This is a genomic window from Veillonella sp. AF36-20BH (assembly GCF_003602765.1).
GTDB classification, from domain to species: Bacteria; Bacillota; Negativicutes; order Veillonellales; family Veillonellaceae; genus Veillonella; species Veillonella hominis.
The window spans coordinates 2,501-117,843 of sequence record NZ_QTLR01000001.1; the positions used below are offsets into that span (position 1 = coordinate 2,501).

104 protein-coding genes, 1 tRNA gene, 2 rRNA genes and 1 pseudogene (2 of these 108 running past the window's edge) are annotated in these 115,343 nt (G+C 37.7%); 98 read left to right on the top strand and 10 right to left on the bottom strand.

Annotated features, from left to right (window positions below):
• Both DW000_RS00005 and rrf read left to right on the top strand, forming a co-directional pair.
• Positions 1 to 229: ribosomal RNA gene (locus DW000_RS00005) — 23S ribosomal RNA — on the top strand (its annotated part extends 2,500 nt beyond the left edge of the window); the annotation flags it as partial.
• A 79-nt stretch (positions 230 to 308) separates the two neighbouring features.
• Positions 309 to 425 (top strand): 5S ribosomal RNA (gene rrf, locus DW000_RS00010).
• Positions 426 to 1,336: 911 nt separating this feature from the next.
• Here the strand turns inward: rrf and DW000_RS00015 are convergent.
• Together DW000_RS00015 and DW000_RS00020 are read right to left on the bottom strand one after the other, a co-directional pair.
• Positions 1,337 to 1,546 carry a TOBE domain-containing protein gene (locus DW000_RS00015; RefSeq protein WP_004693239.1) on the bottom strand — a complete coding sequence of 70 codons (210 nt, stop codon included), beginning with the start codon at positions 1,544 to 1,546 and terminating at the stop codon, positions 1,337 to 1,339.
• 88 nt (positions 1,547 to 1,634) lie between these two features.
• Positions 1,635 to 1,708 (bottom strand) — tRNA-Gly (locus tag DW000_RS00020).
• Between the two features lie 138 nt (positions 1,709 to 1,846).
• Between DW000_RS00020 and DW000_RS00025 the strand changes: the two genes are divergently transcribed.
• The 20 genes from DW000_RS00025 to DW000_RS00120 all read left to right on the top strand — a co-directional run bounded on the left by DW000_RS00025 (position 1,847) and on the right by DW000_RS00120 (position 26,071).
• Entirely contained in the window at positions 1,847 to 3,178 is a 1,332-nt protein-coding gene (locus DW000_RS00025) for a PepSY-associated TM helix domain-containing protein (RefSeq protein ID WP_120054598.1), read from the top strand.
• 97 nt (positions 3,179 to 3,275) lie between these two features.
• Positions 3,276 to 4,433 (top strand): Na+/H+ antiporter NhaA, encoded by a 1,158-nt coding sequence (gene nhaA, locus DW000_RS00030; protein ID WP_004693243.1) that lies wholly within the window; start codon positions 3,276 to 3,278, stop codon positions 4,431 to 4,433.
• A gap of 35 nt (positions 4,434 to 4,468) precedes the next feature.
• Positions 4,469 to 5,641: a Na+/H+ antiporter NhaA gene (gene nhaA / locus DW000_RS00035; protein WP_105086597.1), complete on the top strand. Its 1,173-nt coding sequence runs from the start codon at positions 4,469 to 4,471 to the stop codon at positions 5,639 to 5,641.
• Between the two features lie 261 nt (positions 5,642 to 5,902).
• The gene (locus DW000_RS00040; RefSeq protein ID WP_120054599.1) at positions 5,903 to 6,511 is read left to right on the top strand and encodes a peptidoglycan-binding protein; all 609 of its coding nucleotides are present in this window, start codon (positions 5,903 to 5,905) and stop codon (positions 6,509 to 6,511) included.
• 221 nt (positions 6,512 to 6,732) lie between these two features.
• Positions 6,733 to 7,551: a pur operon repressor gene (gene purR, locus DW000_RS00045; protein ID WP_105086596.1), complete on the top strand. Its 819-nt coding sequence runs from the start codon at positions 6,733 to 6,735 to the stop codon at positions 7,549 to 7,551.
• A gap of 134 nt (positions 7,552 to 7,685) precedes the next feature.
• Positions 7,686 to 9,059 carry a bifunctional UDP-N-acetylglucosamine diphosphorylase/glucosamine-1-phosphate N-acetyltransferase GlmU gene (gene glmU / locus DW000_RS00050; RefSeq protein WP_120054600.1) on the top strand — a complete coding sequence of 458 codons (1,374 nt, stop codon included), beginning with the start codon at positions 7,686 to 7,688 and terminating at the stop codon, positions 9,057 to 9,059.
• Positions 9,060 to 9,186: 127 nt separating this feature from the next.
• A complete protein-coding gene (locus tag DW000_RS00055; RefSeq protein WP_008713587.1) occupies positions 9,187 to 10,140 on the top strand; it encodes a ribose-phosphate pyrophosphokinase in 954 nt (317 codons plus the stop codon).
• Between the two features lie 10 nt (positions 10,141 to 10,150).
• Positions 10,151 to 10,729, top strand: coding sequence for an aminoacyl-tRNA hydrolase (gene pth, locus DW000_RS00060; protein WP_024060200.1), 579 nt, complete (start codon positions 10,151 to 10,153; stop codon positions 10,727 to 10,729).
• A 57-nt stretch (positions 10,730 to 10,786) separates the two neighbouring features.
• The gene (locus tag DW000_RS00065; RefSeq protein ID WP_120054601.1) at positions 10,787 to 12,268 is read left to right on the top strand and encodes an aminotransferase class I/II-fold pyridoxal phosphate-dependent enzyme; all 1,482 of its coding nucleotides are present in this window, start codon (positions 10,787 to 10,789) and stop codon (positions 12,266 to 12,268) included.
• A gap of 2 nt (positions 12,269 to 12,270) precedes the next feature.
• Entirely contained in the window at positions 12,271 to 12,957 is a 687-nt protein-coding gene (locus tag DW000_RS00070) for a thymidylate kinase (RefSeq protein ID WP_120054602.1), read from the top strand.
• A gap of 75 nt (positions 12,958 to 13,032) precedes the next feature.
• The gene (locus DW000_RS00075; RefSeq protein ID WP_120054603.1) at positions 13,033 to 14,073 is read left to right on the top strand and encodes a DNA polymerase III subunit delta'; all 1,041 of its coding nucleotides are present in this window, start codon (positions 13,033 to 13,035) and stop codon (positions 14,071 to 14,073) included.
• Positions 14,074 to 14,919 (top strand): stage 0 sporulation family protein, encoded by an 846-nt coding sequence (locus DW000_RS00080; protein WP_012864130.1) that lies wholly within the window; start codon positions 14,074 to 14,076, stop codon positions 14,917 to 14,919.
• The gene (locus DW000_RS00085) at positions 14,912 to 15,637 is read left to right on the top strand and encodes a methyltransferase (protein WP_120054604.1); all 726 of its coding nucleotides are present in this window, start codon (positions 14,912 to 14,914) and stop codon (positions 15,635 to 15,637) included. The genes DW000_RS00080 and DW000_RS00085 overlap by 8 nt, the downstream gene beginning before the upstream one ends.
• Positions 15,627 to 16,475, top strand: coding sequence for a 16S rRNA (cytidine(1402)-2'-O)-methyltransferase (gene rsmI / locus DW000_RS00090; RefSeq protein WP_120054605.1), 849 nt, complete (start codon positions 15,627 to 15,629; stop codon positions 16,473 to 16,475). The genes DW000_RS00085 and rsmI overlap by 11 nt, the downstream gene beginning before the upstream one ends.
• 34 nt (positions 16,476 to 16,509) lie before the next feature.
• Positions 16,510 to 18,456, top strand: coding sequence for a methionine--tRNA ligase (gene metG / locus DW000_RS00095; protein ID WP_120054606.1), 1,947 nt, complete (start codon positions 16,510 to 16,512; stop codon positions 18,454 to 18,456).
• Positions 18,456 to 19,226, top strand: a complete 771-nt coding sequence (locus tag DW000_RS00100; protein ID WP_008713599.1) for a TatD family hydrolase — start codon at positions 18,456 to 18,458, stop codon at positions 19,224 to 19,226. The genes metG and DW000_RS00100 overlap by 1 nt, the downstream gene beginning before the upstream one ends.
• Before the next feature lie 222 nt (positions 19,227 to 19,448).
• Positions 19,449 to 20,996 carry an exopolyphosphatase gene (gene ppx, locus DW000_RS00105; RefSeq protein WP_008713600.1) on the top strand — a complete coding sequence of 516 codons (1,548 nt, stop codon included), beginning with the start codon at positions 19,449 to 19,451 and terminating at the stop codon, positions 20,994 to 20,996.
• Entirely contained in the window at positions 20,996 to 22,561 is a 1,566-nt protein-coding gene (locus tag DW000_RS00110; protein WP_024060206.1) for a hypothetical protein, read from the top strand. The genes ppx and DW000_RS00110 overlap by 1 nt, the downstream gene beginning before the upstream one ends.
• Positions 22,551 to 24,668, top strand: a complete 2,118-nt coding sequence (gene ppk1 / locus DW000_RS00115) for a polyphosphate kinase 1 (RefSeq protein WP_120054607.1) — start codon at positions 22,551 to 22,553, stop codon at positions 24,666 to 24,668. Before DW000_RS00110 ends, ppk1 begins: the two co-directional genes overlap by 11 nt.
• A 425-nt stretch (positions 24,669 to 25,093) precedes the next feature.
• Complete coding sequence (locus tag DW000_RS00120; RefSeq protein WP_004693280.1) at positions 25,094 to 26,071, top strand: 3D domain-containing protein; 978 nt, start codon at positions 25,094 to 25,096, stop codon at positions 26,069 to 26,071.
• A gap of 122 nt (positions 26,072 to 26,193) precedes the next feature.
• Here the strand turns inward: DW000_RS00120 and msrB are convergent, their stop codons facing one another.
• The 3 genes from msrB to DW000_RS00135 all read right to left on the bottom strand — a co-directional run bounded on the left by msrB (position 26,194) and on the right by DW000_RS00135 (position 29,446).
• Positions 26,194 to 27,132 (bottom strand): peptide-methionine (R)-S-oxide reductase MsrB, encoded by a 939-nt coding sequence (msrB, locus tag DW000_RS00125; protein WP_004697196.1) that lies wholly within the window; start codon positions 27,130 to 27,132, stop codon positions 26,194 to 26,196.
• Positions 27,133 to 28,254 (bottom strand): 5-methyltetrahydropteroyltriglutamate--homocysteine S-methyltransferase, encoded by a 1,122-nt coding sequence (locus DW000_RS00130; protein WP_004693284.1) that lies wholly within the window; start codon positions 28,252 to 28,254, stop codon positions 27,133 to 27,135.
• Between the two features lie 253 nt (positions 28,255 to 28,507).
• Positions 28,508 to 29,446, bottom strand: coding sequence for a LysR family transcriptional regulator (locus DW000_RS00135; RefSeq protein ID WP_120054608.1), 939 nt, complete (start codon positions 29,444 to 29,446; stop codon positions 28,508 to 28,510).
• Between the two features lie 106 nt (positions 29,447 to 29,552).
• Between DW000_RS00135 and rnmV the strand changes: the two genes are divergently transcribed.
• Together rnmV and rsmA are read left to right on the top strand one after the other, a co-directional pair.
• A complete protein-coding gene (gene rnmV, locus DW000_RS00140; protein WP_004697202.1) occupies positions 29,553 to 30,080 on the top strand; it encodes a ribonuclease M5 in 528 nt (175 codons plus the stop codon).
• Between the two features lie 13 nt (positions 30,081 to 30,093).
• Positions 30,094 to 30,948: a 16S rRNA (adenine(1518)-N(6)/adenine(1519)-N(6))-dimethyltransferase RsmA gene (gene rsmA / locus DW000_RS00145; protein ID WP_120054609.1), complete on the top strand. Its 855-nt coding sequence runs from the start codon at positions 30,094 to 30,096 to the stop codon at positions 30,946 to 30,948.
• 90 nt (positions 30,949 to 31,038) lie between these two features.
• Here rsmA and DW000_RS00150 read toward each other — a convergent pair whose 3' ends face one another.
• Together DW000_RS00150 and DW000_RS00155 are read right to left on the bottom strand one after the other, a co-directional pair.
• Positions 31,039 to 32,286, bottom strand: coding sequence for a sodium/glutamate symporter (locus DW000_RS00150; RefSeq protein ID WP_120054610.1), 1,248 nt, complete (start codon positions 32,284 to 32,286; stop codon positions 31,039 to 31,041).
• 444 nt (positions 32,287 to 32,730) lie between these two features.
• Positions 32,731 to 34,326 carry a peptide chain release factor 3 gene (locus tag DW000_RS00155; protein ID WP_012864142.1) on the bottom strand — a complete coding sequence of 532 codons (1,596 nt, stop codon included), beginning with the start codon at positions 34,324 to 34,326 and terminating at the stop codon, positions 32,731 to 32,733.
• Between the two features lie 178 nt (positions 34,327 to 34,504).
• Between DW000_RS00155 and DW000_RS00160 the strand changes: the two genes are divergently transcribed.
• Positions 34,505 to 36,826, top strand: a complete 2,322-nt coding sequence (locus tag DW000_RS00160; protein ID WP_008713605.1) for a DNA topoisomerase 3 — start codon at positions 34,505 to 34,507, stop codon at positions 36,824 to 36,826.
• Between the two features lie 122 nt (positions 36,827 to 36,948).
• Here DW000_RS00160 and DW000_RS00165 read toward each other — a convergent pair whose 3' ends face one another.
• A complete protein-coding gene (locus DW000_RS00165) occupies positions 36,949 to 38,247 on the bottom strand; it encodes a DEAD/DEAH box helicase (protein WP_024061223.1) in 1,299 nt (432 codons plus the stop codon).
• Positions 38,248 to 38,786: 539 nt separating this feature from the next.
• On the opposite strand from DW000_RS00165, the gene DW000_RS00170 reads away from it, so the two are divergent.
• The 58 genes and pseudogenes from DW000_RS00170 to DW000_RS00455 all read left to right on the top strand — a co-directional run bounded on the left by DW000_RS00170 (position 38,787) and on the right by DW000_RS00455 (position 100,218).
• Positions 38,787 to 39,020, top strand: a complete 234-nt coding sequence (locus DW000_RS00170) for a FeoA family protein (protein WP_004697076.1) — start codon at positions 38,787 to 38,789, stop codon at positions 39,018 to 39,020.
• A 9-nt stretch (positions 39,021 to 39,029) separates the two neighbouring features.
• Complete coding sequence (feoB, locus tag DW000_RS00175) at positions 39,030 to 41,402, top strand: ferrous iron transport protein B (protein ID WP_005387093.1); 2,373 nt, start codon at positions 39,030 to 39,032, stop codon at positions 41,400 to 41,402.
• 231 nt (positions 41,403 to 41,633) lie between these two features.
• A complete protein-coding gene (locus DW000_RS00180) occupies positions 41,634 to 41,840 on the top strand; it encodes a FeoB-associated Cys-rich membrane protein (RefSeq protein WP_004697259.1) in 207 nt (68 codons plus the stop codon).
• A gap of 104 nt (positions 41,841 to 41,944) precedes the next feature.
• A complete protein-coding gene (locus DW000_RS00185) occupies positions 41,945 to 42,205 on the top strand; it encodes a DUF6110 family protein (protein ID WP_004697111.1) in 261 nt (86 codons plus the stop codon).
• A gap of 16 nt (positions 42,206 to 42,221) precedes the next feature.
• Positions 42,222 to 44,360: a heavy metal translocating P-type ATPase gene (locus tag DW000_RS00190; RefSeq protein ID WP_024061222.1), complete on the top strand. Its 2,139-nt coding sequence runs from the start codon at positions 42,222 to 42,224 to the stop codon at positions 44,358 to 44,360.
• Positions 44,361 to 44,476: 116 nt separating this feature from the next.
• Positions 44,477 to 44,881: a hypothetical protein gene (locus DW000_RS00195; RefSeq protein ID WP_008600576.1), complete on the top strand. Its 405-nt coding sequence runs from the start codon at positions 44,477 to 44,479 to the stop codon at positions 44,879 to 44,881.
• A complete protein-coding gene (locus DW000_RS00200) occupies positions 44,874 to 45,716 on the top strand; it encodes a hypothetical protein (protein WP_101928143.1) in 843 nt (280 codons plus the stop codon). The genes DW000_RS00195 and DW000_RS00200 overlap by 8 nt, the downstream gene beginning before the upstream one ends.
• 49 nt (positions 45,717 to 45,765) lie before the next feature.
• Entirely contained in the window at positions 45,766 to 46,527 is a 762-nt protein-coding gene (locus DW000_RS00205) for an ECF transporter S component (protein ID WP_012864151.1), read from the top strand.
• Between the two features lie 100 nt (positions 46,528 to 46,627).
• Complete coding sequence (gene scfA / locus DW000_RS00210; RefSeq protein WP_004693318.1) at positions 46,628 to 46,771, top strand: six-cysteine ranthipeptide SCIFF; 144 nt, start codon at positions 46,628 to 46,630, stop codon at positions 46,769 to 46,771.
• A gap of 166 nt (positions 46,772 to 46,937) precedes the next feature.
• Complete coding sequence (scfB, locus tag DW000_RS00215; RefSeq protein WP_004697254.1) at positions 46,938 to 48,347, top strand: thioether cross-link-forming SCIFF peptide maturase; 1,410 nt, start codon at positions 46,938 to 46,940, stop codon at positions 48,345 to 48,347.
• 35 nt (positions 48,348 to 48,382) lie between these two features.
• Complete coding sequence (gene hypF, locus DW000_RS00220) at positions 48,383 to 50,662, top strand: carbamoyltransferase HypF (RefSeq protein ID WP_120054611.1); 2,280 nt, start codon at positions 48,383 to 48,385, stop codon at positions 50,660 to 50,662.
• Positions 50,663 to 50,895: 233 nt separating this feature from the next.
• On the top strand, positions 50,896 to 51,147 hold the full coding sequence (locus DW000_RS00225; protein ID WP_012864153.1) for a HypC/HybG/HupF family hydrogenase formation chaperone: 252 nt from the start codon (positions 50,896 to 50,898) through the stop codon (positions 51,145 to 51,147).
• Positions 51,107 to 52,225, top strand: a complete 1,119-nt coding sequence (gene hypD / locus DW000_RS00230; RefSeq protein ID WP_120054612.1) for a hydrogenase formation protein HypD — start codon at positions 51,107 to 51,109, stop codon at positions 52,223 to 52,225. The genes DW000_RS00225 and hypD overlap by 41 nt, the downstream gene beginning before the upstream one ends.
• Position 52,226: 1 nt before the next feature.
• Complete coding sequence (gene hypE / locus DW000_RS00235; protein WP_077708299.1) at positions 52,227 to 53,234, top strand: hydrogenase expression/formation protein HypE; 1,008 nt, start codon at positions 52,227 to 52,229, stop codon at positions 53,232 to 53,234.
• 261 nt (positions 53,235 to 53,495) lie between these two features.
• Positions 53,496 to 53,942, top strand: coding sequence for a hypothetical protein (locus DW000_RS00240; protein ID WP_120054613.1), 447 nt, complete (start codon positions 53,496 to 53,498; stop codon positions 53,940 to 53,942).
• Between the two features lie 108 nt (positions 53,943 to 54,050).
• On the top strand, positions 54,051 to 55,163 hold the full coding sequence (locus tag DW000_RS00245) for a hypothetical protein (RefSeq protein ID WP_120054614.1): 1,113 nt from the start codon (positions 54,051 to 54,053) through the stop codon (positions 55,161 to 55,163).
• A gap of 37 nt (positions 55,164 to 55,200) precedes the next feature.
• A complete protein-coding gene (locus DW000_RS00250) occupies positions 55,201 to 56,754 on the top strand; it encodes an organic solvent tolerance protein OstA (protein ID WP_120054615.1) in 1,554 nt (517 codons plus the stop codon).
• Positions 56,755 to 56,767: 13 nt separating this feature from the next.
• Positions 56,768 to 57,631 (top strand): UTP--glucose-1-phosphate uridylyltransferase GalU, encoded by an 864-nt coding sequence (gene galU, locus DW000_RS00255; RefSeq protein ID WP_060918985.1) that lies wholly within the window; start codon positions 56,768 to 56,770, stop codon positions 57,629 to 57,631.
• Between the two features lie 173 nt (positions 57,632 to 57,804).
• On the top strand, positions 57,805 to 58,371 hold the full coding sequence (locus DW000_RS00260; RefSeq protein WP_120054616.1) for a hypothetical protein: 567 nt from the start codon (positions 57,805 to 57,807) through the stop codon (positions 58,369 to 58,371).
• A gap of 8 nt (positions 58,372 to 58,379) precedes the next feature.
• Positions 58,380 to 58,892 (top strand): biotin transporter BioY, encoded by a 513-nt coding sequence (locus tag DW000_RS00265; RefSeq protein ID WP_004693338.1) that lies wholly within the window; start codon positions 58,380 to 58,382, stop codon positions 58,890 to 58,892.
• 62 nt (positions 58,893 to 58,954) lie between these two features.
• A complete protein-coding gene (locus tag DW000_RS00270) occupies positions 58,955 to 60,061 on the top strand; it encodes an acetyl-CoA C-acyltransferase (protein ID WP_120054617.1) in 1,107 nt (368 codons plus the stop codon).
• 1 nt (position 60,062) lies between these two features.
• On the top strand, positions 60,063 to 61,358 hold the full coding sequence (locus DW000_RS00275) for an AMP-binding protein (protein WP_120054618.1): 1,296 nt from the start codon (positions 60,063 to 60,065) through the stop codon (positions 61,356 to 61,358).
• 27 nt (positions 61,359 to 61,385) lie between these two features.
• Positions 61,386 to 62,383 (top strand): annotated as a pseudogene (locus DW000_RS00280) (nucleoid-associated protein).
• Between the two features lie 81 nt (positions 62,384 to 62,464).
• Complete coding sequence (gene ybaK, locus DW000_RS00285) at positions 62,465 to 62,956, top strand: Cys-tRNA(Pro) deacylase (RefSeq protein ID WP_004693347.1); 492 nt, start codon at positions 62,465 to 62,467, stop codon at positions 62,954 to 62,956.
• Positions 62,957 to 62,965: 9 nt separating this feature from the next.
• Positions 62,966 to 63,691, top strand: coding sequence for a ribonuclease H family protein (locus tag DW000_RS00290; RefSeq protein WP_120054619.1), 726 nt, complete (start codon positions 62,966 to 62,968; stop codon positions 63,689 to 63,691).
• Positions 63,692 to 63,713: 22 nt separating this feature from the next.
• Positions 63,714 to 64,637 (top strand): NAD-dependent epimerase/dehydratase family protein, encoded by a 924-nt coding sequence (locus DW000_RS00295; RefSeq protein ID WP_120054620.1) that lies wholly within the window; start codon positions 63,714 to 63,716, stop codon positions 64,635 to 64,637.
• A gap of 20 nt (positions 64,638 to 64,657) precedes the next feature.
• A complete protein-coding gene (locus DW000_RS00300; RefSeq protein ID WP_120054621.1) occupies positions 64,658 to 64,936 on the top strand; it encodes a DUF1294 domain-containing protein in 279 nt (92 codons plus the stop codon).
• Between the two features lie 83 nt (positions 64,937 to 65,019).
• Positions 65,020 to 66,456, top strand: a complete 1,437-nt coding sequence (locus tag DW000_RS00305) for a glucose-6-phosphate isomerase (RefSeq protein ID WP_004697345.1) — start codon at positions 65,020 to 65,022, stop codon at positions 66,454 to 66,456.
• Positions 66,457 to 66,465: 9 nt separating this feature from the next.
• Positions 66,466 to 67,455, top strand: a complete 990-nt coding sequence (gene galE / locus DW000_RS00310; protein ID WP_120054622.1) for a UDP-glucose 4-epimerase GalE — start codon at positions 66,466 to 66,468, stop codon at positions 67,453 to 67,455.
• A 125-nt stretch (positions 67,456 to 67,580) separates the two neighbouring features.
• Complete coding sequence (locus DW000_RS00315; protein ID WP_120054623.1) at positions 67,581 to 68,429, top strand: hypothetical protein; 849 nt, start codon at positions 67,581 to 67,583, stop codon at positions 68,427 to 68,429.
• The gene (locus DW000_RS00320) at positions 68,411 to 69,733 is read left to right on the top strand and encodes a type II secretion system protein GspD (RefSeq protein WP_120054624.1); all 1,323 of its coding nucleotides are present in this window, start codon (positions 68,411 to 68,413) and stop codon (positions 69,731 to 69,733) included. Before DW000_RS00315 ends, DW000_RS00320 begins: the two co-directional genes overlap by 19 nt.
• 28 nt (positions 69,734 to 69,761) lie before the next feature.
• On the top strand, positions 69,762 to 71,681 hold the full coding sequence (locus DW000_RS00325) for an ABC-F family ATP-binding cassette domain-containing protein (protein ID WP_120054625.1): 1,920 nt from the start codon (positions 69,762 to 69,764) through the stop codon (positions 71,679 to 71,681).
• Positions 71,682 to 71,802: 121 nt separating this feature from the next.
• Positions 71,803 to 72,951, top strand: coding sequence for an ABC transporter substrate-binding protein (locus DW000_RS00330; protein ID WP_120054626.1), 1,149 nt, complete (start codon positions 71,803 to 71,805; stop codon positions 72,949 to 72,951).
• A 14-nt stretch (positions 72,952 to 72,965) separates the two neighbouring features.
• Positions 72,966 to 73,847 carry a branched-chain amino acid ABC transporter permease gene (locus DW000_RS00335; RefSeq protein ID WP_012864168.1) on the top strand — a complete coding sequence of 294 codons (882 nt, stop codon included), beginning with the start codon at positions 72,966 to 72,968 and terminating at the stop codon, positions 73,845 to 73,847.
• Positions 73,847 to 74,860 (top strand): branched-chain amino acid ABC transporter permease, encoded by a 1,014-nt coding sequence (locus DW000_RS00340; protein ID WP_004697216.1) that lies wholly within the window; start codon positions 73,847 to 73,849, stop codon positions 74,858 to 74,860. Before DW000_RS00335 ends, DW000_RS00340 begins: the two co-directional genes overlap by 1 nt.
• 11 nt (positions 74,861 to 74,871) lie before the next feature.
• Entirely contained in the window at positions 74,872 to 75,633 is a 762-nt protein-coding gene (locus DW000_RS00345; RefSeq protein WP_008600621.1) for an ABC transporter ATP-binding protein, read from the top strand.
• 1 nt (position 75,634) lies between these two features.
• The gene (locus tag DW000_RS00350) at positions 75,635 to 76,345 is read left to right on the top strand and encodes an ABC transporter ATP-binding protein (RefSeq protein WP_008600622.1); all 711 of its coding nucleotides are present in this window, start codon (positions 75,635 to 75,637) and stop codon (positions 76,343 to 76,345) included.
• Positions 76,346 to 76,753: 408 nt separating this feature from the next.
• Positions 76,754 to 77,497, top strand: a complete 744-nt coding sequence (locus DW000_RS00355) for a polysaccharide biosynthesis/export family protein (RefSeq protein WP_021147974.1) — start codon at positions 76,754 to 76,756, stop codon at positions 77,495 to 77,497.
• A 37-nt stretch (positions 77,498 to 77,534) separates the two neighbouring features.
• Positions 77,535 to 79,361 (top strand): nucleoside-diphosphate sugar epimerase/dehydratase, encoded by a 1,827-nt coding sequence (locus DW000_RS00360; RefSeq protein ID WP_120054627.1) that lies wholly within the window; start codon positions 77,535 to 77,537, stop codon positions 79,359 to 79,361.
• Positions 79,362 to 79,511: 150 nt separating this feature from the next.
• On the top strand, positions 79,512 to 80,957 hold the full coding sequence (locus tag DW000_RS00365; protein ID WP_120054628.1) for a GumC family protein: 1,446 nt from the start codon (positions 79,512 to 79,514) through the stop codon (positions 80,955 to 80,957).
• A 1-nt stretch (position 80,958) separates the two neighbouring features.
• A complete protein-coding gene (locus DW000_RS00370) occupies positions 80,959 to 81,570 on the top strand; it encodes a CpsD/CapB family tyrosine-protein kinase (RefSeq protein WP_120054629.1) in 612 nt (203 codons plus the stop codon).
• A gap of 77 nt (positions 81,571 to 81,647) precedes the next feature.
• Positions 81,648 to 82,847 (top strand): DegT/DnrJ/EryC1/StrS family aminotransferase, encoded by a 1,200-nt coding sequence (locus tag DW000_RS00375; protein ID WP_120054630.1) that lies wholly within the window; start codon positions 81,648 to 81,650, stop codon positions 82,845 to 82,847.
• Positions 82,841 to 83,527: a sugar transferase gene (locus DW000_RS00380; RefSeq protein ID WP_120054631.1), complete on the top strand. Its 687-nt coding sequence runs from the start codon at positions 82,841 to 82,843 to the stop codon at positions 83,525 to 83,527. The genes DW000_RS00375 and DW000_RS00380 overlap by 7 nt, the downstream gene beginning before the upstream one ends.
• A gap of 11 nt (positions 83,528 to 83,538) precedes the next feature.
• Entirely contained in the window at positions 83,539 to 84,405 is an 867-nt protein-coding gene (locus tag DW000_RS00385; RefSeq protein WP_004697209.1) for a LicD family protein, read from the top strand.
• A gap of 9 nt (positions 84,406 to 84,414) precedes the next feature.
• On the top strand, positions 84,415 to 85,137 hold the full coding sequence (locus DW000_RS00390) for an IspD/TarI family cytidylyltransferase (protein ID WP_120054632.1): 723 nt from the start codon (positions 84,415 to 84,417) through the stop codon (positions 85,135 to 85,137).
• Entirely contained in the window at positions 85,130 to 86,179 is a 1,050-nt protein-coding gene (locus DW000_RS00395) for an NAD-dependent epimerase/dehydratase family protein (RefSeq protein ID WP_120054633.1), read from the top strand. The genes DW000_RS00390 and DW000_RS00395 overlap by 8 nt, the downstream gene beginning before the upstream one ends.
• The gene (locus tag DW000_RS00400; protein ID WP_120054634.1) at positions 86,176 to 87,243 is read left to right on the top strand and encodes a glycosyltransferase; all 1,068 of its coding nucleotides are present in this window, start codon (positions 86,176 to 86,178) and stop codon (positions 87,241 to 87,243) included. The genes DW000_RS00395 and DW000_RS00400 overlap by 4 nt, the downstream gene beginning before the upstream one ends.
• Before the next feature lie 18 nt (positions 87,244 to 87,261).
• Positions 87,262 to 88,503, top strand: a complete 1,242-nt coding sequence (locus DW000_RS00405; RefSeq protein ID WP_120054635.1) for an O-antigen ligase family protein — start codon at positions 87,262 to 87,264, stop codon at positions 88,501 to 88,503.
• Positions 88,481 to 89,413: an ATP-grasp fold amidoligase family protein gene (locus DW000_RS00410; RefSeq protein ID WP_120054636.1), complete on the top strand. Its 933-nt coding sequence runs from the start codon at positions 88,481 to 88,483 to the stop codon at positions 89,411 to 89,413. The genes DW000_RS00405 and DW000_RS00410 overlap by 23 nt, the downstream gene beginning before the upstream one ends.
• A complete protein-coding gene (locus DW000_RS00415; protein WP_243624515.1) occupies positions 89,397 to 90,530 on the top strand; it encodes a CapA family protein in 1,134 nt (377 codons plus the stop codon). The genes DW000_RS00410 and DW000_RS00415 overlap by 17 nt, the downstream gene beginning before the upstream one ends.
• Positions 90,530 to 91,984 (top strand): lipopolysaccharide biosynthesis protein, encoded by a 1,455-nt coding sequence (locus DW000_RS00420; protein ID WP_120054638.1) that lies wholly within the window; start codon positions 90,530 to 90,532, stop codon positions 91,982 to 91,984. Before DW000_RS00415 ends, DW000_RS00420 begins: the two co-directional genes overlap by 1 nt.
• A 22-nt stretch (positions 91,985 to 92,006) precedes the next feature.
• The gene (locus tag DW000_RS00425) at positions 92,007 to 93,104 is read left to right on the top strand and encodes an NAD-dependent epimerase/dehydratase family protein (RefSeq protein ID WP_120054639.1); all 1,098 of its coding nucleotides are present in this window, start codon (positions 92,007 to 92,009) and stop codon (positions 93,102 to 93,104) included.
• Positions 93,105 to 94,271 carry a nucleotide sugar dehydrogenase gene (locus DW000_RS00430; protein ID WP_120054640.1) on the top strand — a complete coding sequence of 389 codons (1,167 nt, stop codon included), beginning with the start codon at positions 93,105 to 93,107 and terminating at the stop codon, positions 94,269 to 94,271.
• A gap of 36 nt (positions 94,272 to 94,307) precedes the next feature.
• A complete protein-coding gene (locus tag DW000_RS00435; protein ID WP_120054641.1) occupies positions 94,308 to 94,742 on the top strand; it encodes a VanZ family protein in 435 nt (144 codons plus the stop codon).
• Between the two features lie 290 nt (positions 94,743 to 95,032).
• Entirely contained in the window at positions 95,033 to 95,836 is an 804-nt protein-coding gene (locus DW000_RS00440) for a CpsB/CapC family capsule biosynthesis tyrosine phosphatase (RefSeq protein ID WP_120054642.1), read from the top strand.
• Positions 95,837 to 96,080: 244 nt separating this feature from the next.
• A complete protein-coding gene (gene nrdD, locus DW000_RS00445) occupies positions 96,081 to 98,231 on the top strand; it encodes an anaerobic ribonucleoside-triphosphate reductase (protein ID WP_004693410.1) in 2,151 nt (716 codons plus the stop codon).
• Between the two features lie 248 nt (positions 98,232 to 98,479).
• A complete protein-coding gene (gene nrdG / locus DW000_RS00450) occupies positions 98,480 to 98,977 on the top strand; it encodes an anaerobic ribonucleoside-triphosphate reductase activating protein (protein WP_120054643.1) in 498 nt (165 codons plus the stop codon).
• 2 nt (positions 98,978 to 98,979) lie between these two features.
• Positions 98,980 to 100,218, top strand: coding sequence for a chloride channel protein (locus DW000_RS00455; RefSeq protein WP_120054644.1), 1,239 nt, complete (start codon positions 98,980 to 98,982; stop codon positions 100,216 to 100,218).
• Between the two features lie 92 nt (positions 100,219 to 100,310).
• Here the strand turns inward: DW000_RS00455 and DW000_RS00460 are convergent, their stop codons facing one another.
• Both DW000_RS00460 and DW000_RS00465 read right to left on the bottom strand, forming a co-directional pair.
• Positions 100,311 to 100,859 carry a gamma carbonic anhydrase family protein gene (locus DW000_RS00460; protein WP_042986397.1) on the bottom strand — a complete coding sequence of 183 codons (549 nt, stop codon included), beginning with the start codon at positions 100,857 to 100,859 and terminating at the stop codon, positions 100,311 to 100,313.
• Between the two features lie 21 nt (positions 100,860 to 100,880).
• Positions 100,881 to 101,834 (bottom strand): nitronate monooxygenase, encoded by a 954-nt coding sequence (locus DW000_RS00465; protein ID WP_120054645.1) that lies wholly within the window; start codon positions 101,832 to 101,834, stop codon positions 100,881 to 100,883.
• 547 nt (positions 101,835 to 102,381) lie between these two features.
• Between DW000_RS00465 and DW000_RS00475 the strand changes: the two genes are divergently transcribed.
• From DW000_RS00475 to smc, 15 genes are all read left to right on the top strand, one after another.
• Positions 102,382 to 102,516 carry a rubredoxin gene (locus DW000_RS00475; RefSeq protein ID WP_120054646.1) on the top strand — a complete coding sequence of 45 codons (135 nt, stop codon included), beginning with the start codon at positions 102,382 to 102,384 and terminating at the stop codon, positions 102,514 to 102,516.
• Positions 102,517 to 102,616: 100 nt separating this feature from the next.
• Positions 102,617 to 103,129, top strand: coding sequence for a DUF177 domain-containing protein (locus DW000_RS00480; protein WP_038125328.1), 513 nt, complete (start codon positions 102,617 to 102,619; stop codon positions 103,127 to 103,129).
• Positions 103,130 to 103,154: 25 nt separating this feature from the next.
• Positions 103,155 to 103,331: a 50S ribosomal protein L32 gene (gene rpmF / locus DW000_RS00485; protein ID WP_004693428.1), complete on the top strand. Its 177-nt coding sequence runs from the start codon at positions 103,155 to 103,157 to the stop codon at positions 103,329 to 103,331.
• Between the two features lie 305 nt (positions 103,332 to 103,636).
• Positions 103,637 to 104,197 carry a transcription factor FapR gene (gene fapR, locus DW000_RS00490; protein WP_008713703.1) on the top strand — a complete coding sequence of 187 codons (561 nt, stop codon included), beginning with the start codon at positions 103,637 to 103,639 and terminating at the stop codon, positions 104,195 to 104,197.
• Between the two features lie 3 nt (positions 104,198 to 104,200).
• Entirely contained in the window at positions 104,201 to 105,229 is a 1,029-nt protein-coding gene (plsX, locus tag DW000_RS00495) for a phosphate acyltransferase PlsX (RefSeq protein WP_120054647.1), read from the top strand.
• Complete coding sequence (locus tag DW000_RS00500) at positions 105,213 to 106,208, top strand: beta-ketoacyl-ACP synthase III (RefSeq protein WP_008713708.1); 996 nt, start codon at positions 105,213 to 105,215, stop codon at positions 106,206 to 106,208. The genes plsX and DW000_RS00500 overlap by 17 nt, the downstream gene beginning before the upstream one ends.
• Positions 106,209 to 106,223: 15 nt before the next feature.
• Positions 106,224 to 107,168, top strand: coding sequence for an enoyl-[acyl-carrier-protein] reductase FabK (gene fabK / locus DW000_RS00505; protein ID WP_008600662.1), 945 nt, complete (start codon positions 106,224 to 106,226; stop codon positions 107,166 to 107,168).
• 11 nt (positions 107,169 to 107,179) lie between these two features.
• On the top strand, positions 107,180 to 108,121 hold the full coding sequence (gene fabD, locus DW000_RS00510) for an ACP S-malonyltransferase (RefSeq protein ID WP_120054648.1): 942 nt from the start codon (positions 107,180 to 107,182) through the stop codon (positions 108,119 to 108,121).
• A 1-nt stretch (position 108,122) separates the two neighbouring features.
• Positions 108,123 to 108,866, top strand: coding sequence for a 3-oxoacyl-[acyl-carrier-protein] reductase (gene fabG, locus DW000_RS00515; RefSeq protein WP_021148004.1), 744 nt, complete (start codon positions 108,123 to 108,125; stop codon positions 108,864 to 108,866).
• Between the two features lie 51 nt (positions 108,867 to 108,917).
• Positions 108,918 to 109,148 carry an acyl carrier protein gene (locus tag DW000_RS00520; RefSeq protein WP_004693441.1) on the top strand — a complete coding sequence of 77 codons (231 nt, stop codon included), beginning with the start codon at positions 108,918 to 108,920 and terminating at the stop codon, positions 109,146 to 109,148.
• Positions 109,149 to 109,225: 77 nt separating this feature from the next.
• Positions 109,226 to 110,182 (top strand): nitronate monooxygenase, encoded by a 957-nt coding sequence (locus tag DW000_RS00525; RefSeq protein ID WP_008600668.1) that lies wholly within the window; start codon positions 109,226 to 109,228, stop codon positions 110,180 to 110,182.
• Between the two features lie 35 nt (positions 110,183 to 110,217).
• Positions 110,218 to 111,462: a beta-ketoacyl-ACP synthase II gene (gene fabF, locus DW000_RS00530; protein WP_004693446.1), complete on the top strand. Its 1,245-nt coding sequence runs from the start codon at positions 110,218 to 110,220 to the stop codon at positions 111,460 to 111,462.
• Complete coding sequence (rnc, locus tag DW000_RS00535) at positions 111,462 to 112,202, top strand: ribonuclease III (protein WP_120054649.1); 741 nt, start codon at positions 111,462 to 111,464, stop codon at positions 112,200 to 112,202. Before fabF ends, rnc begins: the two co-directional genes overlap by 1 nt.
• A gap of 171 nt (positions 112,203 to 112,373) precedes the next feature.
• Positions 112,374 to 113,564, top strand: a complete 1,191-nt coding sequence (locus DW000_RS00540) for a radical SAM protein (protein WP_120054650.1) — start codon at positions 112,374 to 112,376, stop codon at positions 113,562 to 113,564.
• A 45-nt stretch (positions 113,565 to 113,609) separates the two neighbouring features.
• Positions 113,610 to 115,343, top strand: the beginning of a protein-coding gene (smc, locus tag DW000_RS00545) for a chromosome segregation protein SMC (protein WP_120054651.1). 1,821 nt of this gene lie beyond the right edge of the window; only the first 1,734 of its 3,555 coding nucleotides appear in the window; its start codon is at positions 113,610 to 113,612; its stop codon lies off the right edge, out of view.

Below are 115,343 nucleotides of genomic sequence, written 5' to 3' on the forward strand. Positions count from 1 at the left end.
GTGGACGAACCGCTGGTGTACCAATTATCCTGCCAAGGGTACAGTTGGGTAGCTACGTTCGGGACGGATAAACGCTGAAAGCATCTAAGCGTGAAACCAGCCTTGAGATGAGGTTTCTCATAGCAAAAGCTAGTAAGATCCCATGTAGACGACATGGTAGATAGGCCAGGTGTGGAAGAGCCGTGAGGTTTGGAGCTGACTGGTACTAATCGATTGAGGGCTTTACTTAAGCAACGTAAAACATTAAGCAGAATGTGCAACAAATATATATACTTCTATGTGGTTTTCAGAGTACAAACTCTGACAGATTCAGTGGCGATGGCTATGAGGATCCACCTGTTCCCATCTCGAACACAGTAGTTAAGCTCATAAACGCCGAAAGTACTTGGCTGGAGACGGCCTGGGAGGATAGGAAGCCGCTGATTGATTAAAGGCACACCTGAGGGTGTGTCTTTTTTATGTATGGCTTCCTATCCTCCCAGGGTACCTGGTGAGCAGGGCAGTAGAAGATGGAGGAGTAAAGCGACGACAGATTCACTGCATCGCTTAGTTCGGAGCGTAAGATGGACATGTAGCGAAGCTACATAAGTCCATCCACAGCGACGAACACCCAGTATCCTGGAGGAAAGAACCGTACATAAGGACTCGCTGATTGACTAAAAGAAAAAGGTCTACCTAAAGGTAGGCCTTTTTCTTTTTGCTAGTCTTCGACTAGCTAACCCTACTAGAGCAGCCTCCAGCCAAGGTTGTAGAGGTTGTATCTATGTACGTGTCCGTGTAAGACGGCCCTGGGAAAAGCAGGGCAGTAGAAGATGGAGGAGTGAAACGACGACAGATTCACTGCATCGCTTTCTTCCGAACGTAAGATTTACCGAGCTGCGAAGCAGAGAAGGAAAATCCACAGTGAGGAAGCAAGTAGGGCAACCGAAGAGGTCTTAGAGCTAAGCGACGCAGCCGAACCATATGAGTGCTTCCGAACGTAAGATTTACCGAGCTGCGAAGCAGAGAAGGGAAATCCACAGTGAGGATTGATAGGAAGCCGCGGCTAATGGTAGTATCTAACTAATCCATACGGTAACGAGGCACAACGTGCCAATGTTACCGAACCGTAAAGCAGTTGAGCTACTTTAAATATATGTAAATAAACTTTATCTAATCGATACCGCGGTGCGCAGCACCAATGGTATCGAACCGTAAACTAGTTGAGCAACTCCATATTTATGTAAATAACAAGCCCCATGATCACAAAATCATAGAGCCTATATATTAATAACAACTTATTAGGAATTTAATATATATACAAAAAAAGAGCTGCCTAAGCAGCTCTAATTCTTTATTATTCTACACCAACCATTACGCTAGTGGATTTGATAACAGCGACAACTTCTTTGCCAACTGCTAAGCCTAATTCTTTAACGGATTGAATAGTAATGTCAGCAGTAACAATATTATTATTACCTACGTTGATTTTTACGATTGCATTTACAGCGCCTTCTTGGATCTCAACGATAGTACCTTTTAATTGATTTCTTGCACTTAATTTCATGGATATCTCCTTAAAAAACAATACAAAAAGTATATATATTATAATATTTTGCATATAATTTGTGATATACATTACATCACAAATTATATGGAGCGGGCGAAGGGAATCGAACCCTCCTCTCAAGCTTGGGAAGCTCGCATTCTACCGATGAACTACGCCCGCACGATGTAAATATTGTATCATATATTTACATATACATTCAAGTAATCATAGATATATCTATGATTATACCTATAGTAGTAAATGTATTGAATTACTTTCAATCTAGATGTATAAAATAATAGAAAAGGAGGAATTCGTATGTCAAAAGTATATAAAGTTCATAAATGGTTATCTATCATTTCCTTAATTTTCTTCTTAATGTTTTGTATTACAGGATTAGTACTCATGTTTCGAACTGAGTTAAATGCATGGGCTCAAGGTGGAACAACACATCATTCATCAGCTATAATGTCGATGAATGAACATGAAGAATCTATATTTAAGTATGCTGATCAGGGGGCACTACTTGTTAAACAGAAATATCCATCAAAAGATATTTTGAATATATCCCCTGCTATGGGGGCTACACATATTTTACGGTATCGTATTATTGAATCTACGGCTACGGTAGCACCTCCAGCTCGCATGGGAATGGGTGGGGATTATGTTTTATATAATCCTATATCTAAAGAACTGATTACTTCACATAATGAGCCTCCTGTACATCCTTGGATTCGTAGTATGTTACATACTCTTCATCAATTACATACACGATTAGATTTAGGTAAAATTGGCATATATATTGTAACATTCTTATCATTTTTATGTAGTCTCACTATTATTTCAGGGATTTTTTTATATGGTCCATTTCATAAAAGTTATTCTAAAGCCTCTGTTTTATCTAAGAAAATGAAAATAGGTGCATTACATCGTGAATTCTCAATAGTTGCAACGGTCTGGGGATTTATATTATGTATAACAGGTGTATGGATTGGGGGCTTTTTTATTGCAAATGATAACTATAATGCCGATGTACTTCATAATGCTAAACAGGAACTTTCGATTGGACAATCTGAAATATTGCAACCATCAGAAGCAATTTCTCGTATAATGAAAGTATATCCAGATCGACAAGTTATTTCTATGGATTATCCATCTAAGTTTAACAATTACCATTATGCATTTTATTTAGGTGCAGAAAATGATGATGATCCAGCTATGTTTCTTGGACAGCCTGTATATGCTAACTTGTATGTCGATTCTAGTAATGATAGATTTTCTACTAAAGCAGTTCCATGGTATTTTACAGGTATGACGACTATGATTAACCTACATATTCATAATCATAATACGATGGCTCTGAAGATATTGTGGGCTATATGGGATATTGTTCTCATTATTGGTATCGTGACTGGACTTATGATGACTATTATTAGAAAGTATAAAAAATCAGATGTAATTCTATCTAAAGTATCGGTAGAGGAAAAGCATATTTGGCGTACACCATTATTTTGTAGTATATCTGTTCTTATAGGATTGCTTCTACCACTTTGGCAAAATCCTGTTATGAATACGATTGCTGCTATTTGTTTAACTGTATCACTTATTGTATTTTTTATCTCTTTACTTAAAGAAAGTAAACAATATTGATTATTTTCGAACTGAAATGATATAATAATAAATATAGTTGTTTTTATATACATAAAAATACGTATTATTATTTATGACTCAGAAAGTGGTAGTTATTATGAATTTTATAAAAGCATTTTTCCAGTCAGAGTCTGCTGGTGGGATATCCTTGCTGTCCGCTGCTATTTTAGGCGTTCTTGTGGCGAACTCACCGATTGCAGCACAGTATTTTGCAGTCATGCAAATACACCTTGGTCCAATGACTATACTGGAGTGGGTAAATGATGCCTTAATGGCTCTTTTTTTCCTTTATGTTGGTATAGAGATCAAGAAGGAAATGATTTCTGGGGAGCTTGATACGAAGGCGAAACGTGTGCTTCCCGTATTAGCCGCATTTGCAGGTGTTATTACGCCAGCTATTGTGTATTATTTTGCGGCTGGATATATGCCAGAATATAGACATGGTTGGGGGATTCCTACCGCTACAGATATTGCTTTTGCTATAGGCGTTATTACAATGCTTGGTAATAAGGTATCTACAGCGATGAAAGCCTTTCTAGCTGCATTAGCTATTATTGACGACTTGATTGCCATAGTCGTTATTGCTCTCTTTTATGGGGCAGGCGTTAACTTTATGGATTTAATAGCTGCTGCGGCTGTAACTGGTTTACTGATTTATACTAATAAGCAAGGCTATTTAAGACCACTTCCGTATTGTGTTCTAGGATTAGTTCTTTGGTATTTAGTTTTAAAATCTGGTGTGCATGCTACCATTGCCGGTGTTGTACTGGCTATGACAATTCCTTTTAAAGGTAAAGTTATAGATAAGGTAGTATATCCTATGGAAGAATGGGCCCATGCTTTACGCAATTGGGTAAACTTCTTAATTATACCATTATTTAGTTTTTTAAATGCTGGTGTATCCTTTGCTGATTTTTCCATAGACAATTTATTCCATCCTGTAATCATAGGTGTTTCATTCGGTTTGATTTTAGGAAAACAATTAGGTATATTCTCTGCTGTCTACATTTTAGTTCAATCTAAAGCAATTAAGATGCCTACAAAAACGACGTGGCCTGAAATTTATGGCACAGCTATTTTGTGTGGTATTGGCTTTACTATGAGTCTTTTTGTTGCTACACTGGCTTTTCCGCCAGGTATAACACAAGAAATGGCTAAGGTAGGTATCTTTATAGGATCAATCACGGCAGGCTTGCTAGGTGCGATTGTCCTAATTTTAGCTTATCAAATACGCAAGATGCGTGGTAAAATTTAATAAAATAATCTTTTGTAAGTATAGAAAGGATTCAAATGGAACGCATTTTTGTTTTCTTACGTTCTCCAGGCGCAGCTACATCTGTACTCCTAGGAGCAACAGTACTCGCTTTAATTTTAGCGAACTCTCCATCATCTGAACAATACTTTCAAATCGTTAATCACCATATAGGTAATCTAACAATTTTAGAATGGGTTAATGATGCATTGATGGCAATCTTTTTCCTTTTTGTAGGTCTCGAAGTTAAGCGTGAATTAGTATCAGGTGAGCTTAATACTAATGCTAAACGTGTGATGCCAGGCATTGCTGCATTATTTGGTGTTCTAACACCCGCTTTTATCTACTACTTAATTGCAGGTTTTCATTCTGAATATATACATGGTTGGGCAATACCGACTGCTACGGATATTGCATTTTCCATCGGTATTATATCTGCGTTAGGCTCTAGAGTGCCGAATTCAATGAAAGTATTTCTAACAGCTCTTGCCGTTATAGATGATTTGATTGCTATCATCGTAATTGCAATCTTCTATGCGTCAAGTATTCACATGATGTATTTAGGTGCAGCTGTCGTAGTTGTAGCTGCTTTAATCTACTGTAATAAGCAAGGATATGTACGACCTTTACCATATATCATTCTAGGGTTTATCCTTTGGTATTGTGTATTAAAATCTGGTTTACATGCAACTATGGCTGGTGTAATCTTAGCTATGACAATTCCTTCAAAAGGGAAACGAGGCCGTAAGTATGTTCGCCCAATGCAACATTGGGAACATTTATTGTCCAATTGGGTTAGTTTTTTAATTGTACCAATATTTGCATTCTTTAATGCTGGTGTAGATTTACGTAATGTATCTGTTAATGACTTAACGCATCCTGTAGTGCTTGGTGTTGCATTAGGCCTTATTATAGGGAAACAATTAGGTATTTTTGGTGCAGTATTTGCGATGGTGAAATGTGGCCTTGTACCAATGCCTACAGAAGCTAATTGGAAGCATGTATATGGTACTGCGATTGTATGTGGTATAGGCTTTACAATGAGTATCTTCGTATCTATCTTGGCATTTGAACCAGGTCACGCTCAAGAAATGGCAAAAGGTGGCGTTATACTTGGCTCATTAATCTCTGCATTATTTGGTTACATCTTCTTAAGACTTGTTGGTGCAAACCGAAAAGAATGTCATATTGGTGTATACCATAACTGCTAAAATTAAATAAAACTATTAAATCTCCATTGTAGACTGAAGAGAATTTCCGACTTTAGAAGTAATCTAAGTGAATATTCTTGCAGGATATAATGGAGATTTTCATTGGTATCTTATAATTTTATGATATATATGTAATACACCTTTAAAATTATTACTATAACTATAATTTAATATATGAATTATTGATATTAATAGAACCTTTATGGTTTATAGATTATTTAAAACTGTATAGTATACTACTTAATGTAAGGTGAGGTGTATATGATAAAAAAAATAATTATTACATGTACGCTTGTTTGTATGATTGTAATGGTATCCTCTGTATCATTAGCAAAAACTATTGATCGGGGGCAACGAGGGCATCACGTTAGTAAGGTGCAAACCATGTTAAAGCATCAAGGTTTTTTACATGATTCTATAGATGGCATTTACGGTCATAATACAGAACAGGCTGTTCGAAAATTTCAAAAATCTAAAGGGCTCCCTGTAGATGGTCGTGTTGGTCCTGCTACGATGAATGCTTTGGAAAAGATGGAGACTCGTTATGGTGGCCATGGCACAGAACGCAATCATAATGGAGTGCCTAATAAATACTCTAAAGTTTTAACGATGGAGGCTAGTGGCTATTCATCTCAAGATCCTGGCAACGGAAAATATACAGCTACAGGTAGTCGTCTACGGAAGGGACTTGTGTCTGTAGACCCTAAATTAATTCCTTTGGGAACGCGATTATATATTGAAGGTTATGGCTATGCTGTAGCTGACGATGTAGGTGGTGCTATTAAAGGGCATCGCATTGATTTAGCTTTTGATTCTCGTGCAGAAGCATTGCAGTTTGAACGTCAATCTGTAAAGGTTTATATTTTATAATGATGACTCTCTAGCTTTATATAACTATATGATAGGTTTATAGACTAAAATCATATTCTTGTATAAAATGCTAGAGAGTTTTTCTTTTACCGAATTATAATGTATTCAAAACCTCGAATATTCGGAAATTATGGTATAATATAGATATATGATGATGACTCATGATGTTAAATTGATGAGTATACTCAATAGTTATATGATGAATGGTAAAGGATAACCCTATGGATAAAGTACGGCGTGTAGAACGAATGGTGGCAATGACAAAACTGTTAGTTGATTCACCGCAAAAATTGATTCCTTTAAATTACTTTTGCGACTTTTTTGGCATGGCTAAATCAACGGTTAGTGAAGATTTAACATGTGTAAGGCAGTCTATGGAACACTTTCAACTGGGGACCTTAGAAACGGTGGCCGGTGTAGCTGGTGGGGTACGATTTATTCCGCATCGCAAGGGCACACAAGCGAACGATATTTTACGAGATGTGCAAGCTCGTTTAATGGAGCCAGATCGCATCATTCCAGGTGGTTTTATTTATATGTCTGATATCTTATATGATTGGCACGTAATGACACGTCTGGGTGAGATTATTATGACTCGTTTCGTGGACCGTGAACCGGACTATATTTTGACTGTAGAAACAAAGGGGATTCCTTTGGCTGTAATGGTAGCGAGAGCTTTCAATAAACCACTTGTTATTGCTAGACGTGATAGTAAGGTAACAGAAGGTTCTGCTATTAGCATTAATTATGTAACAGGTTCCTCTGGGCGCATTCAGACTATGACTCTAACTAAACGGGCAATTCCTCCCAATGCGAAGGTGTTAATTATCGATGACTTTATGAAAGCTGGCGGTACCGCTAAGGGACTTAAGGAATTAGTTCTTGAAATGAGTGGGGTCGTTGTTGGCACAGGTGTTCTTGTAGCTACAGCTGAACCAAGTCCGAAGTTGATCGATGATTATGAATCATTATTTACTTTTTATGGTATCGATGAAAATACAAAGAAAATTAGTATAGATCCTGTGTTAGATACAGAGTAAATCATTAATATTAGGAAGATTATAGGCTGATATAATGGTTTATATTGAGTATTGACCTATGGGCTAAACAATGACGTAAATAATAATATTTAAAATGGTTTAGAGATATAAGAGATACCAGATAGGAGATTACTATGAATATTGCAAGCCTTATTTTAGCTGCTGGTAAGGGCACGCGTATGAAGTCTAAATTGCCAAAAGTGTTACACAAGGTCGGCGGTAAGGCGATGGTAGAACGCGTTCTTGAAACGGTTCAATCCATTGGTACCAATCGCGATGTTGTTATCGTTGGTTTTGGTGGCGATGCAGTACAAAATTACTTGGGAGAGCGTGCTGAATTTGTTCGTCAAGAAGAACAAAATGGTACAGGTCATGCAGTTAAGATGGCTCAACCAGTACTTGGTGACTATGATGGTACAATCTTATTGTTATGCGGTGATACTCCCCTGGTTACAAAAGAAAGTTTAGAAGCGCTTTTAGAAGAACATAAAAATTCCGGTGCAGCAGCTACAATCTTAACTGCTCATATGCCGGATCCAACTGGTTATGGACGTATCATTCGTAATGAAGTGGGTTCTGTAGTTCGTATCGTAGAACAGAAAGATGGTAAACCTGAAGAATTAGCGGTTCAAGAAGTAAATACAGGTATGTACGCTTTTGATAGTAAAAAATTATGGCCTTGCTTAGATCAATTATCTGATGATAATGCCCAAGGTGAATTGTATATTACTGATGTAGTAGGTATTCTCGTAAATGGTGGCGACAAGGTAAGTGCATACATGACTAAGGATTTTGAAGAATCTTTAGGGGTAAACTCACGTTTGCAATTAGCAGAGGCTGAAGCTATATTAAAACATCGTAAAAATGTTGAGTTAATGACTGCTGGCGTAACAATTATTGACCCTGAAAATACCTATGTGGCTCCTGAGGTAACAGTAGGTGCAGATACAATTTTGCATCCTGGTACAGTCCTTGAAGGTGATACTATCATTGGTGAACGTTGTGAAATTGGACCACATACTCGTTTGACGAATGTAAAAGTCGGTAATGATACGATTATCCATTTTACTTATGGTCATGACTGTGAAGTAAAAGACGGTGTAGATGTAGGTCCATATGCCCATTTGCGTCCAAATACAGTTTTAGGTAATAAGGTTCATGTAGGTAACTTTGTAGAGGTTAAGAACTCTATTGTTGGGGAAGGTACCAAGTTTCCACATCTCTCCTATATCGGCGATAGTGATGTTGGGGCCGGTGTTAATATTGGCTGTGGCACTATTACCGTAAATTATGATGGGAAAGTTAAGCATCGTACGACTATTGGTGATGGTGCATTTGTTGGTTGTAATAGTAACTTAGTAGCTCCTGTAACAATAGGTAATTATAGCTATGTAGGTGCGGGCTCAACTATTACTAAAAACGTACCAGATAAGGCCTTGGCGGTAGGTCGTAGCAAGCAAATTGTGAAAGAAAATTGGGTAACAGAGGATACTTTCAAAAAGAAATAAAAAAAATCTCATATTTTTTAACACAATTAGGTCAAAATAGTATACAATAAAAAGGCAATAGTGTGTATCTGTAATGTATGGATTATGGATAAGTAACCAGTATAGGAGCAAATGAAAGGGTAACAAAATGGCATTTGAAGACGGCAAAAAACTCAAGATTTTCACAGGTAATGCAAATCCTGCATTGGCAAAGGAAATTTGTGATTATTTAGGGTTGCCTTTAGGTGAAGCATTTGTAGGTCGTTTTAACAATGGCGAAGTACAAATAATGATTGATGAAAGCGTACGTGGCAAAGATGTATTTATCATTCAACCAACTAGCTATCCTGTAAATGATAATTTAATGGAACTCATGGTTATGGCTGACGCGTTAAAACGAGCTTCTGCACGTCATATCACTGCAGTAGTTCCTTACTATGGCTATGCTCGCCAAGACCGTAAGACTCGCGGTCGTGAGCCGATTACAGCTAAATTAGTAGCTAATTTGATGCAAACGGCAGGTATTACACGTCTTGTAACAATTGATTTGCATGCAGGACAAATTCAAGGTTTCTTTGATGTGCCTGTAGATCATTTGTTTGGCGCATCTATTTTGGCTAAATATATTAATGAAAAAAATATGGAAGATATTATCGTTGTATCTCCTGACCTTGGCGGTGTTACAAGAGCTCGTGATTTGGCTGACCGCATTGGTGCACCGATTGCAATCATTGAGAAAAAACGCCCTGAACCAGGTGTGGCTAAAGTTATGAATCTCATCGGTGATGTGGCAGGTAAAAACTGTATTATTATCGATGATATCGTAGATACAGCTGGATCCTTGGTTGAAGGTGCTAAAGCATTGGAAGAATTCGGTGCTAAATCCGTTACCGCCGCTGTTACACATGCAGTGTTGACAGATCCGGCAAGTGAACGAATTGCAAATTCCAATATTAAGGAACTTATCGTTACTAATACTATTCCATTGCCGGAAAATTGCAACTTACCAAATATTACGCAATTATCCGTAGCTCCATTGTTGGGTGAAGCAATTATGCGTATCTTCCATGAAGTGTCTGTAAGTAATTTATTTGATAAATAATAGGTGATTTTTGAAATTAGTAGTAGGCCTCGGTAACCCCGGCAAGCAATACGAAAAGACAAAACATAATATTGGATTTATGGTTATTGATGCCATTGCCGATAGTGTCCCTCACACGCCTTGGAGAGAGGAGCAACGTGCTGAGGTATGCAGTATTACCGTAGATGGTGAAAAAGTATTGCTTGTAAAGCCGCAAACATTTATGAATCTAAGTGGTGAGTCTGTAGGACCGTTAATGCGGTACTACAAAATTGATCCATCTGATGTGTATTGTATCTATGATGACATGGATTTACCTATAGGTAAGTTGCGTATTCGACCAAATGGTAGTTCGGGTGGACATAATGGGATTAAATCCTTAATTTCCCATATAGGAACAGAAAATTTTCCTCGATTCCGCGTGGGAATTGGACGTCCGTTACCACAATGGACTGTCATTGATCACGTTTTAGCACCATTTAGTGAAGAGTCGCAAGAGAAGGTACAAAAAGGTATTAAGGATACGGTAAAAGCCGTATTAGGCACCCTAGAGGTAGGTATGGATAAAGGCATGAATCAATTCAATCCTAAACGTCGTCCACAGCGATAAATACATGCATAAGGGCATGAGTCTCATTGAGATTCATGCCCTTTTTACGAGGTACATATGAGTAATCAAGAAAAAATGCCTTTTGTAGAGGCTTTAGAATCATATAAAGAACAACATTTCGTGCCCTTTCATACACCAGGTCATAAGATAGGCGTTGAAGCACCTCAACTATTAAAGAATTGGATGGGGCCAGCGTTACCCTATGACTTAGGTGTTATGTATGCTTTAGATGATTTACATGAACCTGAACGGGAATTAAAAGAAGCGCAAGACTTAACAGCAGAGTTATATGGAGCTGATTGTTGTTGGTTTTCTATTAATGGTACTACAGCTTTGATTGAAGCCATGATTATGGGGACTGTAGGGCCTGATGAAATCATTATCATTCCTCGAGAAGCACATCGTTCCGTTATTAGTGGGCTTGTCCTCTCAGGAGCCAAACCAGTATATATGGACTGTGATTTTGATGAACGCTGGGGAATTCCACTAGGTGTATCATTAGAAAATGCTATCAAATCAATGGATGCACATCCAGAGGCAAAGGCGATTCTTTTAGTTTATCCAAACTATTATGGCGTGGGCATAGATATTGTTAATATCATACAAGAGGCTCATAAGCGGGGACTTATTGTACTTGTTGATGAAGCTCATGGGCCTCATTTGCCGTTCTCTGAAAGTTTACCTATAGAGGCTATAGAGGCTGGAGCAGATTTGGTGGCTCAAAGTACACATAAATCTGTTGGCTCTTTGACACAAACATCTTGGCTATTAGGGCAAGGTAAAAAAATTGATAAGCGGCGTATTACGCAAATGCATCAAATGCTACAAAGTACGAGTCCAAACTATATTTTCCTTGCTTCCTTAGATATGGCGCGCCATCAATTAGCCACAGCAGGTAATGATTTAGTAAGTCGTGGACTAGAGTTGAGTATGTACTTACGTGAGGAACTCAATAAAATTTCTGGTATTGCTACTATGGAATATACAGATATTCAAGAGCGGGTAATAAATTATGATTGTACTAAGGTGCTGATTGATGCAAAAGGCTTAGGTTTAACAGGTGTAGAATTTGAACATTTATTGCGCAATCATCGTATCGAAGTGGAGTTAGTACAGGCAAATCATGTGTTAGTGCTTATTACCATAGGTGATACAAACGAGTCTGTAACTGCTCTTATTAAGGCTGTACAAGCTGTAAGTGAAAAGGTGTTACGTACATTTAAAGAATTTAATAATACAGAGGAAGAGCAATTGCAAGACATTAGTAAAGATTCTGCGCTGCTGCCAGCGCCTATTGTGCGCATAACCCCTCGTAATGCTATGTATGCAAATCGTGAGCAAATACCGTTAAAAGAAGCACTTCATCGTATTGCAGGGGAGACAATTGCTTATTATCCACCGGGGATTCCCTGTGTAGCAGTAGGTGAAGAGATTAGTGCCTCTGTGTTACAATATATAGAGAATCGAAAGGCTCTAGGTTATGTACCTAATGGGTCTGATGATATGACATTGGAAACAATTTGGGTGTTACAGGAGTAATTATGGGGACTTTGATTATATTAGAAGGCGGAGACGGCAGCGGTAAGGCTACACAAACTAAACTCTTAGTAGAACGCTTGACCAAAGAAGGGCATGCCGTTAAGTCTGTGAGCTTTCCAAACTATGATAGCGGCGCCGCTATGCCTATTAAAATGTATTTAGCTGGTGAATTTGGTAAGAATGTACATGATGTAAATCCTTATGTGGCAAGCTCCATGTACGCTATCGATCGATTTGCTTCCTTTAGAACTGATTGGGAACAGTTTTACAAAAATGGGGGAATCATCATTGCAGATCGTTATACAACGTCTAACATGGTGCACCAAATGGTAAAATACGATAATCCGAAGGAACGCACTGCATTTTTAGATTGGCTTGAAGATTTTGAGTTCCAAAAATTTGGCTTGCCTAAACCTGATGCGGTATGCCTTTTAGATATGCCCCTTGAAGTGAGCGAAGCCCTTATGGCGGAGCGCACTGGTAAAACAGGAGGCAATACTGGTGATATTCACGAAGGAAATCATGCATATTTAGTAGCCGTTCACGGTGCGTATGAAGAATTAGTAAAGCGTTATCAATGGCACCGCATACCTTGTGCTTATAAAGCTAAGTCTAGTCAGTATGCGTTGCGTACTATTGAAGAAATTCATAATGATGTATATAGTGTAGTAGAAAATCTACTACCTTAGAAAAAGGCGACTCTTTTAAAAGTCGCCTTTTTCCTATATAATATTAATATTGAGCATGTATTGATAGGAGGCGCTATGACATATTTTGATTCTATAATTGGTCAAGATTCGATTAAGGCACACCTATCTGAACTTGTAAGTCGTAATGCATTACCTCATAGTCTCTTGTTTTATGGCGAATCTGGTCTTGGCAAGCTAGATATGGCCATAGGCCTAGCGTCTTTATTACTAGGACGTCAAGTATTCTCTCAACCTAAGGGGGAATCTTATTTAGCAGAGGTTAAGGAAGCCCGTTTAGCAAATGGGGATACGGAAAAGCGTATCGAAGCCGAAGGATTACCTATCTATATGGATAAGGGTGATGCCTTTTGGATTCGCCCTATGAAAACAACCTTAAAGGTAGAGCAGTGGTATTCATTATTACAAGATCATCTGTCTGTGGCGGGCAATGGGAACCGCGTTGTCATTGTGGAGGACTTTCACACAGCCAATGCAGTTATGGCAAATGCTATGCTAAAAACCATTGAAGAGCCACCTGAACAGGTGTACTTCATCATTATTACGAACAAGATTAACACCGTATTGCCTACCATCATTTCTAGATGTATGGGAGTTGGTTTTAACAGTGTTGATGTAGATACGATTCGCACCGCTCTTGTAGCACGTGGAATTACCGGTGATATAGAACAGGCTTTATTAGCTGGTCATGGTAATCCACAATTGGTGGAAAAACTGGCGACACAAGGTCGCATTGAAATGCTAGAGTTAGCCGTTAAGGTGATGGACATATTAGCTTTTGAAACACGATGGTTTTCTATGATTTCCTTAGCTTGTGAAAGCTTATCTCGTGAAAATCTAACGGAATTGATGCACTGGTTACGCCTTATAAGTAGAGATATGATGGCTCTTAAAATCGGGGCTCAAGACACGCAATTACAAGTACCTATGTACAAGACTCAATTATTACGATTATTACCGCGCTGGTCCATGCAAGCATTGTCAGAGGTTATTACCGAAACATTGCAAGCAGAACGGGCTTTGCGCTTACATATAAAAACCGCTCTCGTGGTGGACGGTCTCTGTATCGCCCTTCATGATGCTCGGGAGGAGGATTAAATGCTAACCATAGTTGGCGTACGCTTTAAAAAGGCGGGAAAGATTTATTATTTTCAGCCTGAACAATTAGAACTATCCGTTGGGGATGGAGTTATCGTTGAAACAGCTCGTGGTGTAGAATACGGCACAGTTGTGATTGGACCAAAAGAGGTCTTTGAAGATTCTGTTGTTGCCCCTGTGAAACCTGTTATTAGACAGGCAACCTCTAAGGATTTGAAACAAATCGAGAAAAATAAAGAGCGCGAAGAAAAAGCCTTTGAAATTTGTCTCGAAAAAATTGAAAAACGCAAGTTACCGATGAAACTCATCAATGTGGAATATACATTCGATATGAATAAGATTATATTCTTCTTTACTGCGGATGGTCGTATCGATTTCCGTGAGCTTGTTAAAGATTTGGCAACTATATTTAGAACACGCATCGAGTTACGCCAAGTGGGTGTCCGTGATGAGGCTAAAGTACTAAATGGTATTGGTGCTTGTGGTCGATCTTTGTGTTGTTCAAATTTCTTAGGTGACTTTACGCCTGTATCGATTCGCATGGCAAAGGATCAAAATTTGAGTTTAAATCCTACGAAAATTTCTGGTGTATGTGGTCGATTGATGTGTTGTCTTAACTACGAAGATGATTTATATAAAAAAGGTGGCGATCTTTATGTAAAAAAGGAACGTCCACAAGTTCCACAAGAGGTAGCTCCTCCAGGTATTGGAAAGGATGTTGTTACTGACGAAGGTGTTGGTAAAGTTTTAAAGGTAAATCATCACAAACATACTGTAAAGGTACAGCTTGAAGCTGGTCGTACTATCGATTTAAAATGGTCCGAGGTGGCATTGCCTGATGAATGATCAAGAACGACTTGATGATTTAATTATCGATGGCTTACAGATTTACCAGCGTTCTGATATGTTTCGCTTTTCATTTGATGCTATAGCACTCATTCATTTTTGCCGATTTAATGGTCGTCATAGCTATGTTGATCTTGGAACTGGGACAGGGGTTATGCCGCTTATAGGTACGTCATTAGGGGCAGGTCATATTACAGGTATAGAAATTAATGAAACTCTCGTTGAGTTGGCTAAGCGTAACGTAGAACATAATCGTAAACAAGATGTGGTAAATATGTTATGTGGTGATTATCGGCATATGACATATCGCGATATACAAGATAAGCCTTTTGATGGTGTTATTGTTAATCCCCCTTTTTATGATTGTGAAAGCGGTGCAAAGCCTACATCTGAAGAGCGTAATTTAGCACTTCATGATGGACATACAACTTTATGTGATGTTCTGAAAGCGGTACAGTCCTTTATTAAATGTAAAGGTCGCTTGTGGATGATTTATAGTGCTAGTCGGTTGCAATATGTATTACATGAACTAGAAAGGTTTAACTTTCAAGCAAAACGAATTCGGTTTGTTCATGGTATGCTAGATAAACCGGCAAAATTAGTTTTGATAGAGTCTATTTTTCAAGGTCAGGCAGGTCTTGTACTTGAGCCACCACTCATCGTTTACAAAAAAACGAATGTGTACACGAAGGAGGTGTCCTCTTGGTATGAACGATAATGAATGGGGCACCTTATACTTGGTGCCTACACCGATTGGTAATTTAGGAGATATGACGTATCGATCTGTTCGTATTTTGGGTGAGGTAGATGCTATCGCGGCTGAGGATACGCGTCATACGGGCATATTGTTAAAACATTTTGATATTAAAAAGCCTTTGATTTCTTATCATGAACATAATAAGGAGGAGAAGGGGGCCTATATTATAGGTCTCTTATTAGAAGGACAGTCGGTAGCTTGTGTCAGTGATGCAGGCATGCCTGCTATTTCTGATCCAGGGGCAGACCTTGTAACAAAGGCTATTGAAGAAGGCATAACTGTAGTACCTTTGCCAGGTGCTAATGCAGCGTTAACAGCGCTTATTGCATCAGGTTTAGATACTAAATCCTTTACCTTTGCAGGGTTCTTACCTAAACGGGGTAAACATCGGGTTGAAGAATTACAACGACTTTCACAAGTGATGGGAACCTTGCTGTTTTATGAAGCACCACATCGATTGCAAGAGGTGTTACAAGATATGTATGAAGCCTTTGGCAATCGTTCCATTGTGGTGGCAAGGGAATTGACGAAGAAGTTTGAAACCTTTGTACGCACCGATTTGGAAAGCCTTGTGAAGGATTTAGAACAGCTCACCTATAAAGGTGAATTCGTCCTCATCGTAGGCGGTGCTGACACAGTGGAGTCCGATACTAGTGAAGTGTTGGATGAACCAGTATCTTATGAAGAGGCTGTGCAAGCCCTTGTAGATACAGGGGTACCTAAAAAAGAAGCTATTCGCCAGGTGGCAAAGCGTTTTAACGTTTCCCGCCGGGATGTATATAATATTGTAGAACGTTAAACCTTCCCATTCGAAGGTTAGAAGGAGGCTCATCATGGGAGACACAAAGAAAACGTATTATATTACGACACCTATTTATTATCCAAGTGCTAAGTTGCACATTGGTCATACATATTGTACATCTGTAGCAGATACGATTGCTCGTTTTAAGCGATTGGCTGGTTATGATGTACGTTTCTTGACCGGTTCTGATGAACATGGCCAAAAAATTCAACGCGCTGCAGAAGCACAAGGCATTACGCCTCTTGAATATACTACAAATATTGTAAATGGTTTTAAAGCATTGTGGGAAAAAATGCATATTTCCAATGACGATTTTATTCGGACTACCGATGAACGTCATGAAACGGTTGTTCAAGCGTTATTTACAAAAGCTTATGAGAAGGGCGATATTTACAAAGCCGAATATGAAGGCTGGTATTGTACACCAGACGAAACTTTTTGGACAGAGCAGAAGCTAGGACCTAATCATACTTGTCCGGATTGCGGTCGCCCTGTAGAGCGTGTTAAAGAGGAAAGTTATTTCTTCAAACTCGGTAAATATACGGATCAATGGCTTAAGTTTATTGAAGAGAATCCTGACTTTATTCAGCCTGAATCTCGACGTAATGAGATGATTCAATTTGTAAAGCAAGGTCTAGAAGACTTGGCGGTGTCTCGTACATCCTTTGATTGGGGAATCAAGGTTCCATTTGATCCTAAACATGTAGTATATGTTTGGTTCGATGCATTAGTGAACTATATTAGTGCACTCTCTCCATTTGATGGTGATGGTGAACTATATAAAAAATACTGGCCTGCAGATCTCCATTTAGTAGGTAAGGAAATCGTACGTTTCCATACTATTATTTGGCCTATGATGCTCATGAGCCTTGAGTTGCCATTACCAAAAAAGGTATTTGGACACGGTTGGATGATTGTAGATGGTACAAAGATGAGTAAATCCTTGGGGAACGTAATCGATCCAATCCCATTGATTGATACATATGGTGCAGATTCTTTGCGTTATTACTTATTAAGCGAGATTACGTTAGGTAATGACGGCAACTTTACGTTACCTAACTTCGTTACAAAAATTAATGCAGATTTATCTAATGATTTAGGTAACTTATTAAACCGTACTATTGCGATGATTGAAAAATACCATGGTGGTGTGATTACAAAATGCGATGATATGGATGATTTAGATCGTGATGTATCTATATTAGCCGTTCAAACTGCAAAAGATTTTGAAGCGGCGATGGAAAATATGGAGCTTAATAAAGCTATCAAAACTGTATGGTCCTTTATTGGTCGCATGAATAAATACATTGATGAAACAATGCCTTGGGTATTGGCTAAATCTGAAGATGCTCATGATAAAGTGCGCTTGCAATCTGCTATGTATCACTTGGCAGAGGCATTGCGTATCATTGCCATCTTGGTAAGCCCTGTAATTCCTGTAGGAGCTCCAAAAATCTGGGAACAATTAGGGCTTACAGGTTTTGAAGTGGCTACGTTGGAAGATGCTAAAACTTGGGGATTATTGGCAACAGGTACTAAAGTTGTAAAAGGTGAGCCTATCTATCCACGTTTTGAAGTTCCTGAAATGGTAGATGTAGTTGTTACAGAAGAAGTTGAAGAAGCTGTAGATACATCTAATATTCCACCATTAAAAGAAAATATTACCTATGATGACTTTGAGAAACTCGATCTTCGTGTAGCTAAAGTTATAAGCTGTGAAAAAGTGCCTAAGTCCAAGAAGTTGTTGAAATTTGTATTGGATATCGGTATTGAAGAACGCACAGTATTAAGTGGTATTTCCCAATATTATGAACCGGAGGCTATGGTTGGTAAAAAGGTAATTTATTTGTCTAACTTGGCTCCTAAAAAGATGATGGGCATCGAGTCTTATGGTATGATTTTGTCCGCCTCTGATTGGGAAGAACATTTAGAGGTAACAAATATCGAATCATTACCGGCAGGAAGTGTGGTTAAATAATGAAACTTTTTGATACACATGCTCATGTGAATGATGGGCGCTTTGATAATGATCGTAATGAGATGTTACAAGCCTGCTTTGATACAGGTGTAGAATATATTATGATTCCTGGTGTTGACAGAGGTACCGTTGAGTCTGGTTTAGCTTTGGCTAAACAGTACGATCAATTATATGCTGCTGTAGGGACTCATCCCCATGAATCAAAGGACTTTACAGAAGAAGACTACGAGTTTTATAAGGAACAAGCTCTTAACAATGATAAGGTACGTGCTATTGGTGAAATTGGACTAGATTATTACTATGATTTTTCTGACCGTGAAACACAAAAACGCGTATTTATTCGTCAGTTAGAGCTTGCTCGTGAAGTAGATCTCCCGATTATTATCCATGACCGCGATGCACATGGTGATATTATGAATATCTTGCGCAATGAAGGGAAGGATAACTGGGGCATTTTCCATTGCTATTCTGGTAGCTGGGAGATGGCAAAAGAAGCCATTAAAATGGGCTTTTATATTTCCTTTGCAGGTCCTGTAGTATTTCCTAAGTCTACAAATCTTAAGGACGTGGCAAGACAAGTGCCATTAGAACGAATCCTCATTGAAACCGATTCACCGTATTTGACACCACCACCATTTAGAGGCCGTCGAAATGATCCAAGTAAAACTCAGTTTGTGGCAGAAGAAATTGCAAGCCTTAAAGGGCTCGATGTAGATGAGTTTTGTGAAATTGCTTTTAATAATGGTAAACGAGTATTTGGCATCGAGTAAATGTAGAAACTAGTTCATAAGATTATTAGCGAATAAAATATTTGTTGGATTCTAATCACTAAGATTTTCTATGCTAAAGTATTAGAATACACGATAAAAGTAAATTAGAATTATAAATTATAAATTATAAAACGCGGTTCTCCCTTATCGGTGAGAATCGCGTTTTTCTATGGTATACTAAAGTATATTCAGACTGAACAGAAGTAAGATGAGGATAGCAACATGAAACGTATTGCATTTATAGATTTAGGATCGAACTCAGTTCGTTTTGTCATATATGAAATTTCTAAGACTGGTAGTTATCGACTGATATATCAAGAAAAAGAAAGTGTGCGTCTCAGTGAGAATATGTGGGGAACTCACGAATTGACCGAAGAAGCCATGGAACGTTCCTTGCGTGCTCTAAAAGGTTTTGTACACATGGCTGATGCAATGGAGGCAAATACGATTAAAGCTGTTGCTACCGCAGCAGTACGTTTGGCTAAAAATGGGGATACTTTTATTAAATCCGTAAAAGAACGAACGGGTTTGGATTTAGAATGTATTGCTGGTGAAGAAGAGGCTCGCCTGGGGTTTCTTGGCGTTATCAATACCATTGGACTTAAGGATTTTATTATTTTTGATTTAGGTGGTGCCAGTACCGAGATAACCCTTGTACGAAATCGTCATATTACAAAATCGGTGAGCTTGCCGATAGGGGCCCTTACCTTAACAGGCACATATCAGAAGGGGGATGAATATACTCCTAAAGAACTTGATAAACTGACGAAAGTTGTAAAGAAAACGATTAAGGAACATACATGGCTTCGCAATGTGAAATTACCGCTTCTTGGTATCGGTGGCACTGCTCGTAATATTGCTAAAATGGATCAACGCAAGTTATCTTATCCTATTACAAAGCTACATAATTATGAAATTCCATATCATAGATTTCATGAAATTTTGGAAGAAGTAAAAGGCAAAACTCTAGAGGAACGCAAAAAGATTAGTGGTTTATCATCGGAGCGCGCTGATATTATTATTGCCGGCCTTACTATCGTAGAAGAATTATTTAACTACGTAAATACTAAAACACTCGTTGTTGGTGGGTGTGGTTTGCGAGAAGGTTTATTTTATGACTATTATGGAGCACACTACTTAGGTGGTAACTCTATTATTGATGATATTTTAGTACATTCTGCAGAGAATGTATTATTAGGTATGACTAAACATGAGTTAGTTCATGCTAAATATATTACAGATTTAGCTATTAAACTGTATGATGAATTAGAACCACTTCATAGAGCTGATAAAAATACAAGACGTTGTTTGATTGCGGCTAGCTTATTACATGATATTGGTAAACGGATTAATTATTATAGTCATGCCCGACACGGCTGCTATATGCTTGTCAATAGTAATTTATATGGGCTTTCCCATGTTGAACAAGCTTTCAGTGCGTTCCTTGTTATGAATTCTCATGGTTTGACGCCAAAAGAGTATAAAAACTTCTTATACGGTAAATTGTTAGATCAAGAACAGCGTTTGTTAGGACAAAAAATATCTATTATTTTAGCCTTGGCTGAAGCTCTTGATGAAAGTCATGAACAATTCATTCGCCATTTATCCGTGAATCTAAAATATACTAGTGTACTATTAGTAGTAACCTATTTGAACGGTCGCGATATAAGTGTCACAAAAGCGGCTGTAGAGAAATTAGGAAAATCTTTTAAAAAAGAATTCAAGAAAACATTAGAAATAGAGTGGAAGGAAGCTCGTAAGGAGGCATAATGACATTACCAAAAGCATTACGATATGCAGTGCTACATGTAGGCTCCAGTAGCATGAGTATTACTATTTTAGAATACAAGGGCATCGATGATGTACGCGTTATAGATTATGCAGCTAGGGAGGTAACCTTTGGGGAAGAATTATTCCAAACCTCTCGTTTGAGTTTTGAAACAATTGAGGAAATTTGTCATATCCTAAAGGGATATAAACAATTAATGGCCGATTACGGTGTGAGTCGCTCTAGATTATATGGTACTACTGTAATACGTGAAGCCGCTAATCGTCGTAGTATTCTCGACCAAATTTATATTCAAACAGGTATGCGTGTTGAGGTTATCGACATGCCTAAAGAGGTGTATTACAAATATGCCCTGCTATATTACAAGATGACTAATCAGTACCGCTTGACGGATCCTACAAAGGCAACATTATTTCTTGATATCACTTCTGGTGGTGTAGGTTTAACCGTTTGGCGTGGTGAAAGCTTATTATTCCAGCGCAATATGCATAGCGGATCTTTGCGTGTTATGGAATCTTTTAATCGCAACCAACGTTCCTCTACATCGTTTCCAATGGCTATTACCGAGTATTTACATCGCATGATAGGCCCATTGCGGGAAGAGCTTAAAACTTTCAATATTAATAGTGTCATTTTATCAGGCGATGAAGCTCAATATATGGCGCGCCTCATGGGAGATGGCAGTAATAAGGATGATATTATTACCATTGAACCAGAACGTTTTAAGGGGTTCATCAAATCCTTTGATGGTGTAACGGCCACTAAGTTGATCAATCGATATAGACTACCTGAATATAAGGCCAATATTTTGATGCCTACTATGATTTTGTTTAATGAAATTATAACGGCTATAGAGCCTAAATCGTTGATTTTTAGTAGCTTCTCCTTCTCGCAAGGAATAAGCTGGTTTTATGGAGTTGAGGCGGAAAATAATCCTTTTATGTATCAATTGCGTGAGCAAAATGCTCAGCTAGCTCGTGCTGTTGCCGCTAGATATCATACTGACAGCATTCATGATGCTGAGGTGGAACGTTTCAGCTCTTTATTCTGTAAAACATTACGCCATAAAGGTTTACCGGAGCGGTGGGGTTATTTATGCCGCATTGCAGCTATATTATGTTCTGTAGGGAAGTTTGTTAATTTACGAAACCATGGAGAGCATGCGTATCATATTGTGATGGGCACGGATATTTTCGGGCTTTCAGAAGAAGAAAAACAAGTAGTTGCAAATGTCGTATTTTATCACTATAAGGGAACTCCATCTGATGATGATACATATTTTAATTCCTTGACAGAATTACAAAAGATTCAAGTTACAAAGTTAGTAGCTATCATTCGTGTGGCCTGTGCTCTCGATGCAGGGAGTAACCAAAAAATCTCAGATGTTATATTGGAAGAGCGCGATAATGTATTGTATGTATTCTGTCGCACTAATGAGGATATTTCTTTAGAATGGTGGACGTTTAATCGAGATGCTGAATATTTTACAGAAGTATTTGGTATGGAACTTATGCTTGTAAGAGGAGGTGACCGCCATGTTCAGTAATGCTAAATATTATTTTAATCGTGAATTATCTTGGCTAAAATTTAATCAGCGTGTACTATTAGAGTCCATAGATCCAAATACTCCGCTGTTGGAGCGGTTGCGTTTTATTGCTATTGCTAGTTCTAATTTAGATGAGTTTTTTATGATTCGAGTGGCTGGCTTACGCCATCAAGTTGTGAATGGCATTGTTAAATATGATGCGGCTCATATGGATGCAAAAGCACAATTAAAGGCGATTGATGAATCTGTACAACGTCTTGTTTCCATGCAAAGCACGTATTTAAATAATGTATTGACTGAACTAGAGGCTCATGGCTTTTTCTTTACCCATCCTGATACACTAGATGTAAAAACAAAAGCCTGGCTACGCCATTATTTTGAGGAACATATATACCCCGTAGTAACACCATTGGCTGTTGACTCGGGGCACCCATTTCCATTTTTAACAAATCATACCATTAATGCAATTGTACGTATCTTTCAAATACAAGAGGATGGGACTAAGGATTACAAGATTGCTATCTTGCCAATACCATCTGTATTAGATCGAATCATTGAAGTTCCAAGCCGTGGCAATAAGGAACATCGATTTGTTTATCTAGAAGATGTCATTACTTATTATGCAAATCAATTTTTCCAAGGTTATGGTATTGAAGATTATATGGTTTTCCGTATTACACGTGATGCAGACCTTGAAATAGATGAGGAAGAAGCAACAGATTTGCTATCTGAAGTAGAGGCATCCTTGCGGCGTCGCCGTCGTGGTGATGCGGTACGTCTTGAAGTTTGTGGAGAGATAAAGGATCACTTATTAGACTTTGTTCTTACAAGTGTAGAATTAGAGCAAAAGGACGTATATCGCATTGATGGACATTTGGATTGCCGTATGTACTTTGATTTCTGTAACTATCCTGGTTATGATAAGCTCCGATATGAACCGTTTGATCCTAAGATTCCTAGTGAATTAGTTGATCATGAAGGTGATAGCTTATTTTCTATTATTGGGAAGCAAGATCTTTTTGTTCATCATCCCTTTGAATCTTTTGCAGTGGTTGAGCAATTTATTGCACAAGCAGCTATAGATCCTGATGTATTGGCTATTAAACAAACATTATATCGCGTTAGTGGGGATTCTCCGATTATTGCGTCCTTAATAAAAGCGGCAGATAATGGGAAACAAGTAACCGTCCTTATGGAGGTTAAGGCGCGGTTTGATGAAGAAAACAATATTCATATGGCTCGTCGACTCGAAAAAGCGGGATGTCATGTTATTTATGGTTTAAAAGGTCTTAAGACACACTCTAAAATTACTATGGTGGTACGCCAGGAAACCGATGGTATTAGGCGGTATGTCCATCTAGCAACGGGAAACTATAATGGTAAAACAGCTCGCATGTATACTGATTGTGGTATATTTACTTGTAATGATGAGTATGGTGATGATGCGTCACGTTTCTTTAACTTGATTTCTGGATATTCTGACCCACCGATTTGGAATAAGTTTATTGTAGCGCCTTTAAATTTACGTGAAAAAATTATGGAACTTATTGACCGTGAAATCGAGTTTGCTAAGAATGGGGAAGAAGCCTATATCATTGGTAAGATGAATTCTCTGCTCGATAAAAAGGTCATTGCTAAGTTGTATGAAGCTTCTTCTGCTGGAGTTCGTATCGATCTTATCGTGCGTGGTATTTGTACGCTTCGTCCTGGCATTGCCGGTGTTAGTGATAATATCACAGTACGCTCTATTGTGGGGCGTTTTCTTGAACATCATCGTTTGTTCTACTTCCGTAATGGAGGGAATGAAAGTCTGTACCTATCTAGTGCAGATTGGATGCCTCGAAATTTGAATGAACGTGTAGAGCTTATGATTCCTATTGAAGATAAACGCCATAAAGAACGGGTAAAAAGTATTTTAGATTTATATTTAGATGATACATTAAAAGCTCATTTTATGAGAGCAGATGGTTCGTATCATAAAATCAATGATCGAGAGAATCCTATATCTGCTCAAGAGGAACTAATGAAAGCTGCTATTGAGCATGAACACAGAGAGTCAATGACGGTCATTGAACGGTTACAACCAATGTTAAAAATGAATAGATGATGAAGAAATCTTAATATATTAGGTAATGAATTTTAATACAATTACATAACATATAAAAAGCCCATTATATGGGCTTTTTTACTTTCTTATACATTTAAAAATGAGGACAAAGTGAAGTTTTGAGTGTTCTAGAAAATGTTGGTAACAATTGAAAAACACATAAAAATACAAATTTAGTAATAAAAAATCTGTATATACTATATGTGGTATTAGTGTTGTATATATGTACACAATTCGGAATATATTGTATAGTATTTAAAAATATCGATATGTACGCATACAGTGGACTTTCATTAAAAAATACAAAATACAAACTGTTATAAATTCAGTATTTATAAAGGATTTTGCCTTATTGTTAACTTACGGCGTTTGACAGGTTGTATCTATCTGTAGTAGAATAATACCATTACAGGAGGGATTACAACATGAGAATTCATAAGACACACAAGCGATATATTTCGTCTGTTGTTGCCGGATTGATTGTAACAGCTGTAACCATGACCGGTTTTTCTTATAATGATAAAACCGTTACCGTTATGGTAGATGGTGCAGCACACACTGTTAGAACGCATTTAAATTCTAACGAAGGCATTGTACGCGATGCCGGGGTTAAGTTAAATCCAAACGATAAAGTTATTTCTAGTTCATCTACAGTTCAAAATGGAACAACCTTAACGGTTGTTCGTGCTATTCCAGTTTATGTAACTGTAAATGGTAAAACAAGAGCTGTATTCACTACAGAAACAACTGCTCAAGGTGTTGCTAATGAGCTTGGTTTCAAAGCACCTAACTATGTAGTAGTGGGCGATGAAAATGGATCTGTTTTAAGTGGTACACGTATAACAATTGCTCAAGTAACAAGCCGCTCTCTATCTACAGTAGATCAAGAGGTTGCTGTTGAAGTGGTTCGTCAAAAAGATGATACTATGGCTAAGGGCGAAGAAGAGGTTGTTCAAGTTGGTCAACCTGGCTTAGAACGAGTACAACGTGAAACACTATATAGTAATGGTACAGTTATTAAAACTAATGATGTATCTAAAGTAACACAACGTGCAATGGTACCTACAATTATTAAAGAGGGCACTCGTGAGGTGACTACATCTCGTAATGTAGCAGGACGTGCATCTCGCGCTATCGTAATGGAAGCATCTGCTTATCTTGCTGGCGATGGTGATGGTGCTGGTATTACCGCTACGGGTCTACCTGCAGTACGTGGCATTGCCGCAGTAGACCCAGATGTTATTCCATTGGGTACACGTTTATTTATTCCTGGTTACGGTGAAGCTATTGCTGCCGATACAGGTGGTGCTATAGTAGGTAATAAAATCGACCTTGTAATGGACTCTTATGGGGAGGCTATGGACTTTGGTCGCCAAGACGTTACAGTGTACGTTTTGGACTAATATGATGATTTAGAGGGTATATCTATAAGATATATCCTCTTTTTATTGGACCTACTTAGCTCAGTAATATTCAATTATAATAGATATAGTAGAAGGACGCCTTATGATTAAGGCGTCCTTTTTTAGTCTTCAATATATGGAATTAGATATTCGTACTTTGTACCTTTTAATTCATCTTTAGGGATAAATCGTAAAGATGATCCATTGATACAGTAGCGAAGAGAGCCATTAGGACCATCTTCAAATACATGACCTAAATGAGCATTACCGATGCGGCTACGAACTTCTATGCGATTCATACCATGTGAGTTATCTTGGTAATACTTGATAACATCTTTAGCTATTGGTTTAGTAAAGCTAGGCCAGCCACAATGAGAATCGAATTTATGGGCTGATACAAAAAGGGGTTCTCCAGTTGTAATATCTACGTAGAGACCTGCTTTGAACTCATCTGTTAGTTCATGGCTGAAAGGTGCATCTGTAGCAGAGTTTTGAGTTACTTCAAACTCTTGTGGCGTTAATGCCTCTAAATCTTCCTGGGAAGGTTTAGCATATGTATTATCATCGATGAGTGGTTCATCAGATAACCCCAATGGAATGTGACAATAGCCATTAGGATTTTTGTCTAAGTAATCTTGATGGTATTCCTCAGCAGAGTAGTAATTCTCTAAAGGCAATACTTCAATAGCAAATGGTTTACCTTCAAAGGCTTGAGCACGTGCTAAGGTACTTTCAATAACGGCTTTATCGGTTGGATCAGTATAATAAATACCCGTACGATATTGAATGCCTACGTCACCACCTTGTTTATTGACACTAAAGGGATCAATAGCACGTAGAAAATATTGAATTAAGTGATCTAAAGATAGTATATCAGCATCGTAAATGACCTTGAGAGCTTCTACGTGCCCGCTATTGTGGCATACATCTTCATAACTTGGATTTTCTGTAGGACCATTGGCATAACCTACTTCGGTAGAAAGGACACCGGAGATCTTTTTGATATACCCTTGAAGGCCCCAGAAGCAACCACCGCCTAAATATATAGTATGTTCATTCATTTAATCACCCCAAACTTCATGAGCTATTTCTTTGACTAATGCGAGTTTAGCCCATTGTTCTTCTTCGGTCAATTGATTGCCGATTTCACAAGAAGCAAAGCCACATTGAGGAGATAAACAAAGTCTTTCAAGTGGAATATATTTTGTAGCTTCTTTGATACGTTCTTTGATGATTTCTTTATCTTCTAACTCTGGGCGTTTAGATGTGATAAGACCTAATACAACTTTTTTATTAGGAGAAACTTCACGCAATGGCTCAAAACCTCCAGAGCGATCATCATCAAATTCTAGGTAATAAGCGTCTACATTTTCCTTGGCAAATAGGATAGGGGCAATAGGTTCGTACCCACCACTAGCGGCCCATGTAGAGTTATAGTTACCACGACATACATGTGTAGTAAATGCTAAGTCGTGAGGGCGACCTTCAAGAGCTAAGTTATTCAAACGTAAATATTTAGCGGTTTCACCTTCAATGGTTACACTTTTATCCTTTTGACGACCTGTCCAGTAAGCATGGTCACAACACATACCCCAAGTACAATCATCAAATTGAATATTGCGGCAACCTGCATCGTAAAGGTCTTTAATTACTTGGCGATAGGCGGCAGCAATATCTTGAATCAATTCTTCTAAATCTGGATAGAAGGAGCGCGTTGTAATGCCATTGTCTTCACGGAATAACTCTGCCAAAAACTGAGAGGGAGCAGGAATCGTTTGACGCGCCGTAGTATTTTCGTCTTCAAATTGTTTTACAAATTTGAAATGTTCAACGAATGGGTGGTTTGTTCCCGTAATTTTGCCAGTAAGGGCGAGGGAACCTGGCGCTGTTTCTTGACCGACGAATTTGTAACCGTGTTCCAGTTCAATTTCTTTTACGCCGTTAAAGCCCCACATGAAGTCTAGATGCCAATAGGCACGACGGAATTCGCCATCTGTAATCACTGGTAGGCCAGCTGCTTTCTGTTTTTGAATGAGGTCTGTAATAAGACGATCTTCAACGGCTGTTAATTCTTCTCGAGTAATATTTCCCTTATTAAAAGCTTCGCGTGCTTCTTTTAATTCTGCTGGGCGTAGGAAGGAACCTACGATATCAAAGTGGAATGGTGCTGTATGTTTGGACATAATAATCCTCCTTATATAAACGATTAAACCGATAATTTTGATAGGTTAATTATAGCTAAGTATGATTATATATAAAAATATCAATATATTTGAGTTGTATATAGTTTAAAGTTATGTCTATGAGTGATTTTATGCTTTAAGTTATACCCAAGAAGGCACTCTCTAAAATAGAGAGTGCCTTCTTTATGGATTATCTGATACATCTAAAATGAACAATAGTGTTGTATCGCTCTATAAATAATATGATATATAATTATTTTTTGTCTTTCGGTAATTGAATATGTCTACCGTAATTACTAACGTATTGTTCTAGGGCATGGATATATTCCTGACCCAAACGGCTGCGTTGCATTTTATTATTAGTAATATAGCCGATGTGCATTAAACCTTCTTCGGCAAGTGGTACGGAAATGATATTTTCACCATTTACTTCTTTATCAATTACACCACTAGATACAGTATATCCATCAAGGCCAAGTAATAGGCTAAATAAAGATGCTCTATCGCGAACACGGATATGTTTTGGGCGCACTACGGTACTGAAGATTTCTTCAGAGAAGTAGAAGGAGTTGTGATCGCCTTGCTCAAAGGAAATATATGGATATTCCTCTAATTCGTCCATAGAGACTACCTCTTTATGGGCTAGTGGATGCGTTTTACCAATAAAGATATGAGGATGGGCCGTAAATAATTCAGTAAAGGTTAATTCGTTAGTGTGAATTAATTTTTCTAATACAGGACGGTTGAAATCATTATAATAGAGCAAACCAATTTCACTCTTCATATGAGCTACGTCATCGATGATTTCATAGGTTTGTGTTTCTCGTAAAGATACATCATATTGGTCGATTTCAGCGCCTTTTAAAAGCTCTACAAAGGCATTGACTGCAAAGGAGTAATGTTGAGTAGACACAGAAAATTGTTTCTTACCGCCGCTTTGGCTCTTATATTGCTCCTCTAAAAGGGCTGCTTGTTCTAACACTTGGCGCGCATAGCCGAGGAAGCGTTCCCCTTCTTTAGATACGGTAATTCCTTTATTAGTACGATCGAAAATGGTAATGCCCATTTCTTTCTCTAGTTCTTTAATAGCCTTGGTGAGGCTCGGTTGAGACACAAATAATCTCTTTGCTGCCTCACTAATGCTGCCTATATTGGCAATTGTAGTGACATACTTTAATTGTTGTAAGGTCATGATTGGCCTCCTTTTATATATTACACTATTAATACTACTCGATTATAAGTATTTAAGCAATGTTATATATATGCTACAATGTATTAATAGAATAAAAGGGGGATATATGTTAAAACAAGTCATTGTGGTAGAAGGAAAATCTGATATACAACGTATCGCTCAAGCTGTAGACGCTGATTGCATTGCTACAGAAGGATTTACCCTCAGAAGAGGTGTTATCGATATGATTCGCGTTGCCTATGAGAAACGTGGCATTATTATATTAACTGATCCTGATACAGCAGGGGAGCGAATCCGACGCGTTTTAACTAAAAAATTCCCTAATGCACAACATGCTTTTGTGCCTCGTGACGAAGCGTTTGCAAATGATGATATTGGCATAGAACAAGCATCTCCAGAGTCAATCAGAAAGGCTCTATCTACATTACACGTAGAATCTCTAGAATCATCTAACGAATTTACTATGGTGGACTTAGTGCGTCACGGATTGTCTGGTATGCCTGATAGTGCAGCTCGTCGAGCGGTTATTGGTGCTAAATTAGGTATTGGATACGGTAATGGAAAGCAATTTTTATACCGTTTAAATCATTATGGTATAACCCGAGATGCTTATGAAGAGGCAGTAAATTGTTAAAATAGGAGTTAAGATGTTAGAATCAGTAATTGCAAGCCCAGAGGTTGTGCATTATATATGTAAGCGCTTTGATATTAAAATGAGCAAAAAGCTAGGACAAAACTTCCTTATTAAGCGAGGTATAGTCGATGAAATTGTACATGCTGCGGAATTAACCGTGGGAGAACCTGTTCTAGAGGTCGGCCCTGGTATTGGTACCTTGACACAAGGTTTAGCTCAAAGTGGGGCAGATGTAACGGCTATCGAGCTAGATCGTCGCTTATTGGAGGTACTAGATACGACATTGGCATCTTATGACAATGTACGTATCATTCATGGTGATGTGTTAAAGCTTGATGTGCCAACGATTATGAATCATAAACCATTTAAAGTGGTTGCTAATTTGCCATACTATATTACAACACCTATTATTATGTCTTTGTTGGAAAGTAAATTACCTATTGAACGTCTAGTTGTGATGGTGCAAAAAGAGGTGGCCTTACGGATGATAGCAAAGCCCGGTACAAAGGACTATGGCGCATTATCTGTTGCTGTTCAGTATTATACGGAACCAGATATTGTTCTTGATGTACCGCCTAAATCTTTTTTGCCAGCTCCAGCGGTGACAAGTTCTGTTATCCGTTGCGTATTGCGTGATAAACCACCTGTAGATGTGATTGATGAGAAACTATTCTTTCGCGTTGTGAAAGCAGGTTTTGCGCAACGCCGTAAAACATTCTCTAATACGATGAAAACAACGGGCTTAACAAGGGATAGAATTGAAGAGTTATTAGCAAAAGCAAATATTGATGGTCAACGAAGAGGTGAGACCTTTACCCTTCAAGAATTTGCCGATGTAGCCAACGCGTGGGCGACTTTAATCAAATAGTATAATACATAAAGAGCTTATTGTACTGATAAAATATCATTTCAATAAGCTCTTTTTCATGAAAAAAGGACCCAAATGGGTCCTTTTTAGTTAGTAAAGAATGCCAGCCATGGTTGTAATGAGGAAAGCATTTGCAAAGTCGATTAAGAAGGCACCTACTAAGGAAACTACGAGCCAGGCACGAGGGGATGGACCGTGTTTACTTGCTAAGGATAACATGTTAACTAATGCGTTTGGTGTAGCACCTAAACCGAAACCGATAGCTCCGGAACCAAGCATAACTGCATCGTAGTTGCGACCAAAGAGGAAGTAAATAAGGTATGCAAATACACAGATAAGTCCCATTTGTACAACTAAGATTGTAATAAGTGGTAAAGCAAGATCAATTAATTGAACTAACTTTAAGCTGTTGATAGCCATTGTTACGAATAAGGATAATGCTACATTAGATACCGCATCAAGAGCTGCATCGTTGATTTTGTATGCTTTAGTAAAATCACCAAAGTTACGAATTACTGCTGCACAAATCATAGCACCAATATATGCAGGTAGTGGAGTAAGAACAGATAATCCAGCACTTACGATGGTACCGATGCCTAATGCAAGGCCAATCCACATACAAATTGTTAAAAGATCTTGAGAGTTGAACTGTTTGCCACCACTTTCAACGTGATCTTCGATCATATCGATGCCTTCATCCTCCATTAGCTCAGGATTTTCATAAGGTGTTTTAACTTTATGCATTTTAATAATGCGTTCACCTATAGGCGCACCGAGGATTGTACCAGCTACCATGCCAAATGTTGCAGCTGCAACTGCTGCGGAAGCGGTACCAGGGATACCAAGTAATTGTTCGTAATATGGACCGAAGGCACCAGCTGTACCAAGGCCACCAATCATAGATACAGAACCAGCCATGATGCCAATAATTGGCTCAATTCCTAATGCTTTAGCAATCATAATACCTGCAGTATTTTGTACTACAATCCACACTGCACATGCTAAGAAGAAGAAAATAATGAAGATACCACCCTTTTTGAGGACTTTTAAGGATGCCATTAAACCGATAGTGGTAAAGAAAGCAAGCATTAGAAATGTTTGTAAGGAACCTTCAAAGGTAATGTTTAAAATTTTATAATAAGACAAAATAGCAGTTAAAAATGCAAAGGGTAGAGCACCTACCGCTGGTGCAGGCATACACATACGTTGTAAGAACTTGGAATGCTTATTGATCCAAGTACCGATGAATAAGGTAATTACAGCAAGACCTACAGTTTGAATCATGGACAGTTTTAAGGTCCATACATTGTTGACTAGGGCTAAGTCAATAAGTGGCATAAAATCACTCCTTTAAAATAAAAAATAAATCTGAATTTTATGGTATCATGAATGGTCAAAAAATACTATAGAATATATAACGTATAAAAAGTTTACATTTTTATCTTTAAACACTCATAACAACACAAAAAAACAATAATATTAATAAAGCTATTTTTATGATTATACATATAAATATAGAAAAGTAATAGTATATATTACTTATGTACATAATCATACTATATGTATTCGACTTAAATCTGTGATTTTCCTTCTTGTTATAAAAAAATAAACTGGAATATATTTTTTATATTTATAATTATATAAAATATACTCCAGTTTTAAAATTTAATATTTTTATGTTATTTCGTAAGGCTCTAAATTATAAATGCGATAAATTCGTTCTATAAATGCATGTTAAGTTATAACTAAAATATATATACCTAGCAATAAGCTAATTAGAAGTTATAGCTCATGGTGTAATTTAGGGGTTGTTAAGAATGTTACATCCGGATTACGCTCTTGAACCCAACCCATTTGCCATTCATTGGAAATAAGAACAACGGTGCGATCCCGATTATCTTTTACAATCATCGCATTATCAACACCTTTTAATGATGCAATATCAACTTCGCCATCAATCCAACGGGCTACTCCATATGGCAATGTATGATTTAATAAATCAACGCCATATTCATTTTTGAGGCGGTACTCAAGAACTTCAAATTGAAGCATACCTACGGCACCGACTACGAAGGAATCAAAGGCACCTGGTTGTTCAAAGATTTGAACAGCCCCTTCTTGAGCCAATTGAGTCATACCCTTTTGGAATTGCTTACGTTTCATAGTATCTTTCGGGGATACACGGGCAAAGAATTCCGGCGGGAATACAGGGAAGTCACCGAAAGTTACTTTGTGTTTTTGTGCACAAAGTGTATCGCCTACTCCCATAGTACCTGCATCAAAAACACCAATAATATCGCCTGGATACGCATCTTCCACAATGGTACGTTCCGTAGCTAAGAATTGTTGCGGCTGAGATAGACGGATTGTTTTATTAGATTGACGATGTAATACGGACATACCTTTTTCGAATTTACCAGAGCAAATACGCATAAATACGATGCGGTCATGGTGATTTGGGTCCATATTAGCCTGGATTTTAAATACTAGAGCAGAGAAGTCTTCACTAGTAGGCTGTACCATTTCCTCTACCGCTTGTCGTGGAGCAGGGGATGGAGCTAGTTCTAAGAATTTTTCTAAGAATGGTTTTACCCCGAAGTTCGTCATAGCAGAACCGAAAAACATAGGTGTTAATTCACCAGCACGAACCTTATTAAAATCGAATGGATCGCCAGCAACGTCGAGCAACTCAATATCGTCAAGCAATGCTTGGTATACATCGTCACCTAATAGCTCTTTCATGCGCGGATCCGTTAAAGCACCTTTTTCGGATGCAAGTTTTTCTTGGCCATGAGTTTCGTCTTTTGCAAAGAGCTCGATAGTTTCGTGTTCTCTGTCGTAGACGCCTTTGTATTCGCCATTAATACCGATAGGCCAGTTCATAGGACATGTACGAATGCCCAGAACATTTTCGATTTCTTCCATTAGATCGAATGGGCTACGACCGAAATGGTCAATTTTGTTTACAAATGTAAAGATAGGAATACCGCGCTCTTTTGATACGGCAAATAGTTTCTTTGTTTGGGCCTCTACGCCTTTTGCTACGTCGATAAGCATGACAGCACTGTCAGCAGCCATCAATGTACGGTATGTATCTTCAGAGAAGTCTTGGTGACCAGGAGTATCAAGGATGTTTACGCGACAACCATCGTAGTCAAATTGCAACACGGAACTTGTTACAGAGATACCACGTTGTTTCTCGATTTCCATCCAGTCGGATACGGCGTGTTTTGCAGTTTTACGAGACTTTACGGAGCCTGCTAAGTGAATAGCACCACCATATAATAGTAATTTTTCCGTTAATGTTGTTTTACCCGCATCCGGGTGAGATATGATAGCAAACGTACGGCGACGTTGTACTTCTTCTAAAAATGTCATGATTCACCTCTATTAATGTGTTGTGAAAGCAGATAAATCTTTAGGTTTTACTTTCACAGTCTATATATCGTAAAAATTATACATGATTTTTCTAGTTATGACCACTAAATTGTAGTATAATGAGATTTCATAGAACGGCTTGGGGTTAGCCGTTATCTTCAGGTTAAGGAGGGGATCCATGCGGTTATTTATTGCAGAAAAGCCATCCATGGCTCGCGAAATCAGTAAATGCTTACCAGAAAATAAGAATATCCAAAAACGGAATGGTTATTTTATCCAAGGGGATGATGTGGTGACTTGGGTAGTAGGTCATGTATTGCATCAGGCTGAGCCAGGAGATTACGATGATAAATATATCCGTTGGCGCCCTCAAGATCTTCCTATCGTGCCTGATGAGTGGAAATTGCTTGTCACAGATAGCAGCCGTCAACAGTTTGAAATTGTAAAAGACCTTATTAGTAAAGCAGATGTCATTGTCAATGCAGGTGACCCGGATCGAGAAGGTCAACTTTTAGTTGACGAAGTTTTGTACTATGTAGGTAATACAAAACCAGTGCAGCGTATTCTATTAAATGCCCTCGATGAAAAATCTATTCGTTCTGCTCTTGATGATTTGAGAGATAACAAGGACTTTCACAATCTATATCAATCTGCATTGGCAAGAGCGCGAGCAGACTGGCTCATTGGGATGAATTTATCTCGGGCCTATACATTATCTGAACGTTATAAAGGTCATAAGGTAACATTGCCAATTGGTCGTGTAAAGACGCCAACGTTAGCTCTTGTTGTACGTAGAGAACGAGAGTTAGCTGCATTTAAACCAGTAGACTATTTTACTGTAAAGGTATTATATAACCATCCTAATGGGGTGTTTTGGGCGACTTGGCAGCCTACAGACGAACAAAAGGGGCTTGACCCAGATGGACGACTCATTAATAAAGCTATTGCTGATGAATTAGTAGAATGTTTACAAGCTGGACCAGACGGTTTTATTAAAGGTGTTACAAAGTCTAAGAAAAAAGATGTACAACGATTGCCTTTATCCTTATCATCCTTACAAGTATTGGCAGGTAAAGCCTTTTCTTATGATCCACAGACTGTACTTGATACAGCGCAAAAATTATACGAAAAGAAATTAACTACCTATCCACGTTCTGATTGTGAATATTTACCACCCAATCAATATGATGATCGCAATGCAATCCTCAACAATCTACAAAATGCAGGTGATGAGAGATTAGCACAGTGGGCTGCCGATGCAGATCGTTCTATTAAGAGCCGTGCTTGGAATGAAAAGAAAATTACCGCCCATCATGCTATTATTCCTACAACGGTGGCCTGCAATATAAATAGTTTGTCCCAAGAGGAGCGAAATATTTATTTCCTCATCAGTCAAGCTTATATTGCGCAATTTTATGGGGAGCATATTTACGAGCAAACTAAAATTGTAGTAGAACAATGTAAGGAAGAGTTTGTAGCTAATGGTCGTGTAGTTATCGAAGAAGGATGGAAATTGCTTTATAAACGACATAAGTCTAAATCTACGACAGACAATGACGAGCCTGATCTAACCGATGAGCGTGGGGCTGAATCAGACCCTAAAAAAGAGGTTATTGAAGAAACGGACCACTTGCCAGCGGTTAAAAAGAACGATACTGTTTTATATACGGATTCTTCTGTAGAGGCTAAACAAACAAAGCCACCATCCCGTTTTACGCCGTCCACATTACTACAAGCGATGAAGGAAATTCATAAATTCGTAAAAAATGAAGACTTGAAAAAGCAATTAAAGGCTGTATCTGGTATTGGTACAGAAGCAACTCGGGCAAACATAATTGATGAGCTTATCAGTCGAGGCTTTATGAAAACGTCAGGGAAGAAGCAAGTCTTATCTCCAACGGAAACGGGCTATCTCTTAGTAGATGCTCTGCCAGAAGAGCTGCTTTATCCTGATGAAACAGCTGTTTGGGAAGAACGCTTAGCACTCATGAGTGAAGGAGCGGATACGTTAGATTCCTTCTTAGCGGATCAAATTAAGTTTTTACAATTATTAATTGATAAACTTGATTTTGATAAAGTAATAAACTTTGATCAAATGATGCCAAATGTGGTTCGAACTATAACGAGCCAAAATCGTAAACGCCCTATGGATAATGAAAGCATAGACTTGTCTTCATTGCCTGTATGTCCTAAGTGTAAAAAGGGCCGTTTGCAACAGCGGAATGGTAAATTTGGTGCCTTTTTAGGGTGCACGAATTATCCTAGGTGTAAACATACGCAGCAAGTAGAAGAGGATACTTCTAGTGTTGAAGGTAATATTGAAGTATCTGATGAAGATAAACAATATAAATGCCCTAGATGTAAAGTAGGTTACTTTGTGAAACAAGAGGTGAGAGGTCGAACAAACTGGATTTGTAGTAATCGATCTCAATGTAAGACCCAATGTTCTGATGTAGATGGGGTACCGAGTATTTATGTTAACAAATCTAACATTACTTAGAAATGATTGTTTTTATTGTAAATAATAAAAAGACGCGTACAGCTTAGCTGTACGCGTCTTTTTTGAAAATGTTCTTGTAGAAGAAAAATTGTTTCATTTAGTTTAGGATATTAAGCCGAATTTTATCTGCGTTTGCCACGACGCCCCGTTTGGGAGGTAGAAGCACGGCGTTGGCGTGTATTGGAGCCTTTGTGGCCTCGTGCTTTGTGAGCTTTCGCCTTAGTGGATTGGTAAGTGCTTGTAACCTTAGGTTTACTAGCTGATTTTGTGCGTTTTGGCGCAGTACTGGCGTTGCCCTTAGTCTTAATCTGACCATCTTTTGTATATTTGGTAAGCGTAGCTTGAATAGCTCGTTCAATACGTCTTAACCAAGCCTCATCCTGTGGAGTTGCAAATGTTACAGCAATACCTGAGTTACCAGCACGACCTGTACGTCCAATTCGATGGATATAGTAATCTACATCGCGAGGTACGTCGTAATTATATACATGTGTGATACCTTCAATGTCGATACCGCGAGCCGCAATATCGGTAGCTACTAAGATTTGTGTTTTCGCTTTTGCAAAGTCTCGTAGAATTTGTGTGCGACGACCTTGTGTCAAGTCACCGTGCATTTCTGCAATATTAAGCCCTGCTGCGGTTAACTCGTAGGATAAACGAATGGCACCTTCCCGTTTATTACAGAATACAATTGCTAAGAATGGATTGTCATCTTCAATCATTTTGATGAGACGTTGTGTTTTTTCTTCAGGATTCATCATATACACTCGTTGATCAATTGATTCGAGCGTGATATGTTTGCCTTCTGCTGTTACAGAAATAGGTTTAGACATGTATGCCTTTGCGAGATTTCGGATTTTATCTGGAATTGTTGCAGAGAATAGCAACAGTTGCCTATTAGCGTCTGTTTGGCTAATGAGATTTTCAATATCTGGTAAGAAACCCATATGCAACATTTGGTCTGCTTCGTCTAGTACAACACGGCGAATACAATCTAAATGTAGGGAACCGCGTTTTGCGTGATCTAATAATCGACCAGGTGTACCTAGAATAACTTGAGGACGACGTCCCAGTTGCTGTAGTTGGGCTTCAATAGTTTTACCACCGATGAGAGGGAGGATATCTACATTTAAAATAGAACCTAGTTCCTTCGCTTCGTCGGAAATTTGTTTAATTAGTTCCCGTGTAGGTGCAATGATAAGCACTTGTTCTTGATGAACATCAGTATGTACACGTTGTAAAATTGGCAGTAAGAAGGCTAGTGTCTTCCCCGTGCCTGTTTGAGCTTTTGCTATGACATCATTCCCTTTAAAGACGACAGGAATGGATTGTTCTTGAATTGGCGTGGGCTCCTTGATACCTTGTTTTTGTAGGGCTATGATGAGCTCATCACAAACACCTAAAGATTTAAAAGATTTCATGGATTGTCCTTTCTATAATATATATTATATTAATTATACAGTATGCACATACTAGGGGCAAATGAATTGAACTTGGAAGATTTATAGTCTTAATATATTCTAGACTCAAAAAAATATTATAGTACTTTCGAATATATTTTTTTGATAATATATAGAAAAATATTGATATAATTAAGTGAAATGAGAAATGAAAACATTAAAATAACTACATTTAAACTATTTATAAACTGTTAATTGAGAATGTGTTAGCATTTGTAAATGATAATCTTTGTAGTGTTTATTGATTACTGTATCTAAATATATAGCCATGAAATATTAAATTTCAGCTAGTATTCAGTATTTTATTAGATAATCATATAAATAATCTCATATTAAATATGATAATAAAATATAGATATGAGATAAAAATAAACCATAAAAATGATAATAATTGTTGAAATTAATGCTTGATTTGATATAATAATTTAAGATATTAATACGCATTATTATTTGGTGTGTTTAATATGAGGTTGTTAGGTACAATAATTAGGAGGTGTCGTATGGCTATCAAAAAGTTAAAAGACATGAAACCAGGTGAGTCTGGTCTTATTGTTGCACTACATGGCAGTGGTAATGTTAAGCATCGTCTAATTGACATGGGTCTTGTAAATGGTACAAAAATCCATGTTATGAAGTTTGCCCCTTTGGGGGATCCGGTGGAAATCAAAGTAAAAAACTTTGAATTAGCACTTCGTACAAGCGAAGCTGGCATGATTGATGTAGAGGTTCAATAGGAGGTTCACATGGCAGAAAATGGGCAAATTCGCATTGCCTTAGCAGGTAACCCTAACTGTGGTAAAACTACAATGTTTAACAATATCACAGGGGCGAAGCAACACGTTGGTAACTATGCCGGCGTTACAGTAGAAAAAAAGGAAGGCCATACGAACTTTGATGGCCATGAGTTATTGTTTATTGACTTACCAGGTACATATAGCTTAACTGCACGTTCCTTGGATGAGTTAGTAGCGCGTAATGTTATCGTAAATGATAACCCAGATGTTATTGTTAATGTTCTTGATGCATCTAACTTGGAACGTAACTTATATTTAGCTGCACAATTATTGGAACTTGAAAAGCCAATGGTTATTGCTCTAAACATGGCTGACGTTGCTGAAGAAATGGGCATCAAATACGACCTAAAAAAAATGGCAGAAATGACAGGGGCTACAATTGTTAGCACAGTAGGTCGTACAAACATTGGTACAAAAGACTTGTTAGAAGCAATAATTAGTGTAGCTGCTTCTCAAAAAGCTCCTGGTGTAACAATTAACTATGGTGATTTGTTAGAAGGTAAAATTAGTGAGCTTGTAGAATTGCTAAAACAAGCGGGCACTGTTACATATCCACTTCGTTGGATTGCTGTTAAGTTGTTAGAAAAAGATGCTGACGTTATTGGCAAAGTTATGCGCTTTGATAATACGGAAGCTGTTATTCAAAAGGCTGAAGCTATTCGTGAAGAAATTAAGGATCAAGTTGATCTTGATATTGTCTTCCAAGAATATCGTCACCGCTTTGCAGTAGAAGTATATAATACATGTTTAACACAAGCGCCAACTCAATTGGAAACACGCTCTGACCGTTATGACAAAATCTTAACGCATCGAATTTGGGGCTTACCAATCTTCATGGTTGTTATGTACTTATTGTTTGCGTTCGTTAACTTCGTTGGTGGTATTCCTCAAGGTTGGATCGAGGATGGTTTCGCTGCATTACAAGCTTATGCGGTTCAGACTATTCCAGAGGGCCAATTACAGTCACTCGTATCTGATGGTATTATTGCCGGCGTAGGTGCGGTACTTTCATTCTTACCATTAATTTTATTACTCTTCCTTGGCATTTCTTTCTTGGAAGATACAGGTTATATGGCTCGTGCAGCCTTCGTTATTGACCGTGTAATGCGCGCATGTGGCTTACATGGTAAATCCTTTATTCCTTTATTATTGGGTTTCGGTTGTTCCGTACCATCCGTAATGGGTGCCCGTATCCTCGACAACTACAAGGATCGAATGGTTACGATTTTGATTACACCATTCATGAGTTGTTCTGCACGTTTGCCAGTGTATATCTTATTTGCAAATGCGTTCTTCCCAAATGGTTGGGATAGTACTTTAGTTGTATTCTCTGTATACTTCTTGGGTATCATCTTCGGTATTATCTTTGCAAAAATTTTCCGTAAGTTCTTATTTGCTGGTGAAGCAGAACCATTTGTAATGGAATTACCTCCATATCATTTGCCTACATTGAAAGCTACATGGATGCACATGTATGAACGTGCTAAATTGTACATCATTAAAGCCGGTACTTTCATTATGGCTGCTTCCATCTTGATTTGGTTCATCACTGCATATCCAATGGATGTAGAATACTCCAAAGATTATGATGCAGTGAAAGAACAAGTTGCTCAAGAGTATGAAGTAAAAGATGCAGCTACATTATCTCAATTCGGTATTGCTACAGATGACCAAAAAGATGCAGTTGATAAAATTGTTGAAGATATGAAATCTACTGTACAAGATGCTACTGATGCTGCTAAGCAAGCAGGAGAAGATGAACCTGAAGTAGCAGTAGAGGATGATTCTGAAGCACCTGAATTATTCAATGATATTAAAGATGAAAATAAAGACTTGTTCCCAGCAGCATGGGCAATGTATAAAAACAGTGCTAACTTAGATGCTGAAAATGACAAACTTGATAAAGAACAAGCTGCTGAAAAAATTGAACAATCCTATGCAGCATCCTTTGGTAAAGCAATCAACCCAGTACTTGAACCATTGGGCTTCGACTGGAAAATGGGCTTATCTCTCGTAGCTGGTTTAGCGGCTAAAGAGGTAGTAATTTCTACATTGGGTACAGTATATGCAGTAGGTGGTGATGATAAAAATCCAGCTCCATTGACTGATTACTTACAAAATGATCCAAACTTCTCACCATTGATTGCATTAACAATGATGTTGTTCGTATTAATTTACCCACCTTGTTTGGCAACATTAGCTGTTATCAAACGTGAAACAGGTTCTTGGAAATGGGTTGCATTCATGTTCTGCTATGAAAATACATTTGCATGGATTGCATGTTTCATCTTCTATAACATTGGTCGCGCATTAGGTTTCTAATCTAGAGTCGCTAAATAGGAGAGTTTAGCCACCTTTAGATTCTTTAAACAAAAATGAATTTAAAAATTGCGATTTTGTTATAAGTAATTTAAAAATAATACTTGATAATTATCAATATTCGTGGTTAAATGATAATGAGAAAAGGGAAATATCCTTTAGATATTGCTTTTATCTTGTTTATCACTAATACACATATTATAATTTAGTAGATATTGAGAAAGAGGCATAATAATGGATAATCTTGTTATAGGACTCATAGTTGTATTAGCATTAGCTTATATCGGTAATAAATTTTACAAACAAATGTCTGGTAAAGGTGGCTGTGGCTGTGGTGGCGGTAGCTCCAAGTCTGGCTCTAAAAAATCTTCTGGTTGCGGTGGTAACTGCAGCTGTGATGGTTCCAATAAAGCACTAGGCATTAAACGTACTGCTAAGTAAGCTAATACGAATTCTGAATTTGAATGAGGGGTCTCTATAATGGCTCCTCTTTTCAAATATAGTAATTAAATTTTTTATCATATTTAGTAGAAAGGAATATTATCATGTTCAACATCGATCAAAAAAATCTTAAAAACGCTAACTTATTCGCAGCAGGTCTTGCATTGGGTACTGTAGGTCTTAAAGTTTTAACTTCCAAAGACGCTAAAAAAGTATATGCTGGTATCGTAGCAGCTGGCCTTCGCGCTAAAGAAACTGTATTAGAAACAGCTGAAAAAGTACAAGCATCCGCATCTGATGTATTGGCAGAAGCTCAAGAAATCAACGAAGCACGCAACGAAGAAATCTTTGAAGAAAACAAATAATTAGAGGATTGCACATATGTTACAATTTTCTGTAGTAAAAAAACTCAGAAATCGCTTGCATGTTAAGGTAACTGGTCATCACTTTACAGAGGCTGAAGCAGCTTATGTAGAGGATACATTATTCCTTAATGATGCAATTGTAGATGTAACCTTCTACACTCGTAGCAGTCAAATCGCCATTAAACATACTGGCGATATTGATGCTGTGCGTGATGCAGTGCTAGGTCTACGCGATTTAGATTTGTCTGAAGCTCCTGCTTTGAACGAATATTCTCCTCGCTTGGTAAATAAAAAATACCGTGAAATGATGATCAACCGTACTGCACTTTACTTAGGTAAAAAAGCAGTGCTTCCTGCACCGATTGCGGCTGCATGGGCTTGGTTTGACGGTATTAAATTTATTGGTAAGGCTATTAAAACATTGTGGCAACGTAAGTTAACTGTCGAAGTACTTGATGGTGTAGCTATTGGTGCTGCTTTACTTCAAAAAGACTACCCAACAGCTAGTGCTGTTATGTACCTATTGGGTATTGGGGATATTTTGGAAGAATGGACTCACCGTAAATCCGTATTGAATCTTGCTCAAAGCATGTCCTTGAACGTAGATAAAGTATGGGTATTAGTTGACGATATCGAAGTGAGCAAGCCCGTTAACGAAGTTGTAGCAGGCGATCAAATTATCATTCGTCAAGGCGAAGTGATTCCATTGGATGGCGTCGTTATCGATGGTGTTGTTCTTGTTAATGAAAGCTCCATGACTGGTGAACCAGAAGCGGTTCGTCGCGATCAAGACAGTTCTGTATATGCAGGTACTGTTGTTGAAGACGGTAAAGCTATTGTAGAAGTACGTAGCACATCCAAAACATCTCGTTACGAAAAAATCGTTAACCTCATTGAAGAGTCTGAACAAATGAAATCCGGTATGGAACAACAAGCATACCGCATGGCTGATAAATTAGTTCCAATAAGCTTTATTGGTGCTGGTTTAACATACTTGTTGACTCGTAATGTGATGAAAGCATTGTCTTTCGTAATGGTTGACTTCTCTTGTGCTCTTAAATTATCCATTCCATTAGCAGTACTTTCCGCTATGCAAGAAGCATCTAAACGCGGTATCACTGTTAAAGGTGGTAAGTTCCTAGAACAAATTGCACAAGCAGATATGATTGTGTTCGATAAAACAGGCACTCTTACTAAAGCTGAACCTGAGTTTGAACAAATTATTCCATTTAACGGTCATGATGCAGATGAAATGTTGAAATTAGCTGCATGTATTGAGGAGCATTTCCCTCATTCCATGGCAAAAGCAATTGTACGTGCTGCTAAGGATCATGCATTACCTCATAAGGAAATGCACTCTGACGTAGAATACGTTGTGGCTCATGGTATTGCATCTAAGGTTGGTCGCTATCGTGTACGCATTGGTAGTGCTCATTATATCTTTGATGATGAAAAAACAAAGATTCCTGCTGATGAACAAGAAAAATTCAATAATTTACCAAATACATCTTCACATATTTACCTCGCTATTGGTGGTACATTAGCAGCGGTTATTTGCATTAAAGACCCTGTACGTGAAGAGGCAAAACAAGTTATAGCTGATTTGCATGCATTAGGCATTAAAAAGGTTGTCATGATGACTGGTGACTCTAAGCGTAATGCACAACGCGTAGCTGATGAACTTGGTATTGATGAAGTGCATGCAGAAGTATTGCCAGAAGATAAGGCAAGTTATGTAAAACAAGCCAAAGCTGAAGGCTATACTGTTATGATGGTAGGGGACGGTATCAATGACTCCCCAGCAATTTCTGAGGCTCATGTTGGTATCGCTATGAATGAAGGCGCTCCAATTGCTCAAAAGATTGCGAATGTTACTATTTCTTCCGATAATCTACAAGCTCTTGTAGATTTGCGCCGCATTTCTATTGCATTGATGAAACGTATCAAAGCAAATTACAATGGTATCGTTGGTTTCAATGGTGCTCTTGTTGGTGGCGGTGTACTTGGCTTTATGCCACCAAGTCAAACTGCTTGGTTGCATAATCTATTCACATTGGGGATCGGGCTTGAAAGCATGACACCATTGTTGAAAAAAGAAGAACCAAAGGAAACTGTTCCTACAATTGATGTAACAGCTGATTCTGTAGTAGCTTAATCAAAGGAACCTCCATATAGGTATTGATTTACCTATATGGAGGTTTTTCTTTTTTGATGACATTTATCTATGATTATTGTAAAATACAAGGAGATTACATATCGTAGGAGATTTATATGAACATTTTGATAGATATTTGCAGACGCTCCTTCTATTTGAATCTATTTATTGTGGTAATTCCCATTATTGCATATATGATTCATAATGGATCGAGTGCGACAGTAGCACTAGTATGGTATTTGTTGTTATCCTTGTGTATGCCTTGGGCCTATTTATCATTTAAAAGCAGTACCTTTGGTGAGGGTAAATCTATAAGTCGTATCGCTTATGTAGTGAGCTGGGTTGTCGTTCACGGTATCAGCTATAAAGGAATTTTCTTAGGTATTGATTTATCCATGTTGTGGGGATGGCCAACAGTAGGTCGTGATATAGCCTTTTTATTAGCTATGTATTTTAGTGTCACATTTAGCTTGATTATAGCTTATGGCTTAACTCGATTGGTGGGAGACCGTAATGAATAAAAGTTTTTGGTTATTTACGTTAATTTGTTCACTTTTTGTAAGTGCTATTACGACAGTACTTTCATTAAGTGGGGCACTATCAATACCCATTTTAGTGTTCCCCGTTTTGTCGCTAGTCATACCAATTATGGTGCGACGACTAAAGAATGCCAAGTTTAACGATGATTTACCGCTAAGCATGGGCTATCATGCTTATAGTTGGGCTTGGTGGACGGTATTTTCGTTTCTTCATACACCATTTAGCTTTAATGTAGATAATGGATTAGCAAAAGTACTACTTTTATTTGTAGTATATTTTATCGTTCAAGTTCTTATTGAGCTATGTGGTTTGTTAGCCACAAAGTATTTCAATCGTACTCATCGATGGGGAATGATTGATGAAGCGTTAGATATAATTGCCTATACTATACCGATTCCGTTCTTGTATATTGCTTCAATCTTATATATAGATTTACAAGATCCGATGGTATATTTTATGTATGCATCATCCATGAATGTAAATATATTATTTGCTGAACTTGTATTATTATTAGTTTCTTTATTGGTCTTTGTATTCTATTTGTATCCAAGAGATTTAGCATATAAGGGTGTACGTTTGTTGCGTATCATTATTACTGCAGGCATATGGCTTGCTATGAACGCCCATATCTTGTATGGTGGTTATATTCCAGAATTTATTTTATCTTTAGTTCCCACCGTTTTTCCAACGTACCAAGGTAATCCACTAGTGTTTGTAACTCCAACTTTATTAGAAGCTGGTATGACCGGTGGCGCAGTGATTATAGGTGCATTGGTAGAGCGTGGTATTATTTCACGACGCCGTGAACGTATTTAATTTCTAGTTTCGACTTATATCCGTAAGGAATGAGAGCGAAGGAGGATCTATGAACAACATTGAACGTCCATTGGATGATAACTCAACTGTATCAATCCACGACAATGAAAAACTGAAGCAAGTTGAACGTAAAGAGGCCAAAAAAGAGAAGAAAAGTGGCATTACGATTCGAGAATTGACAATTATTGGTCTACTAGCAGGTATCACTATTGCATTAGGGCTTTCTGGTTATGGTATTATTCCATTAGGACCGCTAAATGTAACAACTTTACATGTACCAACTCTAATTGGTGCTATTGTAGAAGGACCAAAAGTGGGGGCCTTTGTTGGCTTTATCTTTGGTTGCTATAGTTTGTGGCAAAATATTACAGCTCCTAATATTTTATCCCCACTATTTATTAATCCAATCATTTCCGTATTACCGCGTATACTTTTCCCAGTATTAGCATATTTGGTATATCTATTATTGTGGAAAGCACCGCAAGGTCCGCGTATTATTGTTTCTGCTTTTATGGGGACTGTATTTCATACGATCATGGTTATGGGATTAATCTTCTTACTCTATGCAGATATGTTTGCTCTTAAAATGAATCTTAGTCCAGATCAAGTATTAGGCTCTATTGTATTCTTGTCTGTTACACATGGTATTCCAGAAGCAGTTTTTGCTGCTGTAATTGTAACACCAGTGGCAATGGCTTTACGAAAAGTATTGCGTAAGGATGCTCCTAAGAAAACTAAAGGTGAAGCTATGCGAGACGCAAAAGTTACAGACCATCAATTAGGAGAAACTGAAGTGGTAGAAACCAAATAAGCTGAAGTTGTAGACGAAAATATAACGAAATAGTATTTTACAGGCTTTTTATAAATATGATAAAATAAATATCATTCGATAAGTATTGAGGAGGATAATCATGGCTAAACGTATTCGTACTATCAACACTGAATCCTTACAAAAAACTGCTAAAACTGGCGGTTGTGGGGAATGTCAAACATCTTGCCAATCCGCTTGTAAAACAAGCTGCACAGTTGGTAACCAAGTTTGCAAACAAAAATAATGAAGAGGCTCGCTTAGCGGGCCTTTTTTATTTATGTTTTAAAGACATACATTGTATGGTATATCTTTATGACTCTTTTTATAACGTTTAGTGTGGAAATGTGGTACAATTATCTAGAAAGTTCTATATACTAGAGCTTTTACCATACAAATCAATTGGAGGTACCATGTTAGAATTAAAACCAATGATCCATAAGTTTCGGATGAAGGATAACTATTACTGCTTAGACGTAAATAGCGGTATTATCCATGTTATCGACGAACTCATCGATAGAGTTCTTGACATATATGATGGCACTAATCGCGATGCTGTACATGCTGCGTTAGATGCTAAAGAAGATGCAGTAGAACTAGATGAGATTATGGACGAGTTAGATGAGCTCATCAAAGCGGAGCAATTATTTGCACCGATGAGTAAAGAGTTTAAACTTGTAGTAGGTGAGAAACCTATTGTTAAGGCATTATGCTTAAATATTGCTCATGATTGTAACTTAGCATGCAAATATTGCTTTGCTAGTCAAGGTGATTACGGCGGTGTTAAACGAGAATTGATGAGCTTTGATGTAGCAAAACGAGCTGTGGACTTTCTTATTAAAATGAGTGGACCTCGCCAACATTGTGAAATTGACTTTTTCGGTGGTGAGCCATTGTTGAACTGGGATGTTGTTAAGCAAACGGTTGAATACATTGAATCCATTCAAGAAAAGCACAACAAAATCTTCAAACTTACATTGACCACGAATGGTATGCTTTTAACACAAGATAAAATTGATTATGTGAATGAGCATAAGATGAGTCTTGTATTATCTTTGGATGGTCGTGAATCCGTTCATAATGCGATGCGACCTGTAGCGGGTAGTGGTGCTGAATCCTATAAATATATTGCAAAGAATCTTGTCAATGCTGTAAAACAGCGTCACGGTCTTGAATACTATGTACGTGGTACGTATACACATAAAAACTTAGACTTTACTAAAGACGTTATGGCAATGTCTGATCTCGGCTTTGAGCATTTGTCCATGGAGCCTGTTGTCGGTGAAGAAGGGGACTATGTACTTCGTGAAGAAGATTGGCCAGCTTTAGAGAAAGAATATGAAAAACTAGCAGATATTTATTTACAACGCCAGTTAGAAGGCTGGGGTGAGAAGTTTAACTTCTTCCACTTCCGCATGGATTTATATCGTGGGCCATGTATGGCGAAACGCCTTCGAGGTTGTGGGGCAGGTCATGAATATATGGCGATTGTACCAAATGGTGATATTTATCCATGCCATCAATTTGTAGGCAAAGATGGATACGTGCTTGGTAATGTGTATGATGGTTTACAAAATACAGAGATTCCTAAAGATTTCCGTAATACACATGTATTCTCTAAGCCAATTTGTGCTGAATGTTGGGCGAAATTCTTCTGTTCCGGTGGCTGTCATGCGAACAACATTACATTGGGTGGCGATCTAGAGACACCTTATGAATTTGGTTGTCGTTTACAGAAGAAACGTATTGAATGTGCTATCATGATTCAAGCTGAATTAGAACAAGCTGGTATTGATGGCAGTATTCCTGTTGCATTAGGTTAATTACACTTGATTCTCCGAGTATAGTAGGAGTTTATATGAAACAAAATAGTAATCAAACTACAGAACGCTGGGGAATTCGCTATACCGGTATAGTTCAAGGGGTCGGATTCCGACCCCTTGTTTCTATGTTGGCCCATTCTCTAGGATTAACAGGTTTTGTATATAATGATAGTCAAGGCGTGTATGTTGAAGTTCAAGGTTTTCTAGGTGAATTGCAGTTATTTTTAGATGCTGTTCAAGAGGAGCAACCTCGTTTATGTCGTATTACTAGTCAAACTGTACAGCATCTTACACTTAATATGCATGAAAGTGATTTTGTTGTGCAGGCATCCCCTTTAGGTGAATCCGTGAGTACCTTTATTAGTGCTGATACTGCGCCTTGTAATGATTGCCTTAAAGAGTTACAACAAGATAAACGTAGAAAGGAATATCCTTTCATCAATTGTACAAATTGCGGACCAAGGTATACGATAATCAAATCTTTGCCCTATGATCGAGAACGGACGACGATGAATGAGTTCCCCATGTGTGAAGATTGTAAGGCTGAATATGAAGATATAGAGGGGCGTCGTTATAGAGCTGAACCAAATGCATGCACTTATTGTGGGCCTTGGTATACTTTATACAAGCCAAATCGCACGGCTGTAGATACGGTAAATGTATGGAATACTACGCGGGAATTGATCAATGAAGGTAATATTATCGCCATAAAAGGTGTAGGAGGGTATCATCTTGTTTGCGATGCTAGAAATGACGCTGCTGTACAACGATTACGTAAGCGGAAGAATAGACCGCATAAACCATTAGCAATAATGGTGGGATCTCTAGATATGGCGATTGAGTTAGTACATATTAACGATGTAGAACTAGATGTATTAACGGGGATGGAACGTCCTATTGTGTTATTAGAAAGGAATCATAATAGTTCTGTTCATTTAAGCTCTTATGTGGCTCCTGATAATCGCATGTTAGGGGTTATGTTACCTTATTCACCAATGCATGAGGTGTTATTACCTTTTGATGCGGCATGGATAATGACCAGTGGTAACAAAAGCGGTGATTCCGTATTATATAACGACGATCAAGCGTTTAATGAACTAGGTGAGGTAGCAGATTATTTCCTCGTTCATAATCGTGAAATCTATGCGCCCCTTGACGATTCAGTGGTAGTGGTCATCAATAATAAACCTCGATTTATTCGTCGCAGTCGTGGTTATGTGCCTGAACCTATTCATTGTGATGGTTTAGAACAAACTTCGATATTAGCTATGGGCAGTGATTTAAAAAATGCTTTTGCTATGAATAAAGGTAGTGAAGTTCTTGTAGGGCCCCATATTGGTGATTTAGAAAATATATCAACTCATGAAACACTAGAATGGACTATTAAACGATATAAGAGCTTATTTTCTGTGCAACCAGATAAAATTATCATAGATAGTCACCCCCAGTTTTTTTCTTCTCGGTTAGGTGAAAAAATAGGTGAAAGTTTCCATCTTTCTGTTGTACCTGTTCAGCATCATCATGCTCATATAGCGTCTGTTATGGCGGAACACAATTTAAGGGGGCTTGTACTAGGGATTGCTATGGATGGTACTGGCTATGGTCCAGATGGAACTATATGGGGGGGAGAATTTCTCCTTTGTAAAGGCAATCAATATCAGAGATTGGCACATATTCATGCAGCTCCATTACCTGGCGGAGAAAAGGCTGTTTCTGAACCCTGGCGACAAGCCTTATGGTATATTCGTAATTATTATGGCGATGATATCCCTTTTGTATATCAAGAATGGATGAAGGAACTTCCAAAGGGATGGGAAATTTTAGATAAAGCATTACAATCTAGAATGCCCATGATTCAAGCTACAAGCTGTGGGCGATTATTTGATACTGTAGGTGCTTTATTAGGTCTTGGTATGGTCCATAGTTATGATGCACAAATTGCCATTGCTTTAGAAACTCTATGTGGTGATGAAAAAGGATCATTACTTACTTACCATTATGATGGACATATTCTTGATTTTACACCTACAGTTCAATCTATTATGGATGGTGTTGTTCGTGGTGAATGTCGAGCTCATTTAGCCGCTTCATTTCATAAAACAATTGCAATAGCACTATGTGAAACGGCGGCAGACTTGATGGAGCGATATAATATTAGTGATGCGGCCATGTCTGGTGGTGTATTTCAAAATCGTAAATTATTAGAATTCATATATAGGACGTGGCATATAGGTAATTTATATATGAATGAAGCAGTTCCTTCTAATGATGGTGGACTTGCTTTAGGACAATTGTGGTTAGGAAATCAATTATAAATTGTCATGCAACTCTTATTCTTAGACAAATTTATTTAGTAATGTTTTGAATATTGTTTAATCCATATGAGTTGTATAGCCAGTTTAAGCTCTAGTTGTTTGTGGCCACTATCACTAAATAATGAGTGTAACTGTGATACAATAATATTAATTTTATTCATATATTTTGGAGATATTTTATTAAAGTAAATGTATATAAAACTTGTTATAAATGATATAGATAAGGAGATACTATGTGCTTAGCTGTACCAGCGCAATTGGTTGCTGTGAATGATGCTATTGGTACCGTTGAATTGACAGGTGCTACCCGTGACTGCAGTTTGCTCCTCGTACCAGATGCAAAGGTCGGGGATTGGTTGTTAGTTCATGCAGGTTTTGCTGTACAAATTGTTGATGAAGAAGAGGCTCAAAAAACATTAGAGGCCTTTAAGGAGTTAGAAGAACTTGAAGAAGCTTACTTTGCAGGAAAAGCAGCACACAGCTGATGCTTTGTTAAGGCGCATCAATGCGCTTCATAAGCCCGGTGAAACTGTACGGCTTATGGAGGTCTGTGGTACGCATACAGTATCGATTTTCCGAGAAGGTCTTCGTCAATTATTGCCATGTGGCATAGAACTTGTTAGTGGACCAGGATGTCCAGTATGTGTAACTGATCAAACTTATATGGATAAGGCTTTAGCCTATGCAGAATGTGAGGATGTTATTATTGCTACCTTTGGGGATATGTTAAAGGTTCCAGGTAGCTATAGTAGTCTCAATGAAGCTCAAACAAAAGGCGCTCATATCCATGTTATTTATACGCCTTTAGAGGTAATAGAACTTAGCAAAAAATATCCAGAAAAGAAAATAGTATTCTTAGCTATTGGCTTTGAAACAACTATTGCGATTATATGTGCTACTGTGAAAGCCGTTCACGCAGCAGGACTTAAGAATGTATTCTTTTTAGTATCTCATAAATTAGTGCCTCCAGCATTACGTGCATTATTAGATAAACAAGAAGGTCATATCGATGGATTTATTCTACCTGGTCATGTTAGCGTTATTATTGGTGAAGAACCATACCAATTTTTGCCCAAAGAATACGGTATCCCATCTTGTATCGCTGGTTTTGATGGCTTAGAAATATTATCTGCCATAGCTAATATTTTAGAGCAACGTAAGTCTGGTAATATTGTGGTGGGCAATACGTATCATTCTGTAGTTATGCAGAAGGGAAACCCTGTAGCCCAAGCTATGATCGAGGAAGTGTATGAAGTATGCGATGATGTATGGCGTGGTATTGGTGTTATTCCTAACTCTGGTTTAGCATTAAAGGGTGAATATGCAGCTTACGATGTAGAGCTTGTCCTACCTATTAACTTAGATAAACCATCCCTTGATCCTAAAGGCTGTCAATGTGGACGTGTTTTGCAAGGCCTTATTAAACCGAGTGAATGTCCGTTATTTGGTAAAAGCTGTACCGCAGATCATCCGGTAGGTGCCTGTATGGTATCTGTAGAGGGTAGCTGTGCTGCATGGTATAAATATGGTTATTCTAGTGGTGGATCGACGTGGGAGGATTAATATGGAACGAGTTCGCTTAGTCCATGGTAATGGTGGACGATTTAGTCATGAGTTGACGGACCGTTTTATTTTGAAATATTTTACAAATGATTTATTGGCGCCCCTACACGATGGTGCCCAGTTTCCTGTTACAGCCGGGCGCATGGCCTTCTCTACAGATTCCTATGTGGTGCAACCTGCGTTCTTTCCTGGTGGTAATATTGGCAAGTTGGCTGTTTGTGGAACTGTGAATGATTTAGCCATGAATGGCGCGATACCTCAATATTTAAGTTGTGGTCTTATTTTAGAAGAAGGTTTGGCCTTTGAAGAGCTAGATGAAATTCTTCGCACTATGTCAGAAATGGCAAAAGCCGCAAATGTTCAAATTGTTACAGGTGATACAAAGGTCGTTAAAAAGGGCGAAGTAGATAAAATCTACATTAATACTGCTGGTATTGGCATGATTCCAGATGGAATAGATATTGGTCCACATCGTGTGAAAGCAGGGCTAGATATCATTTTGTCAGGTGCTATTGGAGATCACTCCATTGCCGTTATGGGGCAACGGTTTGGGTTAGATTTATCTGACTCCTTAACAACTGACTGTGCACCACTAAATAAGATGGTTCAAGCAGTATTAGATAAAGTAGGAACTCAAGTTGCTTTGTTGAGAGATCCCACTCGTGGTGGCCTAGGTACCGTTTTAAAAGAGATCGCTGATCAGAGTCAAGTAGGCATTAAAGTTGAAGAAACGGCCATACCTATTCATGAAGAAGTGCAGTCAGTATGTAATATATTGGGGTATGACCCTTTATATTTAGCGAATGAAGGGAAAGTAGTTCTTATCGTTGAACCATCTGTTACGGACGAAGTTCTCAAGATTCTTCATAGTTTTGAAGAGGGAAGCGAAGCTGTTCTAATTGGTAAAACTTTAGATAAAAATATTGGTAAGGTTGGTCTACAAACGGCTATTGGAGGTGTTCGTTTGATTGATTTATTAGGTGAAGATCAGGTTCCACGAATTTGTTAAATTTATAATTAATAAAAGTAATTAAACTATATCATTTTGTTAATCTTTTTATTTCAATTTTTGAGCTTTCTAGATGTAGCTCGTATTAGATGTTGACACGATTTATCATTGATGATAGCATTAAATTAAGTTGCGTAAAATTCATTAAGAATTCATCGAAAATCTATATTATATTAGTATCTTTATGTGTAAGTTCTTATACTTTCACTAGAATCTATGTATAGAATTTGTTAAAATATAAGTATCTATAGGAGGCTTATTATGAAAAAGAAGATTATTACAGCTGTTCTAGGGATTTGTTTAACTACAACTTCATTTGGTGGTATCTTGACAACTCAAGCTGGTGGACTTAGCAGCATTCTTGGTGGTGCAGCTAAAATTGGTGGTATCGGCATTGTTGTTAACAAATTTGGTCCACAAATTGACTCTTTCCTAAATAAATTATTGAAACAAAATAACTTGAGTACTGAATATACAACTAAAGTAGTTCCTATTATCAGTATTGGTACAAAAGGTTATATCGGTGCTGCTCAAGTTACTGGGCCTGCTTCTAGCATTGAAGAAGTTAAAGCTGTTGCTCAAGTAGAAGGTAGCTTTAATGGTATGGTTCGTGTAAAAGGCTTAGTTCCTGTTGATAGCACAAACCCAGTTGGTGCATCTCGTGTTCAAGGCGTAGGTGTATCTGCGATTATTGATTTGAAAATTTAATGGCCACTGAGCATATAAATTGATAGACTCAGGGAATAAGCACGGTCTTAGGCCCGTGCTTATTCTGTTGTATAACAGTTATACATTAGATACATTGTGGAGGAATTTATGAAGAAACAAGTACTTACACTTTTAATGGCATCCCTAATTTCAGGCCCTGCATTTGCCGCTCCTGGTACAGTAACTGAAAAAACAAATGTTTTAGAAACTACTGTATATGGAACTGTACAAGATGGTGCTGTTGTGGACCGCATTAATCAACTTGATGAAACCGTGTATGGTACTGGTTTCAATGGTAATTCCGCAACATTGAGCAAACGTGTTGACTCCCTCTACAATTCTGTAGAAGGCAGTGGTACTAATATTTCTTTGCGCGAAGAAATGGATGCATTGGAATATACATATCAAAATAGCATTAACGCAGGATCTCTTGTAGACCGTGTAGAAAAGATGGAACGTAGCGTTAATGGTCGCATCGGTAGCGGTTCCTTACAAAAACGTATTATTTCTTTGAAGACAAAGGTATATGGTAGCAATGTGTCTCTTACTAACCAAGTAGGCACATTGTCTGGTAACCAAGTGTTCAAAGTGACTTTAAATGAAGCGGTTTCTTCTAAAACTAGTCGTGAAGGTGATACTGTATCCTTTACTGTTGCAGAAAATGTAATGGATGGCAATGTCTTATTAGTACCTGCGGGCACTGTAGGTTCCGGAACAATTACTTCTTTGAAAAAGGCTCGTTCCTTTGGTCGTAATGGTGCGTTAGATATTATATTTGATACAATCCCAGCTATTGATGGTACAGAATTTACTGCTGTACAAGGTAAAGAGGCTAAGGATAAAACCCGTAGTGAAGTTAAAGCAGCAGGTGCATCTGTAGCGGGCGCAGTTCTACTCGGTCCTGTTGGACTTGTAGGGGGCGCTTTCATCAAAGGTAAAAATATTGAGTACCCAGCTGGTGCTACTGTATATGTACAACCTCAAGATTCCGTAACAATTCAAGGTCTTGTTATTGGTGGCGATGGTTTAGCTCATAGTGATGATGAATTAGCTGATGCTGTAACTGTACCTAATACAACAGGTGAATCTGAAGAATATGTAGAAAATAATGATACTGATGAAAATGCAGCTGTAGCTGAAGATGCTACAGCAGTTGAGGAGCCAGAAGAACCTGTAGAAAATGTTTCTCAACCTATCGTTGTTGTAAAGCGTAATCAATAATTAACAAATTCTTAAAGTAATAGGAGTTCTAGTAACCATGAGGAAACGTAAAGTACAATGGCTGGCAGCGGCATGTGTTATTTGTTTAGCACAACCTGTATGGGCCGCTACTGAGTCAACTATTGTATATCAAGATACATTGGATAGCGTAGGTCAATCCTATGCAGGAGAAATTTCTAAAGCATCTACACCTGAATATAGTAATATCCGTGTTGTACGTCGTGGTGAAAAAGCGAAATCTGCTACTCCTGCTGAACAGTTGCCTACACGTATCGATGCTAACAAAATGTCTTATACTGGCTCTACAGGTGATGTATATGCTCAAGGCGATGTTGTGGTGTCTCAAGGTAATCAAACTTTGATGGCTCCACGTATTGAAGGTAATACTAAAACTACAGAGTATCGTACTGTTGGGGGCTATCGCTATTTGGAAGATGGCGGTAAAACAAAAGATATTACAGGTCAAAATATGACGTATCGCACTAGCGATCGTCACTTTGAGGCGGACCAAGCCATGGGATGGAGCGATCCCTATTATGTAAAAGGCAATAACGCCACTTTTGATGGACAAATAGGCCATATGGAAAAGGGCATGGTAACTACAAAACATGCAATGGCTTTTGTTCATACTCCAGATTATCGTGTGGAGGGTCAAGATATTCAGGTGTATCCTGGTGATAAAGTCGTTATTAAAAAACCATCCTTTTATATTAAAAACTTTAAAGTATTATCCTTGCCATCTTATACGACTTCATTGCGTCATGACAAAGAAGGCAAATTTAGTATTTTTTCCTTAATACCAAAACCTACGTATAGTAACGATGATGGTATTGGCTTACATGGTAGTACAGAATATCCTATTGGTAAAAACGGTGAAGCTTATATTGACTATCGTTGGTATTCTAAATCTGGTTTTAAACCACAGGTGGGATATCGTCATTATTTACCTTGGGGGACTGCTTCTGTTGGTTATAGCAAGGAGTCTAATGAATATAATGATGAAACAGTATGGGTTGAAAAAATAGGTGAAGCTCGTTTGGATACTCATACATATCATGTAGGAAATTCTCCAATTACTGTACGTGGTGGTGTTAATGCTGGTTATTGGAAAGAGGGGTCTGTAAAAGGTTCTCATAAAGAATATTATGCAGAAGTTTCTCATGATCCAATTAAGCTTGGCAAAAATGCTGATTTGCGCTTCTTAGGTGGTTACCAACGTGACTACTATGGCTATGATGGTAGTATCCGTAGCATGCCTTATTGGGGGGCTAGATTCCAATCTAAAGTTGGTAATCGTGCTAATGTATGGGTTAGCTATAATCAACGAAATATTACCTACAATAATTCACCTTATCGTTTTGATACGACAGAGCTTCCAAAAGAGCTTATTTATGGTGGTACCTATAAATTGACTCGCCTTGATGATATTTCTGTAAGTGTTAAGAATAACATGATGAGTGGGGATATTGATTCTGTCTATTATACATGGCATCGTGATTTACACTCCTTCGATATGTATTTAACATATAAAGATGGACATAAAAATAAAAATGATCAATGGAAAATTAAATTTGTAGGTAAAGACTTTTAGTTAGGAGAATACTATGCAACGCATTAGAAAAGCTGTAATTCCAGCAGCTGGTTTTGGTACACGTTTCTTACCAGCTACCAAGGCACAACCAAAAGAAATGCTTCCTATTGTCGATACACCTGCTATCCAATACATTGTAAAAGAAGCTTTAGATTCTGGGATTGAAGAAATTCTAATTATTACAGGTCGTAATAAACGTGCTATTGAGGACCATTTTGATAGTAGTGTTGAATTAGAATTGTTATTACAAAGTCAAGGTAAAAATAAACCATTGGCTATGATCAAGGATTTGGCGGACATTAAAGTTCACTTTATTCGTCAAAAAGCACCTCGTGGACTTGGTGATGCTGTATTGTGTGCAAAAGCATTTATTGGTGATGAGCCATTTGCAGTATTACTTGGTGATGATATTGTTTACAATCCAGAAAATCCATGCTTAAAACAGTTGATTGATTGCTATAATGAGCATCCTGGTATTATTTTAGGCGCTCAATTTGTACCGGAAGATAAAGTTAGTTCTTATGGTATTGTATCTGGTGAAGCATTGGCTGATAATTTATATCGCGTTGATAACTTGGTGGAAAAACCTAAGAAAGAGGATGCTCCATCTCAACTCGCTGTATTAGGTCGTTATATTTTAACACCAGATATTTTTAATATCTTAGAAGCTACTAAGCCTGGTGTAGGTAATGAAGTCCAATTAACTGATGCATTGGCAGCCTCTAAAACGGATACGTATGCATTAGCATATGAAGGTATTCGCTACGATACAGGGGATAAATTGGGCTATTTAAAAGCCACTGTTGAGTATGCATTGCGCAACGAAGAATTGGGTGAAAGCTTTAAAGCTTACCTAAAGGAATTGGATCTAAAATAGATAATCTATGAAACTTCCACGTGAGGGGCCTATGATATGTATCATAGGCTCTTTTTGTTTATAGTTTCAAACTCATTTGATATTTGTTAACATATGAACAATGCCTTTTGTTGACGAATGAAATAATGTTGATTATAATCAAGATATTGAATAAATAAAAGGACTGTGATTATATGAGAACATTATTTAAAGCATTATGTAATAATGATTTGAACCTACCGGGACATAGCGTTATTAAACATATGCATTATGATTCCTCAGGTAGTGATAGAACCGTATGTGAAATTGTATCGAAAGTAGCAAAAACCACCACAATTGGTATTATGGATACGTCTGGCTTCTTAATGGTCGATTTACGACCAGTGCCAAAACAATTTAATATTCGTTCTACTATAAATCAACAGGGAACAGATGGTGCTATATCTTTTTCTAAGGAAGAGGTTATACGATTTGTAAATGATATTAATGATACGAATTCCATCCATCGTGAGAATCCTTATGTTGTTCCTGGCTGCATGATTTTAGAAACGATGTGGGATTTTTGGAATATTAGTAAATCTGCTCTGCAAATGGCGATTTATTTTCATGCACCAGTTATTGCAGATGACAAGGTAACTTTGGTGGAATATCCTGAAGATGCTCATGTAGAAGGTTACATTGGTGATACATTGGCATTTTCGGCTACGTTTTTCGGTGAAAATGAAGATTCATCATCTTTGAAACAAAGATGTATTAGTTAGAGGTAATTATGGAAACAAGACGTTTAACAAAAATGGCTTTATTAACAGCCTTATTATGTATTTCAGCATATATTTCTTTCCCATTGCCATTTAGTCCCGCTATGGTAACGGCTTTGACTTTGGTAGCCACATTAATCGGCTTATTGTTACAGCCTAAGGATGCACTTATCGTATTTATCATTTATATTTTGCTTGGTGCAGTTGGGTTACCAGTATTTGTTGGCGGTACGGCTGGCCTTGGCAAATTGTTGGGACCAACAGGTGGCTTTATTTTTTCTTGGCCAGTTGCATATACATTACTAAGTATATTTAAAGGTTCTAAAAAAAGCTTTTTCTCTTATGCCTGGCGATCTCTTGTGATTACCATTCCTGTAGTGTACCTTTTTGGTGTAGCAGGTTTTATGATTGTTACAAAAACAGAACTTTGGGCGGCCTTGCCTGTAGTCATGTTTCCATTTATTCCTGGAGATATCGTAAAATGTCTGGTTGCTTCTTGGTTAGCAACTAAAGTTAAAATTTAGAATACAATTAAAGTGGCATTCTGCGGGATGCCTCTTTTTTACTTTTAATAGAAGGAGTATATATGTCAGTATATATTCATGGTGGGCTTAGAAGTCCTATCGGCGTTTTAAATGGACAATATAAACATATGAGACCCGAGATTTTAGGCTCTCAAGTAATTGATGAAATAATTAATCGTTATACTATTTCACATATAGATGGAATCTTCTGTGGTAATGCAGTTGGTACCGGTGGTAACCTTGGCCGTCTCATGGGTCTTATGTGTAATTTACCAAATTCTGTGCCTGCTATTACCGTTGATATGCAATGTGCCTCAGCTTTGATGAGTATTGAGATCGCCTATGCACATATTTTGTCTGGTATTATGGATTCCGCTATTGCAGGCGGTATTGAAAGTTCGTCGTTACAGCCAGAGCGAGTGTATGCATCAGGGGATGATCGAAAAGGAACCTATAAGGTAGCTCAATTTACGCCCCAAGATCAATCGCCTTTAGCCATGCTCGAAGGGGCTGAGCGGACTATCCATAAACACAATGTAACAAAGGAAGATTTATATCCACATATTATTGGCAGTCATCAAAGAGCATCAGCTGCTTTAGATAACCCATATTTACAGTCATATATTATACCTATTACTATAGATGGTAAAAGATGTATAGATGAATGTATTCGACCTACGATGAACGAGAAACTCTTGTCTAGGATGAAACCTTTGTTGGGAGCTGACTCTATTACAAATGCAGGCAATGCGTGTTTAACTCATGATGGAGCGGCCTTTGTATATTTATCTAATAAAAAAGGTCCTTTTAAAATTTATAGCGTTAAACCTTGGGCAGGAAATCCTCAGTTTAGTCCGGAGGGCGCTCTTGAAAGTACAGAAGGCATTTTAAAACGTACAGGTTTAACTATGGATGATATTGATGTGGTGGAATGGAATGAAGCTTTTGCCATCATTGATGTTCTTTTTAACAAGGCGTACCCTAATCACATTAAAAAATATAACATGCTTGGAGGTGCCTTAGCTTATGGACATCCCTATGGATGTTCTGGTGCCATATTAGTGCTTCACTGTATGGCTGCTTTAGAATCTTGTGGTGGTCGCTATGGTTTATGTGCTATTGCTGGTGCAGGGGGCACAGGTACGGCTTTAATTATGGAACGCATGTAATATGACAATTATTGAACGCTTACAACAGCATAAAGATTTAGAGCCCCATAAAATGGCTTTAATCGTAGATGACATACAATATACATATGGTGAACTATATGATGCTATTCTATCGGTCGGTATTAATAATACAAGTCGCATTGTAAATCTTACTCAGTCTAAAAAGACATTAAATACTAAGATTCTTTTAATTCAGGAACTGTCGTTTGTTGAACAACTTACACAGTGGCTTGGGGCATTACATAAAGGTAATATTCCTATGGTATGTCACAATGAGATGGATACGGCTTATGTAGATGAGCTAGCTCGTGTTATAGCCTATGAAGGTGTACCGCCATTAGCTGATTTTGGGGTACTTACATCGGGGACTACGGGACAACCAAAACCTTTGTGGAGACGAGAAATATCTTGGCGTGATTTTTTTGATATTCAAAATAATATTTTTCATATAAACAAAGATGTTAAAATCTTTTTACAAGGGAGTTTTAGTTTCACAGGTGTTAGCAATATGGTTATTGCCGCTTTATGGGCTGGAGGGACCGTTGTTACTACGAGTTCATTGCGTCCTAGTAGATGGATACAGCTCATAGAGGAATACAATGTAGACCATATATATGCATTACCAACAAAACTACGATTATTGGTACGACACTGTAAAAGTAATTTATCATCTATTAAATATATAACTGCAGGATCTCAAGTTCTAGATCGACAATTAATGGAACAGTTACAACATATATGTCCTGATATGGAGTTTATCTTGTACTATGGCGCATCAGAGCTTAACTATATAACGTATTGTACAGGTAAGGAATGGCTAGAGCGAGAAGGTACGGTGGGGAGACCATTCCCAACCATACAGATAGCAGAGACTGATAATGTTATTTATGTGACCACAAAATATCATATTGAAGGGATTCCTAATACATATACTGTAAATGATTGTGGATATATCGATAGCGATGGTTATCTAATGTTTAATGGGAGAGCAGGCGACGTAATCAATAAAGGGGGATATAAAATTTCTATTCCAGAGATGGAATTGTATTTACAATCCTTACAAGGGGTTTCCGAGGTTGCTATAATTGATATTACTGATGAGATACGAGGGGAGGACTACGTAGTTTATATGGTGCTAGATGGTGAGGCTAGATTGAATGAAGTTATAGACTTTATTCATAATAAAAGGCCTTCTGTGGAGTGGCCAAAAGCTATAATAGAAGTTCCTATGCTACCCCTTACGGAATGCTCAAAAGTTGATAAACGAAAGCTAAAAGAGTGGTATAATAAAGGGTAAACATTTTTTGTACTACAAGGAGGCATCATGCAGATTAATAAGGCGGTGCTAGAGATTTTCGACTTTACATCCTCGTTAGCTGTATATTCTGAACATGAATTAAAGGTTGGGGATCAAGCTATACAAGATTATATAGCAAATCATGTAGTTAAGGCTTTTAAAGATCCAGGGGCTAGAACCGGAACCTTACATGATGCGAGCCCTGTGGGCAAACAATTATTAGATTATAAAAATGGAGAGCTTAAGTTTATTGATTTATGTAAGAATTTAGGTGAAAGCTTATTTTCATACATGAAACAAGCTACTGATTCTGTTGTTATTGATACAATTATCTGTGAAGCCGTTACGGATACGCCTTATGTTTGTATTCTTTTGTGTCAAGCTCATGATGCTTTTACCCATCAATTATTCAGTGAAGATGATGGTACATTGGCTACAGAACTTGTTTCCCATAAGGCAGTATTACCTATGCCATCACAAAAATTACGGTCCTTTGCATCTATTAATCTCTCTGATTTTAGTGTTCGTATTTTTGAACCTAAAGGTGAATTTGATGGTGAGGTATCCTATATCCTAGCAGATAAGGTCTTGCAATTAGGGACTAATCAATCCTCGCGAGATACGGTGAGAAAGGTAAAAGCTATCGTAGATAAGGTGGCTCAAGCTCATGAGTCTGATGGCGTTGTTGAGTTGACAACCGCTAAATCTATGATTGCTAAAAATGCAGAAGTATCAGATACCGTTGATCCTGTTCGTATTGTAGAAGAGGTATTTAAAGCGAATCCTATTCAACAAGAGGCGGCAAAAAAAAATTAGCTGATGCGGATATGCTACGTCCTTTGCCAGTCAATCGTGAGTTTGCCACGAAGGTTGGAGAGCATCATAAGATTAAAACAGATACAGGTATTGAGATTTCATTTCCTGTAGAATATATGAAAAATCGTGAGTTTATTGAGATAAAAACTAATGATGATGGTACTTTGCGTATTGAATTAAAAAATATTAATAAAATCGTAAATAAATAGTAATGAAAAATTATATTTGTCTATAGAAATATATTATGTAATGATTAAATTTATTTGCTATGCTAGTATATGGAGGTTATGATGAGTAAAGAGAAACATAAAAAAACAAACGCATTACGTATTTTAGATACTCATAAGATACCTTATAGTATTAGCGAATATGAGTGGTCTGAAGAGCGTGCTGCTGGCCTTCATGTAGTAGAAGCATTAAAACTCGATGAGAAACAAGTCTTTAAAACATTAGTTGGCAAAGGTGACAAAATTGGATATGTAGTATTCTGTATTCCTGTGGCTGAAGAGTTAGATATGAAACAGGCAGCACGTGTTAGTCATAATAAGTCTGTAGAGCTTGTTCATGTTAAGGATTTGTTAGGTATTACAGGTTATTTGCGCGGTGGATGTTCTCCAGTAGGCATGAAAAAAGCATTCCCTACCTATTTTGATGCTACTATGGAACCCCAAAAGTTTGTATATGTAAGTGCAGGTTTACGCGGTATGCAAATGAAGGTAAATCCAAAGGATTTGGCATCTGTTGTAAATGCTGAATTTGTTGAACTGACAATGGACCATTAAGGGGGGCGTATGGCAAAAAAGTTTTATGCTGTTCGTCAGGGTCGTGTACCAGGAGTTTACACTACATGGTCTGACTGTGAGAAACAAGTAAAGGGCTATGGTGGTGCTATCTACAAATCATTTTCGACAGACGCCGAAGCACGTGCTTTTGTAGAGGATTCAAGTTTGTCTTTAAGTGGTTTTATGAGCGCTAAAAAGAGTGAACTTAAATCGCCACAAGAAGTGAAGTTTAAATCTAAAAATTCTAGGCCTATAGTTTCTAGTTCTAGTATTCAAAGTAAAGTATCAGCAAATGTTGTGAAACCAGATTTTACTACTCCAAACTATATGGTTGCGTATATCGATGGTAGTTATAATAAAGAGACCAATACTGTTGGGGCAGGTGGAGTTATCTTTTTAAATGGCAAGAGGAAAACTTTTTCTTTTTCCTCTACTGATAAACGATATACATCGTTTTGGAATGTAGCTGGCGAGTTGTTGGCTGCTATGCATGTTATGAAATACGCCGTTGATAATGGGATTTCTGAATGTTCACTTTACTATGATTATATGGGTATAGAAATGTGGGCTACTAAGGGATGGAAACGTAACAATGAGCTAACCCAAGAGTACTCAGCATTTTATGATTCTATAAAAAATCGTGTGCGAGTTTACTTTCACAAGGTGGCTGCTCATACGGGCGATACATATAATGAAATGGCTGATGCACTAGCAAAACAAGGTGCAGGTATTTAAAGATGTTAGAAGGGAGGGCGCTATGAATATATGTGTTACTGGTGGGGCCGGATTTATTGGTTCCCATTTAGTTGATAGATTAATTGAATTAGGTCACGATGTACTCGTTATAGATAATTTATCTACAGGTATGCGCTCCTTTGTACATGAAGATGCTCAATTTATTGAGATGGATGTACGAGATCCAAAATTACTATCTGTATTTGAAGAGTTTAAGCCGTCTATTGTTTTCCATGAAGCGGCGCAAACAATGGTACAATCCTCCATGGAGAACCCAAGTTATGACTGTGATGTAAATCTAATAGGGCTTATTAATGTTCTCGATGCTTGTCGTAAAGTGAATGTTGAACAATTTTTAATGCCTTCATCAGCTGCTGTATATGGTGACTTGGCAGTATTGCCATTGACTGAAGACTTGAGTGGTATGCCTTCGTCTTTTTACGGCTTAACAAAGCTTACTGCAGAAGGCTATTTGCGAATTTATCATGAAGCTTTTGGATTAAATACAGTATGCTTTAGATATGCTAATGTATATGGACCACGTCAAGGTGATGGTGGTGAAGGTGGTGTTATCAGTATTTTCAACCGCTTGATTGTCGAAGGGCAACCATTAACTGTATTTGGTGATGGTGAGCAAACTAGAGATTTCATTTATGTAGATGATGTGGTAGATGCTAACATTAAGGCTATGGGGAATGGTCAATGCACAGGTATTTATAATATATCTACCAATAAGGGAACATCTGTGAATGAGTTGATTACGCGATTCCGTACTATTAGCGGGACGGATTTTATGGTTTATTATGAAGATGAGCGTATAGGAGATATTAAACATTCTCGCTTAAGTAATACAAAAGCTGAACGTGATTTCGGTTTTATTGCTACGACAACATTAGAAGATGGTTTACAAAAAACATTAGAATATTTTAAAGCTCATCATAAGTAAGGGGAATAAGGTTTGGGGATATGAGTGATACACAATTTTGGGTAACTGTAGGTGTCTGGAATCTTATCGTATTCAGTATGTACGGATACGATAAATTATGTGCCATTAATGAATATGATCGGATTTCAGAGTTTACATTATTATTTTTAGCGTTTGCCTTTGGGGGTGTTGGTGCTTTATTAGGCATGGTCCTATGGCGTCATAAGACGTTAAAGCTTAAATTTAAATTAGCCATTCCTTTTGCATTACTTTGGTCTGTATATGCGGTTGGATTCGGTTATGGCTTGTGGGTGAAATGATTGTATAAACTAATATTTTATTCATTCTTTTATGATATAATAAAAAAATATTGTACATAAAATGTCAGTGAAGGAGATATTTGATGTTGCGATTACAATCAGGTTTTGAGTTAGATTATGCTAATATATATAATGAAAGTTGCATACAAGAACGCGATGTGAATAATTTTGAACGGGCTATACAAAATGTATGGCGTCATACAAATATTTTGCGTTCTACAGGCTTTGAAGAAGGTCATGTTTCTAAAGATGGTTTACCTGAACCTGTGTTGTTTTACCAACTTCCATATATTTCAGAAGATGGTATCAATACACCAGATATGTTAGAGCGGCTTTACGAATTACGTGACTATGCACGCCATAATATTGATACGGTTGTATCTGTAGGTATTGGGGGCTCCTATTTGGGGAGCAAAGTTATTTTTGATGTGCAATGTGGAGCATTTTGGAATAACTACAGTGCAGAGGAACGCGACGGTTATCCTAGAATGTACTTTGCAGGCTTTAATGTGGATGGTGATTACTTAGTAGGGCTAATTCGTACGTTAGAGTGTCAAGCTCAGAAAAAAGGTCCTGATTATAAGGTGATGCTCGTTATTAATTCTAAGTCTGGATCTACCATTGAACCTATGGCTAACTTCATGATTTTGGAGAAGGCTTTACAAGATCGTAATATTAACTACGAAGTGATAGCTGTTACAGATGTATCTGATGATGAACATCCTACGATTTTACGATCTATGGCGATAGAAAATAATTGGAAGACCTATAGCATTCCTTATGGCGTAGGTGGACGTTTCTCTGTATTTACAGAAGTTGGTTTTGTAACGGCCGCTCTTGTAGGATTTGATATTGAAGGATTTTTAGCTGGTGCTGCATCTATGGATGCAGCATGTCAAGAAGAAGACATTTTTAAAAATCCAGGCCTTTTAAGTGCATTATTGAAATATATTGCATCTGAACGATATGGTCGTATTATAGAGGTGTTTATGCCTTATAGTGAAGCACTCCACTCATTATCTGATTGGTATGTGCAGCTCCTATCCGAATCTCTTGGAAAAATGAGTAATACTTGTCTGCCATATGGACGTACGCCAGTAGCTGCAGTAGGTACTATGGATATGCATGCCCAAGTTCAAGAACATCAAGAGGGGCGCCTAAATAAGGTAGTTCAATTTATTAAGGTTAAGGAATGGAAACATAATCTCATTGTTCCAGATTCTTATAGTCAATATGAACGTTTACACTCTCTATCTGATGTAGGTATTTGTGATATTTTAAATATTGCTTTAGATGCTAATAGAGAAGCCTTGTCTAGTGACAATCGTTTTAACATGACTATAACTGTACCAACATTAAACGCATTCCATTTAGGGGAAATTATGTTTATGCATTGTTGGGCCGTTTATTTTGAGTCCATTTTTGCGGGTGTTGATGCTTTTGATCAACCAGGGGTAGAGGTTTATAAGCGTCTCATTGGGCCCAAATTGGCTCGAGCAAAGGATGTACATAATTCATGAGGGGGAACTATGAATATTTTAGTAACAGGTGGTGCTGGTTATATTGGGAGTCATACTGTACGTGCTTTACAACAAGCAGGATATACACCAATCATTGTAGATAATTTATCTCGAGGGCATGTAGAATCTATTCCTGAAGGGGTAAAGTTCTACAATATGGATATTGCAGATCCTAAACTAGTAGGCATTATGAAAGAACATAACATCCTAGGTGTAATGCATTTTGCTGCTCACTCACAAGTTGGTGAATCCATGCAAAATCCAGCTATTTATTATGAAAATAATGTAGTTGGTTCCTATCACCTTATTGAGTCTGCTCGTACCGCAGGTATAAAGCATTTTGTATTTTCTAGTACGGCTGCTGTGTATGGTGAGCCAAAGGTAGTGCCTATTCGTGAGGATGCTCAACTGCAACCAACAAATGTATATGGTCGCACTAAATTGATGATAGAAGAAATGTTGTCTGATTATAGTTCTATCTATGGTTCTACATATGTTGCGTTGCGTTATTTCAATGCGGCCGGTGCAGATCCGTCTGGTATGATTGGAGAAGACCATCATCCTGAAACTCATTTGATTCCACTTGTGTTAGATGCGGCTCGCGGTAAAAGAGAGCATATAACTGTATTTGGTACTGATTATGATACGGCTGATGGCACATGTGTACGCGACTATATTCATGTCAATGATTTAGCAACTGCTCACGTATTGGCTATGGACTACTTACGTAAAGGCGGAGAATCTCAAGTATTTAATCTTGGTAGTGGCAATGGATTCTCTGTAAAGGAAATCATCGAGACTGCAAAAGAGGTTACAGGTATCGATATTCCTGTTCAATATGGTGATCGCCGTGCTGGTGATCCAGGAACATTAATTGCGTCCTCCGAAAAAATTAAAAATTTACTTGGTTGGGATCCTAAATTTAGTAATGTTGCTGATGTTATCAAAGATGCATGGCATTGGCATACATCTCATCCAGATGGGTTTAATAGTAAATAAAGAACAAATAGTTTTGATTTGTCAATATAATGAATGACTCTATTAGTCACCGTGGTGACTGGTAGAGTCATTTTTTTGTAGGATTTTAAAAGAGCCTCCTAGAATATGTCAGCAGGAGGTGGATTATGAATTTACGAGACTATATAGAACGTATGAAAATGTGGATTGATAAGCAGCATTTTATTATGCGCCACTATAAGTTTGCACTTGGTATTTTCCTTATCATTACGGTTGCCCTTTTAGGTATTGGTATTTTTTATCCTCATGAGGAGGAAAATGTTCATATTAGTATAGATCAATCTAATGGTAGAGATGGTAATCAAAATGAACGAGGCTCAGAGAAATTATCAAAAGAAACAACATATGGTAATAGAACAGGGAAAGGAAAGAACTATTTTAAAGATGAAAGTGATATAAAAGATGTAAAGGATAGAGAGGTAAAAAGCAATGTTCATGGACGATTATTATATGATATCACCGGTGTTGAGCGAGCAAATCCTTGGCGAGAGGTTTTTAAAGATATTCCTATAGATGATTTACTTGGTCAGAATAAGATAACTAAAGATAGTAATGGCAATTTCGTTGATATAAATAATGATTTATATGAGTCCGATGATGAAATGAGTACTTTTGGAAAAGCGGAAGATAAAAGTCGTAGAAATGGAAAATATCAACAAAAAAGAAATAATAAAAAGCATAGTGGTAATTATATTGAATTAAAATCTAAAGATACTAGTGCTAGACGAGTTGGATCCAGTATACAACCTACTATAAGTAATCCTATCAAACAACATCCCATAGAGCTTATAGGTATTATTGAGGGACAACAGAATATTGCCATTTTACGAAAAGGCACAGAGGAACAAATGCTTAGTATAGGAAGTGTATGGAAAGAAATATCAGTATCTAAGATAACTGCAAGTGGTGTAGAAATTATTGAAGGAGGTTCATCACGGTGGCTAAGAATCGAGTAAACTTTCTAAGTCTAAAATATATAGATAAGATTATAGTGATAGTTATATTGCGAATAAGCTTATGGATGGTCGTCATGCTTGTAACTCCGTTCATGGTATTTGCTAATAGTACTGATAGGATAGGTACTAATAGAAATGATAGAATAATTGCTAGTAGTTCTGAAACTATCGTAAATAGTAGTGAAGTAGATAAAAATGAAAAAAAGGTTGGGAACGAACTCATAACGATTTCTGTACGTAATGCATCCTTAAAGGAGACCGTCTTAGGCATTTGTCGTAGTTATGGTATATCCGTTATTGGTGTAGAGTCGTTAAAAGGGAGTATTACGGCCACTGTAAAGGGAGAATCACCAGAAGCAATTATTAATGAATTAGGTAAGTTATATCATTTCTCCGTATTGAAGGAGCATAACACACTTCTTATTGATTCTGATGATGAAACACTTGAAAAAAGAGAACTATATGTTATATCACCTGAACATTTGCCAGCTGAGTCTTTGAAAAATGTGGTAGGCACAGTGGTAAAAAACGATAAAATGGCAGTGCTTTCAGAACAAAACGAAGTAATTATGCATTTGACGAGTGGAGAAAAGAGACGTGTAGAAACCTTAGTACGTGCTATCGACAAGGAACCAAAACAAGTGCAATTAGAAGCTACCATCATTGCTATGGAACAATCCTATGCTAAGGAACAAGGATTTAGATGGTCTTGGCTTAGCTTGACAGGTCATGGAGAAGATAAAACACATTCCTATGGTGCCGTTACCTTTGGCAAAACCCCGACTGGAGAGGCCTATAAGTTCTTTGTAAAACCAGAGCTAAGTCTTATGGAAAGCTCAGGTAAAGCCGTTCTAATTGCAAAACCATCTATCATGGCTCTCAATGGTGAGACTGCGCATATCTTGATAGGTGAAAGAATACCTGTTATAGAGGAGTCAGAAGTGAATGGCGAACGAAAGCGTTCTACTCGTTATGAAGAGGTGGGCATTAAGTTGAATTACACTCCTATCATTACCGCTGATGGTGGTGTAGATGCTAAAATACATGCAGAAGTGAGTACACCTATTATGGTATCTGAAATGAAAGCCTACAAAATAAGCACACGTCAAGCACATACAAGAGTACGATTACAACCAGGAGAAGTGCTAGTTATTGGTGGACTCATGGATAATCGAGATCAACATCAAATACAAAAAATACCTATTTTTGGGGATATCCCTTTGTTGGGAAAATTATTCCGTCATAGTCGAAAAACAAAAGATTCTATAGAAATGTTAATGTTAGTGAGGGCAACTGTGGTATAATGAAGAGTAAATGATTAGGAGGTTGTGAATGGAACGCATTCGAATGATAGACCTTGGAAAATCATTTGGGGTGCGCCAAGTATTTTCCAATGTGTCTTTTGAGATAAAAGAAGGGGATCGACTCGCATTGGTAGGCCCTAATGGGGCTGGGAAATCTACCTTGTTAAAGTGCATATTAGGCTATGAAGAACTGGATGAAGGTAATGTAGTCAAGTCGCCTGTTGCTAGTATTGGCTATTTACAACAAGATGTAAATCTTGGAGATGATAGCCTGGCTACGGAAATCGAAAAGGCTTGGGCTGATGTTCATGCATTGGAAAAACAATTTAAAGAGCTCACTAGTCGCTTGGAAACCGAAGCGGCTAGCGAATCGGATTTACAACGCTTAGATTATTTACAGAATCGTCTAGAATGGTTAGGTGGTTATGACTACGAGCAAAAGACAAAGCGCATAGTCTATGGTCTTGGTTTTACTGATGATGACTTAGATAAGCCGGCTAATGCTTTTTCAGGTGGTCAAAAAACGCGTATCAATTTAGCTAAAGCGTTAGTACGTAGTCCTGATTTTTTATTCTTAGACGAACCGACTAATCATTTAGATATGGATATGCTGGAGTGGTTAGAGGGGTACTTATCTGCCTATCAAGGTGGTATTCTCATTGTCAGCCATGATAGATATTTTCTAGATCGTATCGTCACAGGTGTTGTGGAGTTAGATAATCACAAAGCCACAACCTATCGTGGTAACTATAGTCGCTATATTCAACAACGTGATGAACGTTTAAAGGCTGATATGGTGGCCTATGAAAAACAGCAGGAGTATATTAAGAAAACAGAGGCTTATATAGATAAATACCGCGCTGGTATCAAGTCTAAAATGGCTCGTGGCCGTCAGTCTCAACTAAATCGATTAGAGCGGCTAGAGGCACCTGTTACTTCACATCATTTACAATTTTCTTTTCCTCCTGCTGCGATGAGTGCTGATAAGGTTTTAGTCTTAGATCACTTATCTGTCGGATATGGTGAAAGTCGCATTATTGATGATATCTCTCTAGTTGTTCGACGAGGTGAATCAGTAGCGCTTATTGGACCTAATGGCGCGGGTAAGTCTACACTGGTGAAAACCATTGTAGGAGAACTATTCCCTGAAGTTGGTCATGTGGATATTGGCAATCGCGTACAAGTGGGTTACTTCTCACAAGAACACGAAGAATTGCATGATTCTTGGCAGGTAGTGGAAGAGATCATGAATCACTTTAACTACAGCGAGGATAAGGCTCGTAATGTGCTGGGGGCTTTCCTGTTTAAAGGGGACGATGTATTTAAGCTAGTAGGTGAATTATCTGGTGGTGAGCGCGCTCGTTTAGCTTTGCTTAAATTATTTCTTCAAGGAGATAATTTTCTAATTTTAGACGAACCGACAAACCATTTAGATATTCCTACACGAGAAATTGTAGAGGAAGCATTGCAACAATTTGAAGGGACTTGTTTTATTATTTCTCATGATAGATACTTCTTGGATCAAGTTTCTACAAAAACAGTAATTCTAGATGAAGGTAAAATTACAGAGTATCTCGGTAATTATTCATACTATAAGGAAAAGCTGAAAGAGCAAGAAGATTTATTAGCATTGGCTAATGAGAAAAACTCTGATAGCAGTAAGCGTGATAGTAAAGCTACTCCTATTAATGAGTCAATGCTTTCAGTATCAGAAACTACGGAGGAAAATCAGAAGAAGCCGAATGCTTATATGGTAGAAAAACAATTGGCTGAGGTAGAAGCTGAAATTGCTCGTTTAGAGGCGACGATGAAGATGTATGAGGTGCAATTAGCTAATCCTGTAGTACAACAAGATTTAGATGAAATGTCCAAAATTTCCACACAAATCGAAGAGACTCAGACAGAGTTGGAATCCTTGTATAAGAAGTGGGAACGTCTATCTGAATAACTTATTTAATGTATATATTATTAGGGAATTAAAATCATTATCTTTTAATTGACAAACTATTTTATATTCTCATAATATAGGTATAGATTTAAAGTTTTATGTTTTGAAGGAAGGGTGTAACATGAATAAATCCATGTTAAAAAAAGCGGCCATTTTTGGCCTTGCTGGTGTAATGGCAATTGCTGCTGGTTGTGGTAGCGATAAAGATGCAGGTAGTGCAAATAGCAATGAAGCTAAAATTGCATTATTAACAACAACAACTGGTGGTGCGGCAGCATATGGTGAATCCATTAAAGCTGGTGCTGAATTGGCAGTAAGCGAAATCAATGCTGATGCAAATGCTGTAAAAATTAACTTATTAGTAGAAGATACTAAAGGTGATAAAAACGAAGCTATTAATGCGATGAACAAAGTAATTGCAAAAGATAAAGTGGTAGCAGTTATCGGTCCTATGTTATCTGGTGAAATGATGGCTGCTGGTCCTGTAGCAAACAAAAGTAAAGTAGTAGCGCTTGGTACATCTACAACGGCTGAAGGTATTACGGATATCGGCGATTACATTTTCCGTAATGCTGTACCTGAATCCTTGGCAGTAGATACTGCAATTAAAGAAGCACATAAAACTTTAGGCTTCAAAACTGCAGCTATCATGTACTCTAACAACAATGACCAAATGGTATCTGTAAATAATACAGCTCGTAAAGCATTGGAATCTGAAGGTGTACAAATCGTTGATACTGAAACATTTGCAGATAAAGATACTGACTTCTCTGCACAATTGACTAAAATTCAACAAGCAAAACCTGATGTAATTGTAGTTGCTTCTCTTTACCAAGAAGGCGCATTAATCATGAAAAAAATGCGTGAAATGGGTATGAATCAACCTGTAGTTGGCTCCAATGGTTTCAACAGCCCACAATTCATTAAAATTGCTGGCGATGCTGCTAACGGTGTTATTGTTGGTACGCCATGGTTCCCTAACAAAGAAGACCAAAAGGTTAAAGATTTCCGTAAAGCCTATGTGGCAAAATACGGTAAAGAACCTGACCAATTCGCTGCTCAAGCATATGATGCAGTATATCTCTATGAAACAGCTTTGAAAAAAGCAGGGTCCACAACAGATCGCGAAAAATTCCGGGAAGCATTGAAAAATATTGCTGACTTCGTTGGTGTAACTGGCCAATTCAAATTTAACGAAAAACGCGATCCTTCCATGGAAGTTCAAGTATTACAAATTAAAAACGGTCAATTTGACGCATTAACAAAATAAGTTGAGGTAGTATAGTGTTTTTACAACAATTAGTTAACGGGTTAACCCTCGGTAGCTTATATGCTGTACTCGCTATTGGCTTAACACTTGTGTTCGGTGTTTTGAATATTATCAACATGGCTCACGGAGGCATCTTTATGATAGGTGCCTTCGTTGGTCTTTTTATGGTAACAATTTTTAACGTTAACATTTTTGTAGCCCTTATCGTAGCTATGGCTGTAGGTGCTATCCTCGGTTATCTTTTAGAATTTGTGGCGCTTCGTCCACTACGCAAGAAAAAGGTGTCTCACTTGGCACCACTTATTAGTACCATTGGTGTTTCTATTTTCCTTGAAAGTTTGGCATTATTGCTTTGGGGCCCTCAAACTAGATCATTCCCACCAGACTATATTGGTGGCTTAATCGACTTTGGAGCTTTCAAAATTTCTATGGTACAAATTATTGGTTTAGGCGTTTCTGTTGTGCTAATGCTGATTTTAAATGTAGTTATTAAGAAAACTAAGATTGGTAAGGCTATTCGTGCTGTATCCATGAGTACGGAAACAGCAGCTCTCTTGGGTATCAATCCAACAATGATTATATCTATTACTGTTATGATTGCATCTGCTTTAGGTGCAGCGGCAGGTGTATTGGTAGGCTTGTCCTTTAATGCTATTGAGCCTACTATGGGTGTTATTATAGGCTTTAAAGGCCTCGCAGTACTTATCTTAGGTGGTCTTGGTAATATTACAGGCGCCATGGTTGGCGGCTTTATTTTAGGTGTAGCAGAAATCTTCTCTGTTGCTTATGGTGCATCTACATTCCGTGATGCTGTGGCCTTTGGTCTCATTATCCTATTATTATTCTGGCGCCCACAAGGCTTGTTTGGATCTAAAGATAAAGGGGGGAGACCGTAATGGAATTATTAAACCCGTATTATCTACAGATCGTGATGTTTTTCATCATTAATGCCATCATGGGTATTTCAATTTATTTCACACTGGCAAGTGGACAGCTTTCTTTAGGGGCTGCTGGCTTTATGAGTGTTGGTGCATACGTAGGCGCTATTCTTTCTTTGAAAGCTGATTTGCCTATCGTTGTAGGCATTATTATTGGTGGCTTAGTTGCTAGTCTTGTGGCTGTTATTATCGGTTTGCCAACAACACGTCTTAAAGGTTTGTATCTTGCCATTGCTACACTTGGATTTGGCGAAGTTGTGCGTGTTATTTTCTTGAATTTGGATATTACAAATGGTGCATTAGGCCTTTCTGGTATTCCATCCATTCCTCAAGAATTGACAAATTATGCCTATGAATTTGATCTCGATGGTTTAATGGGCATTGATGCTGTTGCATGGGGCAATCTAATGGCTATCATTATTTTGTTAGCTATTTTAGTATTGATTATCGCCTTTTGTGTACGGATTAATAATAGCCGTGTGGGTCGTGCCTTTGCAGCGATTAAGGCTGATGATCATGCAGCAGAATTGATGGGTATTAACGTTGTATACTACAAGATGATGGCCTTTATCATTGGTGCTTTCATCGCTGGTATTGGCGGTGGTTTGTATGCGCATATTACAAACTTTATTAATCCTACAGATTTCAGCTACCATAAAGTAGTACAAATTTTGTTATTCCCTGTATTTGGTGGTTCCAATGTAGTATGGGGCTCCGTATTAGGTTCCTTTATTCTTACATTATTACCAGAAGTATTGCGTTTCTTATCCGACTATCGGGACATCATCTATGGTGCATTACTAGTCATTTTGATGGCCGTTCGTCCAGATGGTATTCTGACAGAATCTATGGTAGATAAAATTAGTCGCAAATTAGGCTTTAAAAAGGCTCCATATATTCCAGAGTCACAAGTATTAACAGAACGTTTTGAAGCATATAAACGCAAACAACAAGAAGAAAAACAAGGATAGGAGGGAACTGAATGCTATTAGAATTAAATGACGTAAGTAAAAGCTTTGGTGGCGTTGCAGCCCTCACAGGTGTATCCTTTGGCGTTAAACAAGGTGAAGTATTTGGTGTCATCGGTCCAAATGGTGCTGGTAAGACCACACTATTCAACTTGATTACTGGTGTATTCCCTGCAAGTTCTGGTGAAATTGTATTTGATGGTATGTCTGTTGTAGGCATCAAGCCTCATAGAACTGTTGAAATGGGGATTGCTCGTACATTCCAAAACATTCGTCTCTTTGGCAATATGACAGCTCTTGAAACTGTTTTAACCGGTATGCATTGTCGTACTGGCTCTGGCTTCTTATCTAGTTTTTTGAAAACAAAACGGCAACGCATTGAAGAAGAGCGTTGTCGTGGTATTGCTTATGAGTTCTTAAAGCTTGTAGGTCTTGAAGCAGATGCAGAAGAGGTTGCAACATCATTACCGTATGGTAAGCAACGTCGTCTTGAAATCGCTCGTGCCTTAGCGACACACCCTCAGTTAATCTTGCTTGATGAACCGGCAGCAGGTATGAATGATAGTGAAACTGAAGTTCTGCGTCAATTGATTGGCAAGATTCGTGACCTAGGTATTACCGTTGTGGTTATCGAACATGCCATGGAATTGATGATGAATATCTGTGATCGTTTGGTAGTACTTAACTTTGGCAAGAAAATTGCTGAAGGTACACCTCAAGAAATTCAAAATAATGAAGCTGTAATTGAAGCATACTTAGGTAAAGAGGAGGTGTAATATGTTAAAACTAGAAAATATTGTGGCTGGTTATGGACATATTACAGCCTTAAAAGATATAAGTTTAGAAGTTCCACAAGGTTCCATTGTATCTCTTATTGGTGCTAATGGTGCTGGTAAGACTACGACGATGAAGACTATTATGGGACTTGTAAAACCCACATCTGGTCGAGTGATTTTTGAAGGTCAAGATATTACAGGTCGCCAAACCCATCAAGTTGTGCAAAATGGTATCTCCTTAGTTCCTGAAGGACGTCAAATTCTACAAGATATGAGTGTTTATGAGAACCTTGAAATGGGTGCTTATACACGTAAAGATAAAGAAATCGAAACAGATATCAAAAAGGTATTTAAACGATTCCCTATTCTTGATGAACGAAGTTATCAATTGGGTGGTACTTTATCAGGTGGTCAACAGCAAATGCTAGCTATTGGTCGTGCACTTATGGCTCGTCCAAAATTGTTATTATTAGATGAACCATCTATGGGCCTTGCACCTTTAGTAGTAAATGAGATTTTTGAAACCATTAAAGAAATCAGCGCCGATGGAACAACAGTTCTTTTAGTAGAACAAAATGTGCGTCAAGCATTGAAGATTGCTGATTATGCGTATGTTTTGGAGACTGGTAAAATGGTATTATCTGGCTCTGCTGATGAAGTTCGCCATAATCCTCGCGTTATGGAAGCTTATTTAGGCGGTCGTGTTGAATAATTAATTATATAGAGCGATCATTAGTGTCAAAAACTTTGAATAAGGTGTATATACTAGATTTCTAGTATATACACCTTATTTTTTATCACTAATTCTGATATAAATAGAAGCACTATGTGAGCTAATAATGAAGTGAGTTTATATATTTTTTATTATTTTTACAAATTTTAATGATAAAACTAGTGAATTAGGAATGAAAAAAGCAAATAATAATTAATGAGCATATATTGAAAATACTGTATTTTTAAGGGGTTATTGTTGAAGGTTTTATGAAGTTCGCTTGGAATATATTAGATTTGTAGAAGAATATTTAAAAAAATGATAAAATAGCATGACTGATTTTTTAGATATAAGATACATCAATAATTAAGTGATGAATTAAATAAGTTGAATAAAAAAGAGGTAAGTATGAAGAAGAAACAGTATATGATGATGGCTGCATTCTTATGTACTACAACAATGGCTATGGCTGCACCAGTTAGTATAAATACTAATCAGCCTTATAATGCTAAGAATGTACAAATGGACGGTCATGTACCATTGGAAACTAGCGCATCTGTAATTAGCTCTGATAAAGAATATCGTCTGCGCCAAGGAGATGAACTAAATATTCAAGTGGTTCAGCAGGCAGAGCTTGGTACGCGTAATGGTAACGACATTGTGTATACCGTCAGACCAGATGGATATGTATCGTTCCCTATGGTTGGTGCCGTAAAAGCAGATGGCTTAACTGTAGATGAATTTACAGCTGAGTTACAGCAAGGTTTGTCTCGTTATATCATTAATCCTGATATCACAGTAAATGTATCGAAATTGGGCGGCGTTCGCATATATGTATTTGGTGAAATTAATAAGCCTGGCGCCTATACGTTGACTAAATCTAGTACAGTTATTGATGCTATTGGGGCTGCAGGTAGTTTTAACTGGGATACAGCAAAGAAGAAAATTTACTTGATTCATCAAGACAATCCAGAGAAACCGATTCCTATCAATTTGAATCGTATTTTACAAACTGGAGATATGTCTGAAAACTACATCATGCGTGAAGGTGATATTCTTTACTTAACTAAGAATAGTCGTATCAACTTTGCTCGTGATATTGCTCCAATCTTAACAGGGGCTTACATGGTATCACGAATAGGTAAGGATTAAAGATAAGGCGATATCTATCATATAAGGGGGCGTTTTTTTGCGTTCATATTTATTACCATCCATATTGTTTATTACCGATATTGTGACGATTGTAATCGTTGCTTTTATCAGTCTTTTTATTCGATTTGATGGACACATAGAACCTCAATATATTAATCAAATGGTGGATGCACTTCCGTTATTACTTATTTCGTATATGTTGATGTTCTTGATAATGCATTTATATACACGTATTTGGCGCTATGCAGGGATGCGAGAGGTATTAGCAGTATTTGTAGCGACTACAATTGGTACGGCTTTATTCTATTTCTCTATGTTTGTATTTGGTAAGTCATTACCACGTTCCATCTATTTTATTACATGGTTCCTCACTACAGGTGCTGTTGGTATGGGACGTATGTTGCTTCATTATGTGGCACTTCACTATAGCAGTGGGGACGATGGTGAAAGTGGCCAAGTGAATACATTGATCATAGGAGCCGGTGATGCAGGTGCAACTATAGCTCGTGAAATTGAACGATATCATAAGCGTTCTCGTCGAGTGATTGGTTATGTTGATGATGATATGTTTAAACATAATCGTCTTATGAATGGTTTTAGAATTCTCGGTAATCGTGAAGATATTCCAGCATTAGTTGCTAAGTATAAGGTAGAAGAAATTATTATTGCCATGCCTTCTGTGAAGCGAGATATTATTCAAGAAATCATGGGAATCTGTTCTCCTTTAAAATGTAAAATCAATATTTTACCGGGGATGTACCAACTGCTTGATGATGAAGTTCTTGTATCTCATTTACATCCTGTTTCAATTGAGGATTTATTGGAACGTGATGAGATTCAGCTCGATACGTCCAAGGTTGAAACATATCTTAAAGATAAAGTAGTTTTAGTTACTGGTGCGGGGGGCTCTATTGGTTCTGAAATTTGTCGTCAAGTTTTACGTGTAAAACCTAAAAAGCTATTGCTCCTAGGTCATGGTGAAAATAGTATTTATCTTATTCATCAAGAATTGCGCAATATTGCTCCCCAAGATACCTTGGTTCCAATCATTGCAGATATTCGCGATAAGAATCAATTAGAACAAATTTTCAATAACTATAATCCTGATGTAGTATTTCATGCAGCAGCTCATAAACATGTGCCGCTTATGGAAATACAGCCAATTGCTGCAGTATTAAATAATATTTATGGTACTCGTAATGTTGTGGATGTAGCCGGAGCTCATGGGGTAGATCGATTTGTTATGATTTCCACGGATAAAGCGGTGAATCCAACTAGTGTTATGGGCGCTACAAAACGGGTTGCTGAAAAAGTTGTACTTGGTATGAATCATACATATGATACTAAGTTTATAACAGTTCGTTTTGGTAATGTACTTGGTAGCCGTGGTTCGGTTATTCCTTTATTTCGTAAACAAATTGAAACCGGTGGCCCTGTAACCGTTACAGATCCAGAGATGACACGTTATTTTATGACTATTCCTGAAGCCAGTCAATTAGTACTTCAAGCTGGTGCCATGGGTAATGGGGGCGAAGTGTTCCTTTTAGACATGGGTGAACCGGTTAAAATTGTCGATTTGGCTAAGAATATGATTCGCCTTTCTGGCTTTGAGCCTAATAAGGATATTCGTATTGAATTTACTGGCTTACGTCCAGGTGAAAAGTTATATGAAGAACTATTAACTGCCGGAGAAGGTACGAATATTACTACGCATAAGAAAATTTTTGAAGCAGCTCTAGAAGATGTTAATCAAGAATGGCTAAGTCGTGAAATAGAGCGTTTTGATACATGTAAAACTGATATAGATGTAATTAATGTGTTGCAGGATATCATTCCTACATACGACCCAAATCATAATGTATAGGTCGTGGACGATACATTTATTACCCGATATATGTATAAGACTATTTTAATTTTGATACATTGTGCCTTTATTGAGAGGGTTGGGTACAGTTAATATTCTAAGTGGGAGAGACCCTGTTGTTTGTATACTTTTACAGAAAGGGGTATATGGGTGGAACAAATTATTGATTTAAAAGAGGTGGGCAGAGTCCTCATTAAAAAGCGCCGTAAAATTATTAATATTGCGGTAGCATGTATGGTTTTAGGTGGTGCGTATGCTTTTCTTGCACCATCAACATATCAATCTACATCGATGTTGCGCATTAAACAAGCTCAAGGTTTGAGCAATTCTGTATTATCTAGTGCTAATGCCTATTCTGATTCTATGTCTCGTCAATTGATGAACACAGATGCAGAAATTTTAAAAAGTCGTAATGTAGTAGAGCCAGTAATTACTGCTATAGAAGATCCTGAAGGTACTGGTAATGCGCCAACATATGAAGATTTTGTTAAAACTCGCATTGAAACTAAACCGTATAAAGAAACCGAGTTATTACAAGTAAGCGTGACTGGTAATAGTCCTGAGCAAGCACAAGAAGCTAATCAATTACTTATTGATACCTTCTTGAAACGTCTTGCCGAAATTTCTCATGTTGAACAACGAACTACTCGTGAATTCTTACAAAAACGCGTTGTTACTGCGAAATCTGAATTAGAACAAGCAGAAAATAAATTGCAACAATTTCAAATAGATAATAAGGTGTACTCCACCGCTGATCAGACGAAAGGCTTAACAGATAAAATTACTCTTATCGATCGTGAGAAGGCTCAAAATCAACTCGATTTAGAAACGGCACAAGCTGCACTTGGCAGTATCAATGAACAATTAGGTTCTGCTGGTAAAAGTATCGCCGATAGCGCCACGGTTCAAGCCTACAAGGGGCAGTTAGCAGACCTAGAATCTCGTAAAGCTTCTTATATTGGTAAATATACTGATGAACATCCAGCGATGAAAGAGATTAACCAACAAATTGAAGAGGCTAAAAGTGGTTTAAATGCTGAAATCAACGCTATTGCATCTCAACAAGCACCTTCAAGCAACTCTGCACAACAAGGCTTGCTAGCGGATAAGTTTAAAAATGAAGCTGCTTTAGCAGTAGCTCAAGGTAAACAATCTACATTAGCTGAGCTAGATAAAGCAAACGAAGAAGCTATAAAAGGACTACCTGAAAAAGAACGTGGTTATATCCAAGCAAAACGTGATGTAGATGTGGCACAAGATATCTATCAAATGTTATCCACTCGCTTAGAAGAAGCGAAGGTAGCAGAGGTTATGGTACCGAATGAAGTTCAAATCGTTGATCCTCCTACATTGCCAGAAAAGGCGATTGCTCCGCGTAAGGTTCTTATTCTATTAGGCTCTGCCATTTTAGGCCTCATCTTTGGTTGCCTCTATACATTGGGCCAATTCTTCGGTAATCGCAAAGTTCAATCTGTACAAGAAATTAATGATATTCTTGGCATTCAAAACTTGGGCGTAATTCCAAATCATAACGAAAAAGAATACGAGGAGCCTAGTAATCGTATCGTAGCATTGTTGCGCAAAGTGAGAGGTTAATATGATTAGACTAATTTCTAATGAACGTGGTGATACACCACTTGTGGAAGCATACCGTACATTGCGTAGCAATCTTCAATATGTATGTAACCAACATAAGTGTAAGCTTATTTGTATTACTGCAGCCACTAGTGGTGAAGGCACTTCTGAGGTGGCTGCTAATACTGCATTAGCTTTATCTAAAAATAATAATAAAGTTCTTCTAGTAGATGGTAATCTACGTAATCCAATACAACATATAGCCTTTAATGTACAAAATAAGGGCCTTACAAATGCGGTGATGATGGATGAAGATTTGACGATTCATCGTAATGTAGTGCCTCATTTGGATGTGCTTACGGCGGGTGAAGTTGTTGAATATCCATCTGATATTGTAGATTCTAGCAAATTACCTGCGATTTTTGAGTATGTACGTGATGAATATGATGTGGTTATCATTGATACACCATCCGTATTGTCTGTTACAGATGCCGTTGTATTGGCAGAAAAATCAGATGGTGTTGTGTTAGTTGTTAAAAATGAAGTAGTTAGTTCAAAAGATTTGATTGAAGCTAAGAAACGGCTTTCACAAGCAGGTATTTTTCTTTTAGGATCTATCGTAATTGATGCTTAATATAACTGTTTTAATCAGTATTCTATGTGATAAATCAAACGTATCAATATGGTACAGAAAGTATTGAGGTGATTTATATGAGAATTAATTTTTCTCCTCCAGATATTACAGAGTTAGAAATCAATGAAGTCGTTGAAGCCTTAAAAAGTGGGTGGATTACGACAGGTCCTCGTACTAAAGAATTAGAAAAAAAGATTGCTCATCAGTTAGGTACACCTAAATCCGTTTGTTTAAACTCTGCTACGGCAGCGCTTGAAATGTCTCTTCGCGTATTAGGGATTGGACCTGGAGACGAAGTCATAACTAGTGCTTATTCTTATACAGCTAGTGCAAGTCCTGTAGTTCATGTAGGTGCTACCTTAGTACTCGTTGATACACAGAAAGATGCTTATGAAATGGATTACGATGCAGTAGCTCGCGCTATTACACCAAAAACAAAAGCAATCATTCCCGTTGATGTTGCAGGTGTACCTTGCGATTATGATCGACTACGCTCCATTGTAGAGGAAAAGAAATCTCTCTTCACACCATCTAATGATATTCAAAAAGCATTAGGTTGTATTCCTATTGTGGCTGATTGTGCTCATTCCTTTGGGGCCTCATATAAAGGGGTACAAACAGGTAATGTTGCAGACTTTAGTAGCTTTTCCTTCCATGCAGTAAAAAATTTTACTACTGCTGAAGGCGGCTGTGCTACATGGCGCCATATAGATGGTATTGATGATGAAACTATTTACAAGCAATTCCAATTGCTATCTTTGCATGGTCAAGATAAGGATGCTCTTGCAAAAACAAAAGCAGGTGCTTGGGAATATGATATTAAGGGTACCTATTATAAATGTAATATGACGGATATCATGGCGGCTATTGGTTTGGCTCAATTAGAACGATATCCAAAACTTTTAGCTCGTCGTAAGGAGATTATCGAAGCTTACGATACAGGTTTGAAAGATTTACCTGTTACATTGTTGAGCCATTATACAGATGAGCATGAAAGTAGTGGTCACTTGTATTTAGTACGTTTAGACGGCCGTGATGCGGAATATCGCAATAAGGTTATTGAAGCTATGGCTGAGGCTGGCATTGCGACGAATGTCCATTATAAGCCAATCCCAATGCATACGGCTTATAAAAACTTAGGCTTTACAATCGATGACTATCCAAATGCTTATGACCAGTTTAAGAATGAAATTACATTGCCACTTCATACGCTCCTTACAGATAATGAGGTGCAATATATCATTGAACAGTTTAAAAGGATTATTACCGAATGTTAGTAAAAAACTTTCATGATCTACCACAAGAGCTACAGTGTGAAGCGATTCGTCCCTATTTTGAAATATTAAATCAAAGACGTACAAGCCTTCTTTGTAAAAGTATTTTTGATCGCGTCATGGCAGCGGGAATGCTTATTACATTAAGTCCTATATTCTTGATACTGGCCATCATGATTAAACGAGATAGTGAGGGAGAGGTTTTTTTTCGTCAAACTCGAGTGACACAGTACGGTCGTACCTTTGGCATCTATAAGTTCCGTACTATGGTAAAGAATGCGGAATCTTTAGGTGCACAAGTGACATCACAAAATGATATGCGCGTTACGAAGGTAGGCAATATGCTTCGCAGCTGTCGTCTCGATGAATTGCCTCAGCTTATTAATATCCTTTTAGGAGATATGAGCTTTGTCGGTACAAGACCAGAGGTTCCACGTTATGTGGCCGCTTATACAGATGAAATGAAAGTTACCTTATTATTACCTGCTGGTGTTACCAGTGTTGCCAGTATTACTTATAAAGATGAAGATCAACTTTTACAAAATGCTCAGAATGTTGATGAAGTCTATATAAATGAGGTTTTACCGGGTAAGATGGCTTGGAATTTAAGGAGTATTAAGGAGTTTTCTTTTTTACAAGATATAAAAACGATGATTGATACAATATTAGCTGTATTACGTTGAAAGAGGTCCCTATGAGTACATCTATGACAAAGGAAATACAAGAAAAAGAGCTGAATATGTTACTGTACTTTAAAGAGTTCTGTGATAAACATAATTTGCGCTTTTATCTTTGCGGCGGTGGTCTCATTGGGGCTATACGTCATAACGGCTTTATCCCTTGGGATGATGATTTAGATCTTTTCATGCCTCGTCCAGATTATGAAAAGTTAGCTGAATTATGGCCAAAATATGCTGATACTGAACGATTTACGTATTGTCGTACTGATCGCAATCATATCTATCATGATGCAGGAGCTTCTATTAGAGACAATAATACGACTTTTATCAATCGTCATAGTATGCATGAAGATGTTTGTCATGGTTTGGCACTTGAAATTATGCCTATCGATGGCTGTGCACCCGGCAAAATTAGTCGTGCATTGCAGTTGATGTGGGCCATGACTTTTGCACTCTTTAATGCACAGCGTTTGCCTGATAATAAGGGACCAACATATCGCGCTTTAGCGGGTTATATTTATAAAATCTTTTCAAGTCAATCTATACGCTATCATATTTGGCGATTTGCAGAAAAGAGAATGACTCAATACGACTTTGATACGAGTGATGAGTGTACGGAGTTAATCGGTAGCTTAAAAGGTATGAAGCTACGTCATCCTAGAGAGGACTTTGCTTCTGTTGTATATAAAGACTTTGAAGGTCATCAAATACCTGTTATGAAAGGGTATGAGAGATATTTGCGCCTTATTTGGGGCGACTATATGCAATTACCACCTGTAGAGCAACGTGTAGCAAAACATGATGCAGTATTTGCTGATTTACATACACCTTACAAGGAGTATAAAGGCATACATTATGCCAAAAAAGAAGCTCAACCATAAGGAGGGCCTATGAAACGAATAGCAGTAATCTTTGCGGGTGGCGTAGGTGCTCGTATGAAAAATAGCAAGACGCCAAAACAATTTTTAGAATGGAACGGTAGACCGATTTTGATTCAAACCTTAGATGTATTTGAACAAACGGAGACTATTGATGGGATTGTTCTTGCCTGTAAAGCAGAATGGATTGATCATACTAAACAACTCATAGAAAAGGCGGGGTTACAAAAGGTATTATCCATTGTGCCTGGTGGTGAAAGTGCTTTGGAATCCCAATATAATGGGCTAGTAGAGGCTAAGCGTTTATTCCCTGATGACGCGGTGACTGTATTGATTCATGATGGGGTTCGTCCACTTGTAGATAACTCTACCATAGAGAGAAACATAGAATCTGTTGAGTCAAAGGGTTCTGCCATTACTGTTACTCCAGCTATCGAAACGGTTATGGTTACCCAAAATGGTTCTATTAACCGCATTTTAAATCGTAATGAATGTCTTATGGCTAAAGCTCCGCAGAGTTTTAGATTGGATGATATTATATCAGTTCATAATCGTGCAAAAGATGAGGGCATTCATGACTTTATTGATTCCGCATCGATGATGATGCACTATGGTTATACTTTATACCCTGTGTTAGGGGAAACTGAAAATATAAAGATTACAACTCCATCTGATTATTATATGTTCACAGGGATTATTAAAAATCGTGAGCTAGGAGGATTAAAAGATGAGTAATTCCGTTATTCAACGCGAGTTAACGGCTTTAGTACAGGAAAAAAATTACTTTCATTTCCTCCGTCATCAACGCATTCTTATAACTGGTGCAACGGGGCTTATTGGATCTATGTTTATAAAATTACTTATACTTGCCAATGAGACTCATGACCTGGATTTAAAAGTGATTGGTCATGTGCGAAGCCATGAAAAGGCAAAAAACATTCTTGGTGAGTATTTAGATAATAAATCGTTAGCTCTAGTGGATGGTTCATTAGAATCTATTGATGTGCCATGTGATTATATTTTACATGGAGCCGCACCGACACAGTCTAAGTTTTTTGTAGAACATCCTGTAGAAACTATCCGTACCTCTATTTATGGTACGGAGGCCATGCTTGAGTTAGGTCGCCGTCAAAAGGTAAAGAAACTAGTTTACTTATCCAGTATGGAGCAATATGGGGTACCTTATGAGTCTGGCCAAGTTATGACAGAGGAAAGAATAGGCTATTTGGATCATCTAAACGTTCGTAGCTCTTACTCCGAAAGCAAAAGACTTTGTGAATGTTATTGCAAGTCCTATGCTGTGGAGTATGGCGTTCCTGTTGTAATAGCTAGACTAGCTCAAACTTTTGGGCCAGGTGTTCCAGTAGCTGATAATCGCGTTTTTATGCAGTTCACTAAGAGTGCTATTAAAAAAGAAGCCATTATACTTCATACAAAGGGCGATTCTATGTCGAATTATTGCTATATTACTGATGCCTTAACTGGGCTTTTAACTCTTTTAAAAGCAGGGGTACCTGGTGAAGCATATAATGTTTGTCATGATGAGGAGACGCGTTCTATTGCAAGCATTGCTCATTTAGTGGCAACTCATGTTAGCAATGATAAGAGTGAAGTCATCTTTGATATTCCAAACGATGTGCAAGGGCTTGGCTATGCACCGACAGTGCATATGTTCTTAAGTTCTAAGAAGTTAAAATCCCTAGGTTGGCAACCTAAGGTATCAATGGCACAAGCCTATGTAAGACTGGCAGAATATATCCAAGAGGAAGGCTTATGAAAAAGGAAATAATAATTGTCACTATCTCCCTTGGTAACGATGGGGCTGAACGAATCTTAACAGAGTTGGCTCGTCAGTGGGTACATGATGGTCATCATATTACAGTTATCCAAACAAGCCCTAATCGATATGGTAATGAATATGCGTTAGAGGAAGGTATTGAACAAATCGAAATTCATACTACAAGCTCTAATAAAGTCATTCGCTTTATGCAAGAAATAAAGGAACTAATCAAAATCTTAAAGACTAGACCAAATGCGACATGTTTATCTTTCTTGTCTGCATCGAGTTTTATCTTAGCGATTAGCTCTTGGTTTATAAAAAATCGCATTGTGTTTTCTGAGCGCAATAATCCACGCAAAGTTCCTATTGGTTGGCATCAACAAGCGTTGCGCAATTTTGCTTTTCGATTTGCAGATGCACTAGTATTTCAAACGGAAGATGCTCGTTCTTATTTCCCGAAATCTGTTCAAAATCGCGGTGTTATTATCCCCAATCCTATTAATGGTAAATTGCCACCACCAATAGAGGGGGAACGAGAAAAGACAATTGTTACAGCTTGTCGTTTGCATCCGCAAAAGAATTTGCCTATGATGATTAATGCCTTCAGTATGTTGGCAAACGAGTTTCCAGAGTATAAACTTGTCATTTATGGACAAGGTGTATTAGAGGATGAACTACGAGCCCAAATTAAGTCTCTTAATTTAGAGAATCGTATTTTATTGCCTGGCTTTGCTAGTAATATTTTAGAAAAGGTAGCCCCTTGTTCTATGTTTTTATCATCCTCTGATTTTGAAGGTATTTCAAATTCTATGTTGGAAGCATTGGGCATGGGTTTACCGGCAGTAGTCACAGACTGTCCTGTAGGCGGTGCTCGCATGGTAATTAAAAGTGGTGAGAATGGTATCCTTGTGCCTGTAGGTGATACGCAGGCTATGTATGAAGCTATGCGCAGTATATTAAAAGATCCTGCACTAGCAGCTAAGCTTTCACAGGAAGCAATCAAAGTACGCGATGAATTTCCACTATGGAAAATCGCTAAACGTTGGTTAGAAGTTTTATGAGTGTAAGGAGGAGAACCATTGAAGTTAAATATTACGGCTCTTGCTGATCGCATGATATGGTTCATAACTCTAATCTTTTTAGTGTTGTCGTTGACCATTTCTTTTGCCCTTGGCGAAGCGAACTATGGTGCGTATGTATTGTTTGTATGCTTATTTGGGCTCATTATTTTTTATCTAATAAGAGAGCAAGGTGTTATTAAACTACGGCTTAATTGGATGCATGCTTATATGCTACTCTTTATTGGAGCTTGTTATCTGAGTGCGATTAATGCCACAGATACAGCTGTGGCGATGAGTCGAAGTTTTGATATGGTCAAGATATTCTTTATGCTCATCATTTTATACATGTGTTATCAAGATAAAAAATCGGTGGATACATTATTAAAGATTGGCATGTGGACAGGCTATATAGTTTGTTTCTATACTGTTTATTTCTACGGTTTAGATTATTTTATTACTGTTTTATCATCCTCAGCGCGTATTGCTAATGATGCATTGAATGCGAATACGGTAGGGCTATTGGGGGCCAATGCTATTGTTATGACCTTGTATTATATGCTATACGATCGACCTCGTTGGTGGCATGTCATTGCATTACCAACACTTGGTATTTTAGCGGCTACAGGTAGTCGTAAGGCCTTAGTTTTTGTTGGTGTTGGTACAGTATTACTCTTTATTTTTAAAAGTTTTCGTAGTGCTAATGCGGTCAATTCTATTGTAAAAGTTATTGGTTCCTTATTAGGTCTTACCATTATAGGTATTGCGGTCTTGCAATTGCCGATGTTCTCTGAAGTATTAGACCGAATGTCTAACATGATGGAAGCCTTTACAGGCACAGGGGGGGACTCATCCACTATTATTCGTTTAGCTTTGGTAGATATTGGATGGGACTTATTTTATCAATCTCCCATAACTGGTGTAGGTATCAATAATCCATCTGTATATACTTTTTTCGTATATGGCAAAGATAATTACTACTTGCATAACAATTATATTGAGTTATTAGCTGGCACGGGTGTTATTGGTTTAATAGCATATTATTCAATGTATCTATATGTAGCATATAATTTAATTCGCTATCGCGATATACATAGTAATGAATATATAATGGTACTTATTTTATTCCTTTCACAAATTGTTATGGATATGGGTATGGTTTCTTATGAAAGTAAGAGTACTTATTTTTATATAATGTTGTTTTATTTAGAGGTACAAATTCTTCGGAAAGGACGAAAACATGAAGTTCAGAAAATTGTGTAATGTTGGCATGTCCTTTCTAACAAAACCTTACTATCGTACGAGGGTATTAATTAAATCGGGTTATTATGACTCTTTGTCTGATGAAGACTTTTTGAAGAAGATATTTCCTAAGTATATGGGATACCCTTTAGATCTAGAAAATCCAAAAACTTTCAGCGAAAAGTTACAATGGCTTAAGGTTAATTTTAGAGACCCAATACAAACAGTGATGGTTGATAAACATGAAGCTAAACATCTTATTGCTCAACGTGTAGGTAATCAGTATATAATACCTACGATTTCCGTATGGAACTCTGTAGATGATATTGACCTTGATAGGTTGCCTAATCAATTCGTTTTGAAATGTACACATGATAGTGGAGGCATCGTTATTTGTAAAGATAAATCAACACTTGATTGGGAAGCAGCAAAAGCTAAATTAAGAACATTCTTAAAACGGGATTATTCACGTATTGCTAGAGAGTGGCCTTATAAGAATGTTCCTCGACGTATTATCGGAGAGGAATATTTGTCGGAGTTAGGTAGCAATGACATATTAGATTATAAGATGTATTGCTTTCATGGTGAACCAAAGTTAACAGTAGTATGTTCTAATCGTTTTTCTAAAACAGGAACGCGTATGAACTTCTATGATATCGATTGGAATCCTATGGGAATTCATTTTGGACATTATCCACCGTTACCTACAGAGTTTCCAAAGCCAGATACATATGGTGAAATGCAACAGGTTGCGATGGAGCTTAGCAAAGGGTGTCCATTTTTGCGTGTTGATTTTTATGAAATTAAAGGGCATCTATTTATTGGAGAATTAACATTTTTTCCTGGTGCTGGATTTGAAAGATTTCGTCCTATGTCAAAGGATTATGAATTAGGAGAGTGGTTACATCTTGAGAATGTACATCGGGGCTGATTTAGTTCCTACGAATATTAATAAAACATTATTTGAAAACGGTAATGGAGAAGCTTTTGTAGGAAAAGAGCTTTATGAAATTTTGAAGCAATCGGATTTAAATGTTTTCAATTTAGAGGTTCCTCTTACTGATATAGAGACACCCATCGTAAAATTTGGTAATAATTTAATTGCGCCTACAAAAACAATTAATGGATATAAGGCGTTAGAGCCGTTATTTTTAACACTGGCTAATAACCACTCCTTAGATCAAGGGGTGGAAGGGTTGACGACAACATTAAATTTGTTGAAGCAGCATAAGATTGCTCATGCTGGAGCTGGAGCTAATTTGAAAGAGGCTAAGAAGCCATTTATCTTTGAAAAAGATGATATACGTATTGGATTCTATCTTTGTACAGAGAACGAGTTTACTATGGCTACTTGTCATACAATGGGGGCTAATCCTTTTGATGTGCTAGAAAGCTTTGACGAAGTGAAAGTTTTAAAGGCACAATGCGACTACGTCATCGTTCTATATCACGGCGGCAAGGAATTCTATCGCTATCCATCTCCTATGCTACAGAGATATTGCCGTAAATTTGTCGATAGTGGAGCGAATCTCGTTATCTGTCAACATAATCATTGTGTAGGGTCTCGCGAAGATTACCAGGGGGGCACTATCATTTATGGACAGGGAAACTTTATTTTTAATTCTGACTTTTATGTAAATCATCAGGAATTTGTGAAAGATGCAATACTAGCTACTGTAGACGTAACTAAGGATGATTTTGTGGTGTCTGAATTGCCTATTCGTAGAACTGATAATGGTACACGATTAGCCACAGAAGTTGAAGCTACAGAAACATTAGAGGCTTATAGAAAACGTAGTGAAGAAATTAAAGACCCTCATTTTGTGACTCAAGCTTATAAGGCCTTTGCTGATACACATGTAAAACGTTATTTGCGTGAGTTTTTAGGTAGATCATTTATTGTACGCGCTATTAATGCTTTATTGGGCCGAAAATTGGTAGAACTTATTTTGGGCAAAACGAGTTATTTAGCAATACAAAATTATTTGGAATGTGAAGCTCATCATGAACTATTCTTGAGAGGCATTAAGAATATCAATAAGAAATAATGGATACTAAAATCGTAGCTGCTGCTAAATGGTCTGTTATTACAGAGGTTTTGGCAAAGCTTATCACACCACTGACAAATATAATATTGGCTCATATGTTAGCACCGACTGCATTTGGCATATTGGCGACGATTATGATGGTTATATCTTTTGCGGAAATGCTTGCTGATGCGGGTTTTCAAAAATTTCTTGTTCAGCATGAGTTTGAAAGTGCCCAAGATAAGCAAGAGGCTACAGATGTGGCCTTTATTGCCAACCTAGTGTTTTCTCTAGTTTTATGGAGCGCTATCATAATCGGTCGTGATGAATTGGCTGTATTAGTAGGTAATGATGGTTTAGGTATACCTTTAGCCGTGATGGGCGCTATGATTCCTTTATCTGCTTTTAGTAGTGTCCAAATGGCATTGTATCGAAGAGATTTTAATTTCAAGTTTCTTTTAAATATTAGGCTCATAACAATTCTTACACCTATATTGATATCTATACCAATGGCGCTTATGGGGTACGATTATTGGTCTTTAATTGCTGGTATGCTAGGGTCTCAGCTATTTACGGCGTTGGCATTATTAAAGAGTCGGAAGCATCAAATTCATCTGTTTTTTAGTAGCCGCGTCTTTATGAATATGTTTAACTATAGTGCATGGTCTTTAGCTGAAGCATTTTCTATATGGCTCACTGCTTGGGTGGATACATTCATTATTAGCCGTTTTTTAGATGCTTATTATTTGGGTATATATAAGATGCCAATGGCTATTGTTACGACTGTAATGGCTATGGCTACAGCATCTTTGGCTCCTGTATTATTCGCGGCTTTAAGTCGTGTGCAAAATAATCAACAGGCCTTTTCGAATACATTCTTTACATTCCAACGCTATATGGCTCTATTTTTGGTACCTCTAGGTGTAGGCTTATTTGTATTTCAAGACTTTGTTGTTCAGCTTTTACTAGGACCACAATGGACGTTAGCGGGCATTGTATTAGGTTCGTGGGCATTGAGTTCGGCTATTATGACTGTAACAGCTAATTTGATTTCCGAAATATTTCGTGCAAAAGGGATGCCTAATCTATCATTTTGGACTCAAATACTACATCTAGTAGTTTTAATACCAGTTATTTATATTTGTATTCAATATGATTTCAGTACCTTTGTATATGCTCGATCGTTAGTAAGAATGGAAATGCTAGCAGCTTCTATGTTGCTACTAGCTTTATTTGTCAATATGAGTGCATTTCGCATAATATCTAATATCAGTGTATATCTCATTACAGCATCTATAGTTGGGTTAATTGCCTATAGTATTTTACATCTCTATGATGCAGTATGGTGGACCGTCGTTTGTATGCTTTTATGTGTTGTATTATATGTGGCTATTTTATACGTCATTCCATCTGAGCGCATAATTATTGCTTCTGGCTATAAAAAAGTCTTAAGTAAAGTAAAACGACATAATTAACAGAACTATGAAAGGAGTACATATGCTTTCAAAAAATGTAGATTTAAACAACACGGTAATCCTTGTAACAGGTGCCGCTGGATTTGTAGGGGCTAATCTAGTTATGTCCTTACTATCTGAAGCAGAAGGGACTCAAATTATTGGCATAGATTCTGTTAATGATTACTATGATGTAGCATTGAAAGAGTATCGATTGCAACAGATTGATGAACTTAGCAAAAATAATAAGAATATATGGATTTTTAAAAAAGGGAATATTGCAGATAAGTTCTTTGTTGATGAAATTTTTGCTATCTATAAACCACAAGTTGTAGTGAATCTAGCAGCTCAAGCAGGGGTTCGTTACTCTATTACTAACCCCGACGCCTATATCGAGTCTAATATTATTGGATTTTATAATATTCTAGAAGCTTGTCGTCATTCTTATGATGATGGTGAAAGAGGTGTAGAGCATTTAGTGTATGCATCATCTTCTTCTGTATATGGTGCAAATAAACAAATTCCATACTCTACAGAGGATAAAGTAGATAATCCTGTATCTCTTTATGCAGCTACAAAAAAATCAAATGAGTTATTGGCTTATTCGTATGCTAAATTATATAACATCCCTAGCACAGGGCTTCGTTTCTTCACTGTATACGGCCCTGCAGGTCGTCCAGATATGGCATACTTTGTTTTTACAAATACATTACGTAATGGTGGGACAATTAAAATCTTCAACTACGGCAATTGTAAGCGTGATTTTACCTATATCGATGATATTGTAGAAGGCGTTTCTAAGGTTATGTCTACTGCACCAGAGCGTCGCAATGGTGCGGATGGCTTGCCGGTTCCACCGTACGCTATTTATAATATCGGCAATAGCAACCCAGAAAATTTACTTGATTTTGTGCGCATTCTTTCAGAGGAATTGGTTTCTGCTGGCGTATTGTCAGAAGATTATAATTTTGAGGAGCATAAAGAATTAGTACCTATGCAACCAGGGGATGTGCCTGTTACATATGCTGATACAAGTGCGTTAGAAGCAAATTTTGGCTTTAAACCTAATACAACCTTACGAGAAGGGTTAAAGCGTTTTGCCATATGGTATAAAGATTTCTATATGATGGAGGGCAAATAAATGAAAATTGCAATTGCTGGTACAGGCTATGTAGGCCTTTCCAATGGTGTGTTGTTAGCTCAACATAATGAAGTAGTAGCCCTCGATATCATCCCAGAAAAAGTAGATATGTTAAATCGCAAAGAGACGCCTATTGTAGATGCTGAATTGCAAGAGTATTTAGCTACTAAGGAGTTAAACTTCAAAGCTACACTTGACCCAGTAGAAGCTTTTAACGGTGCAGATTATGTTATCATTTCGACACCTACAAATTATGATCCTCAAAAAAACTTTTTCGATACATCTTCTGTTGAACAAGTTATTAAAACTGTGCTAGAGATTAATCCTGATGCAGTAATGATTATTAAATCAACTGTACCGGTAGGCTATACGGTACAAATGCGCAAAGAATTTAATACGGAGAATTTAATTTTCTCGCCAGAATTCTTGCGTGAAGGTAAAGCCTTATACGATAATTTACATCCATCCCGTATTGTTGTGGGCGAGGATTCTGACAGAGCACGTCGTTTTGGCCAATTATTAGCGGAAGGTGCTATTAAAGAAAATATTCCACAATTATATACTGATTCTACGGAAGCGGAAGCAATTAAATTGTTTGCTAATACGTATTTAGCATTACGTGTAGCGTATTTCAATGAGTTAGACTCCTATGCTGAAGTACGTGGCCTTAGCACAAGTCAAATCATCAAGGGGGTTTGTTTAGATCCTCGTATTGGAGATTTTTATAATAATCCTTCCTTTGGTTATGGTGGTTATTGCTTGCCAAAAGATACAAAGCAATTATTAGCTAACTATAATGATGTACCACAAAACTTAATTTCTGCCATTGTCGATGCAAATAGAACACGTAAAGATCATGTGGCAGATACTATTATTGCTAAAAATCCGAAAATTGTTGGTATCTATCGCTTGACCATGAAGATGAACTCTGATAATTTTAGAGCATCAGCCATTCAAGGTGTTATGAAACGTATTAAGGCGAAGGGGATTGCTGTGGTAGTATATGAACCTACACTAGATGCAGAAGACTTCTTTAATTCGCCAGTTATTCGTAATTTTGAAGACTTTAAGCGTGTTAGTGATGTTATTGTAGCTAATCGCTGGGATAGTAGCTTAGAAGGTGTAAAAAATAAAGTTTATACACGAGATATTTTTGATAGAGATTAATACAGCTATATGTATTGTGGCGTTTAGGAGAGTAGTATGAAACGTTGGATACTATATATTGTGTTATGTCTAATTGTGTTTTTTATATGGGATAATTCCTTGCAAAATGGAAGGAGCTCTGATGGATTTAGTCTTATTTTTGCAGAGTGGCTTGCCCCTATAGCTGATAAATTAGGCTTTTACGGAAATATATGGGCCTTAAATAGGATTGTTCGAAAATTAGCCCACCTTACAGAGTTCACAATCCTTGGTGGTGTTTTATATGTAGTTCTACGCCACTATATTGAATATGGCACAGTAGTAAAAACTATAGGAGTGGGTATAGTAATAGCTAGTCTAGACGAATTTATACAATTATTTTCTCTAGGTCGCAGCTCTCAACTTTCTGATGTATTGATTGATACAATTGGTATAATCATTGGTATATCGATAGTAAAATTAGCTTATTATATTAGTCATGATAAAAGATAAAGGTACATTTAAAAATTAAAAAAAATATTAATATAATAATGTGTAAAATATGACTCATAATTATAGAGATTATGAGTCATATTTTATGAAGGAAAAATGAATATATAGAAATTGTATTAAATGAACATATAATAATTTATTTATTTTTATAGAAAAACCAATGTACAAGCAACTACTCCCTTGTTATAATCGTGAATGTAAAATGAATTATAAACTTAAATGAGAAGAACATGAACTTTATGAAAGAGGTCGATTTTTGAACAGAGAATCGAAAGTAGAAGGGAAAGATTATGAGTCGCGTGGTTGATTTACATGGTTGCATTTTGCCAGCTGTGTTAGGCCCACAAGGGCCTCAAACAATGGCAGAATCAGTAAAAATGATTAAGTCCTTGTCTGAACAAGGTATTACAGATATTTTTAGTACGCCTGATGTAACAGTATCTATGGATCTGAACACATGGAATGCTATAAACTCTTTAGTTAATGAAGTAAAAGTTATGGTTAAGGAGCAACAAGTAGATATAACTATTCACAGTGGAGCTCGCGTAATGCTTTGTGATGAAATGGTTGCATATATAGCTTCTCATCGCAATCAATATACGTTGGGAGATAGCCATTTTATATTAGTTGCTCTTCCACAAAATAGCAAAGTGCTTCATATTAATGCGTGGTTATTAAGTCTACTAGATATGGAGCTTGTACCTATTATTAGTGAAGTAGAAACTTATGGACAATTATTTACTAAACCTGAACAATTACTAGCATGGGTTGATAGAGGTATTTTGATTCAATGTAATATGGCATCTTTTGATCATGGTAACGCTAACTATGATAGGGCCATTGAATTATATCGAAATGGTTTAATTCATTTCTTTGGTACTGGTTACAGCGATGGCTGTGATGTTGAGGCGTACCAAGGTTATGTGGAAGCAATTTCTGAATTAGACAATACGTATAAAAAAGATTTGTTGCCAAATATCCATCTTAATGAACGCGACCTCTTAGCTAATCGCACATTTTATCCTTCTGTCCCATCTAGTTGGGTGGGGAAAAAGGGTAATTTCTTAACTCGTCTATTTGGCTTTGCATTATAATTTATATAGGTTCTTTTATCCATGTCATATTGGTATAGATAGAGGGACCTATTTTTACTTTATATTGTATTTAGGGTTGAAAACAACCACCATATATAGTATACTGAGAGGGCGGTAAAAATAGAGGGGTTTTCTAATAATTCTTTACATTTTTACATATAAATTTATAAAAAGTGTGATTAGACATACTTTTTATACTTCTTAACATATATTTTGGCAGTAACAAGATGGGGAGGTTGCCAATATGTTGCAGGTCATTAAGCGTGATGGCACGAAGGTACCATTCGACAAAAACAAGATTGCTTTGGCTATTGAAAAAGCTGAACATAGTAGTACTGGGTTGTACGAAGAGGGCTTGGCACAGCGTATTGCAAATGAAATTGAGGAATATGCTACTAAGCTTCAAAAAGACATGACAATTTATGCTATTGAAGATCAAGTGTATTATAAGTTGATTGAGTATCATAATCCTGCAACGGCACGCGCCTATGAAGGTTACAAAGCTGTTCAAGCTTTTAAACGCCGTCAAAATACAACTGATGATGATGTAATCGGTTTATTAGATCGTAGCAATATAAGTGTTCTTGATGAAAATTCTAATAAAGATGCTGCTATTGTATCTACCCAACGGGATTTAATTGCTGGTGAAGTATCTAAAGATATTGCTCGTCGTAAACTAATTCCTACTGATATTTTAGAAGCTCATGATAGTGGAGCCATCCACTTCCATGATATGGATTATATTATTCAACCAATGTTTAACTGTTGCTTGATTAATTTGGAAGACATGCTTACAAATGGCACAGTAATCAATGGTAAGAAAATCGATACACCTAAGTCTTTCCAAGTTGCTTGTACTGTAACAACACAGATTATTGCACAAGTAGCATCTGGTCAGTATGGTGGTCAAAGTATTAATGGTATTGACCGTATTTTGGCACCATTCGTACGTAAATCCTATGAAAAAATCCTCAATAATGTTATTGAAGAGCAAGTTGAGATTTACGGCATGGAGCCTAATATGGAAAAGGCTCGTGAAATTGCGTGGAAACGTACGCGTAAAGAGGTTAAAGATGGCATCCAAACTATTCAATACCAAATCAATACATTGATGACCACAAATGGTCAATCTCCATTTGTTACATTATTTATGTATTTCCAACCAGACTATGAATACGCGAAGGAAGCAGCTCTTATTACAGAAGAAATTTTGCGCCAACGTATTAAAGGTGTAAAAAACGAAGCCGATGTATATATCACACCAGCCTTTCCTAAGTTGATTTATGTTCTTGATGAGCATAATGTAACACCAGATAGTCCATACTATTACTTAACTGAATTGGCCGCACAATGTACGGCTAAGCGCATGTACCCTGATTATATTTCTGCGAAAAAAATGAAGGAAAACTATTCAGGTAATGTCTTTAGTCCTATGGGCTGTCGCTCCTTCTTATCTCCTTGGAAGGATGAAAATGGTGAATACAAGTTTGATGGACGTTTTAACATTGGTGTAGTAAGTTTAAACTTACCTCAAATTGGCATTCTAGCCCGCGGTAGTGAAGAACGATATTTTGAAATCTTAGATAAACGACTTGAGTTGGCAGAAAAAGCACTAATGCTTCGTTATGAATTACTTAAGGACGTAGTGAGTGATGTGTCACCAATCCATTGGCAACACGGTGCTATTGCAAGACTTAAAAAAGGCGAGAAAATTGCCAAATTCTTGACTGGCGGTTATGCGACTATTTCCTTGGGATATATTGGTATTTATGAAGCAACTCGCTTAATTACCGGTGAATCGAATACAGGCGAGAAAGGTCGCGTTTTTGCGATGAAGATTATGGATCGCTTAAATGCAGCTGTTGATGAATGGCGAGTTAAACATAACATGGGGTTCGCATTATATGGTACACCTGCTGAAAGTTTAACCCATCGATTCTCTTCTTTGGATCGCGCTCGTTTTGGTATTATTGAAGATATTACGGATAAAGGTTATTATACTAATAGTTATCATGTAAGCGTACGAGAAGAGATTAATGTATTTGATAAGTTCTCTTTTGAATCTGAGTTCCAAAAGAAATCTACCGGTGGCTGTATTTCCTATGCGGAAATTCCTAATATGACTAATAATATTCCAGCTGTTTTGACTATGATTCAATATATTTATGATCATATTTCTTACGCTGAATTCAATACCAAGTCTGACTACTGTCACGAATGTGGCTTTGATGGCGAAATCAAGGTAAACGAACATAACGAGTGGGAATGCCCTCGTTGCCACAATACAAACCGCGATAAATTAACTGTTATCCGTCGTACTTGTGGATACCTTGGCGAAAACTTCTGGAATGAAGGGCGCACAAAGGAAATTAAAGATCGTGTAATGCATATTTAAGATTATTAGAGGTATAGTTTTAATAATTATTCTATATATTAAGATAAACTGTTATATAGATTAATATAATTATCATAGATATCTAATGATGTGGATATTTTAATAGATACGATTTTAATTCTAAATACGATAGTTCTGTAAATGCTAAAAGCTGTGCCTAAGGCACAGCTTTTACTGTATATATGAGAAATTAAAATATATCTATATAGTGTTAATCAAAGTTGATCGGCACTACTATGGAGGTTATGATGAGATATGGGCAAATAAGACAATATGATATTGCCAATGGAGAAGGGATTCGTACATCTATATTTGTAACAGGTTGTACACATTGTTGTTATAATTGTTTTAACGAAGAATACCAAGATTTTAATGCTGGTAAGGTATGGACGCAAGCTGAGACAGATTTAGTGGTTTCTTATGTGAAGAATCCTACATGTTCAGGTTTAACATTATTAGGTGGGGAGCCATTTCAAAATGTACAAGGCTTATTACCGGTGGTGAGAGCTGTTCGAGCAGCGGCGCCAGAAAAGAAGATTTGGGCCTATTCCGGCTATGAAATAGATGATATTTTAGAAGATGAGTTGCGAAGTGCTTTATTACAAGAAATCGACATTCTCGTAGATGGCCGCTTTGTAGATGAACTTAAGGACCCTGCTTTGCGCTTCAGAGGTTCCTCAAATCAGCGTATCATTGATGTTAAGAAAACATTAGAAACTGGTGAAGTTGTGTTAGCAATGGAGTAAGTATGGCATTTGATAAACGATTGATAGGTCTCATTATTATAGTTGGCTTTATAGCTGGACTTGTAGGGGCCTCTTATACGCATTTAATGCATGGAATTCAACATTTTGTATATAACTATTCTACTGCGGATCATCTGAGTTTTGGTGCAGCTGTGGCCCGAGTATCACCGATAGAACGATTAATACCCTTAATTGTCTGTGGCGTGATAGGTGGCATAGGTTGGGTTTTGATTCACCGATATGGTAAAGGTGTTGTAGATATTAAAACTGCGGTTTCCGGTAAGATGGAGATGAATCCCATCACTACTGTTTTACATGCAACCTTACAAATTATTACGGTAGCTATAGGTTCACCTTTAGGGCGAGAAGTGGCCCCTCGTGAAGCAAGTGCGGGGATTACAACTTTTTTAGTTAGGCACTTTGACATAAAACAAGAAGATCGCCAATTATTGATTGCTTGTGGTGCAGGCGCGGGCTTAGCAGCAGTTTATAATTCACCATTATCGGCGGCAATCTTTACGTTAGAAACCTTGCTCCTTACTTGGAATATACGCGCAATGAGTGCTGCACTTATATGCTGTGGATTAGCAACTTTTGTAACTCGACAAGCTGGTGTAGGGGATGTTATTCAATATACAATGGCTCAACCTAGCTTGGGCAGTCACTATGTAGAATTCTCTATCGCCTTGGGCGCTATTGTTGCTTTAGGTGTAGTTTTATTTAATATTACTCAAGGTAAGTTACCTTCTATTCATCGTAGCAGTCCTGTTATGATCCCAATATCTATCGTTGCGTTTACAATTATTGGTGCGCTAGCTATGTATTTCCCTGAAATTCTAGGGAATGGTAAGGCTGGGAACGAATTAACCTTTACTAATGATATTACATGGACTTATGCATTAGGATTATTTGGTTCTAAGTGGGTAGCGGTATTACTCGCATTAGCAGCTGGAGCTTATGGTGGGCGTATTACTCCATCTATGATGTTGGGAAGTACGTTAGCCATAGTATTTGGTACTTTTTGGTCTATTGCTGTAGCTCCTATATCATTAGGTATGGCCGCCTTTATCGGTGCTGTAGCATTTTTAGGACTAGCACAGAAGATGCCTATGACATCTTGCGTATTTATGCTTGAGTTGACTAGATTTTCCGTAGAGATGTTCTTCCCTATAGCTTTAACAATGGGGACAGCTCTTATGGTAGAGCAAATCATTCAATCAAAATTAAATAGCGCTAAGTAGCAATAAATAACAGTTAATAAAAGTAAATATAATATATAGAAAAGAAGCGGATAGTTGAGTTAATCAACTATCCGCTTTTAATGTATATGTAATTATACGATTTTGGCGTTCTTATCGTATTCCTCGCCACCCGCATCAGGAAGCATGCCGTATTCTACAGTCCATAAGTGTTTATATTTTAGCGCTTGATTGTGAATACGTTCAATTTGCGTTTCATCTGTACGAGCTATGCGAGCTGGGATTCCAACAACTAAAGAATTAGGTGGGATTACAGTGTTCTCCTTTATGACTGCACCAGCAGCAATAATAGAACCAGAGCCAATATGACAACCGCTCAATACAATAGCACCCATTCCGACTAATACATTATCTTCGATAGTACTAGCGTGTACTATCGCACCATGGCCAATTGTTACATAATCTCCAAGAATGCAAGCCTTGTCGTCATCAACGTGTAATACAGAGTTATCCTGTACATTAGAATAGCGACCTACTACGATTTTATTTACATCACCGCGAAGTGCACAGTTTTGCCAAATGGAAGCATATTCTTTTAGTTCAACATCACCTGCAAGTTCTGCACCAGGCATAACACAACTTTTAGGATCTAATTTGGGGTATTTTCCGTGAAATGGTAACATAAGGAACTCCTAATTTATTAATTATACGATTTCAATAAGACGTTGTGCTTTACGAATAGACATGATAGCTTCGTTCATTACTGTTTGCACGATAGTGTGAGCAGGTTCAATAGTAGTAAGTCGGTTCAAACCCTGTCCAACTTGTACGGCACCATTTACAACATCGCCATCGATAGCAGCACGTTTGTTAGTGCCTTGGGACATTTTGGTGCGTTCTTCAGGCGTAGTAACACCATCTGTTTCGGCAGCTAAGTAACGCATAGTGAATTCGTTTTTTAAGCTACGTACTCCACCGTGCCCGGAGAGCAGACCCGTTACAACAGAGTCTATATCTGTGGCTTTGATAATTGCTTCTTTCATATTTATGTGGGCTTGGCATTCTTCAGCTAACAAAAAACGGGAACCCATTTGTACACCTTCAGCACCCATTAACAATGCTGCTGCAATACCACGACCATCTACGATAGCGCCTGCTACAACAACAGGAATGGAAATCTCAGGTAAAATATTTTCCATTAAGGACATGGTTGTTTGGCTACCAATATGTCCACCAGCTTCCATACCCTCAATAATAATTGCATCAGCACCAGCTTCTTCAATACGTTTAGCAAGTTTTAGAGATGGGACAACAGGGATAACTTTAATGCCTGCATCTTGCAATGGTTTAATATATGGTACAGGATTGCCTGCTCCAAGTGTTACAAATGCAGGCTTTTCTTCAATGATAATATCTACTAATTCGTCTTTATTGGGAGCCATTAACATGAGATTGACTCCGAAAGGCTTATCCGTTAAGTTTTTACATGCACGAATTTCGTTGCGCGTCCATTCTGCATCACGACCACCAAGAGCAATTACACCTGTAGCACCTGCATTAGCTACGGCAGCAACTAGTTTGTGTTCAGATACCCAAGCCATAGCGCCTTGGATAATAGGATATTCGATTTGTAAAAGTTGTGTTAATGCTGTTTGCATAAAGCCTCCTATAATAACAATTAAATCTACTGAAACTTTATTAAACTTTTATACGAGAATTTTATATAAGAATGATTTTATTTTCTTATATAAAATTAGAGTATTAATAAAGTCAAGAATATTCATCAGTATATACTTATATACTAAAGAGATTAAGCGTAATATTATTTGGAGATTATATGTAATCGTATAATCTCTTCTCTATATAATAGTATAATATAGTAATTATGTACACCTTAGATAAGGTTATTATAGTTATTTATCTAAACAATATGCTTTCAAAATTAATTTCCAATTATTGGATTATAATAAAATATTCAGCAGTAGTCTAAAGATAAAAAAACTAAATGATAATATATTTCAAATGAGTTAAGTAGTAGAAAACCGCATAGTATCTATGATTATTAAATATTATAAAAATGAGAAAATAAGAAAATGAGTATTGAAAAGTTTCGATGTCTTTGATATACTACATTACAGATAGAGTATCTGAATTAATTAAAGATAAACATTAAACAATAATTTTCAAGTGAAGGAGGAAATACACATGGAAAAATATGTATGCATAGTATGTGGTTGGGTTTATGACGAAGCTGTTGAAGGCGTAAAATTCGAAGATCAACCAGCTGATTATGTTTGCCCAATTTGCGGTGTTGGTAAAGACCAATTCGAAAAAATGTAATTGACTTACCAAAAGGCTATCTTGAGTCCACTTGAGATAGTCTTTTTTATTTGACAAAGCACCATGTCATGTTTATAATATTATGAGTCGAGGTAAGATTATGAAACTGCAAGTAGAGCAAGCAAAAGAACATATAGGAAAGAAATTTCCTTATAGCTATACGATATCAGCCTCTGAGCTTGGTGACGTAACTGCTTTTCCTTGGAGCCGTCATGATATAACCATTAGTGGTGAGTTTTGGTTTGATGGTCAAAATTACATCGTTCAAGGTTCGATTCAGTCTAAAGGGAATTATGATTGTTCCCGTTGTTTAAATACAACAGAACATTATCGAAAAGATTTCTTTGAGGAAATCTTTAGTGATTGTCGAGATGCTGCGGATGATGTGAATTCTTTTGATGGAGAAGAAATTGACTTAACTGAACTAATTAGGGATACATTAATCATCAATGAGCCCTCTCAAGTGTTATGTCAGGATGATTGCAAAGGATTGTGCGTTCATTGCGGAGCAAATTTGAATGTTTCACCTTGTTCTTGTGAATCCTTTGTGGTGGATCCTCGATTTGCAGAGTTACGTGCTTTGCTTGATGAGAAAGATGATAGATTATCCTAATGATTGTACTAAGGAGGTGCAGATAATGGCAGTACCTAAACGTAGATTGTCTAAATGTCGTCGCGATCGTCGTCGTGCTAATTGGAAATTAGAAGCTCCTGGTTATGTAGCATGTCCACAATGCCACGAACCTAAGATGCCTCATCGTGTTTGCCCTACATGTGGTCACTATAAAGGTGAACAAGTAGTAGCTAATGCTTAATATGTGAGTGGAGAAAGACGCCTACCTAGTAGGCGTCTTTTTTATATACTTTCAAATTATACACTCATAATTTTATATGTTTCGTTATCAATAGCAAGTGTCATTATTTTATAGTAAGATTATTCTATAAGATAGTGACACATTTTTATTTTTTATAAACAAAAATACTAAAATATAAAAAAACAACTATATTTTGTATATGCTATGAAAATTTCTTACTATATGTATGAAAAGTCTTGCCAATAAGGGAATTATTGTATATACTTAGGATGTAATATTAATACTAGGTCATAAAAGGTGGTCCCATGAGTCGGTTAAAGAAGCAAGAGCGCCAGAAGCAGTTACAAGAAAAACTGAATATTACGCCATTTCTTACTGATGAAGAATTGGCAACACACTTTGGTGTAAGTGTGCCAACAATTCGTCTCGATCGACTAGAATTGGGTATTCCTGAATTGCGTGAACGCATTCGTGTTATGGCTACAGGTCAATCACATGAAATGGTAGAACATGTATCATATGAAGTGGTTGGTGAATTGATTGATGTCACCGAGGGGCACCAAGCATTATCTATGTTACGTACTACGGCTGATATGGAAGATCAATTCGGATATGTAGAACCGCAGTATTTATATGCTCAAGCAAATTCCCTTGCAAAAGCAGTTATGGGGACGACTGTTTGCTCTGCGGAAGTTGGAAATATAAAATATAAGAACCCAGTAGGATCTGGTACTAATTTGGTAGCGAAAGCAGAAATTATTCGTCGCCGAGGTAATAAGTTCTTTATTTGGGTTATAATAAGAGATAAAATAAAAGAAGTGTTTCGCGCAAAATTTATTATGGAATCCGTAGAGAATAGGGTGTAAATTATGAAAATTGCAATAGACGCCATGGGTGGCGACTTTGCTCCAATGGAGACTGTACTTGGATCCATTGAAGCCGTACGAGCAAATCAACACATTGAAGTGGTGCTCGTCGGCGATGAGCAGCAAATTTTTGATATATTAGAAGCTAATAATGAAGCTAAGAATCCACGTATTTCTGTACATCATGCTAGCCAGGTAATCGGTATGGATGAACATCCAGGTCAAGCATTGCGCAAGAAAAAAGATGCATCTGTTGTGGTCGCTACTTCGTTGGTTCGGGATAATCGTTGTGATGCTGTAATTGCTCCAGGTAGTACGGGAGCTGCTGTTGCAGCGGCTTTATTTGGGCTTGGTCGCATTAAAGGCATTGATCGCCCTGTCATTGCAACTCCAATGCCAACAGTAAGTGGTATAACAGTTATGTTAGACTCTGGTGCAAATTCTAATTGTAAACCTAAACATCTTGTACAAGGAGCTTTAATGGGCTCTGAATACGCTAAGCTTTTATTAGGAAAAGAAAATCCTACTGTGGGATTGTTAAATATTGGTGAAGAGGCCACAAAGGGGAACGATGTCGTATTGGCGACGTATCCGATTTTGGAGGGTATGAAGACTATCAATTTTAAAGGTAATATTGAAGGTCGCGATATTCCTAAAGGTGCCGTTGATGTTGTCGTATGTGATGGATTCGTAGGCAATGTGGTACTTAAATTTGCGGAAGGTTTAGTAACAGGTCTTACGCAATTAGTAAAGGATAGCATCATGGCAGGAAGTATTTTCGCCAAGATAGGAGCTATGCTTGTAAAGCCAGCTTTGAAAAAGATGGCAAAACGTTTGGATCACACAGAAAATGGTGGTGCTCCGCTCTTAGGAGTTAATGGGGTATTCATGATTGCTCATGGTAGTTCTAAAGCAAAAGAAATAAAAACTGCTATTGAAATTGCTAGTGATTTAGTAGAGCGTAAAATTATTCAACACATAAGAGAAACGATGGATATTGAAGGAGCCTTAAAGTATGACTATGATGAATAAACCTGTAGGAATCATTGGTACTGGGAGCTTCCTTCCTGACAATGTAGTAACAAACTTTGATCTTGAAAAAATGGTTGATACCAATGATCAATGGATTAGAGAGCGTACGGGTATAGAAGAACGACGCATTGCACCGGAAGGTATGAATACATCCTATATGGCGACCGAGGCAGCAAAAAAAGCTATGCAAATGGCTAATGTCTCTGCAGAGGATATCGACATGATTATCTTTGCTACCTTAACACCAGATATGATTATTCCTTCGGCAGCTTGTGTATTGCAAGCAAACTTAGGAGCTAAAAACGCTGCAGCCTATGATTTACAAGCGGCATGCTCTGGGTTTGTATATGGATTGATTACTGCCGCTAGTTATATTAGCTCTGGTATTTATAAAAAAGTACTCGTTGTGGGGGCAGAAATTCTTTCTCGTCGAGTAAACTGGAATGATCGTGGTACATGTATCCTCTTTGGTGATGGTGCTGGGGCTGCAGTAGTATCTGAAGTACCTGAAGGCTATGGCATTAAAGGTATTGACATGGGCGCCGATGGCACTGGAGGATCAGCGCTTTGCATTCCTGCAGGTGGCACTGCTGTAGTAGCAAATGATCAACGCGTAGAAGAGGGCTTAACATTTATTCATATGGATGGCCCTGAAGTATATAAATTTGCCGTTAAAACGATGGGACGTACGGTTTTAAAATCCTTAGAACGTGCTGATATGGAGTTAAATGAATTAGATTACTTCATTCCTCATCAAGCGAATATTCGTATTATTGATTCGGCAGCCAAACGTTTACATCTGCCGATGGAAAAAGTTTTTGTTAATTTACATAAGTATGGTAATACATCTGCCGCGTCTGTAGCGATTGCACTTGATGAAGCTAATCGCGAGGGACGTTTCAAACGCGGTGATAATGTTGCGTTTGCAGGATTTGGTGCAGGCCTAACATGGGCAAGCCTGGTCTTGAAATGGTATTAAGGAGGACACATCAAGATGATTAAGACTGACATTTGTGATTTATTGCAGATTGAGTATCCAATCTTTCAAGGTGGCATGGCTTGGCTCGGTACTGCAGAATTAGCGGCAGCCGTTTCTGAAGCTGGTGGACTTGGGATTATTGGTGCTGGTCATATGCCTCCTGATATTTTCCGTAATGAAATCCATAAATTAAAAGAGCGCACTAGTAAGCCTTTTGGCTGTAATATCATGCTCATGTCTCCATTTGTAAAAGAGGTTATGGAAGTAGTCGTGGAAGAACGTGTTCCTGTTATCACTACAGGTGCAGGTAATCCTGGTGTTTATGTTCCCGCTTTGAAAGAAATTGGTACAAAAGTTATTCCTGTAGTTGCATCAGTATTACTAGCAAAGCGCTTATTACGTGGTGGTATTGATGCAATTATTGCTGAAGGTACAGAGTCTGGTGGTCACGTAGGTGATATTACAACTATGGCATTAATTCCTCAAGTAGTTGATGCTGTAGATGTACCAGTTATTGCTGCCGGAGGTATTGCAGATGGTCGTGGTATGGCTGCGGCATTTGCATTAGGTGCTAAAGCGGTACAAATGGGAACACGATTCGTATTATCCGAAGAATGTATTGCCCATGAAAATTATAAAAATGCTGTATTGAAAGCAAAAGATCGTGCTACAGTTATGACTGGTTTAACAACAGGTCATCCTGTACGTATTATAGATAATGCGTTAGCTCATAAATATAAATCCCTTGAATTCAGTGGTGGATCTAAAGAGGAATTGGAAGCATTAGGTGCTGGTACACTTCGTTTAGCTGCTATTGAGGGTAATGTAAAAGAAGGTTCTGTAATGATCGGTCAAATTTCTGGTATGTTAACAGATGTTAAACCATGTGAAACTATCATTAAAGATATTATGACTGAAGCTGAAACTGTGATTAAGAATCTTCAAGGTCTTAGTAAATAAGGAGGCCCCTAATGAAAACGGCATTTGTTTTTCCTGGTCAAGGTTCTCAAAAAGTAGGCATGTTACAAGATTTGTATAATGCGTACCCTATTGTGAAACAACGTTTTGAAGAAGCTGACGAGGCACTTGGTTATTCTATCAGTAAATTATGCTTCGAAGGTCCTGATACAGAGCTCGTTAAAACAGCAAATACACAACCAGCTATTTTGACTGCATCCGTAGCTTGTTATGAAATTCTAAAAGAACAAGGCTTTACGCCTGACATCGTAGGCGGGCATAGTCTTGGTGAGTATAGTGCTCTAGTAGCAGCCGGTGTATTGAACTTTAAAGACGCAGTATATGTAGTTCATAAACGCGGTGAATATATGCAAGAAGCTGTGCCATTGGGTAAAGGCGCTATGGCAGCAATTTTGGCATTACCTCGTGAGCAAGTTGTAGAAATTTGTGAAGAAGTAAATGCTTCTGTAGGTTCTGTACAAGCAGTTAACTTCAATTGCCCTGGACAAATCGTTATTGCCGGTGAAACTGCAGCGGTGGAAACAGCAGCTGAAAAAATGAAAGAAGCAGGAGCAAAACGCGCAGTAATGCTTCCGGTAAGTGCTCCATTCCACAGCCGTTTGATGGAACCCGCAGCTCTTCGGTTAAAGGAAGAGTTGGATAAGATCCAAGTGTGTGATGCACAAATTCCTGTAGTTGCAAATGTTACTGGCAAGATTTTGACTAATGCAAATGACATTAAAGAGTCCTTAGTTACTCAAGCCGCTAACCCTGTCTTGTGGGAAGATTGTGTAGCTGAAATGGTAAACTTTGGTGTTACTCGCTTTGTTGAAGTGGGGCCTGGGAAAGTACTCACAGGTTTTACTAAAAAGATCAACAAAGATATGGAATTAGCTAATGTTGAAGACATTGCATCCTTAGAGAAAACGCTTGAATTTTTGAAGGGGGTTCGATAAAATGCATTTAGAGGGTAAAGTAGCCATTGTAACTGGCGCATCCCGTGGCATTGGTCGCGCTGTAGCTATCAATCTAGCACAATCTGGTGCTGATATTGTAGTAAACTATAGCGGTAGCGAAGGTGCAGCACAAGAAACTGTTGAAGCTGTACAAGCGTTAGGCCGAAAAGCCATTAAATTTAAAGCTAATGTAGCAAATGCTGATGAAGTTGCTTCCATGGTGGAAGAAGCTCATAAAGAATTTGGTCACATTGACATTCTCGTAAATAATGCGGGTATTACGCGTGACGGTTTGTTGATGAGAATGAAAGACGAAGATTTTGATGCTGTAATTGATATCAACCTTAAAGGTGTATACTTAGTAACTAAAGCAGTATCTAAAATCATGATGAAACAACGTTCTGGTCATATTATCAACATGACATCTGTTGTAGGTGTTATGGGTAATGCTGGTCAAACTAACTACGCTGCTTCTAAAGCGGGCGTAATTGGTTTTACTAAGTCCTGTGCTAAAGAATTGGCTAGCCGTGGTATTACAGTTAATGCTATTGCTCCAGGCTTTATCAACACAGATATGACCGATGTATTACCAGAAAAAGTTAAAGAAGCTATGGTTACTGAAATTCCATTGGGCCGTATGGCTGATGCTGAAGAAGTAGCAACAGTAGTAACATTCCTTGCTAGCGATTTTGCTAATTATATTACGGGTCAAGTCATCAATGTTGATGGTGGCATGGTAATGTAGTTGTAAAATTAGACTATATATAAATATACTTTGAAAGGAGGTGAACCACTAATGAACACTTTCGATAAAGTTAAAGCAATCGTTGTGGAACAATTAGGCGTTGATGAAGCTGAAGTTACCATTGATTCTACATTCATCGACGACTTAGGCGCTGACTCCTTAGATATCGTTGAATTGATCATGGCATTTGAAGAAGAATTCAATGTTGAAATCCCTGACGACGTTGCAGAAAAAATTAAAACCGTTAAGGATACAGTAGAATATATTGATTCTGCTAAATAAGCTGTAAAGCTAACAATTCAACCGAACGGGAGGCCGAGTGGCCTCCCAACCGGTTTTATTTACAGGAGGATTTGATAGTGAAGCTCCCTGAACTTCGCATTGGGAATCTAGTGGCCAAAGTACCTATTATTCAAGGTGGTATGGCGATTAGATTGTCTACAGCTCGCTTGGCAGCAGCCGTTGCAAATGAAGGTGGTATCGGCCTTATTGCGGCATCGGGCTTGCCTTTCGATGAATTACGATACGAAATACAATTAGCTAGAAAATTATCACCTACGGGTATTATTGGTATAAATGCGATGGTAGCAGCAACTCAATTTGCTGGTTTAGTAAAGACTGCCATCGAAGAAGGCATTGATCTTGTAGTAGCAGGTGCTGGTTTTTCAAGAGATATGTTCGCAATGGGCAAAGAGTCTGGTACTCCTATTGTACCAATTGTTTCGTCCGCAAAATTAGCTCGCATTTCTGAAGGTTTAGGTGCTGCAGCTGTAATCGTAGAAGGCTGTGAAGCTGGTGGACACCTGGGAACGGATCGTTCCGCTCGAGAAATCGTTCCCGAAGTTGTAGCAGCGGTAAAAAATATTCCAGTAATTGCTGCTGGTGGTGTTCTAGATGGCCGTGATATCGTTGAAATGTTAAAAATCGGCGCTAGTGGTGTTCAAATGGGTAGCCGTTTTGCTGCTTCTGATGAATGTAATGCATCTGATGAATTGAAAAAAATGTATGTACGAGCTACAAACCCTGAGGATATTGTATTGATTCAAAGTCCTGTTGGTTTGCCTGGTCAAGCAATAAAAAATAAATTTGCTGAATCTGTTTTAGACGGTACTGTAGCGCCTCCGACGGTGTGTGATAACTGTTTAAAACACTGTTCCCATAAATTCTGCATTATCCGTGCTCTTTCTCGTGCACAACAAGGTGATGTGGAAACGGGGTTGGTGTTCTCTGGCAATAATATGAGAAAAGTCGATAGGATTATGCCAGTTAAAGATATCTTTGCTCAATTAAAACAGCAAGTAGCAGAGATTGATTAATTTAAAGGGCTGTATAGCTATAAGAGGTGGAATAATTGGAAAAACGTGTAGTAATTACTGGCTTAGGGGCAGTGACTCCTGTAGGTATCGGTAAAGAGAACTTCTACAATGCGTTATTGGCAGGTCAATCTGGTATTGGGCCGATTACACGCTTTGACGCATCTGACTATGCAACACGCATTGCGGGTGAAGTAAAAGACTTTGATATTACAAACTATGGGGTAGACAAGAAAGAAGCTCGTCGTATGGACCGTTCTGTAGAATTTGCTATCGGTGCAGCTGTTCTTGCTTGTGAAGATGCTGATCTTGATTTAGATAAAGCAGATTTAGATCGCTGTGGTACTGTAGTTGGTACAGGTATAGGCGGCATTGACTCTATCCATGAGGTGTATGAAACATTATTCGAAAAAGGTCCTGGCCGCGTAAGTCCATTTGCAGTACCTATGATGATTGCAAATATGACATCTGCACGCGTATCTATTCGCCTTGGTCTTAAAGGTCCAGTTATTACAGACGTAACTGCTTGTACTTCTGGTACAAATGCGATTGGCGATGCATTCCGTATTATCCAACGTGGTGATGCTGATGTGATGTTTGCTGGTGGTACTGAGGCTGCGGTATCTCCGGCTGCTGTAGCTGGTTTTGCGGCTATGAAAGCTATGTCTACACGCAATGATGAGCCAACAAAGGCGTCCCGTCCATTTGACCGTGACCGTGATGGTTTCGTAATGGGTGAAGGTGCTGGTATCGTAGTTCTTGAAGAATTAGAACACGCAAAAGCACGCGGTGCGCATATCTACGCTGAAGTTGTGGGCTATGGTAGCAATGGTGATGCTTACCATATCACTGCACCAGCTCCAGGTGGTGTTCAAGCTCGGAAATGTATGGAATTAGCAATTAAAGATGCAGGTATTGATCCTAAAGACGTTAACTACATCAATGCTCATGGTACATCTACTGGCCTTAATGACCAAAATGAAACATTGGCTATTAAAGAATTGTTCGGCGATCACGCTAAAAATATCGCTGTTAACTCTACTAAATCCATGACAGGTCACTTATTGGGGGCTGCTGGTGCTATTGAAACTATCGTAATGGCAATGGCGATTGAAACTGGTAAAGTTCACCCTACAATTAACTGTGACAATCCTGATGAAGGTTTGGATCTGGACTATGTTCGTGAAGGTGCACGTGAACTTCAAGTAAAATGTGCACTTTCTAACTCTTTCGGTTTTGGTGGTCATAACGGTACACTTTGCATTCGCCGTTATGAAGCTTAATGGTTACTATCGAAACGCATAAGAGTAAGATAACACAAGCTCGTGAAGAATCTCTTCATGAGCTTGTTGCTCGTTTAGACATACCTGTGTTAGATATATCCATTATAGATTGTGCTTTTACACATACTTCTTATGCGAATGAACATAAATCAAAGCATATTCATCACAATCAGCGATTAGAGTTTTTAGGCGATGCTGTTTTGGATCTTATTATTGGGGAATACCTATTTAAGACATATCCAGATATGGCTGAAGGTAATTTAACGAAAATTAAGGCCGCTACAGTGTGTGAGGATTCTTTAGCATCTGTGAGCCGTTCTTTGCAACTAGGACAATATTTATTGCTCGGTCATGGAGAAAGCGCTTCCGGTGGTAATGATCGAAACTCTATATTAGCGGATACCTTTGAGTCTCTCATCGGTGCCATTTATATTTCTACAGATTATCAAACGGCCATGGCCTTCGTTTTAAAGCATTTAACTACCTATATCATACAAGCCTTAGAAGGTAAGCGGGGCAAAGATTATAAGACATTATTACAAGAATATGTGCAACGTGATGGGGATAAACATATTGTCTATCATTTGCTCAGTGAAAGTGGTCCCGATCATGCTAAAACCTTCCTTATGGAGGTTGAAATTAATGGTGTTACTTACGAGGCCGGCTCTGGTAAAAGTAAAAAAATTGCAGAACAACATGCGGCTCAATTGACTTTAGAAAAGTTGATGGCTGATAAATAGAAAAGCGCCGAATGGCGCTTTTTTTTGTATAATAGTATGTGAGTAATATATAGTATGTGAGTAATAATCTATATAATGGTAGATGAATAATGATCTATATAATGATAGATGAACAATAATCTATATAATAATAGATGAATAATAATTTTTACATAAGAAGAGGAGATGTCTATGAAACCATTTGGTATGATTCCCTTTTTTATACCTCACGTAGGTTGTCCCTATGTATGTACATTTTGTAATCAATCTCGTATTACAGGCCAATTTGGTATTAGTCACCTAACTCCAGAATATATACAACAAACAATCAAAGACTATGTAGGAACAAAGCGGAATGAAAAGTTTTGGGAGGTTGCCTTTTATGGTGGATCATTTACGGCTATTACTAAAGATTTACAACATAAATTATTAATGCCTGCCTATGAAATGTTTCAACAGGGCCTCATTGATGGCATACGCTGTTCTACAAGGCCCGATGCTGTAGGAGCTGAAGCGATTACACTATTACAGTTTTATGGAGTAAAAACTGTAGAACTTGGTGTGCAGTCTATGAATGATGGTATTTTAGTCGATGCTAAGAGGGGGCACACGGCACAAGAGGTAGTAGAGGCTGTTGCACTATTAAAACAGCGTGATATGACCGTTGGAGTTCAACTTTTACCAGGATTAAAAGGAGAGACCTGGCAAACCATAATAGAAACGGCCATTACGGTAGCTGCATTGCAACCTGATTTTATACGTATCTACCCTGTACTAGTTATTGAGAATACAGAACTAGCCGACCAGTATAGAGCTGGAGAATATGAACCACTAAGTACTGAGCTAGCTATACAGTATTGTGCATTTTTAAAAGATTGGTTTGAACAGCATGGAATTGAAGTCATTCGTACGGGTTTACAAAGTACAGAAGAATTAGATTCCGGTAATAGCTTAGTGGCCGGTCCATATGAGCCAGCTATGGGGGAGCTTGTTGTGAATGAACAGTATAAGCAGCGAATTGAACGTTGTATTGATGAACATGTATCTCAGTATAAGTACTTAATAAGTAATGATTCTTTTAGTTTAATTGAAGATGCTCCTTATGGAAGCTTAAAATTAAGTAGGATTAATGCTGATAATAGTGGATGTATAGATAACACTAATAATGATAGAACAAATTATATTAGGAATAATGGTATTGCAGTACAACATAATATTGTTATTTCTTATCCGAGAAGCTTAACATCTAAGGTGCGAGGGCTTAAAAATAGAAATGTGTTATATTTCGCTGAATTATACCCACAATATAGTATAAGCTGGTGTGAAGAAAGTACGAGAAATACCGTTCGTTGCTGTATTGATGGCCTACAATATGTGTTATAATAAAAGATATGATTATTTAGGGTTGTTAGTAGAAAGGAGGCAGTCATGCAATTACTTCGGTTGGAATTAAAGGGCTTTAAATCGTTTGCGGATAAAACGATTGTAAAATTCTCACCAGGAATGACTGCCGTTATTGGTCCTAACGGAAGCGGTAAAAGTAATATTACGGATGCCATGAAATGGGTTTTAGGGGAATCCAATGTTCGCAATTTACGCGGTCAAAAAGCAGAGGATATCATTTTCTCTGGTACGGAAAAGCGCAAACCTATGAGCGCTGCTGAGGTTACTCTTGTATTTGACAATAGTGACCAACAATTAGATTTGGATATGGCTGAGGTGGCTATAACACGCCGTATCTATCGTACTGGTGAAAGTGAGTTTCTCATCAATAAGCGATCTTGTCGTTTAAAGGACATACATCTTTTACTAGCAGATACCGGTCTTGGTAGAGATTCCATGGCTATTATTGGACAGAACCGAATTGATGCTATTTTAAATTCTAAACCTGAAGAACGTCGTCTTATCTTTGAAGATGTAGCTGGGATTTCTCGCTTTAAAATTAATAAAGAAGATGCTTTACGTCGTATTGCTAGTACAGACCGTAATATGGAGCGCGTACGGGACGTAATGGCTACCATTGAAGAGCAACTAGGACCTTTGTCTGAAAAAGCGGAAAAGACTAAAAAATATATGACTTTAAGTCGCGCAAAGCGCGATTATGATGGGGCATTAGGCTTTCACAATTATAAGACTTCTGATCGTCTTTTGACGCGTTTTGAAAATGATAATATTGCCTTTAAAGATGAAGAGATTGAGCTTCAAACTGAATTGTCTAAATTAGAGGCTCGTCGTCACGAATTGCAATCGTCTTCGTCAAAAGAGCAGGAACAGCTTAAGTTGTGGGAGGCTCAGTATACTGAAAAGCAACGTGATAAAGAACGCTTAGCTGGTCATTTACGTCTTTTAGAAGAGCAACTAAAAACAGCGCGCCGTGAATTAGATGAAACTTCTATGCGCATTAGCGAGCTAGAGGCTACGCAAAAAGGCGAGGAGCAACAATTGCGCATCTTAAATCAATTGATTCAAGATGAAAGTGCTCAATTAGTAGAGAAAGAGTCTAATTTAGGAGAATTAGAAGCAAGTTACAAAAAAGCTGTTGAAGATGTAAGGGCAGAACAAGCTAAGTTCCAATCCTTGCAATCTAATCGAGAGGCTTTTGAGAAACGTCAATTAGAAGTTGTGAGTGCTATTGAAACGGCTAAGGCTAGTATTCGGAGCTTAGAAGCTCGCAAGGTGGAAAGTAAAAATCAATGTGCTATTCTAGAATCTGAAATAGCACAGGTAGATAGTGAACTACAAGTCGCTCGTTCTGAATTTGAAGCGCTAGGTCAAAAGTTTAATGCCTTATCTGCTCAACGACAAGCCCTCGTTGATGATGCTAAGGATACGGCTATGAAAGCGCGTGAAGAGCGTAAGGAATTACAAAAGCTGCGCACTCAAGAACAACGTGCAAAAGGTCGATTAGAACTATTAGCACAGTGGGAGGATCAGCACGAAGGTTACTTAGAAGGCACAAAGAACATCCTCAATGGTAAAGGTTCTTGGCGCGAACAGATCACGGGCGCTGTTGGCGATCTCTTTACGGTAGAGGAGAAATATACTACGGCTATCGAAACGGCCTTAGGCGGTAGTGTTAACCACGTTGTAACTACTACAGCTCGCGCTGCTGCGGAGGGTGTCAATTATTTGAAATCTATCCAAGGTGGTCGCGTAACCTTC

What these genes read in the sequence shown, in the direction of transcription:
- DW000_RS00015 (WP_004693239.1), bottom strand. Translation starts at nt 1,546, where the DNA reads ATGAAATTAAGTGCAAGAAATCAATTAAAAGGTACTATCGTTGAGATC.
- DW000_RS00025 (WP_120054598.1), top strand. Translation starts at nt 1,847, where the DNA reads ATGTCAAAAGTATATAAAGTTCATAAATGGTTATCTATCATTTCCTTA.
- nhaA (WP_004693243.1), top strand. Translation starts at nt 3,276, where the DNA reads ATGAATTTTATAAAAGCATTTTTCCAGTCAGAGTCTGCTGGTGGGATA.
- nhaA (WP_105086597.1), top strand. Translation starts at nt 4,469, where the DNA reads ATGGAACGCATTTTTGTTTTCTTACGTTCTCCAGGCGCAGCTACATCT.
- DW000_RS00040 (WP_120054599.1), top strand. Translation starts at nt 5,903, where the DNA reads ATGATAAAAAAAATAATTATTACATGTACGCTTGTTTGTATGATTGTA.
- purR (WP_105086596.1), top strand. Translation starts at nt 6,733, where the DNA reads ATGGATAAAGTACGGCGTGTAGAACGAATGGTGGCAATGACAAAACTG.
- glmU (WP_120054600.1), top strand. Translation starts at nt 7,686, where the DNA reads ATGAATATTGCAAGCCTTATTTTAGCTGCTGGTAAGGGCACGCGTATG.
- DW000_RS00055 (WP_008713587.1), top strand. Translation starts at nt 9,187, where the DNA reads ATGGCATTTGAAGACGGCAAAAAACTCAAGATTTTCACAGGTAATGCA.
- DW000_RS00065 (WP_120054601.1), top strand. Translation starts at nt 10,787, where the DNA reads ATGAGTAATCAAGAAAAAATGCCTTTTGTAGAGGCTTTAGAATCATAT.
- DW000_RS00070 (WP_120054602.1), top strand. Translation starts at nt 12,271, where the DNA reads ATGGGGACTTTGATTATATTAGAAGGCGGAGACGGCAGCGGTAAGGCT.
- DW000_RS00075 (WP_120054603.1), top strand. Translation starts at nt 13,033, where the DNA reads ATGACATATTTTGATTCTATAATTGGTCAAGATTCGATTAAGGCACAC.
- DW000_RS00080 (WP_012864130.1), top strand. Translation starts at nt 14,074, where the DNA reads ATGCTAACCATAGTTGGCGTACGCTTTAAAAAGGCGGGAAAGATTTAT.
- DW000_RS00085 (WP_120054604.1), top strand. Translation starts at nt 14,912, where the DNA reads ATGAATGATCAAGAACGACTTGATGATTTAATTATCGATGGCTTACAG.
- rsmI (WP_120054605.1), top strand. Translation starts at nt 15,627, where the DNA reads ATGAACGATAATGAATGGGGCACCTTATACTTGGTGCCTACACCGATT.
- metG (WP_120054606.1), top strand. Translation starts at nt 16,510, where the DNA reads ATGGGAGACACAAAGAAAACGTATTATATTACGACACCTATTTATTAT.
- DW000_RS00100 (WP_008713599.1), top strand. Translation starts at nt 18,456, where the DNA reads ATGAAACTTTTTGATACACATGCTCATGTGAATGATGGGCGCTTTGAT.
- ppx (WP_008713600.1), top strand. Translation starts at nt 19,449, where the DNA reads ATGAAACGTATTGCATTTATAGATTTAGGATCGAACTCAGTTCGTTTT.
- DW000_RS00110 (WP_024060206.1), top strand. Translation starts at nt 20,996, where the DNA reads ATGACATTACCAAAAGCATTACGATATGCAGTGCTACATGTAGGCTCC.
- ppk1 (WP_120054607.1), top strand. Translation starts at nt 22,551, where the DNA reads ATGTTCAGTAATGCTAAATATTATTTTAATCGTGAATTATCTTGGCTA.
- DW000_RS00120 (WP_004693280.1), top strand. Translation starts at nt 25,094, where the DNA reads ATGAGAATTCATAAGACACACAAGCGATATATTTCGTCTGTTGTTGCC.
- msrB (WP_004697196.1), bottom strand. Translation starts at nt 27,132, where the DNA reads ATGAATGAACATACTATATATTTAGGCGGTGGTTGCTTCTGGGGCCTT.
- DW000_RS00130 (WP_004693284.1), bottom strand. Translation starts at nt 28,254, where the DNA reads ATGTCCAAACATACAGCACCATTCCACTTTGATATCGTAGGTTCCTTC.
- DW000_RS00135 (WP_120054608.1), bottom strand. Translation starts at nt 29,446, where the DNA reads ATGACCTTACAACAATTAAAGTATGTCACTACAATTGCCAATATAGGC.
- rnmV (WP_004697202.1), top strand. Translation starts at nt 29,553, where the DNA reads ATGTTAAAACAAGTCATTGTGGTAGAAGGAAAATCTGATATACAACGT.
- rsmA (WP_120054609.1), top strand. Translation starts at nt 30,094, where the DNA reads ATGTTAGAATCAGTAATTGCAAGCCCAGAGGTTGTGCATTATATATGT.
- DW000_RS00150 (WP_120054610.1), bottom strand. Translation starts at nt 32,286, where the DNA reads ATGCCACTTATTGACTTAGCCCTAGTCAACAATGTATGGACCTTAAAA.
- DW000_RS00155 (WP_012864142.1), bottom strand. Translation starts at nt 34,326, where the DNA reads ATGACATTTTTAGAAGAAGTACAACGTCGCCGTACGTTTGCTATCATA.
- DW000_RS00160 (WP_008713605.1), top strand. Translation starts at nt 34,505, where the DNA reads ATGCGGTTATTTATTGCAGAAAAGCCATCCATGGCTCGCGAAATCAGT.
- DW000_RS00165 (WP_024061223.1), bottom strand. Translation starts at nt 38,247, where the DNA reads ATGAAATCTTTTAAATCTTTAGGTGTTTGTGATGAGCTCATCATAGCC.
- DW000_RS00170 (WP_004697076.1), top strand. Translation starts at nt 38,787, where the DNA reads ATGGCTATCAAAAAGTTAAAAGACATGAAACCAGGTGAGTCTGGTCTT.
- feoB (WP_005387093.1), top strand. Translation starts at nt 39,030, where the DNA reads ATGGCAGAAAATGGGCAAATTCGCATTGCCTTAGCAGGTAACCCTAAC.
- DW000_RS00180 (WP_004697259.1), top strand. Translation starts at nt 41,634, where the DNA reads ATGGATAATCTTGTTATAGGACTCATAGTTGTATTAGCATTAGCTTAT.
- DW000_RS00185 (WP_004697111.1), top strand. Translation starts at nt 41,945, where the DNA reads ATGTTCAACATCGATCAAAAAAATCTTAAAAACGCTAACTTATTCGCA.
- DW000_RS00190 (WP_024061222.1), top strand. Translation starts at nt 42,222, where the DNA reads ATGTTACAATTTTCTGTAGTAAAAAAACTCAGAAATCGCTTGCATGTT.
- DW000_RS00195 (WP_008600576.1), top strand. Translation starts at nt 44,477, where the DNA reads ATGAACATTTTGATAGATATTTGCAGACGCTCCTTCTATTTGAATCTA.
- DW000_RS00200 (WP_101928143.1), top strand. Translation starts at nt 44,874, where the DNA reads ATGAATAAAAGTTTTTGGTTATTTACGTTAATTTGTTCACTTTTTGTA.
- DW000_RS00205 (WP_012864151.1), top strand. Translation starts at nt 45,766, where the DNA reads ATGAACAACATTGAACGTCCATTGGATGATAACTCAACTGTATCAATC.
- scfA (WP_004693318.1), top strand. Translation starts at nt 46,628, where the DNA reads ATGGCTAAACGTATTCGTACTATCAACACTGAATCCTTACAAAAAACT.
- scfB (WP_004697254.1), top strand. Translation starts at nt 46,938, where the DNA reads ATGTTAGAATTAAAACCAATGATCCATAAGTTTCGGATGAAGGATAAC.
- hypF (WP_120054611.1), top strand. Translation starts at nt 48,383, where the DNA reads ATGAAACAAAATAGTAATCAAACTACAGAACGCTGGGGAATTCGCTAT.
- DW000_RS00225 (WP_012864153.1), top strand. Translation starts at nt 50,896, where the DNA reads ATGTGCTTAGCTGTACCAGCGCAATTGGTTGCTGTGAATGATGCTATT.
- hypE (WP_077708299.1), top strand. Translation starts at nt 52,227, where the DNA reads ATGGAACGAGTTCGCTTAGTCCATGGTAATGGTGGACGATTTAGTCAT.
- DW000_RS00240 (WP_120054613.1), top strand. Translation starts at nt 53,496, where the DNA reads ATGAAAAAGAAGATTATTACAGCTGTTCTAGGGATTTGTTTAACTACA.
- DW000_RS00245 (WP_120054614.1), top strand. Translation starts at nt 54,051, where the DNA reads ATGAAGAAACAAGTACTTACACTTTTAATGGCATCCCTAATTTCAGGC.
- DW000_RS00250 (WP_120054615.1), top strand. Translation starts at nt 55,201, where the DNA reads ATGAGGAAACGTAAAGTACAATGGCTGGCAGCGGCATGTGTTATTTGT.
- galU (WP_060918985.1), top strand. Translation starts at nt 56,768, where the DNA reads ATGCAACGCATTAGAAAAGCTGTAATTCCAGCAGCTGGTTTTGGTACA.
- DW000_RS00260 (WP_120054616.1), top strand. Translation starts at nt 57,805, where the DNA reads ATGAGAACATTATTTAAAGCATTATGTAATAATGATTTGAACCTACCG.
- DW000_RS00265 (WP_004693338.1), top strand. Translation starts at nt 58,380, where the DNA reads ATGGAAACAAGACGTTTAACAAAAATGGCTTTATTAACAGCCTTATTA.
- DW000_RS00270 (WP_120054617.1), top strand. Translation starts at nt 58,955, where the DNA reads ATGTCAGTATATATTCATGGTGGGCTTAGAAGTCCTATCGGCGTTTTA.
- DW000_RS00275 (WP_120054618.1), top strand. Translation starts at nt 60,063, where the DNA reads ATGACAATTATTGAACGCTTACAACAGCATAAAGATTTAGAGCCCCAT.
- ybaK (WP_004693347.1), top strand. Translation starts at nt 62,465, where the DNA reads ATGAGTAAAGAGAAACATAAAAAAACAAACGCATTACGTATTTTAGAT.
- DW000_RS00290 (WP_120054619.1), top strand. Translation starts at nt 62,966, where the DNA reads ATGGCAAAAAAGTTTTATGCTGTTCGTCAGGGTCGTGTACCAGGAGTT.
- DW000_RS00295 (WP_120054620.1), top strand. Translation starts at nt 63,714, where the DNA reads ATGAATATATGTGTTACTGGTGGGGCCGGATTTATTGGTTCCCATTTA.
- DW000_RS00300 (WP_120054621.1), top strand. Translation starts at nt 64,658, where the DNA reads ATGAGTGATACACAATTTTGGGTAACTGTAGGTGTCTGGAATCTTATC.
- DW000_RS00305 (WP_004697345.1), top strand. Translation starts at nt 65,020, where the DNA reads ATGTTGCGATTACAATCAGGTTTTGAGTTAGATTATGCTAATATATAT.
- galE (WP_120054622.1), top strand. Translation starts at nt 66,466, where the DNA reads ATGAATATTTTAGTAACAGGTGGTGCTGGTTATATTGGGAGTCATACT.
- DW000_RS00315 (WP_120054623.1), top strand. Translation starts at nt 67,581, where the DNA reads ATGAATTTACGAGACTATATAGAACGTATGAAAATGTGGATTGATAAG.
- DW000_RS00325 (WP_120054625.1), top strand. Translation starts at nt 69,762, where the DNA reads ATGGAACGCATTCGAATGATAGACCTTGGAAAATCATTTGGGGTGCGC.
- DW000_RS00330 (WP_120054626.1), top strand. Translation starts at nt 71,803, where the DNA reads ATGAATAAATCCATGTTAAAAAAAGCGGCCATTTTTGGCCTTGCTGGT.
- DW000_RS00340 (WP_004697216.1), top strand. Translation starts at nt 73,847, where the DNA reads ATGGAATTATTAAACCCGTATTATCTACAGATCGTGATGTTTTTCATC.
- DW000_RS00345 (WP_008600621.1), top strand. Translation starts at nt 74,872, where the DNA reads ATGCTATTAGAATTAAATGACGTAAGTAAAAGCTTTGGTGGCGTTGCA.
- DW000_RS00350 (WP_008600622.1), top strand. Translation starts at nt 75,635, where the DNA reads ATGTTAAAACTAGAAAATATTGTGGCTGGTTATGGACATATTACAGCC.
- DW000_RS00355 (WP_021147974.1), top strand. Translation starts at nt 76,754, where the DNA reads ATGAAGAAGAAACAGTATATGATGATGGCTGCATTCTTATGTACTACA.
- DW000_RS00370 (WP_120054629.1), top strand. Translation starts at nt 80,959, where the DNA reads ATGATTAGACTAATTTCTAATGAACGTGGTGATACACCACTTGTGGAA.
- DW000_RS00375 (WP_120054630.1), top strand. Translation starts at nt 81,648, where the DNA reads ATGAGAATTAATTTTTCTCCTCCAGATATTACAGAGTTAGAAATCAAT.
- DW000_RS00380 (WP_120054631.1), top strand. Translation starts at nt 82,841, where the DNA reads ATGTTAGTAAAAAACTTTCATGATCTACCACAAGAGCTACAGTGTGAA.
- DW000_RS00385 (WP_004697209.1), top strand. Translation starts at nt 83,539, where the DNA reads ATGAGTACATCTATGACAAAGGAAATACAAGAAAAAGAGCTGAATATG.
- DW000_RS00390 (WP_120054632.1), top strand. Translation starts at nt 84,415, where the DNA reads ATGAAACGAATAGCAGTAATCTTTGCGGGTGGCGTAGGTGCTCGTATG.
- DW000_RS00395 (WP_120054633.1), top strand. Translation starts at nt 85,130, where the DNA reads ATGAGTAATTCCGTTATTCAACGCGAGTTAACGGCTTTAGTACAGGAA.
- DW000_RS00400 (WP_120054634.1), top strand. Translation starts at nt 86,176, where the DNA reads ATGAAAAAGGAAATAATAATTGTCACTATCTCCCTTGGTAACGATGGG.
- DW000_RS00410 (WP_120054636.1), top strand. Translation starts at nt 88,481, where the DNA reads ATGAAGTTCAGAAAATTGTGTAATGTTGGCATGTCCTTTCTAACAAAA.
- DW000_RS00415 (WP_243624515.1), top strand. Translation starts at nt 89,397, where the DNA reads ATGTACATCGGGGCTGATTTAGTTCCTACGAATATTAATAAAACATTA.
- DW000_RS00420 (WP_120054638.1), top strand. Translation starts at nt 90,530, where the DNA reads ATGGATACTAAAATCGTAGCTGCTGCTAAATGGTCTGTTATTACAGAG.
- DW000_RS00425 (WP_120054639.1), top strand. Translation starts at nt 92,007, where the DNA reads ATGCTTTCAAAAAATGTAGATTTAAACAACACGGTAATCCTTGTAACA.
- DW000_RS00430 (WP_120054640.1), top strand. Translation starts at nt 93,105, where the DNA reads ATGAAAATTGCAATTGCTGGTACAGGCTATGTAGGCCTTTCCAATGGT.
- DW000_RS00435 (WP_120054641.1), top strand. Translation starts at nt 94,308, where the DNA reads ATGAAACGTTGGATACTATATATTGTGTTATGTCTAATTGTGTTTTTT.
- DW000_RS00440 (WP_120054642.1), top strand. Translation starts at nt 95,033, where the DNA reads ATGAGTCGCGTGGTTGATTTACATGGTTGCATTTTGCCAGCTGTGTTA.
- nrdD (WP_004693410.1), top strand. Translation starts at nt 96,081, where the DNA reads ATGTTGCAGGTCATTAAGCGTGATGGCACGAAGGTACCATTCGACAAA.
- nrdG (WP_120054643.1), top strand. Translation starts at nt 98,480, where the DNA reads ATGAGATATGGGCAAATAAGACAATATGATATTGCCAATGGAGAAGGG.
- DW000_RS00455 (WP_120054644.1), top strand. Translation starts at nt 98,980, where the DNA reads ATGGCATTTGATAAACGATTGATAGGTCTCATTATTATAGTTGGCTTT.
- DW000_RS00460 (WP_042986397.1), bottom strand. Translation starts at nt 100,859, where the DNA reads ATGTTACCATTTCACGGAAAATACCCCAAATTAGATCCTAAAAGTTGT.
- DW000_RS00465 (WP_120054645.1), bottom strand. Translation starts at nt 101,834, where the DNA reads ATGCAAACAGCATTAACACAACTTTTACAAATCGAATATCCTATTATC.
- DW000_RS00475 (WP_120054646.1), top strand. Translation starts at nt 102,382, where the DNA reads ATGGAAAAATATGTATGCATAGTATGTGGTTGGGTTTATGACGAAGCT.
- DW000_RS00480 (WP_038125328.1), top strand. Translation starts at nt 102,617, where the DNA reads ATGAAACTGCAAGTAGAGCAAGCAAAAGAACATATAGGAAAGAAATTT.
- rpmF (WP_004693428.1), top strand. Translation starts at nt 103,155, where the DNA reads ATGGCAGTACCTAAACGTAGATTGTCTAAATGTCGTCGCGATCGTCGT.
- fapR (WP_008713703.1), top strand. Translation starts at nt 103,637, where the DNA reads ATGAGTCGGTTAAAGAAGCAAGAGCGCCAGAAGCAGTTACAAGAAAAA.
- plsX (WP_120054647.1), top strand. Translation starts at nt 104,201, where the DNA reads ATGAAAATTGCAATAGACGCCATGGGTGGCGACTTTGCTCCAATGGAG.
- DW000_RS00500 (WP_008713708.1), top strand. Translation starts at nt 105,213, where the DNA reads ATGACTATGATGAATAAACCTGTAGGAATCATTGGTACTGGGAGCTTC.
- fabK (WP_008600662.1), top strand. Translation starts at nt 106,224, where the DNA reads ATGATTAAGACTGACATTTGTGATTTATTGCAGATTGAGTATCCAATC.
- fabD (WP_120054648.1), top strand. Translation starts at nt 107,180, where the DNA reads ATGAAAACGGCATTTGTTTTTCCTGGTCAAGGTTCTCAAAAAGTAGGC.
- fabG (WP_021148004.1), top strand. Translation starts at nt 108,123, where the DNA reads ATGCATTTAGAGGGTAAAGTAGCCATTGTAACTGGCGCATCCCGTGGC.
- DW000_RS00520 (WP_004693441.1), top strand. Translation starts at nt 108,918, where the DNA reads ATGAACACTTTCGATAAAGTTAAAGCAATCGTTGTGGAACAATTAGGC.
- rnc (WP_120054649.1), top strand. Translation starts at nt 111,462, where the DNA reads ATGGTTACTATCGAAACGCATAAGAGTAAGATAACACAAGCTCGTGAA.
- DW000_RS00540 (WP_120054650.1), top strand. Translation starts at nt 112,374, where the DNA reads ATGAAACCATTTGGTATGATTCCCTTTTTTATACCTCACGTAGGTTGT.